This window comes from Paenibacillus amylolyticus, assembly GCF_050990605.1.
Classification (GTDB): Bacteria; Bacillota; Bacilli; order Paenibacillales; family Paenibacillaceae; genus Paenibacillus; species Paenibacillus amylolyticus_H.
In genome coordinates this window covers 2477822-2593164 of the sequence record NZ_CP158832.1, presented here as the reverse complement: position 1 = coordinate 2593164, position 115343 = coordinate 2477822, and the positions used below count along the sequence as shown (strand labels likewise).

General features: G+C 45.9%; 105 protein-coding genes and 1 pseudogene (2 of these 106 running past the window's edge). 17 read left to right on the top strand and 89 right to left on the bottom strand.

Annotated features, from left to right (window positions below):
* Positions 1-733, bottom strand: partial view of a GTP pyrophosphokinase gene (locus ABTV53_RS12005; RefSeq protein ID WP_036608962.1) — the 5' portion only. 11 nt of this gene lie to the left of the window's left edge; the window shows 733 of its 744 coding nt (coding positions 1-733); it begins with the start codon at positions 731-733; the stop codon falls past the left edge of the window.
* Between the two features lie 374 nt (positions 734-1107).
* Here ABTV53_RS12005 and ABTV53_RS12000 point away from each other — a divergent pair, with 374 nt between their 5' ends.
* A complete protein-coding gene (locus tag ABTV53_RS12000; RefSeq protein ID WP_433753154.1) occupies positions 1108-1797 on the top strand; it encodes an alpha/beta hydrolase family protein in 690 nt (229 codons plus the stop codon).
* A gap of 86 nt (positions 1798-1883) precedes the next feature.
* Entirely contained in the window at positions 1884-2600 is a 717-nt protein-coding gene (locus tag ABTV53_RS11995) for a YoaK family protein (protein WP_433753152.1), read from the top strand.
* 107 nt (positions 2601-2707) lie between these two features.
* Here the strand turns inward: ABTV53_RS11995 and ABTV53_RS11990 are convergent, their stop codons facing one another.
* Complete coding sequence (locus ABTV53_RS11990) at positions 2708-3604, bottom strand: LysR family transcriptional regulator (RefSeq protein ID WP_433753150.1); 897 nt, start codon at positions 3602-3604, stop codon at positions 2708-2710.
* Between the two features lie 136 nt (positions 3605-3740).
* Between ABTV53_RS11990 and ABTV53_RS11985 the strand changes: the two genes are divergently transcribed.
* Together ABTV53_RS11985 and ABTV53_RS11980 are read left to right on the top strand one after the other, a co-directional pair.
* Positions 3741-4445, top strand: coding sequence for an O-methyltransferase (locus tag ABTV53_RS11985; RefSeq protein WP_433753149.1), 705 nt, complete (start codon positions 3741-3743; stop codon positions 4443-4445).
* Positions 4446-4522: 77 nt separating this feature from the next.
* Positions 4523-5836 (top strand): MFS transporter, encoded by a 1314-nt coding sequence (locus ABTV53_RS11980; protein WP_433753147.1) that lies wholly within the window; start codon positions 4523-4525, stop codon positions 5834-5836.
* Between the two features lie 280 nt (positions 5837-6116).
* On the opposite strand, the gene ABTV53_RS11975 is transcribed toward ABTV53_RS11980, so the two are convergent.
* The 15 genes from ABTV53_RS11975 to ABTV53_RS11905 all read right to left on the bottom strand — a co-directional run bounded on the left by ABTV53_RS11975 (position 6117) and on the right by ABTV53_RS11905 (position 27051).
* Positions 6117-6320, bottom strand: coding sequence for a hypothetical protein (locus ABTV53_RS11975; protein ID WP_433753145.1), 204 nt, complete (start codon positions 6318-6320; stop codon positions 6117-6119).
* A gap of 76 nt (positions 6321-6396) precedes the next feature.
* Positions 6397-6675, bottom strand: coding sequence for a YkgJ family cysteine cluster protein (locus ABTV53_RS11970; protein ID WP_433753143.1), 279 nt, complete (start codon positions 6673-6675; stop codon positions 6397-6399).
* A 222-nt stretch (positions 6676-6897) separates the two neighbouring features.
* Entirely contained in the window at positions 6898-7746 is an 849-nt protein-coding gene (locus ABTV53_RS11965) for a chemotaxis protein (RefSeq protein WP_433753142.1), read from the bottom strand.
* Between the two features lie 225 nt (positions 7747-7971).
* Positions 7972-9990 carry a PTS system trehalose-specific EIIBC component gene (treP, locus tag ABTV53_RS11960; protein ID WP_433753140.1) on the bottom strand — a complete coding sequence of 673 codons (2019 nt, stop codon included), beginning with the start codon at positions 9988-9990 and terminating at the stop codon, positions 7972-7974.
* Between the two features lie 28 nt (positions 9991-10018).
* Entirely contained in the window at positions 10019-11740 is a 1722-nt protein-coding gene (treC, locus tag ABTV53_RS11955) for an alpha,alpha-phosphotrehalase (protein ID WP_433753138.1), read from the bottom strand.
* A gap of 369 nt (positions 11741-12109) precedes the next feature.
* A complete protein-coding gene (gene dctA, locus ABTV53_RS11950) occupies positions 12110-13465 on the bottom strand; it encodes a C4-dicarboxylate transporter DctA (RefSeq protein ID WP_433753137.1) in 1356 nt (451 codons plus the stop codon).
* A gap of 237 nt (positions 13466-13702) precedes the next feature.
* Positions 13703-14395, bottom strand: coding sequence for a metal-dependent hydrolase (locus ABTV53_RS11945; RefSeq protein WP_433753136.1), 693 nt, complete (start codon positions 14393-14395; stop codon positions 13703-13705).
* A gap of 97 nt (positions 14396-14492) precedes the next feature.
* Positions 14493-16184 carry a glycoside hydrolase family 13 protein gene (locus ABTV53_RS11940; RefSeq protein ID WP_433753134.1) on the bottom strand — a complete coding sequence of 564 codons (1692 nt, stop codon included), beginning with the start codon at positions 16182-16184 and terminating at the stop codon, positions 14493-14495.
* 368 nt (positions 16185-16552) lie between these two features.
* Complete coding sequence (locus tag ABTV53_RS11935) at positions 16553-17011, bottom strand: VanZ family protein (RefSeq protein WP_433753132.1); 459 nt, start codon at positions 17009-17011, stop codon at positions 16553-16555.
* Between the two features lie 41 nt (positions 17012-17052).
* Positions 17053-17922, bottom strand: coding sequence for an effector binding domain-containing protein (locus ABTV53_RS11930; RefSeq protein WP_433753130.1), 870 nt, complete (start codon positions 17920-17922; stop codon positions 17053-17055).
* Positions 17923-18188: 266 nt separating this feature from the next.
* Entirely contained in the window at positions 18189-20621 is a 2433-nt protein-coding gene (locus tag ABTV53_RS11925; RefSeq protein ID WP_433753129.1) for a glycogen/starch/alpha-glucan phosphorylase, read from the bottom strand.
* Positions 20622-21165: 544 nt separating this feature from the next.
* On the bottom strand, positions 21166-22269 hold the full coding sequence (glgD, locus tag ABTV53_RS11920) for a glucose-1-phosphate adenylyltransferase subunit GlgD (protein ID WP_211081482.1): 1104 nt from the start codon (positions 22267-22269) through the stop codon (positions 21166-21168).
* Between the two features lie 26 nt (positions 22270-22295).
* Complete coding sequence (locus ABTV53_RS11915; RefSeq protein WP_433754164.1) at positions 22296-23465, bottom strand: glucose-1-phosphate adenylyltransferase; 1170 nt, start codon at positions 23463-23465, stop codon at positions 22296-22298.
* A 496-nt stretch (positions 23466-23961) separates the two neighbouring features.
* Positions 23962-25113 carry an iron-containing alcohol dehydrogenase gene (locus ABTV53_RS11910; RefSeq protein WP_433753127.1) on the bottom strand — a complete coding sequence of 384 codons (1152 nt, stop codon included), beginning with the start codon at positions 25111-25113 and terminating at the stop codon, positions 23962-23964.
* 243 nt (positions 25114-25356) lie between these two features.
* Positions 25357-27051, bottom strand: coding sequence for a M3 family oligoendopeptidase (locus ABTV53_RS11905; RefSeq protein ID WP_433753125.1), 1695 nt, complete (start codon positions 27049-27051; stop codon positions 25357-25359).
* A 605-nt stretch (positions 27052-27656) separates the two neighbouring features.
* On the opposite strand from ABTV53_RS11905, the gene ABTV53_RS11900 reads away from it, so the two are divergent.
* Positions 27657-28412 (top strand): hypothetical protein, encoded by a 756-nt coding sequence (locus tag ABTV53_RS11900; RefSeq protein WP_433753124.1) that lies wholly within the window; start codon positions 27657-27659, stop codon positions 28410-28412.
* A 117-nt stretch (positions 28413-28529) separates the two neighbouring features.
* Complete coding sequence (locus ABTV53_RS11895) at positions 28530-28742, top strand: hypothetical protein (protein ID WP_017688899.1); 213 nt, start codon at positions 28530-28532, stop codon at positions 28740-28742.
* Positions 28743-28792: 50 nt separating this feature from the next.
* Here the strand turns inward: ABTV53_RS11895 and ABTV53_RS11890 are convergent, their stop codons facing one another.
* Complete coding sequence (locus tag ABTV53_RS11890) at positions 28793-31540, bottom strand: PAS domain S-box protein (RefSeq protein WP_433753123.1); 2748 nt, start codon at positions 31538-31540, stop codon at positions 28793-28795.
* A 228-nt stretch (positions 31541-31768) separates the two neighbouring features.
* Between ABTV53_RS11890 and ABTV53_RS11885 the strand changes: the two genes are divergently transcribed.
* Positions 31769-32593: a protein-glutamine gamma-glutamyltransferase gene (locus ABTV53_RS11885; RefSeq protein WP_433753121.1), complete on the top strand. Its 825-nt coding sequence runs from the start codon at positions 31769-31771 to the stop codon at positions 32591-32593.
* A 182-nt stretch (positions 32594-32775) separates the two neighbouring features.
* On the opposite strand, the gene infC is transcribed toward ABTV53_RS11885, so the two are convergent.
* From infC to ABTV53_RS11755, 26 genes are all read right to left on the bottom strand, one after another.
* Positions 32776-33267: a translation initiation factor IF-3 gene (gene infC, locus ABTV53_RS11880; protein ID WP_433753119.1), complete on the bottom strand. Its 492-nt coding sequence runs from the start codon at positions 33265-33267 to the stop codon at positions 32776-32778.
* Between the two features lie 119 nt (positions 33268-33386).
* Positions 33387-34319 (bottom strand): manganese-dependent inorganic pyrophosphatase, encoded by a 933-nt coding sequence (locus ABTV53_RS11875; protein ID WP_433753117.1) that lies wholly within the window; start codon positions 34317-34319, stop codon positions 33387-33389.
* Positions 34320-34710: 391 nt separating this feature from the next.
* On the bottom strand, positions 34711-35034 hold the full coding sequence (locus ABTV53_RS11870) for a (2Fe-2S) ferredoxin domain-containing protein (protein ID WP_433753116.1): 324 nt from the start codon (positions 35032-35034) through the stop codon (positions 34711-34713).
* 101 nt (positions 35035-35135) lie between these two features.
* Positions 35136-35888: a metallophosphoesterase family protein gene (locus ABTV53_RS11865; RefSeq protein WP_433753114.1), complete on the bottom strand. Its 753-nt coding sequence runs from the start codon at positions 35886-35888 to the stop codon at positions 35136-35138.
* A gap of 99 nt (positions 35889-35987) precedes the next feature.
* The gene (locus ABTV53_RS11860; RefSeq protein WP_433753112.1) at positions 35988-36995 is read right to left on the bottom strand and encodes an LLM class flavin-dependent oxidoreductase; all 1008 of its coding nucleotides are present in this window, start codon (positions 36993-36995) and stop codon (positions 35988-35990) included.
* Between the two features lie 231 nt (positions 36996-37226).
* Complete coding sequence (locus ABTV53_RS11855) at positions 37227-39164, bottom strand: LTA synthase family protein (protein ID WP_433753110.1); 1938 nt, start codon at positions 39162-39164, stop codon at positions 37227-37229.
* Between the two features lie 115 nt (positions 39165-39279).
* On the bottom strand, positions 39280-41652 hold the full coding sequence (locus ABTV53_RS11850; RefSeq protein ID WP_433753109.1) for a putative PEP-binding protein: 2373 nt from the start codon (positions 41650-41652) through the stop codon (positions 39280-39282).
* Positions 41653-41912: 260 nt separating this feature from the next.
* On the bottom strand, positions 41913-43007 hold the full coding sequence (locus ABTV53_RS11845; protein ID WP_221824948.1) for a fibronectin type III domain-containing protein: 1095 nt from the start codon (positions 43005-43007) through the stop codon (positions 41913-41915).
* Between the two features lie 168 nt (positions 43008-43175).
* Positions 43176-43493, bottom strand: coding sequence for a hypothetical protein (locus ABTV53_RS11840; protein WP_221824950.1), 318 nt, complete (start codon positions 43491-43493; stop codon positions 43176-43178).
* 375 nt (positions 43494-43868) lie between these two features.
* Positions 43869-44048 carry a YolD-like family protein gene (locus ABTV53_RS11835; protein ID WP_221824952.1) on the bottom strand — a complete coding sequence of 60 codons (180 nt, stop codon included), beginning with the start codon at positions 44046-44048 and terminating at the stop codon, positions 43869-43871.
* Positions 44049-44058: 10 nt separating this feature from the next.
* Complete coding sequence (locus ABTV53_RS11830) at positions 44059-45375, bottom strand: sensor histidine kinase (protein WP_433753107.1); 1317 nt, start codon at positions 45373-45375, stop codon at positions 44059-44061.
* Complete coding sequence (locus ABTV53_RS11825) at positions 45362-46057, bottom strand: response regulator transcription factor (protein ID WP_221824957.1); 696 nt, start codon at positions 46055-46057, stop codon at positions 45362-45364. Before ABTV53_RS11825 ends, ABTV53_RS11830 begins: the two co-directional genes overlap by 14 nt.
* A 26-nt stretch (positions 46058-46083) precedes the next feature.
* Entirely contained in the window at positions 46084-47208 is a 1125-nt protein-coding gene (locus tag ABTV53_RS11820; protein ID WP_221824958.1) for a dimethylarginine dimethylaminohydrolase family protein, read from the bottom strand.
* 571 nt (positions 47209-47779) lie between these two features.
* Positions 47780-48160: a VOC family protein gene (locus tag ABTV53_RS11815; RefSeq protein WP_083657439.1), complete on the bottom strand. Its 381-nt coding sequence runs from the start codon at positions 48158-48160 to the stop codon at positions 47780-47782.
* Between the two features lie 40 nt (positions 48161-48200).
* Complete coding sequence (locus ABTV53_RS11810; protein ID WP_433754162.1) at positions 48201-49754, bottom strand: helix-turn-helix domain-containing protein; 1554 nt, start codon at positions 49752-49754, stop codon at positions 48201-48203.
* A gap of 213 nt (positions 49755-49967) precedes the next feature.
* Complete coding sequence (locus ABTV53_RS11805; RefSeq protein ID WP_433753104.1) at positions 49968-50972, bottom strand: ABC transporter substrate-binding protein; 1005 nt, start codon at positions 50970-50972, stop codon at positions 49968-49970.
* Between the two features lie 185 nt (positions 50973-51157).
* Entirely contained in the window at positions 51158-51532 is a 375-nt protein-coding gene (locus tag ABTV53_RS11800; protein WP_433753102.1) for a hypothetical protein, read from the bottom strand.
* Positions 51533-51554: 22 nt separating this feature from the next.
* Positions 51555-51827 (bottom strand): hypothetical protein, encoded by a 273-nt coding sequence (locus ABTV53_RS11795; protein ID WP_433753101.1) that lies wholly within the window; start codon positions 51825-51827, stop codon positions 51555-51557.
* Positions 51828-51856: 29 nt separating this feature from the next.
* Positions 51857-52216, bottom strand: a complete 360-nt coding sequence (locus tag ABTV53_RS11790; RefSeq protein ID WP_433753099.1) for a 3'-5' exonuclease — start codon at positions 52214-52216, stop codon at positions 51857-51859.
* A 60-nt stretch (positions 52217-52276) separates the two neighbouring features.
* Positions 52277-52855, bottom strand: a complete 579-nt coding sequence (locus ABTV53_RS11785) for a histidine phosphatase family protein (protein ID WP_433753098.1) — start codon at positions 52853-52855, stop codon at positions 52277-52279.
* A complete protein-coding gene (locus tag ABTV53_RS11780; protein ID WP_433753097.1) occupies positions 52852-55074 on the bottom strand; it encodes a class I SAM-dependent methyltransferase in 2223 nt (740 codons plus the stop codon). Before ABTV53_RS11780 ends, ABTV53_RS11785 begins: the two co-directional genes overlap by 4 nt.
* A 99-nt stretch (positions 55075-55173) precedes the next feature.
* Positions 55174-56364, bottom strand: coding sequence for an IS701 family transposase (locus ABTV53_RS11775; protein ID WP_433749661.1), 1191 nt, complete (start codon positions 56362-56364; stop codon positions 55174-55176).
* A gap of 76 nt (positions 56365-56440) precedes the next feature.
* Positions 56441-57298 (bottom strand): aminoglycoside phosphotransferase family protein, encoded by an 858-nt coding sequence (locus ABTV53_RS11770; RefSeq protein ID WP_433753096.1) that lies wholly within the window; start codon positions 57296-57298, stop codon positions 56441-56443.
* A 13-nt stretch (positions 57299-57311) separates the two neighbouring features.
* Positions 57312-57902 carry a GNAT family N-acetyltransferase gene (locus ABTV53_RS11765; protein WP_433753094.1) on the bottom strand — a complete coding sequence of 197 codons (591 nt, stop codon included), beginning with the start codon at positions 57900-57902 and terminating at the stop codon, positions 57312-57314.
* A gap of 8 nt (positions 57903-57910) precedes the next feature.
* A complete protein-coding gene (locus ABTV53_RS11760; RefSeq protein WP_433753092.1) occupies positions 57911-58357 on the bottom strand; it encodes a RidA family protein in 447 nt (148 codons plus the stop codon).
* Positions 58354-59256 (bottom strand): AraC family transcriptional regulator, encoded by a 903-nt coding sequence (locus tag ABTV53_RS11755; protein WP_221824981.1) that lies wholly within the window; start codon positions 59254-59256, stop codon positions 58354-58356. Before ABTV53_RS11755 ends, ABTV53_RS11760 begins: the two co-directional genes overlap by 4 nt.
* A gap of 127 nt (positions 59257-59383) precedes the next feature.
* On the opposite strand from ABTV53_RS11755, the gene ABTV53_RS11750 reads away from it, so the two are divergent.
* From ABTV53_RS11750 to ABTV53_RS11740, 3 genes and pseudogenes are all read left to right on the top strand, one after another.
* Entirely contained in the window at positions 59384-60673 is a 1290-nt protein-coding gene (locus ABTV53_RS11750; protein WP_433753090.1) for a Gfo/Idh/MocA family oxidoreductase, read from the top strand.
* Positions 60674-60780: 107 nt separating this feature from the next.
* Positions 60781-60966, top strand: a pseudogene (locus ABTV53_RS11745) (ABC transporter substrate-binding protein); the annotation flags it as partial.
* 30 nt (positions 60967-60996) lie between these two features.
* On the top strand, positions 60997-62652 hold the full coding sequence (locus tag ABTV53_RS11740; RefSeq protein WP_433753088.1) for an MGH1-like glycoside hydrolase domain-containing protein: 1656 nt from the start codon (positions 60997-60999) through the stop codon (positions 62650-62652).
* A 172-nt stretch (positions 62653-62824) separates the two neighbouring features.
* Here ABTV53_RS11740 and ABTV53_RS11735 read toward each other — a convergent pair whose 3' ends face one another.
* Positions 62825-63169: a hypothetical protein gene (locus ABTV53_RS11735; RefSeq protein ID WP_215075235.1), complete on the bottom strand. Its 345-nt coding sequence runs from the start codon at positions 63167-63169 to the stop codon at positions 62825-62827.
* Between the two features lie 124 nt (positions 63170-63293).
* Here ABTV53_RS11735 and ABTV53_RS11730 point away from each other — a divergent pair, with 124 nt between their 5' ends.
* Complete coding sequence (locus ABTV53_RS11730) at positions 63294-63716, top strand: hypothetical protein (protein ID WP_421888869.1); 423 nt, start codon at positions 63294-63296, stop codon at positions 63714-63716.
* A 201-nt stretch (positions 63717-63917) separates the two neighbouring features.
* Here ABTV53_RS11730 and ABTV53_RS11725 read toward each other — a convergent pair whose 3' ends face one another.
* The 13 genes from ABTV53_RS11725 to ABTV53_RS11665 form a co-directional block, all read right to left on the bottom strand.
* A complete protein-coding gene (locus ABTV53_RS11725) occupies positions 63918-67091 on the bottom strand; it encodes a bifunctional cytochrome P450/NADPH--P450 reductase (RefSeq protein ID WP_433753085.1) in 3174 nt (1057 codons plus the stop codon).
* A 316-nt stretch (positions 67092-67407) separates the two neighbouring features.
* A complete protein-coding gene (locus tag ABTV53_RS11720; protein WP_433753083.1) occupies positions 67408-67962 on the bottom strand; it encodes a glutathione peroxidase in 555 nt (184 codons plus the stop codon).
* A 220-nt stretch (positions 67963-68182) separates the two neighbouring features.
* The gene (locus ABTV53_RS11715; protein ID WP_433753081.1) at positions 68183-68908 is read right to left on the bottom strand and encodes a LutC/YkgG family protein; all 726 of its coding nucleotides are present in this window, start codon (positions 68906-68908) and stop codon (positions 68183-68185) included.
* Positions 68898-70418, bottom strand: coding sequence for a LutB/LldF family L-lactate oxidation iron-sulfur protein (locus tag ABTV53_RS11710; RefSeq protein ID WP_433753079.1), 1521 nt, complete (start codon positions 70416-70418; stop codon positions 68898-68900). Before ABTV53_RS11710 ends, ABTV53_RS11715 begins: the two co-directional genes overlap by 11 nt.
* Positions 70415-71143 carry a (Fe-S)-binding protein gene (locus tag ABTV53_RS11705; protein ID WP_133384450.1) on the bottom strand — a complete coding sequence of 243 codons (729 nt, stop codon included), beginning with the start codon at positions 71141-71143 and terminating at the stop codon, positions 70415-70417. Before ABTV53_RS11705 ends, ABTV53_RS11710 begins: the two co-directional genes overlap by 4 nt.
* A 106-nt stretch (positions 71144-71249) precedes the next feature.
* Entirely contained in the window at positions 71250-72011 is a 762-nt protein-coding gene (locus tag ABTV53_RS11700; protein WP_433753077.1) for a DeoR/GlpR family DNA-binding transcription regulator, read from the bottom strand.
* A gap of 1 nt (position 72012) precedes the next feature.
* Positions 72013-73506, bottom strand: a complete 1494-nt coding sequence (locus tag ABTV53_RS11695; protein ID WP_433753076.1) for a rhamnulokinase — start codon at positions 73504-73506, stop codon at positions 72013-72015.
* Between the two features lie 245 nt (positions 73507-73751).
* Entirely contained in the window at positions 73752-74267 is a 516-nt protein-coding gene (locus tag ABTV53_RS11690; protein ID WP_433753074.1) for a DUF2500 family protein, read from the bottom strand.
* A 109-nt stretch (positions 74268-74376) separates the two neighbouring features.
* A complete protein-coding gene (gene pepF / locus ABTV53_RS11685; RefSeq protein WP_433753073.1) occupies positions 74377-76179 on the bottom strand; it encodes an oligoendopeptidase F in 1803 nt (600 codons plus the stop codon).
* Between the two features lie 367 nt (positions 76180-76546).
* Entirely contained in the window at positions 76547-76906 is a 360-nt protein-coding gene (locus tag ABTV53_RS11680; RefSeq protein WP_062833989.1) for a winged helix-turn-helix transcriptional regulator, read from the bottom strand.
* A 267-nt stretch (positions 76907-77173) separates the two neighbouring features.
* A complete protein-coding gene (hxlB, locus tag ABTV53_RS11675) occupies positions 77174-77737 on the bottom strand; it encodes a 6-phospho-3-hexuloisomerase (protein WP_091016976.1) in 564 nt (187 codons plus the stop codon).
* Between the two features lie 4 nt (positions 77738-77741).
* The gene (gene hxlA / locus ABTV53_RS11670) at positions 77742-78374 is read right to left on the bottom strand and encodes a 3-hexulose-6-phosphate synthase (protein ID WP_036670570.1); all 633 of its coding nucleotides are present in this window, start codon (positions 78372-78374) and stop codon (positions 77742-77744) included.
* 381 nt (positions 78375-78755) lie between these two features.
* The gene (locus ABTV53_RS11665; protein WP_433753071.1) at positions 78756-79838 is read right to left on the bottom strand and encodes a lactonase family protein; all 1083 of its coding nucleotides are present in this window, start codon (positions 79836-79838) and stop codon (positions 78756-78758) included.
* A 175-nt stretch (positions 79839-80013) separates the two neighbouring features.
* On the opposite strand from ABTV53_RS11665, the gene ABTV53_RS11660 reads away from it, so the two are divergent.
* On the top strand, positions 80014-80943 hold the full coding sequence (locus ABTV53_RS11660; RefSeq protein WP_433753070.1) for an AEC family transporter: 930 nt from the start codon (positions 80014-80016) through the stop codon (positions 80941-80943).
* Here ABTV53_RS11660 and ABTV53_RS11655 read toward each other — a convergent pair.
* The 5 genes from ABTV53_RS11655 to ABTV53_RS11635 form a co-directional block, all read right to left on the bottom strand.
* A complete protein-coding gene (locus ABTV53_RS11655) occupies positions 80921-81511 on the bottom strand; it encodes a DUF2062 domain-containing protein (RefSeq protein WP_433753069.1) in 591 nt (196 codons plus the stop codon). The two genes, ABTV53_RS11660 and ABTV53_RS11655, sit on opposite strands and share 23 nt — an antisense overlap.
* Positions 81512-81569: 58 nt before the next feature.
* A complete protein-coding gene (locus tag ABTV53_RS11650; protein WP_433753067.1) occupies positions 81570-82028 on the bottom strand; it encodes an OsmC family protein in 459 nt (152 codons plus the stop codon).
* 20 nt (positions 82029-82048) lie between these two features.
* Entirely contained in the window at positions 82049-82816 is a 768-nt protein-coding gene (locus tag ABTV53_RS11645; protein WP_433753066.1) for a DeoR/GlpR family DNA-binding transcription regulator, read from the bottom strand.
* Between the two features lie 137 nt (positions 82817-82953).
* Positions 82954-84084, bottom strand: coding sequence for an NADH-dependent flavin oxidoreductase (locus ABTV53_RS11640; protein WP_433753064.1), 1131 nt, complete (start codon positions 84082-84084; stop codon positions 82954-82956).
* A 206-nt stretch (positions 84085-84290) separates the two neighbouring features.
* Positions 84291-84968: an SOS response-associated peptidase gene (locus ABTV53_RS11635; RefSeq protein WP_091016984.1), complete on the bottom strand. Its 678-nt coding sequence runs from the start codon at positions 84966-84968 to the stop codon at positions 84291-84293.
* Positions 84969-85195: 227 nt separating this feature from the next.
* Between ABTV53_RS11635 and ABTV53_RS11630 the strand changes: the two genes are divergently transcribed.
* Both ABTV53_RS11630 and ABTV53_RS11625 read left to right on the top strand, forming a co-directional pair.
* Positions 85196-85717 (top strand): hypothetical protein, encoded by a 522-nt coding sequence (locus tag ABTV53_RS11630; RefSeq protein ID WP_215075283.1) that lies wholly within the window; start codon positions 85196-85198, stop codon positions 85715-85717.
* A 44-nt stretch (positions 85718-85761) separates the two neighbouring features.
* Positions 85762-86433: a hypothetical protein gene (locus ABTV53_RS11625; RefSeq protein WP_433753062.1), complete on the top strand. Its 672-nt coding sequence runs from the start codon at positions 85762-85764 to the stop codon at positions 86431-86433.
* Positions 86434-86581: 148 nt separating this feature from the next.
* On the opposite strand, the gene ABTV53_RS11620 is transcribed toward ABTV53_RS11625, so the two are convergent.
* The gene (locus tag ABTV53_RS11620; protein ID WP_433753060.1) at positions 86582-87448 is read right to left on the bottom strand and encodes an AraC family transcriptional regulator; all 867 of its coding nucleotides are present in this window, start codon (positions 87446-87448) and stop codon (positions 86582-86584) included.
* Between the two features lie 169 nt (positions 87449-87617).
* On the opposite strand from ABTV53_RS11620, the gene ABTV53_RS11615 reads away from it, so the two are divergent.
* Positions 87618-89612 carry a beta-galactosidase gene (locus tag ABTV53_RS11615; RefSeq protein WP_433753058.1) on the top strand — a complete coding sequence of 665 codons (1995 nt, stop codon included), beginning with the start codon at positions 87618-87620 and terminating at the stop codon, positions 89610-89612.
* 107 nt (positions 89613-89719) lie between these two features.
* On the opposite strand, the gene ABTV53_RS11610 is transcribed toward ABTV53_RS11615, so the two are convergent.
* The 10 genes from ABTV53_RS11610 to ABTV53_RS11565 form a co-directional block, all read right to left on the bottom strand.
* Positions 89720-91630 carry an AraC family transcriptional regulator gene (locus ABTV53_RS11610; protein ID WP_433753056.1) on the bottom strand — a complete coding sequence of 637 codons (1911 nt, stop codon included), beginning with the start codon at positions 91628-91630 and terminating at the stop codon, positions 89720-89722.
* A gap of 236 nt (positions 91631-91866) precedes the next feature.
* Complete coding sequence (msrB, locus tag ABTV53_RS11605; protein WP_433753055.1) at positions 91867-92955, bottom strand: peptide-methionine (R)-S-oxide reductase MsrB; 1089 nt, start codon at positions 92953-92955, stop codon at positions 91867-91869.
* 16 nt (positions 92956-92971) lie between these two features.
* The gene (locus tag ABTV53_RS11600; RefSeq protein ID WP_433753053.1) at positions 92972-93553 is read right to left on the bottom strand and encodes a redoxin family protein; all 582 of its coding nucleotides are present in this window, start codon (positions 93551-93553) and stop codon (positions 92972-92974) included.
* 18 nt (positions 93554-93571) lie between these two features.
* Positions 93572-94297 carry a cytochrome c biogenesis CcdA family protein gene (locus ABTV53_RS11595; protein ID WP_433754161.1) on the bottom strand — a complete coding sequence of 242 codons (726 nt, stop codon included), beginning with the start codon at positions 94295-94297 and terminating at the stop codon, positions 93572-93574.
* Positions 94298-94331: 34 nt separating this feature from the next.
* Entirely contained in the window at positions 94332-95372 is a 1041-nt protein-coding gene (locus ABTV53_RS11590; RefSeq protein WP_433753051.1) for a sensor histidine kinase, read from the bottom strand.
* Complete coding sequence (locus ABTV53_RS11585) at positions 95369-96073, bottom strand: response regulator transcription factor (protein ID WP_433753050.1); 705 nt, start codon at positions 96071-96073, stop codon at positions 95369-95371. The genes ABTV53_RS11590 and ABTV53_RS11585 overlap by 4 nt, the downstream gene beginning before the upstream one ends.
* Before the next feature lie 77 nt (positions 96074-96150).
* Positions 96151-96651, bottom strand: coding sequence for a hypothetical protein (locus ABTV53_RS11580; protein ID WP_433753049.1), 501 nt, complete (start codon positions 96649-96651; stop codon positions 96151-96153).
* A 166-nt stretch (positions 96652-96817) separates the two neighbouring features.
* Complete coding sequence (locus ABTV53_RS11575) at positions 96818-99367, bottom strand: beta-mannosidase (RefSeq protein ID WP_433753047.1); 2550 nt, start codon at positions 99365-99367, stop codon at positions 96818-96820.
* Positions 99368-99491: 124 nt separating this feature from the next.
* Entirely contained in the window at positions 99492-100520 is a 1029-nt protein-coding gene (locus ABTV53_RS11570; RefSeq protein WP_433753045.1) for a LacI family DNA-binding transcriptional regulator, read from the bottom strand.
* Positions 100521-100707: 187 nt separating this feature from the next.
* Complete coding sequence (locus ABTV53_RS11565; protein ID WP_433753043.1) at positions 100708-101655, bottom strand: DMT family transporter; 948 nt, start codon at positions 101653-101655, stop codon at positions 100708-100710.
* Between the two features lie 165 nt (positions 101656-101820).
* Here ABTV53_RS11565 and ABTV53_RS11560 point away from each other — a divergent pair, with 165 nt between their 5' ends.
* On the top strand, positions 101821-102696 hold the full coding sequence (locus tag ABTV53_RS11560) for a LysR family transcriptional regulator (RefSeq protein WP_421888829.1): 876 nt from the start codon (positions 101821-101823) through the stop codon (positions 102694-102696).
* A gap of 72 nt (positions 102697-102768) precedes the next feature.
* Here ABTV53_RS11560 and ABTV53_RS11555 read toward each other — a convergent pair whose 3' ends face one another.
* The 5 genes from ABTV53_RS11555 to ABTV53_RS11535 all read right to left on the bottom strand — a co-directional run bounded on the left by ABTV53_RS11555 (position 102769) and on the right by ABTV53_RS11535 (position 105910).
* The gene (locus ABTV53_RS11555; protein WP_433753041.1) at positions 102769-102966 is read right to left on the bottom strand and encodes a hypothetical protein; all 198 of its coding nucleotides are present in this window, start codon (positions 102964-102966) and stop codon (positions 102769-102771) included.
* A gap of 29 nt (positions 102967-102995) precedes the next feature.
* Positions 102996-103478: a tetratricopeptide repeat protein gene (locus ABTV53_RS11550; RefSeq protein WP_433753039.1), complete on the bottom strand. Its 483-nt coding sequence runs from the start codon at positions 103476-103478 to the stop codon at positions 102996-102998.
* Positions 103479-103668: 190 nt separating this feature from the next.
* Entirely contained in the window at positions 103669-104526 is an 858-nt protein-coding gene (gene cyoE / locus ABTV53_RS11545; protein WP_421888826.1) for a heme o synthase, read from the bottom strand.
* 157 nt (positions 104527-104683) lie between these two features.
* Entirely contained in the window at positions 104684-105250 is a 567-nt protein-coding gene (locus ABTV53_RS11540) for a hypothetical protein (protein WP_433753038.1), read from the bottom strand.
* Positions 105251-105556: 306 nt separating this feature from the next.
* Entirely contained in the window at positions 105557-105910 is a 354-nt protein-coding gene (locus ABTV53_RS11535) for a DUF3243 domain-containing protein (RefSeq protein WP_433753036.1), read from the bottom strand.
* Between the two features lie 248 nt (positions 105911-106158).
* Here ABTV53_RS11535 and ABTV53_RS11530 point away from each other — a divergent pair, with 248 nt between their 5' ends.
* Complete coding sequence (locus tag ABTV53_RS11530) at positions 106159-106365, top strand: hypothetical protein (protein ID WP_433753035.1); 207 nt, start codon at positions 106159-106161, stop codon at positions 106363-106365.
* A gap of 134 nt (positions 106366-106499) precedes the next feature.
* On the opposite strand, the gene ABTV53_RS11525 is transcribed toward ABTV53_RS11530, so the two are convergent.
* From ABTV53_RS11525 to ABTV53_RS11480, 10 genes are all read right to left on the bottom strand, one after another.
* Positions 106500-107411 carry an NAD(P)/FAD-dependent oxidoreductase gene (locus tag ABTV53_RS11525; RefSeq protein ID WP_421888822.1) on the bottom strand — a complete coding sequence of 304 codons (912 nt, stop codon included), beginning with the start codon at positions 107409-107411 and terminating at the stop codon, positions 106500-106502.
* 348 nt (positions 107412-107759) lie between these two features.
* Positions 107760-109391 (bottom strand): S-layer homology domain-containing protein, encoded by a 1632-nt coding sequence (locus ABTV53_RS11520; RefSeq protein ID WP_433753033.1) that lies wholly within the window; start codon positions 109389-109391, stop codon positions 107760-107762.
* Between the two features lie 215 nt (positions 109392-109606).
* A complete protein-coding gene (locus tag ABTV53_RS11515; RefSeq protein WP_421888820.1) occupies positions 109607-110206 on the bottom strand; it encodes a nitroreductase family protein in 600 nt (199 codons plus the stop codon).
* 167 nt (positions 110207-110373) lie between these two features.
* A complete protein-coding gene (locus ABTV53_RS11510; RefSeq protein ID WP_421888819.1) occupies positions 110374-110625 on the bottom strand; it encodes a hypothetical protein in 252 nt (83 codons plus the stop codon).
* Between the two features lie 133 nt (positions 110626-110758).
* Positions 110759-111622 carry an AraC family transcriptional regulator gene (locus ABTV53_RS11505; RefSeq protein WP_433753030.1) on the bottom strand — a complete coding sequence of 288 codons (864 nt, stop codon included), beginning with the start codon at positions 111620-111622 and terminating at the stop codon, positions 110759-110761.
* 64 nt (positions 111623-111686) lie between these two features.
* Positions 111687-112235, bottom strand: coding sequence for a glutathione peroxidase (locus tag ABTV53_RS11500; protein WP_433753028.1), 549 nt, complete (start codon positions 112233-112235; stop codon positions 111687-111689).
* A 102-nt stretch (positions 112236-112337) separates the two neighbouring features.
* Positions 112338-112811, bottom strand: a complete 474-nt coding sequence (locus tag ABTV53_RS11495; RefSeq protein ID WP_433753026.1) for a GyrI-like domain-containing protein — start codon at positions 112809-112811, stop codon at positions 112338-112340.
* A 133-nt stretch (positions 112812-112944) separates the two neighbouring features.
* Positions 112945-113766: a carbohydrate ABC transporter permease gene (locus ABTV53_RS11490; RefSeq protein ID WP_421891082.1), complete on the bottom strand. Its 822-nt coding sequence runs from the start codon at positions 113764-113766 to the stop codon at positions 112945-112947.
* Positions 113767-113857: 91 nt separating this feature from the next.
* Positions 113858-114739: a carbohydrate ABC transporter permease gene (locus ABTV53_RS11485; RefSeq protein ID WP_433753024.1), complete on the bottom strand. Its 882-nt coding sequence runs from the start codon at positions 114737-114739 to the stop codon at positions 113858-113860.
* Between the two features lie 211 nt (positions 114740-114950).
* Positions 114951-115343, bottom strand: partial view of an ABC transporter substrate-binding protein gene (locus tag ABTV53_RS11480; protein WP_433753022.1) — the 3' end only. The gene runs 924 nt beyond the window's last position; the window shows 393 of its 1317 coding nt (coding positions 925-1317); the start codon falls outside the window, past its right edge; the stop codon is at positions 114951-114953.

Genomic DNA, 115343 nt, shown 5'->3' with positions numbered 1-115343 from the left:
TACCAAGCAGCTTGAGCAGGTTGGACGGCAGTGTGAACTGTTGATTGTTAATAATAATACGGCGCAGTTCTTCTTCATCCCGCTCGTTATCGGCGTCCTTAATCTCCTGAATTTCCCGGTGAAGTCGCTCCATCTGTTGATCCAGCGCATTTGCCGAATCCGCCGCACTCTTTAACTCTCTCGTCAAATGCTCGGGAACATCCTTATTGTATTTATAAAAAATCTTATGCTCCAGACTCGCCCAGAAATCCATTGCGATTGTACGGATCTGGATCTCCACACATGCTCGTTCCTCACCATTGGACATGTACACAGGCACTTCCACCAGAAGGTGAAGGCTCTGGTAGCCATTTGGCTTTGGATTCTCGATGTAGTCTTTGACCTCAAGTACACGCAGATCACTCTGGTTGCACAGCATATCCTTAATGCGATAGATATCCGAGATAAAGGAACATGTAATCCGTACCCCGGCGATATCCTTGATATTTTGCTTGATGCTCTCAAACGTTAACTCATGATTTTTGCGGAACATCTTGTTCATAATGCTCTCAGGAGATTTCAGTCTGGATTTCGTATGCTCAATTGGACTGTAATCATGCAGAGACTGGAATTCTTCCTTCAATACTTCAATCTTGGTCTCCATTTGATCCAGAGCAAATTTATAAATCATCATAAATCTCGTAATTTCATATTTGAATTTCTTGAATTGATCGATTGGATGTGGAGCATTCATCATGGCGTTCTCCCTTTCTTTCTACACACTAAAGTTAGTTTTATGAATATGAGGACAAGCGGTCAATCCACATGTCTCCTCAACCATTATAAATCATATGGAGCCAATAAACGAATTTCTTACATTTGCGCTGGCGATTCAGCCTGGAAGGTATGGGAACTTATTTTACGCGCATCCTATAGAAGCATCCCTATCATTTGGCCCGCAATTTTTAATAAAAGAGGTGGATTTTACTGCTCTATCAAGTGACGTATTCATCCGATACACTCCGGGTTAAAGCTTATTTATACCTGCCACAAGGTTGTTCTTTATACGCTTCCATACATACATCACTACATCTCCAACCACTCGCCAGCCACTACCCTGCTGCAATAATGCTTGATATCACTCCCACACAGGAACAGTGGCCTGTGCTGATCTATTGTCGCGGCGGACTTGGCAGCTATGGCGGGGTAAATACCGTTTGGCTTGAGCAATTTGTACATAAAGGTTATATCGTGTTCGCCCCATCCTATCGTGGCAACGAAGGCGGTGAGGGTCGTGACGAGTATGGCGGAAGAGATACCGAAGATGTGCATGCCGCTTATCGGTTGATGCAGCGTTTACCTTTTGTCGACACGACTCGGATATCGTTAATGGGGTTCTCCCGTGGAGCGATTAATGCTGTACATACGGCAACTGTCTATAATGAGGGACCGGATAAAGTACATAAGTTAGTCCTTTGGAGCGGTGTCTCCGATGTCGAACGCACTTATCATGAGCGAACCGACCTGAGACGCACATTGAAACGGGTGCTGGGTGGCTCCCCACGCGCAGTTCCGGAAGCTTATCTCGCCCGTTCTCCCTTGTCAAAAGCGAACAAACTATCTTGTCCCGTGCTAATCATGCATGGAACATCAGATACACAGGTGAATTATAGCCATGGAACCCGAATGTATCACTGGCTTAAGCGCCGAGGTGCAAACGTCACATTCCACGCTTATGGCGGGCAGGATCATCATTTTCACGAGAAAATACATGAATCAGCGGTGAACAATATGTTTGATTGGCTCGCTGCACCTTGAGTCTTGCGTTATGAATTTCATTTTGAAGAAGGGTGGGTTATGGCTGTATACTGGAGGGGCTACGTTTTTTTGAAAGGACGGATAGAATGAATCAAAGCACCCTCCAAAAATACGCCATGCTGCTTCTCTGCATGTCTGCCGGAATGGTTGATCTGATCGGATATCTGGGACTGGGGCATGTGCTCACAGCCAATATGACGGGAAATATTGTTTTGTTGGGGATCGCCATTGCCCGTGCTCAGGAATTTGTTGTGCTTCGGTCACTGCTTGCTCTCATTGGTTTTATTGCCGGCAATGCCATTGCAGCACATGTGGTTGGACCTGTGCAGACCAAAAATGGCTGGTCCTCTAGAGTCACAGCCGTGTTCACTGTTGAAAGCATATTGCTTCTGCTGTTCGCAATCGCCATGATTAGTCCATTTTCAGAACAACTGTCCTATCTGTTAATTATCATCCTAGCCGTTGCAATGGGGATGCAAACAACGGCGGCACGCCGCATTGGAATTGCTGGCATCTCCACAACCGTGCTTACCAATAATTTGGCCGCTGTGGTTGAGGATACTGTAAACATTCTCAAAAAGCTGCGACATGCGAATATCCGATCGTTAGCCAAAGCCTTGTCCACAGACTCCTACCTTCGTGCGGGTGCTGTTGTCATCTATTTGATCGGCGTCATTGCAGCCGCATTGTTATTCCACCGTGTGCCCATGATCGCAGTCTGGATTCCTGTCCTGATCATTGGCAGCGTAACCCTATACGCCCGATTACATGCATGGGGAACGTCACAACAGAGCGAAAGTTAATAGTTGAAGAAGAAACCAATTCATTTTTAAAAGGTTGTTCCAAAAGTCCGCTTTAGGGTACTGAAAAAGGATCTTTTTGAACACGTACTTTAAGTACAATCACACTTTTATTTCATCAAAGATGCCTCTTGGCGGATAAGCTTCACGAGATGCTGCGCAGCAGGTGATAATACCTCCCCGGCTCGTGTACATACGGCAACCGTATTTCTCAGCTGTACACCTCGAACAAACACACGTGCCAGCCTGCCTTGCTGCACATCTTGCTTCACAACCAAAGAAGATATAAAGTTGGCCCCATAACCTGCCTTCACCGCACTGATCGTTTCGTTCAGCCCGTTGAACTGAAGCGCAATGCGGGGAGCGGCCAGGTTATTTGTTGTGCAAAGGGAAACGAGTCTCTCACGCGTAGCACTGCCTTCTTCGCGCATGATGAACGGCTCTGCGACCATCTCATGCAGCTCAATTTCTTGGCCCGCATACGGATGGTCTGGGTGCACAACAAACCACATCTCATCGTCAAACAATTCATCCCATTGGACACCTGCATGTGTAATGCCACTTCCACCATACACTGCAATCTCTGCCTCATAACGAAGTAATTGGTCAAACGCCAACCGGGTGTTCGTTGTGCTCACAACAATCTCCACATCCTCGTGCATTTGCTTAAACCGCGCAATCCAGCCCGGCAATAGAAAATTTGAAGGCAAGTAGGTTGCCGTAAGACGGATCAGTCCTTTTTTGCCCTCCCGAAAATCCTGCACAAAATTCTCGACGTCTTGCTCCAGCAAGAATAGACGTTCTGCATAACCTGTTAACTGTACTCCAGCATCCGTAAGCACCAGCCTTCTCCCCTCCGAAACAAAAAGCTGGATTCCCAATTCACGTTCAAACTTCTTCACTTGGGAAGATACCGCTGGCTGACTAATATTCAGTTCCTCTGCGGCACGAGTGACTCCGCCATATCTCACGATGGCATGAAATAATCGTAGTCCATGCAGATTCATGTGTACACCTCTTCCACATCAAATACATAACTTAAATATATATTAACATACATAATATATATTTTATTTATACAACTACTCCATCTATAGTTGAATTATGAAATCCAATACACGAACCAAGGAAGGAACATTGAAGATGAAAAATACAAATACAACCGATCTCCATCATACCTGGACCCAAGTTGATGACTACATGAACAATCTGCTGATTCCCTCCGATTCCCTGCTGGAGCAAACATTGCAAACCAATGCCGAAGCTGGACTTCCCGCCCATGACGTAACACCAAATCAAGGAAAGTTACTCCAGCTCCTGCTTCAAATTCAAGGCGCATCCCGGGTACTTGAAATCGGCACACTGGGGGGATATAGTACCATCTGGATGGCAAGAGTGCTGCCGGAACACGGACGCATTGTCTCTCTTGAATCGGAACCACGCCATGCGGATTTGGCGCAAACCAATCTCACACGTGCAGGACTTATGCACAAGGTTGACCTGAAAGTTGGTCCTGCATTGACCACCCTTCCTGATGTTCAGGAAGAATATAGAGAACCATTTGATATGATTTTCATCGATGCTGACAAACCGAGTAATCCCGATTATCTGAGATGGGCCTTGAGACTGACTCGTCCGGGGAGTCTTATTATTGGTGACAATATCGTCAGAGATGGTGAAGTGATCCGCACGGACAGCACGGACCCCAGAGTTCAAGGCGTTCGATCATTCCTGCAGTTGATCGCAAATCATCCCCGGCTTGAAGCTACAGCACTGCAAACGGTCGGTAGCAAAGGTTACGATGGATTCGTCATTGCTCGTGTGTTGGATAACCCAGAACCAAAATAAACAGTGGTCAATTCTTCCGCAATTTCTCCTTTCCTGTTAAACTGGAATCACTGCACAGGCAGACTGGAGGGAACCACTTGAGAGTTTTACAACAGATTCATGCTGAAATTCGCGGCTGGTCCCGCAATATTCAACTTTTTTTCCTGGCAAGCATTCTGTATCAGATCGGAAATGGCATGTTCTCTGTCTTGTACAATCTGTACATTCAGGGGCTGGGCTATAATGATACAATGAACGGCCAGATTGTAAGTATTCAATCACTCGCAACAGCCATTATGTTTGTTCCGATCGGTCTATGCGGCGATCTGTTCAGCCGCAAGCGGCTGCTCATTACCGGGGCGTTGTTCAGCGGAATCTTCCTGATCGGACGCTCCTTCGATTATTCGGCTACAGGACTGATCTGGTTCGCGGTATTTTCTGGCCTTTTCGCTGGTGTATTCCAAGTACTGGCCATTCCTTATCTCGCGGAAAACGTCAAGAAAAGTCAGCGGCTGAAGATGTTTAGCTATTATTCATCCCTTGTGCTTGCTTCCCAGGTGCTTGGTAGCCTGGGTGGCGGTGTATTCGCAGATTTGTTACATACGGCAGGACTCGCCAAAGTGACCGGTTTGCAGACGGTTTTATTTGTCGGTGGTGCAGCAACACTAGCTGCGTTTATTCCACTATTATTTGTAACCGAAGGCAAGGCTGCTCCGCAGACACCCATTCCGGCGCAATCAGATCTTCAACCCAATTCAGATCTAAAAGGAAGTTTGACGAATCCCTCAAACACGAATGATTCAATCACCAAGAAAAAAGATTCCCGACTGATTGGTCAGTTTATAGTAACCCAATTATTAATTGGATTAGGTTCAGGACTGGTTGTACCCTATCTGAATCTGTATTTCACCAATCGCTTCTCGGTATCTCTGAGTGGGATGAGTCTGCTCATTGCACTTGGTCAGATTATGACGATTGTATCCATGCTGATTGGTCCTACTCTGGCCGCAAGGGTCGGGAGTGTCCGAGCCGTTGTCATTTTCCAGGTCATGTCGCTGCCCTTCCTTCTATTAACCGGCTTCACCAACCTGCTGTTCATCGCTTCGCTCAGTTTCTTATTCAGACAAGCGTTAATGAATGCAGCCAATCCCATACATTCAGCCATACTGGTGGATCGGATCTCCGACAAACGCCGGGGGATCGCCAATTCACTGATGCAAACAGCTTTCATGATTGGTTGGGCTACCATGGGCCCTGTTCAATCTTATCTGGTCACCACGTACGGAACGTACTGGGGTTACGCGATCACATTCAGCATCACAGGCAGTTTATACGTCATTTCATCACTGATGTACTATGTAATGTTCAGAGAACCCAAGCCTTCCGCTACGACTCTCGCAGGAGAAGCATGACCTCATTCAACCGATAGGCTAAACGGATGGAACTGATGCGCAAGCTTGGTTCCTACGTTTATACGCAGATCCCGTGGTAGCTCGGGCCAATGGTATTCATGCTGCTGATGACCTTGCTGTTAATCGGATTATGGCTTACATCGCTTCAATGATCATATTTTGTCTGATTACATGCCAAAGAGAGTATCCACTTGATATCACATACTGCGGATACTCTCTAGTACTTGTACAGACTCTACTTCAACATTTGGGCGCATTCAATTTTAAGTATCATGACTACTTATGAATAAATCCGGTTGTACATCCAGCCCACAATGCCCACCGTAACCACTGTTGCCCCAATAATAAATGCATAATACCCCAACTTGCTCTTGGACTCCGAAGTCTGATGGTCATAATAATCCGAGTTACGTCGGTAAAACCCCATCCATAACTCTCCGATCATATTCACAACAACCAATACAAAACGTTTAACAAGCCCCATGGTATTCGCATCTCCTCTCTAGATCGACCTTCTTCCATATTAAGTATAATTATCCTATTTAATTAAAACAAGTCACTCAAACTACTTTCGGTGCAATTCTGGTCGGTGCAGTTTCTTGCTCCATCAAGGTTAGGATATCAAATGCTTCCTGATCGGTGTGACCACACATCTCTTCCTCCGCCTGTAATCCACTGCATACCGCAGGACGCTCTTTTTGGCCAAAAATTCCGCAGCGATTATCATCCGTAAGCTGCACACAACGTACACCTGCCGGCTTGCCATGAGCCATGCCCGGTATCGGTGATGATATGGAAATCGCGATACAACATGCGGCACAGCCTGTCCTGCATTCCATACATATTCCCTCCTCATTTTAATACTTATAGTACTTACAATACGTGTTCAAAAAGACCGGTTTTCAGTACCAAGAAGATGGGATGAAGCTAGAAATGGAGTAGCGGAGCGTAGATAGAGCTACGTGAGCAACGGACATTTCGGCTGAATTCCATATTCGATGCTGATGATGCCATTAGGCATCCTTCGTAATCAAAAGCGGACTTTTTGAACTACCTCTTAATTATGAACGATTTATCCAGGTCCAGGTTCGAGCAAGCCCCTGAGCGATTCTGCGATTCATGGTTCGATTGGAAAAATACCCCCCATGACTTAGCGGATTCCAACTCATAGCCATGCCGCCAGAGTTCACTTCAATGTCTTCTTTGACCGCTTTCTCATAAGCGGGATCAATGGGGCGTAACGGATAACCCAGAATATCATCCCGATCGTAGAAGTTCACCCATTCCCCTTCCAGCCCGGCATAATACTGATTAATATGGGAAGAGGGCACCTGAATTGGGCAACTAAAGTCATGGTAACGCAAACTCCATAAAGGGAGGGTTGTACCAAACGAGTAAAAATGGGTCAGTGTGTCCCCCCGCTCCAAAGCCGAGTTCACATCCACTACCTCAGGAACACGACTGGAGGGATATTGCAGATCGTAGAAGAAGTTACTCGCGATTACGGCACCCAAACTATGGGCAACCACACAGAGCGGAGCTTCAGGTCCGTTACGCTGTGCAAGGGTATGCATCGCCTGATTCAACGTTCGATGCACGGCATCATAGTTATGGCCTTGATTTTCCACTGGTTGATATGCAACCGCATCAGCCAGATAATGAATGACAAATCGGCGCAACGCCTGATAGTTCAATCCCGGAGAGCTGACAAGCTGTTGAAACAGCGCCTCTTCCCGCTCCTCAAATACATCCGCCCAATATACAGGTTCGATATCCAGCATCTGTTTGGAGGCTCCAGGCAAGACCATCACCTTGTCCAATTCCTTATGCAAACAAGCAATCAGCTTGTCCGCGTACCCATCCTTCCGCATACCCAGCCCGTGAATAACCATCACCGCAATACGTGTCATGGCTCTCCTCCTCATCGATCTAGGAACTCTTTCTCCACCATATGAACGCCACGACTCGAACATGCCTGAAGCTTGCTTTGTCAGAAGAACCTTTCCAACCACCATTATTTTAAAAATGTGATTCTTCCATTTTATATACAGTTTACCATGATCGTCATGAAAATAACGAGCATACAGCAAAAAGGAGCTGCACATCATGCAGCCCCTTCATGTTGTTGTATTCAATTAACCTTTCAGATGAACCTTCAACACACCATTTTGATTGGATTTAACATCACCTGTGGTAACTTCCACCCGTTCAACCATATCCTGACCATCCGGAATGATAATCGGTGTAATCAGCGGGTATCCCGCGTCTTCAATGACCTTACGATCAAACTCCAACAGCTTTTGTCCAGCCTTTACATGCTCGCCAGCTTCCACATGCATGTTGAAACCTTCACCTTTGAGGGATACGGTATTAATCCCGACATGGATCAGAACTTGTAATCCACTCGCGTGTTCAAGAATCACCGCATGTTTACTTTTGATCACATGAGCTACCTGAGCATCAAACGGGGCAACAACCAGGTTGCCGGAAGGTTCAATCGCTACACCTTCACCCATCTGTTTCTCGGCAAAAGCCGGATCAGGTACTTGCTCCAGTGACACGGCCTGGCCTGTTAAAGGCGCCATGATTTCCAGCGTATTCACTGCTTCGTCCCCTACTTGAGCTGCACTACGTGTGCGCTGGTTTGGTTCTGTTTTGGCAGTGGAAGAGGTAACCACCGAGGCAGATTGCGATGTAGCCGCTGTAGGCTCAGCATCCGTTCCGTTGCTTGCATTACGATCTTCTTTTCTCAGTTTGGCTCTGCCAAACAGGACCGTAAGTACAAATGGTACAACCAGGACAATCGCCATGCCGATGAAGAAGACACCCCACTTGTTAGGGAAAATGGACAGGAATCCCGGTACGCCACCTACACCGATGGAGGTTGCCTGAACATTATTGATGGTCAGTAACACACCACCAATTGCGGAACCGACCATACCGAAAATAAACGGATAACGGTAACGGATATTCACTCCGAAGATCGCCGGCTCGGTTACCCCGAGGAAGGCCGATACGGAGGAGGTTGCCGCAAGTCCTCTCATTTTCTTCTCACGCAGAACAAGCATCATGGCAAGTGCTGCTGAACCCTGTGCGATATTGGACAATGCCAGCATCGGCCACAGGAACGTACCGCCCTGACTACCAATGAGCTGAACATCCACCGCGAGGAATGTATGATGCATACCGGTGATAACGAGTAAAGCGTACAGACCACCGTAGATCAGACCACCCAGCGCCGCGTATGAATCGTATACATAGATCAAGCCGGATGTAATTGCATTCGCAATCGCAAAGGTAACCGGTCCAATAATCGTAAATGCCAGGAAGCCGGTAACCAGCAACGTGACTGGTGCAACGACCAGCAGTTTAATGGAATCATGCACTCTTTTATTCAGGAGAATTTCCATCTTCGCAAGCAGATAGGCCGATACCAGTACTGGCAGAACCTGTCCTTGATAACCGATCTTCTCAATCTCCCAGCCGAACAGATTCCATGTTGGCACCGTGCCATTATTCACGGCATCAGCATAACCATATGCACTCAGCAGATCAGGATGTACCAGAATGAGACCCAGCACGATCCCGAGCAGCGGACTGCCGCCGAACCTTTTTACAGCTGCCCAACCAATTAGAGCCGGCAGGAAAGTGAAGGCTGTACTTGCAATCGTATTAATAATGGACGCAAGATCCTTCCAGGCTGGATAAACATCCACCAGTGATTTTCCATCAAAGAAAATGCCTGGACCTGTCAGAATATTGTTAATCCCGAGCAAAAGACCTGCCGTAATAATCGCAGGCAAGATGGGGATGAAAATATCCGAGAGTGTTTTGATCGCTCGCTGGATTGGATTTTGCTTTTTACCAGCAACCGCCTTCACATCATCCTTGGAAGAACGATCTCCCCCGGTAATCTGAATCATCTCATCGTAGACTTTATCTACCAGACCAGGCCCAATAACGACCTGGAATTGTCCTTGGGAAGAGAACTGTCCTTTGACCAGATCATTCTGATCCAGACTTTCGGTATCCACTTTACTCTCATCGTACAAGGCAAACCGGAGTCGTGTAACACAGTGCGTAGCAGCTTCAATATTCTCTTTGCCGCCGACTGCCCGGACAATCTCCTCAACCTGTTTTTTATCAATTGCCATAGTGTCACTTCCTATTTATAAAATGTGATTAGTCCTGTTGTGGCACAAGCCACATATAGGATGCATACGGGCTGAGAGAGATTTCCTGCGTCAGCGCAGGTGCTGCCTTCGTATTTCCTATGAGTAACTCTGCTGATTTGCCTGCAATGTGATCATTCCAGACCGCTTCCGGAAGTGAGAACGTGACGTCTCGTTTCCTGAAGTTGGATACAACAATCAGGGTGTCACTTCCATTGGTCCGTGCGTATGCGAATACATCCGGGTGTGCATCGTCCAAACGCTCATACAGACCGTCGATCAACACGTTTACCTGTTTACGCAGGGCAATCAATTTCCGGTAATGGTAGTAGATCGAATCCGGGTCAGCCAACTGCTGTTCCACGTGAATGGAAGGATACCGCTCATCCACCTTCAGCCAAGGTGTTCCCGTAGTGAAGCCGGCGTTCTGACTTCCATTCCACTGCATCGGTGTGCGGGAGTTGTCCCGGGAACGCTCCTTCACGATTTGGAATGCTTCTTCAGCGGATTTGCCTCGTTCTTCCTGAAGCAAGCGGTACATGTTCGTCGATTCGATATCGCGGAACTCGCTAACGTCATTCCAGACTGGATTCGGCATTCCGATCTCTTCACCCTGGTATACATAAGGCGTACCTTGCATTCCGTGTATCGTTGTCCCGAGCATCTTGGCACTCTCGGCACGATAGTCACCATCATCGGCGAATCGGGACAGTGCTCGCGGCTGATCATGGTTATTCAGGAACAGCGCGTTCCAGCCTCCACCGGCTTGCATGCCTGTCTGCCACTCACTGAAGAGCTGTTTCATCGCTTCAAAATCATACGGCATCAGTTCCCACTTCTGACCATTCGGATAATCCACTTTCAGGTGATGGAAGTTAAACGTCATCGAAAACTCGCGGGAAGCCGGGTTCGAATATTGGATACAATGTTCCAGTGTTGTGGAGGACATCTCTCCTACAGTCACCATGTTGTACGGTCCGAATACTTCGTCGTACATCTCGGTGATATATTCATGTACACGCGGTCCATCCGTGTAGTACTTTCGTCCATCCCCCGGTGATACGCTTCCATCATCATCCGGGAAACGCTGATCTTTAGAGATCAAGTTGATCACGTCCATACGGAAACCGTCTACACCTTTTTCGGCCCAGAACTTGATCATATCCCGTACAGCTTTGCGTACTTCTTCATTCTCCCAATTCAGATCTGCCTGCGTTTTATCAAATAAAGTCAGGAAATATTGTCCCGTCTGTTCATCATACTGCCAAGCAGGTCCACCGAACTTGGATTGCCAGTTGTTCGGCACACCGCCATCCGGGGCAGGATCTTTCCAAATATAATAATCCCGGTACGGATTATCCTTGGAAGAGCGGGATTGCTGGAACCACTCATGATCGGTCGAGGAGTGATTCACCACGATATCAATCATCAGTTTCATATCGCGAGCCTTCAGACCTTTCAGCAGTTCGTCAAAATCCTCCATCGTCCCATAATCCGGATTAATCCGGTAATAGTCCGCTACGTCATATCCATTATCATGCTGCGGGGATACATATACCGGCTGCAACCACACAATATCGATACCCAGATGCTGCAAATAATCAAGCTTCTCGGTTAATCCACGAATATCTCCGGTACCCGATCCGGTTGTATCATTAAAACTCTTCGGATATACCTGATACACCGTTGATGTCTTCCACCAAGATGACGGAGTTGTATTGTTAGAACTCATGTTAACGCCTCCAATAATTTGTATTGCTCTCATGTGATGTTCTCGGTTAACTTCATATCTATATTACATAACTAAACATGTATATACAAGTTGAAACTATAATATGGTTATTCTTCGCCTCTTCTACACATTCCCCATAAACCTTTCGTCTGTAACATTTATTTTGGAACCTGCGTTCGTGAACTCCATGATATCTGTATTGGAACAACAAAAAGCCGTCTGTTCTCCCCACAATGGGTGTAGGCAACAGACGGTCTAATTTGGTTGACTTGTGAATTGAATTTACTGTATGTCAGTCAATGATCCGTTGATTTAAAATGATACGGTTACTTTCACTTTACTAAGTCACCACAGTAGGCACACTGCCTCTTATGACATCTCCGCTGAAACTACGGCTTTTCCCTGTTTTTCCTGCATGTTTAACTTCAATAAAGATAATGCATCCTGTTCTTCCCTTTCCAGTTCAGCAGCACTGATCTCACCAGAGAGTACGGCACGCATTCGCTTCTGATCCAGCAGACCTTCCCATTTTGCCACCACAAATGCTGCAACACAGTTGCCCATCAAGTTGGTGAAGACACGCATTGTATCCATGAATCGATCTGCACCAAGCAGCAGAGCAACCGCTGCTACAGGAAAAGCATTGACGGCTACTGCCGTCGCTGACAGGGCCAAAAATGCGGAGCCAGGTACTCCTGCCATGCCCTTGGAACTTAACATCAACACCAGCAAAATCGTAATCTGCTGCATCAATGTCAGTTCAATGCCTACGGCCTGAGCAACAAAAACCGTGGCCAAGGATAAATAGATCGAAGCCCCGTCCAGATTAAACGAGTAACCCGTCGGCACCACAAGCCCCACAACTGCACGATCACATCCTGCCTTGGTTAGTTTGTCCATCATGCGTGGCATCACGACTTCCGATGATCCGGTTCCAATCGCAAGCATCACTTCAGAACGGGTATATTTCACAAATTGCAGGAAGTTCAGCCCGGTGATCCACCAGGCAGTCAATGCCAGCATGATAAGAAACAGCAGCGCTGCACCGTAACAAGCCAGAATAAGCAGACCAAAGGACGACAATGTGGAAGCCCCATAAGCACCTACTGTATAGGCCATGGCTCCAAATGCACCGATTGGCGCAAGTTTCATGATATAACCAATGATTCGGAACACAATTCCCAGTAAGTTCTCAATCAGCGTCAATACATTTTCTTTTGCCTTACTCTCTGTTGCTGCCAGTGCAACCCCGAACAGGCATGCCACGAGCAGTACTTGCAGAAGTGCATTTTGTGCAAAAGCATCCACAACACTTGTCGGAATAATATTCATGATAAACTCTACCGTATGCGGTAACTCGGAACCATTGGTTTTCGCTTCAATGCCGCTGGCGTCTATGGTTGAAGGGTCCACGTTCATTCCGGCACCTGGGCGAAGCAGATTGGCTGTTCCCAATCCAAGCACCAGCGCCACTGTAGTTGCAATCTCGAACCACACGATGGCTTTCAGTCCAATGCGACCTACCGACTTCAGATCCCCGATCTTGGCAATACCTGTCACAATGACCATAAATATCAGTGGTGCGATGATCATCTTGATCAATTTGATGAAACCTGTTCCGAGCGGTTGCAGCAAGCTCCCCAGATCCGGCCACAGAATGCCTACGCCAATCCCGATGATTACCGCTACAATAATTTGAAAAAATAATGATTTCACAAATGACATGAAAACTCCCCCTGTTGCGGTCAATTCGGATTTCCGTTTGGTTTCCGTGTAACTTTTTATATCATTCTAAACGGGAATTCAACAATGGAATTTCAATGTTTTTGTCATTTGTACCAACTATATCGGTGAAAATTGAACCTGAAACCGAAAAAAGACGAATATCACGTCAGTTATCTTGACGTGATATTCGTCTTTATCCATAAATCCATTTATTATTGAACAGCGGTTAAATGTGCATCAGAGGGTAATCGATTCTCCGGGGGCCAGCACACGGCCTTCCAACCCTTTTCCAGCCAGTTGTTGCACGAAGTGTTCCGCATCCTGACGTATTACCGGGAACGTATCATAATGAACCGGAATCGTCAGTTTGGCATTAAACCATTCGGCCGCTTGCAGCGCATCCTCAGGTCCCATGGTGAAATGTCCACCAATCGGCAAGAAAGCTACATCAATATCATGACGATCACCGATCATTTTCATATCCCCGAAGAGACTTGTGTCTCCGGCATGCAAGATCGTTTTACCACCAATAGTAATGATATATCCAGCAGGCAACCCTGCATACATGATCCGTTGTTCTTCTTCGAGCACAATCCCGGAAGTATGGAACGCCTGAATCATTTTGGCTTGAGCAAAATCAAGATCTACCGTGCCGCCCATGTTCATGCCGAGTGTATCCAGACCTTTCCAGGACATATATGTAGCCAATTCCACAATAGCCACAACTTTGGCGTTATTCGCTTTGGCAATAGGCTCAGCATCGAGGATGTGATCCATATGTGCATGTGTCAGCAACACAACATCGGTCTTGATATCTTCAGGCTTCGTGACGGCAAGCTCGTTGCCACGCAGGAAGGGATCAATGATCAGAGACTTTTCTTCTGTGCCCAGCTGTACACTGGAGTGACCATGGAACGTAATATTCAACAACTTGGATTCCTCCCGACATATGTTTTGATTATTTTGAAACCACTATTAATTATAAATCATAGCTCTTCACCAACGCAAAATTACGCTAGCCTCCGTGTCACTGCTGCTTACGATATACCCTTGCTTCATACGGCTGAAGCTGAATGGCACCTTCATCCGTAGAATAACGTCTGCTTACATTGCTGATGATCAGTTTTGATGTCTCCGTATTCCACCCTTCCGGCCAGTGCATCTCCGGTTCATGCCCACGGAAATTTAGAATGACCAACATCTGCTCATCATCCAGCGTTCGTGTATAAGCATATATATCCGGATCATCCGGCAGCAGCAGTTCATACGCGCCATGGATAAGCACTTTATGTTGTTTGCGAAGCGTAATTAGCTTCCTGTAATAATGCAAAATGGATTGCGGATCACTTTCGGCATCGGCTACATTAATCTCAGGATAATTATTATTTACCTGTATCCAGGGCTGACCTTGGGTAAATCCAGCGTGTTCCGTATCATCCCATTGCATTGGCGTGCGGGCATTATCACGACTCTTCAGCCAGATCGCCTGCATGACTTCATGCTTCGACTTACCTTGACTAATGTAATGATTATAATAATTTTTGGTCTCGATGTCCCGGTATTGTTCGATGTCCGGGAAAGCGACATTGGTCATGCCTATCTCTTCCCCTTGGTAGATGTAGGGTGTTCCTTCAAGTGTAAGCATCCATGTCGCCAGCATCTGAGCAGAACGCACCCGATATTTACCGTCATCACCAAAACGGGAAACCGGTCGGGGCTGATCATGATTACCCATGTAATTGGCGTTCCAGCCTCTACCATGCAAAACCGTTTGCCACCGGCTCATGATTTCTTTGAGATCTGTCAATTTCCATTCCTTATAGTTCCATTTACCAATTCCGGAGGATTTAGCATCGATAAACATATGCTCAAACTGGAATACCATATTAAGTTCGTCACGATCCGTCCCGACATAAGCCAAGGCCTGCTCAGGTCCAAGTCCCGAAGTCTCGCCAACTGTCATGGGGCCGTAAGGTTTCAGGATCATGTTATTCAGTTTCTTCAGGATGGAATGTACCTGTTCCAAGTTGGAAAAGAGCTGATACGCTGGAACTACCGGCAGATTATCCGGATTGTGGGCACTTGGCAGACCCTCTGCCTTGGCGATATGCGCTACTGCATCGAAACGAAATCCGTCGACCCCTTTTTCCAGCCACCAATGCACCATCTCATACATCTCTTCTGCCATCTGTGCATTGTTCCAGTTGAGATCGGGTTGCTGTTCCGAATACAGATGCAGATAATATTCATTGGTCTCGGGATCATGCTTCCACACCGAACCCCCAAAATAGGACTCCCAATTATTCGGCACCTGCCCATTTTTACCTGAACGCCAAATATAATAATCCCGCTTCGGATTCATCTTTGATGAACGCGATTCAGCAAACCAAGCATGTTCATCTGACGTATGATTCAGCACCAGGTCCATCATGATCTTGAGGCCACGTTTGTGTGCCTCTGCCAATAACCGATCAAAATCCTCCATCGTGCCATACTTGCGTAAAATGCCGTAATAATCACGGATATCATATCCGTTATCATGTCCTGGTGAATCGTAGATGGGACAGAGCCAGATCACATCTACGCCCAAATTCTCCAAATAATCGAGCTTCTCATAGATTCCCTGCAAGTCGCCATATCCATCCCCATCCGAATCTTTAAAGCTGCTCGGGTAAATCTGGTATACCACACTCTCTTTCCACCAAACGATGTCGCCCACCTCACTTTCATCTTTGTACTATATATAAATTGAACTAAAGGATATTTACACTGGACACTCCGATGACAGAATAACCTTCCGATCGCTGTTATCCCCAGATTTTATGAATTCCTCTTATAAGGAGAAAATCCGGAGATAGCGTATGCTTCCGATGCAGCTTTCTTTCAGAAAGCTTTTAGGCGAACACTTTCGCTTCTTCAGGTTATTTCTGTCCTCTCCGTTTCGTGTAAATGTTTAGTTCAATTTATATATAATCTCTGCTCACGATATAAATAAGCCGTTAATATGTTTTATCCGAAATGATTCCCTTGTAAACATTTGAAAGGGTTCTTATGCAAAAAGACCCGGTCATGGACCGCGATCTGCGGTCAATTCCGAGTCCTTTTTTGTGAACATAAGACTAACTTAAATCCGACGTAACCGATCCATGCACCCATTGTGTTCAGAATAATGTCATCCACATCAAACGAACCTACACGTGCAATCAATTGTGTGACTTCAACACCCAGCAGAAGCAAAACAACTGTAGATGTAAAGGTCAGGAACGAACGGCACTTCCGAAACAGCCATGGAATCCAGATGCCCAGCGGAATGAACAATACGATATTGCCAAACAAATTCTTCACCCAGGCATCTGTATGGTATCTCTCCCTCTCCAATAGAAGTGGCCGAATGGTCTCAAAGGGTATGAGATTATATTGATAATGCATGCCCGGCGTTCGGCCACTGACAAACAGTAAATTGCCCATAATCAGTATGTAAAGCACTGCCATGCAAGCAACAATTAATAGCATCCACTTGGAGTGAAGCCATGACTTTTCGCTCATTCATCCCGTCCTCCGAGCTTTTTTTCCGCGAAGCGGTAGGTCTATTTTAACGGGATATAGATCTTCATGTCCAATTGTTCAGGGGTCGATTTCCAGACATCTGTCACTTCAAAGTCCGGCCCTTCCCTCCGTTCATAGTTGGACTGAGGCAGCCAGCTGCCATAGATCATTTTCCGAATATCCTGCCCGGAGCCTTCCACGGTGAACTCTGCATACAAACCGCCCGGAATTTCAATTGAGGTAAAACCGGGCTCAAGTACCTCAGATGCTCCACTGCTTTCTTCCCCTACGATAAAAGAAAATGCACCATCCTCTTCAAAATGACAGGCCACACCATAAGCCATATCAGGACGTGATCTCTCCGGGATCGCCATAAATCTCTGTTCCAACCCAAAATCGTGATAAAATCCGGGTATTTCAGCATAATGCTGATTGTCATTCAGGTTCGTCTTATATTCATAGCCGACAATCCAGTTCGGTTCCCTTGTGACCAGACGGGGTGTGTTCATATGGAATGTTCCATCAAGTGAAGTGCGATAGTCATTAAAATCAATGCTCTGTTGCATCTTCAGAAGAGACAACTGATCCGCTTCCAGCTTGCGCAGCTTCGCGGGTGTCATTCCAAAGTAGGCTGAAAATGCACGGGTAAATGCCTCTTGGGATTGATAGCCAAAGTTCATCGCAATGCTCAATATGCCTTCCGATGTTCCCAGCAACATCCCAGCAGCTTCCGTTAATCTGCGTCTGCGTACATATTCCAGTACCGTGAATCCGGTGATCGCCTGGAATAAACGCTGAAAATGAAACGCCGAAAAACTCGCAGCAGCGGACGTCTCTCTAATATTAAAATCATCTTGCAAATGCTGCTCCAGATACTCAATAGCAAGCTGAATTCGTGTGTAATGATCCATAGTGGCGGCTCCCCAATCTCAATTCGAAATATCAAACGATTACTTATGTAGTATGACTGAGATCCAGCTCACTTTTTTGATTTTGTGTGCGAACTTGTATGATGAAAGATACGTGAATTGCACTTCACTTCATTTTTGAATGTCACTATGATTCACTTTAAGCCAAAATCCCCTTGCTCTACAAGGAGATGCTCTCTACACTGATTGATTAACCAGTAGAGATCACTCTTGTGAACAAGAGGACATGTTTGTCTAACAATCTATCCTTAACCTTTCCAGTTCCCGGACACGGGATGAATACCCCAGATATCTGTAGCATACTCACTAATGGTACGGTCACTGGAGAATATACCGGAGTGCGCCGTATTTAATATTGCTTTTCGAGTCCAGCCCGGAATATCCCGATACGCCTGGTCAATGGCAGCATGCGCATCTGTATAAGCAGCGAAATCACGCAATACAAAATACTCGTCTCCATGGGCCAGCAAGGAGTCATAAATATCCCAGAACTCCCCATCACGATAACAGAATGCGCCTGGATGTACTAATTGCTCCACGACCTCGCGAATGCGTTCATCATGCTGCACAATCTCATTCGGACGATAGCTGCCTGAGCGATAATACTCAAGCACTTCGTCTGCACGCAGACCATAGATGAACATATTTTCCTCTCCAACTTGCTCTGCCATCTCCACGTTGGCTCCATCCATCGTGCCAATCGTCAAAGCACCGTTCATCATAAACTTCATGTTGCCCGTACCAGACGCTTCCTTACCTGCAGTTGAGATCTGTTCACTAACATCCGCAGCAGGAATGATTTTCTCTGCAAGAGAGACGGAATAGTTCTCGAGGAAAAATACCTTCAAGCGGTCATTCACGGCCGCATCCCGATTCACCGTGTCAGCGACGGTGTTGATCAGCTTGATAATTTTCTTGGCAAAATAATAACTCGGCGCTGCCTTGGCACCAAAGATGAACGTACGTGGTACCATATCAAACGAAGCATCATTCTTAAGTCGATTATACAGATGCATAACATGCAGAATGTTCAACAGCTGCCTTTTGTACCCGTGTAGCCTCTTCACCTGTACATCAAAGATGGAATCCGGATTCACTGCTGTTCCGGTATGATCCACAATATACGAAGCAAGCCGTTCTTTGTTGTGCCGCTTAATTGAACGGAACTGCTCTTGGAATGATGTATTATCCGCAAAGCCTGCCAGTTGGTTCAGCTTGCCCGGCTCCGTTATCCATTCATTACCGATGGTATCCGTAATCAGATCCGACAGTTTGGGATTGGCATGCATCAACCAGCGGCGATGGGTAATCCCATTGGTTTTGTTATTGAAACGCTCTGGATACAGTGCATAGAACGGAGCCATCTCGCGCTCTTTCAAAATCTCGGTATGCAATGCCGCCACACCATTCACGCTATGACTGCCTACAATGGCCAGATGCGCCATCCGAACCTGATCGTTTGCAACAATCGCCAGATGCCCTATGCGATCCTGATCTCCTGGATACCGATCCAGCAGCATGCCACAGAAGCGTTTGTTGATCTCTTCAATGATCATATAGATCCGCGGCAGCAGCTTGCTAATCATGGCTACAGGCCATTTCTCAAGCGCCTCACTCAGCGTTGTATGATTGGTGTACGAAACAGTACGTGTAGTGATATCCCATGCTTCATCCCAGCCATAACCCTTCACATCAATCAGGATGCGCATCAGTTCTGGAATAACCAAGGTTGGATGCGTGTCATTAATATGGAAAGCCACTTTATCAGGCAAACGATCATACGGTAGCTCCAGCTTGTTAAACGTACGCAAGGCGCTCTGTACGCCTGCCGAACACATGAAGTATTGCTGCTTCAATCGCAGCAGCTTTCCTTCGTACTGGGAATCATCCGGATATAGAAACTCCGAGATCGATTCAACCGATCGGCTATAATCCAGATAACCGTAGTAGTTCGAAGGGGTATCGAGTGAAGTCTCGCGCTTCGGCTCGGCACTCCATAGACGCAATGTGTTCACATGCGTTTGACCATAACCGATGACAGGCACGTCATAGGGGATCGCTACAACCGATTCGGCATCTTTTGTAACAAACTGATATTCCCCATCCTGCTCGTAAGCTTCAACCCGGCCCCAGAACTGGACTTCCACCTTTTTGTCTGGACGGCGGACTTCCCATTCATTACCTTTATCCAGCCAATTATCGGGTAACTCTACCTGATTGCCATTGATGATTTTTTGCTCAAATAACCCGTATTTGTACCGAATGCCGCATCCATGTCCTGCATATCCGAGTGATGCGAGTGAATCCAGGAAACAAGCAGCGAGTCGTCCCAGACCTCCGTTACCGAGTCCTGCATCTGCCTCCTGTTCTTCCACCTCTTCCAAAGAGAAGCCCAGCTCAGCCAGACTGTCACGGACCAATTCCAATTCATTCACATTCAGCAGATTGTTGCCAAGCAGACGTCCAATCAGGAATTCCAGCGAGAAGTAATACACTTGTTTATCCTGACGCTGCTTGAACCCCTGATTCGACGCTGCCCAATCCTGGCCTGCATATTCACGAATCATGCTCCCCAGTACATGGTACACGTCTTCCTGTGTTGCTTCTTCAATCGGTTTGCCCAATTTGCTGACCAGATTCCGTGTAAAGATACTCTTGAACGTTTCCTTGTTGTCAAACAAAAGTAGGTTCCTCCCGGAGAAATCCTGCAGGATGATGGCGGTCCATACACTCAGTTGCGCATGAGTGCCAAACCTTTAAGTGCTACACTTTCGGCTAAAAGCCCGTTCCGGTGACGAATCGTTCTTATGATCGCTGTTGTCTCCATATTTTCTCGATTAAACTATATTTATTGAACTAAATGATATTTACACCGGCCACTTCGATGACAGAATAACCTTCCGATCGCTGTTATCCCCAGATTTTTTGATTCCTTTTTAAAAAGGGAAAATCCGGGGATAAAGGCGCACGCTGCGCTTCTTCAGGTTCTTTCTGTCCTCTCCGTTTTGTGTAAAAGTTTAAGTTGAATTTATATAGTACAAGATTGAAATCAGGTGACAGTCTACGCTTCTTCAGAATCGATTTCGTCCCCTCCACTACGTTTGCACGTATGAAGTAGCTTTCTCGGGTGGCACACCGATGCTTAAAAATGTACGAACCTTAAATCCATCCTACAGGATTTTTATTTTATATATATTTATAGAAGATATCGGTTACGTGCGGGCATTAGATAATAGTACTTTTCGCTAAAATGTATGGATTCGACGGGTCACCAATCAGCGTCTGTCCTCCGGTCAGCTTCACGTCTTTATCGAGAATGACGTTCTCAAGCACGGTCCCCTCACCAATGTAACATTTCTGCATGATGATGGAACCTTTTATTTTGGCACCCTTGGCCACCTGTACACCACGGAACAGAATACTGTCCTCCACTTCTCCACCTACGATGCAGCCATTGGCAAGGAGTGAATGTTTGACATCTGCAGTATCCAGGTATTTGGCAGGGGCTTCATATTTAATTTTGGTCTGAACGGGATCTTCCTTGAAAAGTTGCTCATACTGGCCTGTATTCAACAGATCCATACTGTTGCGATAATAACTGTCAATGGAATTGATAACTGCGTGATAGCCATCATATGCATAGGCAGCAATATTCAATCCATCCGGATTCTTTTGGATAACATCCCGGAAGAAATGACTCTCGCCATGATCAATGCAGCGTTGCACCTGGCGCAGGAACAATTCCTTTTCCATGATGAAAATTTCTGTATATATATTCGGGTGGTTAGCGCTTTGGTGAATGTCCACCACGTTACCGTCCCCGTCATGGTCAACTTTGACACAGGCATCATGCTCAGGCAGCAGCTGATCTACTTTTTTGCAGACCAGTGTAACGTCCGCTCCTTTACTGATGTGATACCTGTAGACATCCTGGAGATCTGCTTTGGTCACATGGCGACTACCCGCATGCACAACATATTGTCCTGCCCCTCTGTGGAAAAAGTCCAAATTGTTATGGAAATGCTGCAAGTCCCCCTGTGATGTATCTGTTGGATCATTCCAGTCTGGTGGCAAAATAAACATGCCCCCATGCTTGCGATCCAAATCCCAAGGCTTACCGTCACCAAGATGGTCCATCAACGAGCGATATTTTCGCCGTACAAATACACCAATACTCTCAATACCTGCATTCATCATATTGGATAGAACAAAATCGATCAGACGGTAACGCCCGGCATAAGGCACCGCGGCTCCGCAGCGAAAGTACGTCAATTCCTTCAATTCTTCAAGTTCATGGTCAAGGTTAATAACTCCAATCAATTGTTTCATCGCATGCACCGTCCTTTTAACTTCAATTAGGCCTTGCTGGTGATTCCTTGGCGAAGCTGACGTTCCAGTTCTTCCTGATCCACGAGCAATATATCACTCTCATCTCCCGGTGCAGGCGAAATCTGTGTTCCATCAGGAATAACCAATCCTTCTGAGATAATAGCTCGGTAAATGCGTACATTTTGCCCGATTTTCACTCTTGGCATAATGACCGAATCGATAACAGCACTGTTCTCCCCAACTTCTACCCCGTAGAAGAGAACGGAATGGTTGACCTCACCGTGCACCACACTACCTTCACTGATAATGCAATTTCGCACCTTGGCCGATGGCGAAATGTATTGGGCAGGTTGGTTCGGATTACGTGTAAATATACGCCAGTCCGGATCATTCAGATTAAACGGTGTATCTTCGTCCAACAGGTCCATATTGGATTCCCACAGACTGCGAATGGTACCTACGTCTTTCCAATAACCTTCGAATGGATATGCATATAAGGATTTTTCGTTTTCAAGCAACAAAGGAATAATATCTTTACCAAAATCATAGGAGGTGGATGCCTGTTGTTCGTCCTGGATCAGGAAACGTTTCAGTACATCCCACTTGAAGAGATAGATACCCATGGAAGCAAGTGTGCTCTTAGGCTCAGGAGGTTTTTCTTCGAATTCATAGATGCTATAGTCATCGTTGGTGTTCAGCACCCCGAACCGGCTGGCTTCTTCTAATGAGACATCAATGACCGATATGGTGCAATCCGCATCTTTTTCTTTGTGATACTGGAGCATTTTTTCGTAATCCATCTTATAGATATGATCCCCTGACAGAATGAGCACATGCTCAGGATCGAATTGTTCAATAAAGTTCAGGTTGCGGAAGATCGCATCCGCTGTGCCACGGTACCAGTTGCTTCCGTCTTCACGTTCATGTGGAGGAAGTACATATACCCCTCCGTTTTTCCGATCCAGATCCCAGTCACTGCCAATGCCAATATAGGAATGTAAGACAAGTGGTTCATATTGAGTCAATACACCCACTGTATCAATACCAGAATTAGAGCAGTTACTCAGCGGAAAATCAATGATTCGGTACGTGCCGCCAAAATATACTGCCGGCTTAGCAAGTGATTTGGTCAATCCTTTTAACCTCTTACCTTGCCCTCCGGCAAGTAGCATCGCTACAACTTCTTTTTTCGCCATCATTACAGCCTCCTCCACGTGCATTCGTTCTGATTCATTTCAGAGCCCATAATCGATATTCTGTTGTGTGGACACTGTTGTCTTGATTAGGAGCATGCTGTACAGATGTGTAACTGGATGAATCTTATTGCAGTTGAACTTCTTGGATTGTAAAGCCTGAAATAGAGATGATGCTGGTGTAGAATTGCTTGACTGTCTTACAGAGGTGAATGTTAGATGCAGAACTTAAGGTGTAGCTCGTGAACAATGTAATAGACTACTCCTACTTAACATTAAACACGAAACGGACTGGGGAATCTTACTGGAAAACTTCGACATCAAGTTAAGGACGAGATTATCCCTTCTCGTGCCGCTGTTATTCATATTGTATTCGATAAAAGGGAATCAAACTCCTTTAGTTTTTGTGCAATCATTAGATGGGAAAAAAAGTAAACAGAGAGAGTTTACATGACAAAAAAGCCGACTTTCGATACCGGCTCATTTTGTCTGAAACAGTCTATATAATTTTGCGGAATAGCTCCATCACTTCATCCTTGGACGGTTGATAGGGATTGCCTGGTGCACAGGCATCTTTCATCGCATTATCAGCAAGCAGTTCCACATCGGGATCTTTCACACCCAGTTCAGACAGTTTCTCAGGGATCCCGACTTCCTTCGATAGCTGACGTATGGCCTCAATGACGTAATCGGAACACTCCTCATCACTTCTACCCTTCACATCCATACCAATCGCTTTGGCTATATGACGGAATTTGCCGGGTACATGCTTGGCGTTTAACTCCTCCACATAAGGGAGCAACATGGCGTTACAGACACCATGCGGCAGATCATATACGCCACCCAGTTGATGCGCCATCGCATGAACATAACCCAGGCCCGCATTATTAAAAGCAATCCCGCCAAGGAAACATGCATACGTCATATGTTCCCGCGCTTCCAGATCACTGCCGTCCCTCACGGCTCTTGGCAAATATTCAAAGATCAGTTCAACAGCTGCTGCAGCTGTCGCACTTGTCACTGTAAATCCACCCGGTGTAACCATCGCTTCCACCGCATGGGTCAAGGCATCCATTCCTGTGGCCGCTGTAAGACTTGCAGGTTTGCTGAGCATCAGCTCCGGATCATTAACCGACAGGGAGACCAGACTATTGCGGTCCACCATCACCATCTTCACTTTACGTTCCTCATCTGTAATCACGTAGTTTATTGTCACCTCGCTCGATGTGCCAGCCGTTGTGTTAACCGCCACAAGTGGCACGGACTTATGTTTCGATTGATGAAATCCTTCATATTCACGGATATGCCCACCGTTCGTAGCTACAATGCCAATGCCTTTGGCAGCATCCTGCGGTGAACCTCCGCCTATCGATATAATGGCGTCACAGCCATGATCCTGGAATACTTGAAGTCCATCATGTACATTCTGACATGTTGGATTAGGCTGAACCTCATCATATACGACATAGTCTAACCCTGATTTTCTTAATATAGACAGTACCTGTTCAGCAACGCCTGAAGTAATCAATTGACGATCACTTACAACCAGCGCTTTGCGAATACCCATCTGTTCAATCATCTGACCTGCTTCGAGTAAACAGCCTCTACCCATCAAGTTCACGGGCGGAACATAATATGCATATGTTGCCATCTGAACCAGCCTCCTGTAACCCCTGATTTACTATTTACATTGTAACTGAATCCGTTTTCAGATATAGTGAAATAAATCACAATGAACCGATAAATGTTACACTGAGGTTGATTTTTACCCGTAATGAAAAAGACGACCCAGACACCCGAAGGTCTCCAAGCCGTCTTACCTATTTATCTTAAAGGTTTATCCACTACTTATACCTTACGAAGGTACTTTCATGAAAAGCATCCTCACGAAGCCTTACAGCGCCTTATCGTTCACTCCATCAAGCCATGCCTCAATATCGCCAATTACGGAGGATACACAGCCATCCTCAAATGGTGAGTTCAATCCAGCCAATTCAACCAATCCGGTGAAGGACAAGCTTCCTCCCGCTTTGCATAATTTCAGATAGTCAGCCCATGCGGACTTCATATCCTCATTGCTGCGTTTCCAGAACTGGAATGCACAGATTTGTGCCAACGTATAGTCAATGTAATAGAATGGCGATGAGAAAATGTGACCCTGCTTATGCCAGAAACCACCCTGCTCCAGATACGCATTATCTTTGTAATTGATGTGTGGCAGATAGGTCTTCTCGATGTTACGCCATGCCTGCTTACGCTCCGCTGGTGTTGCATCCGGATTCGCATACACAAAATGCTGGAATTCATCCACAGCTACACCATACGGAATGAACAACAGACCGGAAGACAGGTGATCAAACTTGTACTTGTCCGTGTCTTCCTTGAAGAACAACTGCATCCACGGCCATGTGAAGAACTCCATACTCATGGAATGAATCTCAGCCGATTCATATGTCGGCCAGTTGTACTCAGGCACTGCAAAATCCCGGCTCTCATACACCTGGAAAGCATGACCTGCTTCATGTGTCAATACATCAATATCACCTGATGTACCATTGAAGTTGGAGAAGATAAACGGCACTTTGTAATCGTTCAGGAACGTACAATATCCGCCGCCCTGTTTACCTTTTTTGCTTACCAGATCCATAAGCTCGTTTTCGGTCATCATCTGGAAAAATGCATCCGTCTCTGGTGATAATTCAGCGTACATTTTTTTACCATTATCGATAATCCAGTCCGCGTCACCTTTAGGTGTCGGGTTACCCGTCTTGAAGCTGAAGCCCTGATCGTAATAATACAGTGTATCCACATCGATCCGATTACGCTGACGCTCTCTGAGCTTGGTCGCCACAGGTACAATGTAATCACGAACTTGTGCCCGGAAATTAGCTACCATCTCTGCGTTGTAATCTGTGCGGTTCATGCGATCATAGCCGAGTTCCACATAGCTTGGATAGCCCAGTTTCTTCGCGATCTGTGTACGTACTTTAACCAGTTCATCGTAAATGCGATCGAACTCAGCCTCATGTCCAGCCATGAAAGTGTATCTGGCTTCCGAAGCACGCTCACGCATGGAGCGATCCGTGGATAGTTCAAATGGATGAAGCTGTGGCAACGTGCGCTCTTCACCTTCGAACGGAATTTTGGCCGATGCGATCAACTGATTGTATTCTGTGGATAGTTTGTTCTCCTTCTGGAGTTCTTCAATAATCTCCGGGCTGAATGTTTTCAGTGAAAGATCCGCCAGCTGGAACAGCTGTGAACCCCATTTTTGTTCCAACTCATTGCGGAATTTGGAGTTAACCAGTGCACGGTAAAAATCCGTAATATATTCCTGTACAATTGGTGCATTCTCATCCAGAAATTCATTCTCCGCCTTGTAAAACTCATCATTGGTATCAATCGAATGACGGATGTAGACCAATTGTGCTTGTGTCTCAAAATCACTGCGCAGCGCGTTAATCTGATCCATAAACTCGCTCTGTTCTTCAACCGTTGCCGCAGCTTCGAAACCGCTCAACAGCTCACGAAAAGATGTTTTGATGTGTTCCAGATTCGGACGTGTATACGTATACTCACTAAATTTCATTTATGTACACCCTTTCCTGTTTGGCAGAATTTCGGGAATATCCCGAGTTAAACTACCCCCTATTATACAAAAGAGCAGCTAAAAAATCCCATAATTACGAAAAATATTTGTCCATCGGTCAAATTGTACAACATGAATGGTTACATATATTACGTGCTTATGTAAGGTCAGTGCCTCAAAATTTTTCCCACACAAATAAGCCCGCCTCGCGTTAGCGAAGCCAGCTTATAGGTTGTCTCTCTTCTTTTCACATTTAAACAATATTAGCTTTGGTCTTTATCCATAATCTGATAGAACCAGCCCATTCCGACCATGCCCACGACCATAATAACGGCCATAATAATGATATATGTCATGAATGTAACCTCCCTGCTTCCGTATATTCATCACACTACTACTAGTGTACACGGTGAAGCGCCATTTGAGTTGACCGAACATTGACAAAAATACGAAATCTTTAATTTTAATATATTGATTATTTCCCCAATCACACTAAATCATACTTTCCTCACTGCACCGTGCAAAGTTTCATCCACCAAGCTTACGGTGTATACTATACTTCTATGAAATGGAATTTGGATTTTTACGCAGAAAGGTTGAAAGACATGTTAACTCGCATCCCCTTACGTCAGCTATTTCTTACTGTTTTACTAGCCCTTATGTTATCTGTTTTATCCGCTTGTGCTGATGGAGAAGCCCATCTAACGGTAAATATGGATGGATCAACGGACCTGGATCTCAATCTCAACGTCAAGAGCTCCGCTCTTGGTAAGATCGGACAAGACAACCTTATGCCTCTGATCGCAGATGCATTGAATCGAAATAACTTCCAGGCAGAGGTTACGGAACAGGGGGATCAGAAGCAGCTCACAGCGACCACCCATTATGAGAAAAGCAATACGACCAGCTTGGATACATCCGAGTTACCACCTGGGATCAAGGTAGAACAATCTACTTCGCCCGGCTTCTTCACTTCCAAGATGCACATTACAGCAGAAGCCGATCTCATGGAATCCATGCCGGATGGTGAGATCAAAAATCAGATTAACAAGGTGCCTAACTTTCTTAAGAATCTCTTGTTAAAAGATGTTAACTTTGACTTTAAATTATCTTTGCCCATCAAGGCAGCCGATTCCAATGCGGATCAGGTGGAGGATGGCGGAAAAACGCTCATTTGGCACGTTTCACCCCTCCAGATGAATAAACTGGATCTGACTGTACAGGTTCCCAATATCCGAAATATCATCATTATTGCAGTCCTTGGCCTCTTGTTAATCGTTGCCCTGTTAATCTGGATTTTCGTTCGCAGAAAACGTGCCAGACAGCACCAAACCGTACGACCACATCGCGGAAAACGTTAATTCCATGACGACATTTTCATTTGTACTTGCCAAACGGTGTTATGGATAGTAGAATACATCCGTACTGTGTGAACGGTTAATTTTTTATTAAGCAAAGCTAAAGAGGTGACAGGTTTCATGAATATCCGCGAATGCCCACTACCTGGTATCGGAGTTAAGTACCAGTTTGATACAAAGGGCGGCCATCAGTTAGTCATTATTGTACATGAGGACGGACGCCGTGAATTATTCTCCGTTGATCCACAAGACAACGAAGAACTCACTCTGATTGCAGATTTGGAAGATGACGAATGCGTAACCCTCTCCGGCTTAATCGGAGGCTGGTCGTAAATGACAGAATAACCTGTACCTTGAATTTCAAGGCGCAGGTTATTTTTCTGTTACTTTACCTTTTGAGAGCGAATATATGGAACCCATGTATTTAGTACGCGGCTAATCTCCGTGGAATGAAACGGTTTGCTGATAAAGTCCTGCATCCCGCATTTCAGACACTCCTCACGGTCACCGGCGCCTGCAAAAGCTGTAATCGCTGCAATAACCGGTATTTCTGGATGGCTCTGTCTGATTCGACAGGTCGCTTCAATCCCATCCATAACTGGCATTTGAATATCCATAAACACCAGGTCATATTGAACCTTGTTCAATGAATCAATGGCCTGTGCCCCATTCTCAACGATATCACATACTCCGCCAAACTTGCGCAGCATCTCCTGCAACAGATGACTGTTGACCGCTTGATCTTCAGCAATCAATATTTTGAGGTCATGGGCAAGACTGGCTCGATCCAATTGCAGTTCATCATTCTGGGTGATTTCGATCGGGTCATTACCTTCCTCTTGCCAACGCTCCACTACGAGGGTGAACTGGAACTCTGCTCCCTCACCGATCTCACTCTGTACGCCAATCGCTCCACCCATTAATTCCACCAGTTTCTTGCTGATCGCAAGCCCCAGTCCTGTCCCGCCAAACTTGCGATTGATGGCCGGATCAAGCTGTGAGAAGGATTGGAACAACTGATGCTGCTTTTCTGTTGGAATACCGATTCCTGTATCTCTTACTTTAAAGGTCAACATCAGATTGTCCCGACCATGCTCATCCGAAAAATCAGCACCAACGCTTACCTGAATACGACCCTGCTCTGTGAATTTAACAGCGTTACCCACCAGATTAATCAGAACCTGCCGGATTCGTGTCTCATCCCCCCGAATTCGCTCAGGAATGTGATCCGACACTTCACAAAAGAGTTCAATATTTTTCTCTGAGGCCTTCAGCGCAAACAGTTCAATCACTCCACCCAGCATCGCTTTAATATCTACAGGTGCGCGCTCAAGGTCCATTTTGCCTGCTTCGATTTTGCTGAAATCCAGGATTTCATTCAAAATGTACAAAAGAGATTCGCCGCTATCAATCATGATTTCTGCAAAGCCTTTCTGTTCATCATTCAGCTCGGTTTCCATTAACAGATGGGCCATGCCCATGATGCCGTTCAATGGCGTACGAAGCTCATGACTCATGATGGCGAGAAACTCGGACTTTGCTCGGTCTGCATGCTCTGCTGCTTCCTTGGCACGTATGATGTCCTTTACAGATGTCATATCACGGAAAACCAACACTGCCCCGCGGGTTCTACCCTGATCCATAATCGGCTTCAATTGGAACTCCGCCAGGAAACTGGACCCATCCGCTCTCCAGAATACGGATTCGGTACGCGGCAGACCTCGCCCCTCACGAACAGCCTGCAAAATCGGTGTATCTTTGGATGCATACGGGATACCTTCGCTCTGCATTTGAATCATCAATTCTTCAAGTGGTCTACCATTTATTTCACTCGGACAGAAGTTCATGATCTCCGCAGCGGCCGGATTGGCAAAGTTCAGATTCCCATCCAGGTCCAGTCCAATCACGCCTTCAGATATGCCATTCAAAATTAATGCCCGTTCATAACTAAGATTCTCGATTTCTTCGACATAATGTTTGGAGGCTGTAATGTCACTGGTAATCCCGTAGACCCCGACAACTTTGTCCTCAAGTATAATAGGAACATTAATCACATTTGTTTCAATTCGCTGTCCATTTTTGTGTATTAGACCTATCTCGTAGCTCTGTGCAGCGCCCTTCACCGTCTCTTCAAAATGATATCGAGTCTTCTCCAGATCCACAGGATCAATGAGGTGATCAAAAGGTCGGCTCAGCAGCTCCTCCTTGCTGTGTCCCGTCAATTGTTCCTGACCCACATTGGCTTTCAGCAGATTGCCTTCCAGATCAAGAGAAGCCACACCTAGAGGATTACAGTCAAATAATGATCTGTACTCCTGCATGCTTAACTGTTGTTGTTGACTATCTGTGATATCACGTGTCACAGCAACCATCTCCATCAGTTCACCTGAATCGTTATATACATAATGCGTAATGGTATCTGCCCATACGGTAGATCCATCCTTATGCTGAAGTCGATAACTGATTCGTTTGGGAGCCAGACCCCTCCTCTGTTCTTCCACGTACGCTTCAACCAAAGGCACATCTTCCGGATAGATGACGTAGGTTCCTGGCTGACCAATTATTTCTTCCCTTTCATATCCCAACATACTTTTGCAGGCATCCGATACATATTTGATTGTACGACTTGAATCGGCTTGATGTATGGCAATCAGGTCCAATGATGACTCTGCCATCAGACGGGAAATGCGACTGCTCTCTTCCAATTGCTTGCGCTGTATAATAAGGCGTTCCTCTGCATCCTTTTGTTTGGTAATATCAGCGGCTTGTACCAACAGATATAAAGGTTCACCATTCGTTTCATCCCTAACAATGCAAGCTCTAATGGTTGCCCATAATAACGAACCGTCCTTTCGTTTCAGGCGAACCTCCGTCTCGTACATCTCACTTGTTTCATGGGTCATTTCCCAGAACTTGCTGCGAAATTCCTCCATGTGCAGATCTTCTTCGTAAATCATATGTATGACCGACGTATCGATCAGTTCATCTTCACTGTATGCAAGCATCCCGCAAAATGCAGGATTAAGCTGCAACCACCGTCCATTTACATTCGATGCGACAGCAATGCCGATTGGTGCGTGCGTATACAATTGTTCGAACAGAGATCGGCTCTCTGTAATGGATTTCGACATTACATGTCCTCCTTTATGAGATTCTGAATGTATTCCGTATGAATAGATCGACCTGAACATAACTTCATCTATAGAGTACTACCCCAAATGCCATGATTGATAAACGGGTTCGGACAAAATCCCTGCATGAATCGACATATTTACACGTCACGTCATATACTACACAATACCCGTGCTCTCCCGATTATACAATGTTGAATACTCGAATAGGAACGGAGGTTATGGATCATGATCATTGTTGCTAATCAACCCGCCCAGCTGAATCGCTCGGAATGGTCTGATTTTGAATGGTATTGGTTACAGCAACTCCAGAATCGCCCTACAAGGTATGTGTACCAATCCATGGATCATCTTCGTTTTGAGTGGGACTTACGAGGCTCTCTCGTGGATGCAGCGGAAGGTCTGGATCGTAGCGGGGTGAGCTTTGCATCCTTCGAAAAATCCAGATGTAATCCTGCCTACTGGAATCGTAATGCGGAAGGTGGGTTCGAGCTAAGATCAAACGTGACCCCCGCCGACGGCATCCGGGATATCTGGAGGAATGGACACTTATATGCCTTTGAATGTGCAACAGCCACCGTTATTGTGCTGTACGGTGGCGTGCTGGGAAGCATTCGCGAAGACGCCTTTAATTCCCTGTTTCGAAATCTGTTACTCTTTGACTGGCATTATGACAGTGACCTGCGATTAACCGAAAAAAACGGTAGCGAAACCGCCCTGCCAGGGGATGTACTGTATTTCAAAAATCCGGATGTTTCTCCGCAAACCCCCGAGTGGCAGGGAGAGAATACAATCATGCTGCGTGAGAACTGGTATTATGGTCATGGCATTGGTATTGCAAGCGGCGAAGAGATTATACGTACCCTGAATCAGTTCCGGATTCCAGGTAGCCGGGTCTCCGCCTACTTAATGGATATGGTTATCTATCCAGACTTCTTTTATTTATCTCGATTCGCCAAAAACAGCCAGAATAATATTGCTGCTGGTTCTACGCCTGTATTACCCGGACAGTTATATGTACGACTTGGCGGCAGCCGGTATTTACGCAGCTGAACTCCTGGAACGGAAACGGCTTTTGCATTAAATTGTACGACACCTAAAAGAAGTGACGACAAATAAGCCCAATACAGCAGCAGTTCGACTGCCACCTCATTGGGCTTTCTTCACATCCAAAGATCATTATTGTATCGACATTGGCCTACCTTTGCGCTACATCAAGGATCGCTCCTGGCAGTTTACGCATTCGGGTCCAGTTGCACAACAACCTGTTTACCACTTACCTGAACACCCGTTGTTTTGCTACCGAATTCAGCCAGCGATTTACTCAGTTGCTCTGCCCACTCCTTGCCTGCAACTCCTTCTTTGGCTCCATGCACCTGGATGACGAGTTTTACCGAATCACCCTTCTTCAGAATGCGCTCCGCTTGAGATTGCTTCGTATCCCGGTCATGATCCTCCATCGCAAGGTTCAAGCGAACTTCCTTTACTTTACGTTTATCCGGGGATTTACTCGCTTTTTTCTTCGCCTGCTGCGCTTCCGCTTTGGCCGCTCCTGCGCCAATCAGCTTGCATGGCGGTGGACTCGTCATCAAGGACAAGCACACCAGATCTACTTTATGCTGCTTAGCAAGTAGAAGTGCTTCTTGTGTGGACATGACACCCAGATCTTCACCATTCAGGCCGGTCAGCTGCACCTCGGCTGCTTTGATCTTTTCATTTTTGATCATGATTCTTCCTCCTCTACATCAAAAGCCTGTCCTGACCATTTACGGATCAGAGCAGGCCAGGATGGTGTTGCTACTATTTGCGATACCTATTAGCGTATGAATACGCCAATCGGCTTGATTTACAGCGTGTTGAATGCTTCCGTCAGAACCGGTACAATTTGTGATTTGCGTGATACTACGCCTTTCAAGAGCGCTCTGCTATCAGACAGCGTCACATTGTAGGCTTTCTCCACAGCTTTAGTGGATGTACCATATGCCAGAGCTACGGAATCGTTGTTCAGAATGTCTGTTACGACAAATACAAACAGGTCGAGACCTTTGCTGGAAATGATTGCATCAATAGCTGCTTTAAGCTCAGGTTGCTTCACGAGAACATCATTCACGTCAACGGCATTAACCTGTGCAATTTCCACTTTGGATTGACCCATTACGAATTCTTTTGCATCTAGGGAGATCAGTTCAGCAATTGTTTTTTGGCTCAGATCCGCACCGGCTTTCAGCATGTCCAGACCATAACTGTCTGCATCTACACCAGCAATGGCAGCCAGTTCACGCGCAGCAGCTACATCCTGCTCTGTGCAAGTCGGGGATTTGAACAACAGGGAATCGGAGATAATAGCAGACAACATCAGGCCAGCAATCGGTGCACTCACTTCGATGCCATTTTCTTTGTACATTTTATTCAAAATGGTTGCTGTACAACCTACAGGCTCTGCACGGAAATATAGAGGTCCGCTTGTCTCAAAGTTAGCAATACGGTGATGATCGATAACTTCAACGACAGTCACTTCCTCAATATCGCTTACACTTTGCTGACGCTCGTTGTGGTCAACCAGAATAACCTTGTTTACTTCATTTGCGGCTGTTTTAATCAGACGTGGTGCTGCAATTTTGAATTGATCCAGTGCAAACTGGGTTTCACCATTGACTTCGCCGAGACGAACAGCTTCAACGTCCTGACCCAATTTTGTTTTCAGATCCGCATAGGCAATTGCCGAACAGATCGTATCCGTGTCGGGATTTTTGTGACCGAAGATTAACGCTTTTTCCATATTCATAGCCCTCCGTCAATTCTGATTTATATAAGTTTAACCAAAGAATGTTTACACTTGCCACTCCGATGACAGAATAACCTTCCGATCGCTGTTATCCCCAGATTTTTTGATTCCCTTGTTAAAGGGAAAATCCGGTGAAAGCATATGCTTCCGATGCAGCTTTCTTTCAGAAAGCTTTTAGGCGAACGCTCCGCTTCTCCAGCTTTTTTCTGTCCTCTCCGTTCTCGTGTAAAAAGTTTAGTTGAACTTATATAGAAAATATATGTCATATTTTAATCATACCCTACTGATTATAGCGCTTATAAGGCTTAATTCAAATCCTTACAGCGAATTAATTGCAAATCATTCTCAGACGTCATTTCGAAAAAATAATAATCGTTCTGTAATTCTATTTCACAGAGGTCTTGGCCACATTCGCAATCAGGTGTTTCTCCAATTTCTCCCCTTCGCACAAGGCCTGTACGAGTGCTCGGCCTGAATCCGGTGTCATTTGGCCATACCAGTCACCCTGTGGATACACAATCGTTACGCATGCATCGTCACACCGCCCATTACATTTGGTACGTGTTGTATGGATGAATCCTCCCGCCTGCTGCTTGATAATCTCGTCCCGTACCGCCTGAGTTACTTCTTCCCCATCGTTACGCATGCACGTTCCACCATTACAGAGTAAAATGTGATGTTGCAGTTGATCCAGATTATAGATAGCCAAACTTGGTTCATTCCCCTCAAGTCGATATGATATGTATCTTATTTAATCTATCGTACAACCATATAAATTAGCATATGAAACCCTGATACGCAACGAAAATATTAAATCTCAGTCTCATCCGCGTTCCGCCCTCGTTGTACAAAAAAGGTCTGCAAACTGCCATCCTCATTAATCTCCAGCAGGTTCAATTGCGCTCCATAGGCACAACCACCATCAATGCCAATTTTGTCTCCGCTGGGGTCAAACCAAATCCCTGTCTCCTGATGCAAATGCTTCACCGGTGTGTGTCCAAATACAACCGTCTCTGTAACCCTGGTTGGTCTGGCATAGAATGATTCACGAATCCAAATAAAGTCCCGCTCGGACTGGCTTCTCCAATCATCGATCTCCGGGTTGATCCCGGCGTGCACAAAAATATAACCAGGAATCTCGTACACCAGCGGAAGCTGATCCAGAAAACGAAGATGGTGTTCATAGTGTGTACGTACCCACTGTTTGGCTTCAGCATAAGCTTCCCAATCTATCTGCTGCTCATCATAATTAAGCTCCAGATCCAGATAACTTGCCATCGTCTGTAATCCACCGTTTCGAATCCAGTGTTGATCATATTGCTCAACATCCTTGGTAAGCGCCTTCACCATCATGGCATCGTGATTGCCTTTGATCACCATAATATGGTGCTGCTGCTGAAGCTGCATAATCTGTTCGATGACTTGTTTGCTACTTGGACCTCGATCGACATAATCACCGAGTAGAATCAATTCATCCTGCTGCGGATTATAATCTGCAAGTTTAAGCAGTGCATTAAATTCATCGTAACAGCCATGAATATCACTAATGACACATCTGCGCATGTGAATCTCTCCTCTCCCTGATCACGCAAGAGTATAACCGGAACCTTGCAAGAGCAAGATTCCAGTCTGTTCAGATTAGTTATTCCCGCTTGCTCACCATTAGTCCCGCTTGAGTCCAAAGGCTTCTGCGACCAGGCCGAATGAGCGCAGACGTGCTTCAAACGAATGAACCGCTGATGCAATAATGACTTCATCTGCTTCATGGCGTTCTGCCATTGCAGTAATTTTGTCTTTCACCTGATCCGGTGTTCCCACGATGGAAAAGGAACGACGTTGACGAATCTGTTCCATCTCCATCGCTGTGTATGGATAGTTGTTCACTGTCTCCAGAGATGGGAATGAACTTTGTTCAAGACCTCGTCCAAGGCGTAAGAAGAAAAGTTCATTGCTGCGCGCAAGTTCAGCCGCTTCTTCCTCTGTTTCCGCGCAGAATGCCGAGACAGCAATCATTGAATGTGGTTTGTCATTCAGGATGGACGGCTTGAAATGTCTGCGGTAATGCTTCATCGCTTCTTCGCCGCCTGGTGTTCCGAAGAATTGGGCAAACGCATACGATGTCCCTTGTGCCGCAGCAATTCTTGCACCCTCGGAACTGGAACCCAGCAACCACACTTCTGGTACCGTTGGAACCGATGGTCCGGCTACCAGAGATGCGAACCGATGATCCTCGGGCAACTGCTCGTGGAAGTATCCGCCCAAGTCCGCGATCTGTTGCGGAAAGAATTGTACATTCGATGATTTGCCTTCATTCAGCGCTCTGCTGGCAATCGGCATGCCGCCTGGTGCTCTGCCAATCCCAAGGTCAATCCGCCCCGGATGTAAAGCTTCCAGCAGACGGAAGTTCTCTGCAACCTTATAGGCACTATAATGAGGTAGCATAATGCCACCGGAACCTACACGAATTCGATCCGTATGTGCAGCTACATGTGCAATCATAACTTCAGGACTGGAGAAAGACAGCGCACCGCTACCGTGATGCTCCGACATCCAGAAACGGGAGTACCCCAATTGATCCGCATGTTGTGCGAGTTTCACCGTTTCCTCCAACGTATCCTGTACACTTCGTCCTTCATTGATATGTCCATGTTCAAGTACACTCAGTTTCATTTATATTCAGTCCTCTCGTCTGTTAGCCATAAGTACTGTGAATATGAGATCAGCGAATATTACGCGCTTTTGCTCACTTCTTCTTGCTCACTCCATTGTAACATTAATTATTACAGTTTCAAACTTTAGTTGTTCTCTTTATTACCACACTTGTGCTAGAAACATGCAAAAAAACGCCACCAGCTTTTGAACTGGTGACGTTTTGATCTGCCCTATTGCAGAGAAATTGATTTATGGTGCACGTTTCGGTAACAACTTCACATACTCGTCAGACAGTTTCATCAGGCTGAGCACATGTTCATAATCGGCACGATACGGTTCCATATCCGTTACCGGCTCGTATGTCTTCAGCGAATAGGCTGTTCCATCGTCAAAGCCCGCACCCGGGATAAACATAATGTCATCGTTGACAAATGAACCCGTCGGCAAGTAATACCGGATACCGAAGGCATTGTGATCCATGTTGAGCAGATCATGTCCGAAGGCAGTGAACTTCTCATCTTGAAGGGAAATCCCCATCAGGTTCATAATCGTTGGCAACATATCCAACTGACCGCCTGGCTGCTCGCTGACTTGCCCTTTGGTCTGTTTCGGCGTATGAATCATTAACGGGATGTTGAATCGACTTACTTGACCGTCATAAGGGACGCCCAGATTGGCCTGAATCTGCTGTGTAATCTCTTCGTCAGCAGGCAGACCAAAGTGGTCTCCGTAGAGCACTAAAGTAGTGTTATCCCATAATCCGTTCGCCTTCAACTCATTAATGAGTTGACCGATGGCATAGTCCGTATAATTGATCGCTTGCAGATAATCGTGAAGCAATTTGTTCGTGATCGTCGCTGGAATCGTGATCCGTGCACGATCAGCGGGAACCGTAAACGGCGAGTGGCTCGATGCCGTAATGAACTGAGCATAGAACGGCTGATTCGCAGCCTGATGCGCAGTCATTTTTTCCAAACCTACACGATATAACTCTTCATCCGATGGCCCAAAGTCATTGAATCTGTCATTCTCGAAGCTGGGCTTGTCGAAGTAACGTGTGAATCCAAGTGCCGGATACATTTTGTTCCGGTTCCAGAAAGTAACGTCATTCCCATGGAACGTCTCTGACTCATATCCTTTTTCCGCCAGTACCTTGGGTAGACTTGGAAGATCACGATCACTATACCCGGCTGACATGGGAACAACTCCGGTTGGGTAGATCGACGTGTTCGACATAAACTCAGCGTCTGATGTGTTTCCCTGTCCGATCTGTTGGAAAAAATGAGAGAAATAATAGCTTTCTTTGGCCAGATCGTTCAGTACCGGTGTTAACTCCTGACCGTCCAATGAAGCATTAATCGGGAAATTCTGAAAGGACTCCAGTTGCAGTACAATCAGATTGCTGCCTTTGGCTTGACCAAAGTATTGGGCTTTCACAGTTGTACCGTCACTTGGTTTATCCTGATACGGATACTGGCTAACCAGCTCATTAATCTTGGCAATTGTTTCGTTAATGTTGCCATTCGCAATAGCCTCATTTTCTTTGCTCGTTAGAATGGCAGACGAAACCTGATAGTTCAGGAAACCGAGATTCTCGGCTCGCACCAACTCGTTATCAATCGTTTCACCTTTGACAATAAAACTGCCAGACAGCACGATGCAAAATGCGGCGGTAAGCGCAACGCCGAGTTTGCCCCAGTAACGTCTCCGGATTCTGCCAAACGTCAACCCGCTATCGCGATAACTGCTGCGGTTACGCCCGGCGGAACGTCTGCGCATAATCAGCCATATCGGCAACGCCAGTATAATGTCTACGAAAAACAGAAAGTGCGTCGGTCGTACCAGAGGTCCTATACTGCCCCTCACTTGAGCAACTTGCCCCAGCTCACTGAGCACGGTATAGGTGGGTACCGAACTGAAATGAACGTTATACAGTGTAGCCGCGAACAGCACCAGAGAAAACAGCACATTGAATCCTCCGTATACTGCTCGCTTCCAGCCTTTGGGCACGATCAGATCGAGCAGACATACCACAGTTAGTGCGCCTAATGCGTCAGTTAACAGACCAATACCGGATAGACCCTGGAAAAAGAAATACCGTAGAAGTGACAACTTCAATAGCATCAGGATGAATAACACGGCAAATAAGGTCCGTGATGAAGTCCGTTCATTTTTGGAATTATACATGGTCGCTTTCAACCCTTACCCTGAAATTTTACGTTTATTTTACAAAACGCATATTTCAGTATAACAGTTTTCTGGTTGCTATTCCATGGAAGTTCCGTGTAGGACAGGGTGCACGTTACGCAATGGTGGATATATCTGCGTTCTGCATGTTCGCGCCGTCTCTCTTCCACTTAATGGCAGCTTGTGCAGCTGCAATTCGTGCATAAGGGATCTGTTCAGGCAAGCAGCTTACATTATCCAGTCCAATGCGGTGGCAGAACGTAATCGACTCCAAGTCCACAACATTCTCTCCGCAGGCCCCGGTCTTCAGATGAGGTTTTCGAATTCGACCTTGGACTACAGCCATCTCCACCAGTTGTCCGACTCCCTCAATGTCCAGCACATGAAATGGATTATTCGTTACCGTACGAGTGTCCGTATCACGTTGAAGGAGAAGGAGCCGCTTCTCAGCTTCATGGCGACTATATCCAAATGTCATCTCTGTCAGCTCATCCGTGCCAAACGAGAAAAAGTCAGCCTGGCGAGCAATGTGAGTCGCCGTCAGGGCCGCTCTCGGAGCTTCGATCATCGCCCCCACTCTATAGAGACAATGCCGCTTCTCCTCACCAAGCACTTGGTCAGCCACATGATCCACCAGATCTCTCATCACCTGAAGTTCATGCACATGACCGATCTGCGGGATCATAATTTCGGGACGCACCCACCAGCCTTGACGAATACCTTTAACCGCTGCGCGGAAAATCGCTTCCAGCTGCATATCAACGATTTCCGGGAACACCGTACTCAGCCGACAAGCCTGTTCCCCCAATGTTGGATTATGTTCATGCAATTCACTGACTCTGCGAATGACACGCTCCAGTTCCTCCAGTTCAATCTGATGGTCTTTTTGCTCCTGCCACTCCTCTGCTTGTAACCACTCGCGTCGTTTCTCCAACACTCCCAGATCCGGTAGCAGTTCATGCAACGGCAAATCGAGCAAACGTATCGTTACCGGGTATCCATCCATCGCTTCAAATATTTGTTCAAAATCAGACTGCTGCATCGGCAACAGACGCTCCAAACCACGCCTGCGTTCGGATTCACTGTCTGCCAGGATCATTTTTTGTACAAATGGTAACCGCGCTGGTGATAACAGCATGTTCTCCGTTCTGCACAGACCTAGTCCCTCTGCCCCCAGTAGCCGTGCTGTCAGGGCATCCTGTGGTCGATCAGCAATGGCCAGTACCTTCAGCTCTTTCACTTCATCAGCCCAATTGAGCAGTAGTTGCAGATCTGCTGATAAAAGTGAATCTGAGTTGTTATAAGCTGGACATTCATCATTAGTTAATGGCTGGATCTGTATGGGCAGATGTCCATTGCTCGCTTCGCTGTTAGAATCTGTGTAGTGTTGCTTCAACACTTCCGTGATATGCCCAGGTTCGATGCGTAACAGTGCATCCTCTTTGGTGATAAGTCCTTCATGCACAAAATATACAGTACTCCTCAGTGTGGCTATGGAGGATAATCGTGCGGGCTGGGTCTGCACAACATACAACGCGCCGGATTCAATCACAAAGGTGATTTCCTGCACTTCTCCCTTATGCGTCTCCAACTGGTCTCCAATCTCCAGCAAATGTGCATACAGCTCAGGTTCGTCATCTCTTAAAAACTCAATACCTTGCTCCGTATGATGGAAGTTTCCGGTTAAGACATATTGTCCAGTAATTCCCCTTTCTCCTGTAAGTGGGTTACACGTATATATTGTTCCGGTCCCGCTTGATTCTCCACATTTTCCATGTATCATCGTCTGTATAAGAACAGGAGCGCTTTGCTCCGAAGAGATGTAATATGGTTTACGCACAATCTCGTCCTGAGATTTGGATGCTATAATACGCTGTGAATGATATACCGCACGGACCGCTTCTTTAAATTGAATTTGAACATCTTGAGGAAAAGGGTTACGCCCCTTCGCTTCAATTAAATATTTAAATTGTGTAATGGTTAATTCAAGTTCCGCTTCATCCCGACCTTTGACATGACTCGATATTTCTGTGAAAAATTCAGACGGAATTGCATACACCAACTGTCCATATTCCTCTAAGTAATCTAGATAACATTGGAGTGCATACAACCGATCACCGCTTTGACGTGCGAGTCCTTCCACAGTAACATCATTCAGACCAACATTGAGCAGTGATCGTGTCGCAGTTGCTGAGGCTCGATCCTGGTCCGTACGTACCGCGAGTAGTAGCGGATTCTCCGAATGTCCGAAGAACTTCCCGGTTTGCTGTTCCAGATGCCGGATCGCGTTAATTATCTCTTTCTCTCCTTCATCGGAAAGATGTCCAAGACGGGTACAGAACTCGCGACAGCATTCCGTTGTGACTACAAATCCGGCCGGGACAGACCACCCTGCATGGATTAGCTCTGCAAGATCAGCCCCTTTACTGCCCATTAGCCCTTTCATCTCTGCCGTACCTTCTTCCAACAGAATTACCCGTTTTGTCATTACAGCTCTCCCATCCGCCATTCATGGCTATGCTTGAAGACTTCAACCCCTGCGTTACAGATCAGCCTTCACTCTAATGGTATGTCACAATCGTTCAGTCAAGGACATCCGCTTTTGCATTTTGTGCTCGTTATCCAGTTTTTTTGTAAACGCTACACTAAAATAAGATCAAACTAGCCTTTTTGGTAATTGTATTGGCTCATTTATCAAAATAAACAACAAAGAAGCCCCTTCAGCTAAGCTGGAGGAACTTCACATTTTTAGTATTCACTTACCTCAAACGTGAGCACCCGATCAAACAGGATATAATCCTTCCGACTCTTAAAAGGCCCTTTGTTGTTGTCGTGTTTATCTATCGCATACGATGCCTTGCCACTTCCAGCTTGCTTGGCTTCATACCAGTTGATGAAATCATTTACTTCTTTCATGCTTAGGTCGAATTCCTTCTCCAAGCCCGTTGTCATGGTAACGACAAAAATGGCACGGTTAGTGGATGGTTCCTCTGGTTGTTCCGGAGTTGCAGGTTCTTCTGGTTCTGGTGTGGTTGGTTGCTCTGGTTCAGGATCAACCTGACCGTTGCTCTCAATAATTGCCGAGGCTTCATTTGAGTCAATACTTTCTCCAACAGGATTAACACCCGTCACTACGTAATAATAGGTGGTACCTGGAGTTACATCTAAATCTGTATAATTGGCCTTAGTTACTCCAGTTGCCAATGTTGTATATGGCCCATTTGCCGTAGTGGATCTTTTAATCGTGTAACTGGTTGCTGTCGTTACTTCATTCCAGGTCAATCCAATGGATGATTCATCTGCAGATGCTGCGAGATCTAATGGATTAGCTGGAGGTGTCATATTATACAGCTGAAACTCGGATACACTGACTGTCCGTGTATTGGAATAATTAAACAAGTTAACTTTTGCTATTCCTTTGTACGTTGTAGGAAGATAAATTAATCTTCCATCAGCCTGATTTGCTTTTACTGTGTACCAATACGTCGGTAAAATTGCCTTTCCAGTGGAATCGAATAATCCAATTGAAACATCAAAATCTGCTTTTACACGGATAGCATTCGCTGTAACTGTTCCATTAAAGATTCCAACTGCATGATCAACCGCTGTAGATGGAGTGTTCCATTTTTCTATAATCGCGCTTGTAGCTTCATTATTATCTGTTAATGCATATGTAGATTTACTTCCCTTGCTTTCAGTATCGCTGAGTGTCATTAACATCTTATCCATGAGCCCTCCGCTATAATCTACCGCAGCATGTACCCCTGAATTAGGTGCGAAACTGATAGCAAAAATTAATGCTCCAATCAATAATCCGACTTTCTTAAACAATGTTGTTTTCACATGAATCCTCCTAAAGTGTTTATGTACAAACTCACTTTAGTGTACATAGGTTCATGTGTCTAAACATAAACTTGCTCATCTATAAAATTCAGCTAAATTCTCGAAATTTTATTTTATTATTGGATATAAATCTTCCTAGCGCTCCTAAATTGTAAATTTATGAATTTCCTATTCCCATTCGCCTTTTTTAACGTAAGTTGCATCATAAGCAACAATTACATTCGTTTTATCTGTTACCTTTTGTAAATCATCGAACACAACTTCTTCTTCGCCGTAATCTACTAAACTCGAATCAACTTTCTCGAAGACCCCACAATCCTTCACATAAATTATATCTGGATGGTTAGAATCATATCGTAAGCTTTCAGGAAGATCTTCACCCAAAATTTCATGCGATTCGGCGACCGCAGTCGTTGATATTGCTGTAACAGGGGCCATTCCAATAACAGCTACTACTATAAGCGAGGCCCAGATTTTTTTCTTCATAGGATGTCTATTCTCCAGTTCATTTTTCCTATATTATACAGTAAATCAGATTAGTAGAATATTTTTTAATTTCTTCGAGTTTAATTTAATATTGAAACCAGCTAGTTTGTAGTTTTAACTCCCACCCCACACGCCATAAATCTCAGTACATCCTCAATCTTCTTCCCATAAGAAATCACATCATGGTTCATCCACGACATGTTCTATCTATATTCTCATGCATTTTCCTTGAATCGTTTAGGCTGATTTTCACTGTTATTTAGCGGGTTCATCATACTTTAAAGTCGTATGAATTCACCAGCATTCGCAGAGATTGTTATTTTTTCGTAATTTTTGTAGTTGTGTTACTCTAGCCTTAAAGGCTAGAGTACTTTTTTAGTTCCCGGCTGTAATAATTTCCTCTAATTTAATCCAACTGTAATCTTCTTCGCCGCGTTCAATTTTGACTCTCTTGCTTGGTTTGTCAATTGATGTGATGACTCCCTTTATCTCTTCATCGTCGAACGAATTGAATACAGTCAACGTGATAGATCTACGAAAACACGTTACATGCAATTTTAGTCAGCTATTTAAAAGCTCGACTTATTTTAAATTTCAAGATAATTTTGTAATTCTCTTGATCTTCAGATGAAGAGAATTGTCCTAGCATCCGATGCATAACTTTTTCTATGATTTTTTCACCCAATTTATAACTTTCTACAGATTCATTATTTATTTTTAATTTGTTTTCTACACAAATCACAAAATGATTATCTTCTATATAAGTAAATAAATTAATATTCTGCTCTCGATCTGCATATTTCAGTATGTTTGACAGAAAATTATCAAATACACGTCCGATATTTTCCATATCTACAGTAATCATGACATCCGTAGGGGAACCATTTACAAGCACCTGAAATCCTTCCGCTCTGAGTACAGTTGTAATATCTGACAATACATCATGAATTGATTCCCGAACGGAAAGGGTTACTAAATCTGCCTCCCTCTCTTTATCTAATAAAAAATATGAAAACAGATCGTCTGTACGATTCTTAAGTTGGAGAGCCTTTTGATACGCACTCTCGATTTGAGACCTTGTTTCTACACATAAATCTTCTGGTGTATTACGGGCAAACTCTAAATACATGATGAGAGATGTCAGTGGCGTACGCATATCGTGAGACATTTCGGTTGCAAGATTTCTACTCTCATTTTGCAAATTGTCTATCCTTTCTAACCTGCCTAAAAATGCTTTACGTAGTTCCTCTATACTTTCCGCAATCATCGCCAATTCATCATACCCTCGTACCGTTATAGAGTAGTCTAATGAGCCGCCTTCAAGGATATGAATTTCATTATTAATTGTGCGCAAATATTTGATCCCTCTACGTATTCCAAATAAAACAATGGTTATAAATAACATTGCGGACAGCAATATTTCAAGCATGTAGGCCACATTATAGTAGTGGGAAAAATAAAATCCATAGATTGAAACGTTACCTGTCCCATCCTTAAATTGTACTGGGTAAGAGTTCCGTCGATCATAATCAGTTTCAGGCTGACTTCCATATGCTCCTTCGTCATCAGCATGGTACAAGGAATCATATTGAAGCATCTGGTTCTGAAATACGTATAATAATAAATTGCTCTTCTGACTCTTAATCCAGTCTGAAAATGCAATACGATCTGTCGTTGACAGATCGTTTGCTGAAACATATTCTGAAAATTTTTGGACGTAAACTTGAGATTCGGACTTTAAACGCTCATCAGAAGTAAAATAATGATCCATAACCCGATTGCTTATGGACTGCAAAAGTAAAAAACAAAGAACACTTATGGTGAGAGCAATAATTATTAAAATTGTCAACTTTTTAGATATAGTAAGTTTATGAGTGGCCAAAACGGTAACCTCTTCCCCATTCTGTTAAGATATACGCTGGTTTTGCTGGATCTTCTTCGATTTTCAATCGTAATTTTCGGATGTGTACTACTACCGTATTATTTGAACTGTAGAAATAAGGTTCCTTCCAAATACTCTCATAAATATTTTGGGCAGAAAAAATTTTATTTCTTCTGGTCATCAACAGTTTTAGTAGACCGTACTCCAGATCGGAAAGCTCAATCTTCTGACTGCCTTTCCATACATCGTTAAATTGTTCACTTACTTTTAAACGTCCTCCGATAAGAAATGTTTCGCCATAATCCTTTTTATCTTGATAAATCGTATACCTACGCAACAAAGCAATAACTCTTGCCAGAAGCTCCTGTTCAGAAAAAGGTTTAGTTAAGTAATCATCTCCACCAGCAAGCAAACCTTCCGTTTTGTCCAAAGTTCCGGATTTAGCAGTTAGAAAAAGAATAGGAACATTGTATCGTTCTCTGATTCGTATACAAGCCTCCAGTCCGTTTATTCCAGGCATCATAATATCCAGAATCACCAAATCCAATGACTCATTTACTAATTCAATTCCCTGTTCTCCATCTTTAGCCGTTGTTACTTCATAACCTTCACGGACAAGAGACATACGTAATAGATCACGAATCTCCTGATCATCTTCAACTACTAAAATCCGGCTTGTCATAGTTCACCTCATACTTGATTTAACTTTTAACTATCCGTGCGAAGCAATGGCTGTGTACTGCAACGGAAAGCTCCGCCGAAAGAACGAGAAATTTCGTAATCAACATATTCTACTTTGATTCCTCTTTTCTCTAGCTCTTTTCCAATTGTATTTTTGAATGCAATGTCCGTAACATATACTTTGCTACTGATTGGCAATCCATTTACCGCCAAATCTTGAGCATCCTTGTAACTCACTTCGATTTTGTCCCAATTTTTAAGTTCTTCTGGGAGCCCATTGGCTAACGAATCCATGCTAACAATCATTAATCCATCTCTTACAAAACTGATAGCACAATCCAGGTGCAATGTGCCAGGCTCTAGCTTCACCTCAACCACCTTATACCCTGATGGTGTCAAATAGTTTCTGAGCCAATCAATACCGGCTTTGTTTGAAGCTAGACCAGAATTACCGACGAATACAGTCTTTCCATACACGAGGATATCTCCACCTTCAAGGTAAGGACCGGCAGCAGAGTTGATTCCTTTAGAAACGTCTGGTTGTGGGACAGCTACATGCGGAACGTTATTTTGGGCTGCTTCCTTATCCAGAATACTTCTAACAGGTAAAACCTCAAGTCTCCGGTAAGCCGATTTAAATGAACCTTCAATTAGATGATTTCCGATTGTGAAGAATGGATCTCTCACAAAGAAATTAGTTACTCCTTCTCCACCTGTAATGCCATCTTTCACAGCCCCTAGTTGTTTTTCTTTTTCATTTAAAAGGCGTGGACGTTGAACCTCAACACCGTATTTTTCAAGAACCTTTTTAAGGTCTTCACGCTCTTTCTCCCACTTTTTCTGTGCCTCTGCCGGATCCGTATTCATTATAGACATGCCTCCTTCAGGCATAGGCATGTCTCCTTCTGGAAAATCATCAAAATTGAAGTGCATAAAAGCTTCAGATTGTGTCAATACAACTCTTTTTAGCGTAGCGAATTCACTCTCTACATATACATTGTTTTTCTCACTTTTTGTAGTCACAGTTCCATTCACTTCCGTAACTCTATTAACTTTAGACACACCAGTCGCCCCTGCCACTGGTAATATGCTAGTTACCAGTACAAGTGATAATGCTGTTGATCCAACCCACTTCAATCTCTTTTTTTTCATATTAATGCCCTCCTAATAATTTGTTTTAATCCTTACAGTTTGAATTATAGAGAGCAATTCTTAACAGTTTATGAAGGCATACTATTTTAATTTAAGCAGATGAGATTCGGATATATTGCTTCTAATGGAACTTATAACTTTCTTAACTAATATTAACAAACAAAAAAGATACTGTGGGTGTTATGCCAATAGCGTCCTCTTTGACCGATGCTTTCGGATTCAAATCTTTAGTGCCACAATTATCCCTCTCCTTCAATCTTCTTCAGTCGTGGCATGAACATAGATGAACTTGCACAGCTCTTATTTTATAAGCCCGAGCGCATTACAGACTTTATAGATAAGAAGCGAATCATGCCTTTTAAAATTGCAATATCTATCGCCGACACAATTGGATGTAATGTGAACACTCTGTATGAATTAATTTCAATTGATCTAAGTTGAAGCTTAAATATATATGTCTGTTTCAACAATTAAAAAGGATATAGAGTCTTATCTTAACTAAGAAAAGTTCTATATCCTTTAATATTTGTTCCGTGTATATTTAAAATTACATGTGCGTGGAACCATCATCTTAACTAAACTGCCAAGTAATCCCGAATTTATCTGTTAAGCCACCGTATAATTTGGACCAAAAGGTTTCTTGAAGCTCCATGACTACAGTGCCGCCTACTTTAAGTTTATCGAATGCAGCTTTAATTCCATCCATGTCAGCATTAACTAAGGAAAGGCTTATATTATTTCCAGCAATAAATGGCGAACCTTGAAAAACATCAGAGAACATTACATTGCTTCCATCAATATTAAGTCTTAAGAGCATAACTAAATTTTTGGCTTCTTCAGGAAGCGGATAGTCTGGATAAGGAGCATAGCCAGAAACTCTACTACAGGAAGTTATGCTTATAGGAACTGGTGGTTTCAGTGAACATACTGACGGAACGCTAATGACAGCCATCGCTACTACAAATCAACACATATCTCAGATATTGCATCATTTAGCCCATATACCGCAGTATATCGTCGATTTTCTTCCCATGAGAGATCACACCGTAGTTCATCCACGACATGAAATCCACCTCATACACATTGCCACTCTTCACCGCAGGCAGACGTTTCCACTCTTCTCTGTCCAGCAGTTCGCGCTCATCTCCAAGTTTAGCAGAATTTCCAGTGTCAAATGTAATCAATAAGTGATCCGCATGAAGCTGACTTAACTGGTCCAATCCAATGAAAATCCTTCGCTCGTGTCTTGTCCATTGCTGCACACGGGAGTGTGGAGTCAGTCCAAGATCCTGATAAATTACAGGTCCGACGTAGCCCTGCTGATCCCCATAAAGAGTAATATCCGAAGCAGATATGCGTAAAAAAGCTACCGTCTGACCACGCATATAACGTGATAACCGACTCTTACCTTCCATTGCCTTGTCCTCATACGCACCAATTACATCTTGAACCCGATTCACCTTCCCCAACACATCAGCTGTCGATCTCAGAATGGAGCGCCAATCTTCTCCCAGATGTTCTACGTAAAACGTAGGTGCTACCTGTTCGAAGCGGTCCAGATTCCATCGATCAAATCCCTTGTCCAGCATGATAAAGTCAGGTACGTTGCCCACATTAAATTGAGCATCCTGCTGGCTTACATCAAATTCGGGTACATCATCCAATCCCAAATAATGCTGTCTGCCCCAAGAATGATGGGAGCATTGCAGTACAGGTTTTACGCCAAGAGCCAACACAAAGTCCTCCAGGTAAGGAGCAAAGACACGTACCTCTTGACGGTGATGACGGCGGTATAACCCAGGTGAAATACCAGCATATTGCTTGAACCGGCGACCAAAATAATACTCGCTGCTAAATCCCACATTCAGTGCAATTTCATGGATGCGATCATCCGTCAGCTGCAATAGTTGCTTCGAGCGTTCAAGCCGAACCGCATTTACATATTCAAGCGGAAGTTTGCCTGTAATCTTTTTGAATTGCCGAGTGTAGCTGGCTCTGGTAAGACCAATATCTGCTGCGAGCTCATCCACGGTTATGGTCTGATCATAGTGGTCGCCAATATAACGAATTGAACTTTGAAGACGGGCACGATCATCGGGTACTTCTGTTTCGGGGGCACTATGGCGAAGCAAGGCACGAAACCACTCCTGAAAACGAAGCTGTACCTCCCATTGCTCCAGCCAATCGCCAGTGACCTGTTGACGCAGTATTTGTTCCAAGGCTTCCAGACAGGAACTCCACGGACTGTAACTGAGTTGCATAAGAGGTAATAATGTCGGAGAATCTGGACTTTGGGAAAGTTCCTGCTGCTTCTCCGTGTTTCTTCTAGACAAAGCGTTTGAAGTCTCTCTTTTCAACTCAGCCACCATAAGATCAAGCTTATAATACTGCAATTCACTTTCTGTCCAAGGCGAACCTTCTATTTTAACGGATGTTCCAGCCGGAACAAACATAATCATTCCTTTTTCCAGATGAGATTCCCGATCTGAGCAAACTATTGAACCCTTCCCAGACGTTACAACAAATATAGCGTGTGAAGACGACATCCTGTATAACAAACGTTTATCGATATGAGATTGATGGTGATCTACGTATTCCATATGCTGAAGTGAGCATAGCCAGGGCTTGGGAATCAGTTGTATTATGGTGTGGCACATGTTCATCGTCCTTAACTGAGAATTATTATCATTTAAAATAGTGTATACGAAAAAAGAAAGCTCTTCAACCCTGGCTGAAGAACTTTCTTTATGAGATTACACTTATGGAGTCATTTTTTCCAAGAGATCATCAATTTTCATGGAATTCGCTGTAATCGCACCTGATTGCCAATGTGATCTTTCCATTATATATACCTGATTGTTCTTAACGGCCGGAAGAGATTTCCACAATTTGCTGTCAAGTACCTTCAAGGCTTCCTTGTTCTCAGGAGAAGACCATTCACCATTGGAAGGGAAAACAATAAGATGATCTGCATCAAGTTGCGGCACGGCCTCCTCAGACAGAATTTCCTGGTATTCTTCCATCTTGCTAACCAGAGGATGAGGTGTTAGACCAAGCTCGGAATAAATAAATCCGGTAAATCGATTCTTCACACCGAACAAAGCCAGTGTGTCATCGTTAACATTCAGCCGGACAACTGCGACCGTCTCGTCTCCAACCGCTTCCTGCAGCTTCGCCTTAGCATCTGCAATCTTGGCCTCAAATGCCGCAGCAACTTCTTCACCCTTGTCCGGTTTACCTACAACATCGGCAATGGTTTTCAAAATTTGGTTCGAATCCTGCAGTACGCTCTCAGGCAGACGATACGTCGGTGCCACCTTGGAGTACATCTCATATTTCTCCATATCTACCCCACCATCTACAATGATGAGATCCGGATCATATTCCAACAAAGCTTCAATACTCCCTGTAGTATCAAATTGAGGAACATCCAGTCCTAAATAATCCTGTACACCCCACATCGGATTATACCACTGCACTACAGGGTTAATATCGAGCGCCTTCAGATAATCTTCTACATATATTCCAGCAATCCGCTGTGGTTGAACCGGAATCGTCACATCTCCAAATTCATCCTGTACAACCCGTGTAGCAGGCTCTGTCTCGGTTTCAGTAGTATTTTCTCCAGCGGCTGCACTTTCAGTTTCAGTTGCAGGAGTCTGTTCCGCATTCGTAGCGGTATTTGTACTACATCCTGAAATAACCAGACCCATGAGCAGTAATGTAATCGCCCACCCTTTGAAACCTTTAACTAAACCTACCATGTTACCCTTCACCCCTATATGATCTGTTGATGTAACCGTGAGAATGTTATACACATAATATATAATGATTATCATTCTCATCTATTGCTTAGGTGAATTGTACCTTATGCCTCAGCTGACCCACAATGTACATTTGATGCTGTTTTTTTATACAAACGAAAACAACCCTGTTGGTCCTCCCCCACTTATCGCAGGGGCAACCTGCCTTGACGATAACTTTCCAACAGTTGATCCACAAAGGAATCGTTCGCCGTACCCTGTAACAGTGCAGCACCAATTAAACCCATATCATCACTTACATACCCCGCTAACTCAGGTTCGCCGGTGAGAGCCAAGGTCTGTTTGAACGCCTGTTCCCTGCATGCGCGCAGCACCTCTTCTTCAGCTACCGCGGTATCTTGAGCCCATCGTTCAAAAGCTTGCATCCACTCGTCAGCAAATGCAGAGACATCCCTTTCATCCAAGTAAATTTCCACATCCAATCCTTCGAATGTCTGCTGGGTCAGAATCCGTCCCTCTTTAAGATCCAACAGTAGTTTCTCCACATCCGTTTTGCTCATTGATCTCTCCTCCAGTTCCTCGTCAAGTCAGATACATCTCTGGTATAACGAAACGTTTCATCATCTGCTTTGGATCGGCTGTAAAATGATCCAATTGAAGTTCCTCATATTCGCTAAGGATACTTTCAAAGATACCAGCGATCACACCACAATCTGCCAAAGCATTGTGCCTGTGAATTCCATCTGTATTCAGATCGTAATACCGAATCAGAAAATCTGTAGAAACGACCTCGTTAATTTCAGGATGAATGTAGGTGAACATCGCTTTTGTATCGAGCACCGGGTTGGTCAACATCGGAAGCCCATACTCATCACAATGCCGCTTCAAGATGGTATGTCATACTCATATCCAGCTTGTGTCACAAGAACGATATCACCAATAAATTTCTGAAATTCCTGAAATGCTTCTACGAACGACGGAGCCTCCAACATTTCCTCATTCGAAATTCCTGTTAATTTCGCCACAGCTTCTGGTATAGGTTTGTTCGCACGTGCAAGTGATGAAAATGTTGTCTTGCATTGTTGTCCTCTTTGGTAATGCATCGCACCAAATTGTGTCACATTCTCCACCACAGGATTAATGCCTGTACCTTCGAGATCAAATATGCAGTACATTCTATCCTGTAATGAAGATACGCTTAGATTTTCAATAAAGTATGTATCAGGCAACAGCGTAATTTTCATCCGCCAACTCACTCCTCCCCACTATCATTCTGGCAAATGTATTTCTCATATATAACTCTGTCACTCCCACAATCGGGTGACCTGGACCAACTTGCGCGTTCCATCAAACTGCAATTTAAAAATATCCGGCATCGTAGTACTCTCCCAAAAGTCATACCCGTAGGAAGAATCATAGTGTTGTAAAATAAGAGTCATGACATCTCCATGGGTTCCGATGACTACCTTCTGACCCGCATGTTTACTCAGAATCTGCTCGATCACCGCTACTGCCCTTGAGCGAGCCTGTTCACCATACTCCCCACCTGGATACGCATACGTAGGATCACGGTACAACCGCTGCTTGGCTTCACGAAAATTATCATGCTTCACTTCTGAACTCGACAACTGGCGTTCCCGCAAATCTTCCTCTGTCACCACAATTCCACCTGACCGATCTGCCAGAATCTGAATCGTATCTACCGCTCGCCTGTAAGGGCTAGAATAGAACCGTTGAATCTGCTCCCCATGGAGCAGATTGGCAACCGTTCCCGCATCTAGATGACCTTGCTCTGTCAGTCCACGCTCGCGTTCCTGTCCTTCAACATACCGAGACTCCGCATGTCTGACAAAATACAAAAACGTACTGGCCTCACTCATCATCCATCCGCCAACCCTTTTTTCTTCTCAATGACAATCAGGCAGGTACTGTCTGGCAAAGGCGCAGATTCACCATTTTCCTTCATGAAGATCATTCGTTCTCCAAGTGCTTCCGTGTACCCCTCTTGAAGGAAATGTCGGAGAGTAATAATTTCGGCTTGTTCACCCAGCGCTTCTCGAATACAGTTCTCATAGGCTGTCGGCGTGAATATACCGAACTGCTCCTGAATTTCATGCACGTATGCCTCTTCACCCCACGTATACGTGTAAAGAAATTCCATCGCATCGTTAATCGGCAATACGACCTCATCGTCTGAGATCCGCTCATATTGAATTGCACGTCCCTTAAAATCCTCTGCATACCGCTCCAGCCAGCGCATCCCATCCGCTTCCAGGAAACGAATCCGGCGCTTCTCTGCCTCCGGTTCACTCATGATCCCATCCCGAATCAGAATTCTTCCTCCAGGTGACAGCACACGGAATGAACTTCTCAGCGCTGCTACAACCGTATCGGAATTAAATCTTCGACCCTCCAGTTCAATATATGAATATAATTCATGCAGAATGGATGAAAAAATAACCGTATCCACTGTGCCCGGCTGCACATATTGCTCCAGTTGCAGGGCATCGCCTTTCATCACTTGCCAGCGATGTCCCTCACGCTGTTTTTTGCGCTCCAGCGCTTCAATGACATTGGCTGAGATATCGATACCAATCGGCTCCACTTCCGGTTTTTCCTGCTCAATCAGATCCAGCAGAATTCCTCCACCTGGACCGATATCCAGTACCCGTTTACCAACGATATAGTCAAGCAGTACTTTTTTATAATCACCGGAGCTGTTCATATCGGACAAATACGTCTCTTCGTTGTGGAAACGATCATACGCATCCCGGCGTAATCCGAACAGGTCAAATAACAGCAGTACAGCCTTCTCGTATAACGGTGACTTTTCTGCTTCAATACAGAATGCAATCAGCTTCTCCGCTGCTGGAGAAAATTCAAAGGTCACAAACAGTGTATCCGGCAGATCCGCATGACGCTCAATGCGATGTGTTAGATGAGGATAAACAATCTGCTCTCCTGCCGTAATCTGTTCCCATGCATACTGTTCCAAATATTTTTCAATCATTCGTTTCTTGTAAATATTAAGCTTCTTGACGCCCTTGTAATCGTAATACATCGTATTCATCAATGGTTCGAAGCTGATATGGCGAACGATTTCAGATCGACTCTCCATAGATGTGGGATGCATGCTCTCACTGCGAAGCGTCAACAGGAACACTTTCACCATCTCCTGCAACGAAAAATCCTGCATAGCCGACTCCACATACCATAATGTGCGATGAGCCAGCGGAGCCAGCGCCTGTTCTATAGCCAGTTCCGTTTGGAGCTGGGCATAAGCCGTATCCATAGCTTCTCCTTGCCGAATGGATGAACTTCTTAAGCGGGATAACCGTTCCTTCACGCTCCAGTCTTCATGATCCGGTCCAGCGATAATCCAGCCTACAATTCGCTGTACCTCAGCCTGAACCTGATTCCATAACGCTAGATCAACCCCTGCAATAATGCACTCATTTAATGCCATCAGTATAGTGTGCAGTTCATCTGTACTAAGCCATCCTTTGACGATCAAGGCGTGAAGCGAAGCATTCTCGGCAAATGGAATCTCGCCGCGTATGTATTGACCAATAAGTCCATGTGTAGCAATCAGAGTACGTATAATCTCATGCCTTGGTGTGTGTGAAGTCAGCGCAGTATGCTCGCTTATATCTGGACTCTTACTTTGGGTAGCACCCGGAGATCCAGGTTGATTTATACTCGTCTCCTTAGTCTTACCGATGCCATTATCCAGGTGGTCTGCCCCTGCGTATAGATCATATAACTGAGCGGACCCCACATTGTGTACAAATAGGTTAACGCCCTGCTTTTGCCATACCCGCCGCTGCTCCAATGATCCGGCCTTCGCCGTCTCTGACCAGATTAATACGTCCTCCAGAATTTCCCGCACCCAAAAAGAAACCTGAAGCTCCTCCAGCACGTGAAGTGTACGCTCGGTGTAGTCCAGCACCGGATTTGTTCCCTCAAGTTCGGCAATGGAATGAATGCGTTCGAGGTTAATATGGGGCTTCTCTGCTGCTGCCAGCAGTTGCAGCCATTGCTGCTGGGCTTCCTGCGTATTACCTGACTTGTATGATTGTATGGCCTTTAATGAATGCAGCATGAATATGTCCCCTCTCTTTCTCTACCCTTTTTATATAATATACTGTACTTGCCAATAATCGCTTCAAATATTTGTAAGTTAAAAAGCCTGACAGTATCCTTATGCCACTATGAGGCGCGTTTTAATTTGGTCTAATGTAGCTCCGCTTTGGGTTTGGTTGTAAATATACTCAATCATGTCATGCTTTTTCTGAATGTGGTAGCGATGTAGCCCATCAATCAAGCTTCCATGGCTACCATAACTGCAGCATAGCGCGGCAAACAGGAGCAGGGCCAAGTAACGGTCAATCGCCTGAGTCGATCGAACCTGGTAACGATCCATAGCCAGCCTAACCTTCGCTGTCCGAAAATACGTTTCAATCGCCCAACGTTTGCTGTAATAGCTCAGAATTTCTTCATTACTTAGGGAAACATCCGTACTTAAAAAGGCTTTCATTTGCTTGGGATCAAAGCCTTCTCCATCTTTCCAACAGAGGAGCAAAGCGGCGTTCTCTACGACATTGAGCTTGCCTTCATAGCGATATACCCGGTAATCGGAAGAGCCGATGGTCACCAGATCGGTATCCGTTTTCGAGATGTAGGAAGCAAAGCTTTTGAGCGATTGTCGGATGCCTTGCGGATAGAAGATACGGTTGGTTTTTAAACCACTAATGACGTGAAATCCACGCTCCGCACTCGTTTGAAGCACGGAAGCCGACGGATACCAAGAATCCATCAGGACGTAGGTTCGGTAGGAAGACATCGGAACGGCCTGAATCAGATCACAAGCCAGATCGATTTTACTTTTCCCTTGCGGATCGTAACGTTCTGAAGCAAAAGGAAACACCTGCTCACCCGAGCGGAGTAGCGTTTGAACCACAGCATGCCCGTAAACATGCCGCCCCTTGAGATGAGAATGCTGAAACGAAGCGCCTTGAATCGTGTGGGTAGCCTGTGACGAAGGCTTGGTTTTTTCACACACGGTATCATCCAGAATCACGAAAATGGGACTGTGATCACGCTGAGCACACGCTTTAATCTGCTGAAAAGCGACACGTTGAACGATGCGTTTGAGGTACGAGCTGTCCCAGTTCCCATGAGTTAAGAAATGGCTCAGGGTTCGGCGATCTCGCTCTTGCAAGCTTTCGCGATGAATATCCGTTAACGTACCTGTAAAACCAGTCGAAAGCATGCCATCCACGAAGTGTTTGATGTGGTGAAGAGCAGGCTTGGAGAAATAGAGCGGAAGTTTCCACTCGTCTAACCGATTGTTCCAAGGATTTGATTGTGATAAAGTATACGTATGAGACATGTCTTTTCTCTCCTGCGTAGGGTATTTGGTGGTACTTCTATTTTACGCAGAGAGTCAAGTTTGTCTCTTTTTCTATTTATTGGAACTGATTTTGAGCAAGTACAGTAATATAGTTAGATTCATCTAACAGACGAATTCGTTCCTGAACAAACTTGAGCAGCTGTTCCACCTCTTGAGCAGGCAGATCCTCGTCAAGACGCGCGGCGGCAACTGGCAGCATCCAGGACTCTATTGCTACACGTGTAATCCCGGAAAGTTGCATATAATGATGGATGTAATATTTGACCAGCGATTCACGAGCCGTTTCAAACCCCATTCGTATAGCAGGATCTGTATCTTCCGGCAATGTGGCACTCATTAATATTACCCAGCTTCGAGCCACATCACCCGCAGGATCACCGGACATTCCAGTCATCCAATCAATGACCCAGTATTGATCGCCAGCCTCACTGAGCATAACATTATCAGGGTGAAAATCGCCATGACAGATCTGCTTTTGATCAGGCAATGTTGTTAAGTAAGAAAGGACTTGCGCTTGATCGTCCTCCGACAATAATCGAACATTGCGAATCGCTCCCGATAAAATCTGCTTCTGTAAGGGAAGTGTCCCTTCATCATCTCGCTCGTAATGAAGTCTGTAATGGCAGTCAGCCATTTTAAACGCCAGCTGCTCTAGTAACTCCGGTTGCTGAATGATAAGTGATAACAGGGTAATCCCCTGGATTCGCTCAAAAACAATGCCAGCACGCGACGTAGTATATTCTATTAAGGATACTGCCTGTGGGACGGGGAGTCCTTTTTTGAATGCCAACTCACTTATTCTAAATTCATTCTGAACGGCTTCGAGTGGAAAATCCATTCGATATAACTTCATAATGAGGTCGTTCGCATACGCATAGATTTCCGCAGTTCTTCCCTGACCGATTCGCTCCATACCTGTCCTCCCTTTACCCAAACTCACTGCCTCTGACTTTGGAGAAAACCATACAATCGACCAGCGTACCTGTACTGTCACGCCGCATCTTGCGCAATATACCTTCCAGCGTATAACCCGCTCGTTTGGCTACTTTGGCACTTCGCACATTGCGGGCATCACAGCGGATCTCCAGCCGGTTCGCCTCCAGATGAGTAATGGCAAATTGCTCAATGCCTTTTACCGCTTCTGTCATCAAACCCTCACCAGTTCGCGATGATCGAATCCAGTAACCGATCTCAAAACAGCGTGCATTCCAGTCAATACGATGTAGCCCGCTGCTACCTACGAAATCATCCGTATGTCTATCACGCAAATGTAACATCATGTCGGTACGTTCCAGATATTTCAGCCTTGCTTTGCGAACAGTCACTTCAGACTCTTCCAATGAAGGGATTTTCTCGGCAAAAGGTAACCACAACCGCAGCTGCTCCGCACTCTCACGGACCGCTTCATTAACGGCTGCGCCATCCCCCCACTGTGGTGCTCGAATTGTGAGGCGTTCCGTGTGGAAGCTCTCGGGAATCGTTAACATGATCGGATTTAATGAAGACGATTCGGTCATCGTTATACTTACTCCTCTACCTGAAATATGGAATCAATGATCAGCGGCAAATTATCCCTTACGGACACTGCACCGAATACGGAACGAGCGTGTACCCCCTGATCCCCAAATACCTCCATCATCAGATCCGAGAATCCATTCAGCACTTTATGATGCTCCTGATACGAAGCGGACGCATTGATAAACCCCTGCACTTTAACCACTCTCTTCACCCGATCCAGTGAACCCAGCACGTCTCGAACGACAGCGAGTACCTCCAGTCCAGCGTTCCGGGCAAATTCATATCCCTGTTCTGTTGTGAAGTCTGCTCCAACTTTACCGCGTTCGGAGGTATCAGGCCCTTTCCCGGATACATACATGATTCCATTCACAATAACGGCATTGGCATATTTCGCTGCGGGGGCGCTGGCCTGTGGTAAAATAATCCCCAGTTCATTTAATCTCGCTTCAATCATCGTACATTCTCTCCCTCTTTTAAGGTCCTCACGGAACCCGATTCATTGTATTCCTGCCTATAGACTCTTGGTGATACCTGAACGGTACGCTTGAACATCTTGCCAAAATGAGAGAAGTTACTGAATCCCGCAAGCCAGGCGATGTCTGTAATGGATTCTTCACTTTCTCGCAGCAAACGCTGTGCTTCCTTCACCCGTAACAGATTCAGATAATCACTGAAGGTAAAGCCCGTCGTTTGTTTGAACAATCGACTCAGATAATGCGGACTAATGCGAAACATGCTCGCCACCTCCGGTAATGTCAGTGGTTTCTGATAGTTCTCATTCAGGTGACGTACAACTGCCTGTGTCTTGGGGTGAAGAACCGGCTCACGATCATCGGAGCTTAACCTGCCCAGGTGTTGATTACGATAGGCATGCAGCAACAATTCAATAGCCCGGTGACGAAGCAACAGGTTGCTTCCAGGTTGAGGACGAAGCATTTCATCCACCATTTCGCTAACCATCCGTTCCAGAACCTCAGTGACTTGAGATGGAAACCTTACAATAGGAATCTCCCAGCAAAAGGGTTCCTTCAAGCCTTCAACTAACTCCGCGGAAATAGCTATGGCTTCAAAAAGCTCAGGCTTCATATACAGCACCATCCGCTCATGGTCAGGCATGCCGCTCTCCAATGTCTTGTGAACCGTATTTCGGTCAACAAACACCAGATCGCCAGCCTTTACCCGATAGGTTCGGTCCTTAATGAAATAAATACGCTCGCCAGACAACAGGTAATACAACTCATAATGATCATGCAGATGGTCATCCGTCATCGAGAAATATCCAATGCGACGATCATATTCGATGTGCAGCAAATCCGTAGGATCATGAAAATCCGCACGAAAAGGTTCTGTCATGTCTCCCTCTCTCCTTTCCATAAATTATAGCAAAATATGCGGCATTTGAAAGCGGTTACGCATAAAATGCGGCGAAAGAAGTACTCCCTTGTTATAGTCTAGAGCTATATTCAAGGAGGCGATAGACATGAGTAACAAGAAACGTTATGTATTAGTTGGAACCGGCGGCCGCGCCGAATTTTTTTATGGTGCTTTAACCCGGGATTACAGGGATACTTCCGAGCTTGTCGGCTTTTGTGATATAAATCAAGTCCGTATGAATTACGCGAATCAACTGTTGAAGGAAAAGTACAATTATCCCGAGGTACCTACTTATCCTGCAGATCAGTTTGATCAGATGATTGAGAACGAGAAGCCTGACTATGTCATCGTTACGAGCGTTGACCGTACCCATCACAAGTACATCATTCGCGCGATGGAACTGGGTTGTGACGTTGTCACCGAGAAACCAATGACGATCGATGAGGAGAAATGTCAGGATATTCTGGATGCTGTCAAGCGAACTGGCCAGAATGTAAGGGTCACCTTTAACTACCGTTATGCACCGCACCATACTAAGATTCGGGAACTTATTCTGAATGATACCATCGGGAAAGTCACTTCCGTTCACTTTGAATGGCTACTGAATACCCGCCACGGGGCAGATTATTTCCGCCGTTGGCATCGGGACAAGCGTAATAGCGGCGGACTGCTTGTGCACAAATCTACCCACCACTTCGATTTGGTGAATTTCTGGATTGGCTCGCAACCGGATACCGTGTTTGCATTTGGTGATCTGATGTATTACGGCAGAGAAAACGCAGAAGAACGCGGTGTAACGCAATTCTACAACCGGGCAACCGGCAACCCGATCGCAAAGGATGACCCTTTTGCACTGCATTTGGATTCAGACGCACATATGAAGTCCATGTATCTGGATGCCGAATCGGAAGATGGTTACCAGCGCGATCAAAGCGTATTTGGGGACGGCATCAACATTGAGGATACAATGGGTGTTCTTGTGAAGTATCGGAACAAAGCCATTCTGACCTACTCCCTCGTTGCCTACCAGCCATGGGAAGGTTACCGCATTGCCATTAACGGCACCAAAGGCCGGATTGAAATGAACATTGTGGAGCAATCCTATGTCAATTCATTGGGTGACAAGAGCAAGGAAGGTGCTTTGATCGGTAAAACGTTGCGGGTTCTTCCAATGTTTGATGCGCCATATGAGATTGAGGTGGAAGAGAAAGCAGGTGGACATGGCGGAGGTGACCCGGTTCTGCTGAATGATCTGTTTGGAGAGCCTGTAGAAGATCCGTTCCATCGTGCTGCTAACCACGTGGACGGTGCCAGATCCATTCTGACTGGGATTGCGGCCAATCGTGCCATTGCCACAGGCTTGCCTGTCAACGTCAATAATCTGGTTCGTTTCTAAGTCTCCCGGGTCTGCACTACATTATTAATTTCATTTAAAGGCTGCGCATGTACGCAGTCTTTTTTTATATTTCTATAATTAATCTGCACGCAAGTTGACTCGGTAAAAACCTTGTCTCAGAAGCTACGAAAACTGAACCTTTTGACGTGAGTTACAACCCTCCTGGATTTGCAGAGTTCTCCAAGTTAGCTCAGACGACAAATCAAGAGATCGGATTTGGACGAAAAAGTGTGGAGCAAGCTGTCTCCGACTTCTATAACGGGACCGTTCGAATCTTTGAATCGAATCAATAACCAGAAACCAGACACTGTGAGGAGGAACATATGACAGAAGAGATATTAAATCGGCTGCGCAACATTTCAATAATGGATCAAGTTCAGCCAGTTAAACCGGAAGACCAGCAGTTATTACAAGAATGGCATGCGTCGGGTATCCGGTTTGTGGCATCGGGCGGACAACTGGAAGCTACGTATTATGCAGCGGTGGAGAATTTGCTTGCTTGTATCCTGCCCATGGGAGACAACGATCCTATTTTACAAGAAGGTGGCATCTATCTCGGATGTTGGTTAGAGAGTACAGGTACCATCAATACAGAGCTGCTGTCTCGCCTGCTGCCTTCCGTATCCGAAACAACGTACCTCGCATTTGCCAAGCAACAAAGAGAAGATGGATTGCTCCCGTATAAACTCACGGCAAACGGGCCCTCTTTCCGGCAAATCCAGTTGGTCACTCCGCTGGCACGCAGTGTATGGAACCACTATCAGCTTCATAGCAATCATGGCAAGCAGTCGCCTTTCCTGAACACGATGTATAAGGCTATGGTTCGTTACGATGAGTGGATTGCCCACAACCGTAATACCCGAGGAACTGGCTGTGTAGAGGCCTTCAGTACGTTTGACACCGGACATGACTTATCCCCGCGATTCTGGCATGTTCCGGATACACCTTATATGAATGATGCTTCTGCCTATCATCCGGATTCTCCGATTCTGCCTTTTCTGGCACCGGATCTGACCGCCAATATCTATTGTCAGCGCATGTATCTGTCCCGCATGGCTGAAGAACTGGGAGAATCGGGAACGGATTGGAAAGCAAAAGCCGAGTCCAGCCTGGAAAGTCTCTTCCGTTATTGTTACGACGAACAGGATATGTTCTTCTATGATCGGGATCGCAATGACGAATTGGTCAGAGTCCAATCTGATGTACTGCTTCGCGTGATGGCCTGCGAGGTGGGCGACCGTGAATTGTTCGATAACCTACTACGTCGGTACCTGTTGAATACAAGCAAGTTTTTCGCTAAATACCCGTTTACATCGATTTCAATGGATGATCCCAGATTCGATCCCTTTTCCTCCTATAACAGCTGGGGAGGGGCATCCAATTTTCTGAGTCTGATTCGGGCGCCACACGCATTCGAGTACCATCATCGATATGTAGAACTGACTTGGGTAATGCAGCCTATCTTGTCCGCTCTATCCAAAGATAAGCGATTTGGTCAGGTACTAAGCCCGTGGACCGGAGAACAAGGTTTTACCGAGACTTACTCCCCCTCCATCCTCTGTCTCCTTGATTATGTGGAGCGATTATGCGGAATTATGCCTGTTGGATCGAATCAGCTCTGGTTTACCGGACTGCTCCCCATCGACATGGATCATGGTGAGATCGTGTCTGGCAACACGGCTTATAGCCGAAAAGTCAAGGGAGTAGGATATGAATTGGTCAACACGCCTGATCGCATGACGGTATATCTGGAAGGCAAGGTTCATCTGGATGGCCCGTCAGGGATTCGACTGGTGACGGATCATAGTGGGCATCTGGAGGCAGTCATCGGAATGACCGTTCGTACCGTCGAGGGGGAGCTTTACTATCAAGGAGAGTGCATCCCGATTCGGATCAAAGGAAATGAAATGCAGCGTTACGCCGATGGAAATTTGAAAACTGAACGCGATATTGGCATCATCCATCCTACGTATCGATAATTGTTTGTATACAAAAAGCGCAAGTTGCAGAGGTTTACTGCCCCTGCACTTGCGCTTTTCCATTTTGCGTATTTACATTTTATTATTTCTTATTGATAAGGACACAAGATAGCAATTGACTGCCACTGGGGAAATCATTCTCTCTCTGGTTACAGAGGAGATGAGTTTCACCTTACACCTTCCGGTTCCACGCCGGGTGACGATAAAATTCAATCGTATCAATATAATTTACCGTGAACTGCTGTTCCACATCCGACAGGTTCAACAGTTTTCGGTCGATTTGCTTCATCCCCATGACCACATCATGCCTTAACAGGTCCATCGCAATTTTGCCTACAAACCCGCCTTCCATCTCTTTATGTTTGGTACGAAACTCTTCATTGTAGATCAGTTCAGGCGTGAATGCCGCTTCAACGAATGCATTAACAAGCGTAAGCTCATTACCATCCATCTGTACTGCCAGATAATAATTGCCACGCTCATCCTGAATGAGGTCTTTATACATCTCTACGATCATGTGAATCACTCCTCTATTATAAAATGAAACCCCGTTAGCCGTAACGAACATGGGCTATCAAACGTACACCTTCCTACCCCGTCCCTTCATATACTAGGTACAAATGGCGAACGGAGGAATACTTATGAGCTGGCAGCATCTCCATACTGGAAAAACACTTCAGCAGCGTCTGGCAGAACTCCAGGGGCATCTTGCAGAACTGAATACTCCACTCTCCGGGTTGGAACCGGGACGTATTCGTCGTGTCTATCCAAGGCAGTTTATCAAAGTAAACCGTCAAATATTCATTCCACTTAGTCTGAATTCCATTCGGGTATTCGATATTCCTCGAACACGGCGAGGCGTCAGAGTCGGAATCCGCACGACTTTCCCTTCCTGGAATGCATTTAACAATATCAGACTGGTGGGCGTGGGACTGGATTATCTTGAACTCCAGGGAAAAGGCAGAGTCCCTTCCCGTATTCTATTCCCTCTCTCCAGCGTCGAGTCGATCTATCGGCCAACCACCGGAAAAAAGAATCTGAAACGACCTTGTAGTCGGAAGTAAAGCTGGTTCATTTCACGCAAGCCATACAATGGTTCCCGAATATCTGCATATCGGTGCTCCCTTCCAATATATAATTATAACCCATGCAACCACTTCTCTGCTGAAGAATCATTTTATGTCAAAAAGCGGTGAGCACAGAACTGCTTCTGTATCTCACCGCTCAGCCAGTTACAGATCAAACTGATCCTTCACATGTGTACATCAGATGCCTGTCCATACATCCTTGGCATAACGACCTTCCTGCTGAAGCTGATCAAGCCAATCTGCTGCTTCCTGCGCGGATTTGCCATGAATTTCAGCGTATGCCTGCTGGAGTGTAGCTTCCACATCAGGTGCCATCTTGCTGCCATCACCGCAGATATACAGATGCGCACCCTTTTCAAGTAAAGGAATCAGATGCCGGGCATCGTCTCTCATCAGATGCTGTACATAACATTTCTCTTCCCCGTTCACTCGGGAGAACGCCGTATGAAGCTCGACAAGTCCTTCTTGCTGGGCTGCTTCCAATTCATTTTTGTATAGATAATCATGCTCGGGATTCCGACATCCAAAGTATAGATGTGCTTCGCCAACGGCTTGACCTTGTTCCTTCAACACATGTCTTGCTTGTATAAAACCACGGAATGGGGCAACGCCTGTACCCGGCCCTACCATGATGACGGGAACCTGTGCAGCTTCCGGCAATTGGAAACCGGATTCCGGTGTCCGCGTGAACATGACGATCTCATCACCCGGTTTCAGGTTTGCCAGATAGTTGGACGCAATGCCTTTGTATTCTCCCTGTCCACTCCATGCCGGAGCACGCACTACACTCACCGTAATACTCGCTTGATCGGGCAGAACACGCGGTGAACTGGAGATCGAATAATATCTGGCTTTCAGTGAAGGCAGTAATTCAAGGAAGCGCTCGAACGGCAGTTCACATGCCTCATATTTCACCAGATAATCCAGCATGGAGATCCGTTTATTCCGAACTTCATCCATATACACAGATTCATCAAGCAGCGCTTCAAGCTCCTTCTTATGCGGTGGACATACCGTGTATGCTGCCATTTCTCTGAGCTGAGCACGAGTTGCGGCTTCTTGAAGCTCAACGCTATGACTAAGCAGGTCATACAGGTTAACCGGTTGATGCAGCGGCAGATGTGCGGCGCTTCTACCCGATGCATCGAGAACCAGATGCTCCGTTCCCGTGAATCCATACCGACGAAGTACACGTTCCACCAGCTCCGGTGGGTTCTGTGGCAGAATGCCCAGATGATCCCCTTCCTTGTAGGTGATGCCTTCAGGCAATTTGATCTCGAGGTGACGTGTACTCCGTTCACTGCCCGCGTCGTGAAGCTCTCTGTTCTCGAGCACTTCTGCCACATGGGCATCATACGTATCCGCAAGCGGTGTTACGGCGAGCCCACTGACAAACTGTACAGATAGTGAGCTGCGTTCGCTATTGGAACTTGTGTTCAGTTTCAGTCCCATTGTTCGTGCAAGATCCGGCCATAATTGCTCCGCCCAATCTCCCACCTGTTTCTCAAAATCTCCGCTTGCATCGGACTCACCCAAGGGCGATAACCGCTCTGCTCCTCTGGAAGACAATTGTTCATCGATTAAACGTGGAATGCGCTGATAGGTACTGGCCCAGTTGTGGTCACCGCATCCAAGAACGGCGAAACGCACCCCTTTGAATTCATTCGCATCCGCGTGTTCAATCCACTCGACAAACATCTTCGCATTGCTAGGCGGCTGACCGTTATAGGATGCACTGACAATAATAACGGCGCCATCCTTCGGCAGTTGGCCAACACGATCATCAAGCGCAGCAACCTCACTCCGGAAACCCTGGTATCTGGCTGTATCGGCAATTTCACGTGCTATGCCTTCCGCCGTCCCCAGATTGGAACCGTAGAGAACAAGCATCGGTGTGTGGTGAGCATTCGCAGCATCCGGTTCAGTTCTTTTGGCAACTGGCTTTGGTTCTTCGACTGCTACACCTGGAACGGCCATGACGGGCTGGCCTCCACGCGCACGTACCCGAATGGTGAAGTTATCCGGCTTGAGCGTCAGCGTTTCTTTCACCTTTAACTGATAATCGGAATGATCGATGAAGTCAAAATGCTTGAGCACCATGCCCAGCACCAGCGTTGCTTCCTGAAGTGCAAACTGCTGACCAATGCAGGCCCGTTGACCATTACCGAAAGGTTTGTAGGCATCATGCGGCACTTTGCTCGGATCTTCGAACCGTTCCGGGCGGAAATCCTCTACGTCATCTCCCCATGCTTCGCGGTCGCGATGCAGCTTGGGAATCAGTACACTAACGCTGTCGCCTTTTTGCAAAGGATATTGACCCGCAAGTACCGTGTCCTCTTTGGCATACAGGGAAAATGCCGGGGCCGTTGGCCATAACCGCAAGGCTTCGTTCAAAACCATGCGAACATACTTCAGATTGCGAACCTGGTTGTACGTTGGAACCGGATCTTTCAGAATCTGATCCACTTCTGCTTGGGCCTTAGCCAGCGTATCCGGGTTCTTCATCAGATAATAGACGGCGAAGGATAATAGACCACTTGTGGTCTCATGTCCAGCAATCAGGAACGTAATAATCTGATAACGGATGTTCTCATCATCCAGTGTTTCTCCCGTTTCCGGGTCCTTGCCGCTGAGCATGTGGGACAATAGATCGTCCGCGCCTTCCTGCGGTTTCTCTTTGCGCTCGGCAATAATGTGATCCACCAAAGAGAACATGGAACGGATGTCCTGTTCAAACTGTTTCTTTTTGGTGATCATCAGCTTGTCTTGCAGACGCAGTCGCTGCAATGAACTCATGGATTCGTCCAGTGCACGAACCATGCTTGTAATGAATGGATGTGGTTCTTCCCGGTAAAAGCTGTTAAACCGATAGTTGAACCCACAGAGTCCAATCGTGTCCAGTGTAAGACGTGTCATATCATCCGGAACGTTAACCGTTTCATCCGGGTTCAATCGTGACCATTTCTGAACCAGCTGTACAGCCAGATCAATCATTTTGTTGTGATATCCCTGCATGGCACGTTGACTGAAACTTGGCAGCAGTACGTTATGAGCTTTTTTCCAATTCGGCTCCTCGGTCCAACTCGTGAATAGTCCATCTCCTGCAAAAGCACGAACCTTGGCAAGGGGTGCCCATACACGTTTGTCAAACTTGGATTCATCCGTTACCTCGGCGACCAGTTCGTGACCTGAAATATACAATTCACTTCGTCCGGGATACTCCATACGAAAGATCGGTCCGTATTCTTCAGCCAGTTTCACCAGGGATTGCACCGGCTCTTCAAAGTTCAATTGCGGCAAATTGCCCAACGGGCCAAATGTTTTCGGTTGGGGCACTGAAATTGGTGGCATGACGCTCACTCCTTCTTTCCAAGTTAAGAGTTTTGACAACTAAAAATAATGACTCGATTCCATACGGAATTGCAATTCACCTTCGGATCACACTTCACGTTAAATCATCAGATTCAAGTTATTTTTTGCACAATTTGATATTTCATCCAGATAACTGTTAAACCAAAAAAAGAACTGACTGACCGAAATGGTATATTGGTCATTTTTGATTAAAAAAAATGGATGCACTCGTTATCTCCTTTTACCCTAACATTTCCAGTTCCAATCTTCAACCGTCCCAAAGTCATAGGACCTCAGGACAGGAATTACATTATAACTAGGAATTCTTCAACAGAATCTGGATCGCCGGCTCTATCTCCAATGGAGCCACTGTCGTTTCATAACGGCCATGGACGTTCCCACTGCGGTCAATCAGGAATTTGGTGAAATTCCATTTGATGCCGTCACCTTGATACAATTCTGGATGCTTCTCTTTCACAAAGGTGTCCATCCACTCTCCTTCCTTCGTGTCCAGATCATAACCTTGAAATGGCGCTTCTTCAGTCAGGTAACGGAACAACGGATGCATCGATTGCCCTACGACATCAATTTTCTCCAAGATCGGAAAGGAAATCTGAAACTGACTTCTGCAATATTCTGCAACCTCAGCGCTACTGCCAGGTTCTTTCTCGTTAAACTGGTTGCAAGGGAACGCCAGAATCTCCAGTCCTTGATCACCATATTTCTCATACATCTGTTGAAGTTCACTGAATTGGCGGGAGTAACTACACCGGCTTGCTGTATTCGCAATAAGCAGTACGTTCCCTTTTAATGCAGACAAATCTCCCTTGTGGCCATCCATGAACGGAACCTGGCAAGAAAATATACTCATCCGTACTCACCTTCCTCTTTCTCTTCTCTTTTCGTATCTCACATGCATTCTCTCTTGAGATGGATTATACCCCCCTACTAGTAATAGGTGAAATATATAATAAATATAAATTCGATAGTTTTTAACTATGAAAAAATAAACCAAAAAAACTGCCCTCAGCAGCTAAATGCTGCATCTGGACAGTTACCAAATCATGGTGTGTATCACGCTCCACTTACCGTTACCCCATAATCAAACCATATACAATACCTGGTCCGTGCACCCCAATGGTTAAATCATTCTCAATATCGGAAGAACGGCTTGGCCCTGAAATAAAGTGGATACCTGCGGGAAGATTCTCTCTTCCCACTTCGTCAAATCGATCCAGCGTCTCACCCAGTCTGGTATACAGCCGATCTACTGGAATAATGATGATGAGTACAGTAGGCAAGAGACTGACTGAACGCCCCTTTTCCGGTGAAGAAAGTACAGTGACCGAGCCTGTGTATGCTGTCGCATAATCCGCCATGACCACACCGATATCCGCCTCAGCTGCCCGTGCCCTCCAGTTCTCATCCGCTTGACTATTCCACACTGAGATCTGCACATCCGGAAGCTGCTCTCCCAATCCAAGATCTTCTAACGCCTGTTCATTCTGGCGAATGATATATTTGGCACTCAGCTCATGCGATTTGGTGGCAATAAATCGGGACACTTCTTGCATGTTCTGAACCCGGGCAATGTGTGCGCCTACACTCACAAAGTTATCCGTAAATGCTTGAATGCGCTTCTCTTCATCCCATTCCAGTTCAGTCCAAAAGTCGGGTGCTCCCCGAGAGGGTTGGGTCGGCGCATGTCGTTGCCTTGGTCTCCTCAATTTCGAAGCAATGTCATTCATGAACTGCTCCTGTTTCTCTATGGACTTTTTCTCCAATTCCGCAAGCCATTGCTGATGTTCAGTGACCATGTTTAGTCCCCTCCCCTTCTTCTCGTTCACGAATAATCCGCTCCATACGGCTGCGAACGGAAGAATCCATGGCTGATTGCTTCTGGTTCAGTTCCTGATCCAGCTTGTTCCATTGTTGCCGGAAGGATTTTTTGGCGAGACTTGGTGCAACCCGATAATTGTTCCAGCCTTTGAGTGGACCCAGCTTGAGAGAAATGCCATTGTTGCGTACAACCGCCTTCTGCCCGATCTGTCCCAGACGTATGGCCGCACTGAAGCGTTTGGAATTGGAAACAACGGCAGCAAAACCCTTCATGCCCATGCTCTCCATTTTGTTTCCATGACCGTCTTCCACTTTACGTCTACGTAAATAAACGAGCATATCATGCAGCGGAATTTTGACCGGACATGCTTCATAACAGGCTCCGCACAGACTCGAAGCACCCGCAATATCGTTCCATTCATCAATGTTGCCATTGAGTGCAGGTGTCAGTACCGCGCCAATCGGTCCACTATAGGTTCCACCATAGGCATGACCTCCAATATGGCGATATACCGGGCAAGCATTCAGACAAGCACCACAGCGAATACAATTCAGCAACTCCTGGAATTCAGGATCACCGAGTTGAAGGGATCGACCATTGTCCACGATAATAATGTGCATTTCATCCGGCCCATCTGCATCCGCTGTACGACGCGGACCTGTGATGCCTGACATGTACATCGTTAATTTCTGACCTGTTGCGGAGCGTGGCAACAAGGTTGCCATGACCTCCAGATCCGTCCATGACGGGATGATCCGCTCCATGCCCATGAGTGTAATCTGCGTTTTTGGAACAGTGGATACCATACGCGCATTGCCTTCATTTTCGAACAAAACCATGGAACCTGTCTCTGCAATCGCAAAATTGCAGCCGGTCATGCCGATATCTGCTTCGAGGAATTTCTCGCGCAGCTTTTTGCGAACAAATCCGGCAAGTACCGTCGTGTCCGGTTCCAGAATTTCACCTGCTTCCTTCGATAACAACTCTGCGATCTGATACCGGTTCTTATGGATGGCTGGAATGACAATATGAGAGGGTGCTTCGCCTGCCAGCTGAATGATATATTCACCCAGGTCAGTCTCGATGGCTTCAATGCCCGCCGACTCCAGCACATGATTCAGATGTACTTCCTCCGACACCATCGATTTGGACTTTACCACCGTAGAAGCCTGCTTGTGAGCCGCAATATCCAGCGCAATCGCCGCTGCTTCCACCGATGTATCTGCAAAATGAATATGAACCCCGTTCGCACGGGCGTTATTCACAAATTCATTCAGATAATAATCCAGATGCGCAATCGTATGCAGACGAATCTGACGGCCACGCTCTCGCCATTCATCCCAGTTTCCATGTTCTTCTGAGGCAGACTTCTTGCCGTTACGCAATCGTTCTGTTGTAAATTTCACCGCTTTACGCAGAAAATCATCATTCAAGGCCAGTCCGGCACGTTCTTTGACCGTTGTATCCATGACTCCCGGTTGACTCATCCTGTTTGCACCCCCTCATACAATAGTTCCGCCAAATGCATCACACGCACCGGTTCATTCCGATAACGCAGATTACCTGCAATATTCATCAGACAGGCCATGTCCAGCCCAACGAGTACTTCCGCTTGTGTCTCTTTGACATGATCGACCTTCTCCGTCACCATCGCTCCTGAGATATCGGACATTTTGATGGCAAACGTGCCGCCGAACCCGCAACAATCCTCAGCAAACGGAAGTGGAACCAATTCCAGTCCTTTTACTTGAGAGAGCAGCGCCATCGGCTCATCCTTCACACCAAGCAGACGGCTGCCGTGGCAAGATGGATGATAGGTTACTTTGTGCGGAAAATGAGCGCCCAGATCGGTTATTCCGAGTACCTGAACGAGGAATTGAGTGAATTCATAGGCTTTGGCTTCCAATCGTTTCGCCTTCTCCAGCCACACCGGTTCATCTGCGAACAGTTCGGGATAATGATGAATCATATACGTACACGATCCGGATGGACAGACTACAAAATCACTGTCGTCAAACGCTTCAAGAATCGTTTTGGCCGCTACCCGAGTCTCGTCCCAGTACCCGCTATTGTAGGATGGCTGACCGCAGCAGGTCTGAATCGGCGGAAAATCCAGCCGAACACCATGAGCGGCGAGCAATCTGACCATGGCTTCCCCCACTCGGGGATAGATGGCATCGCTGAGGCAGGTAATGAATAAGGAGACCTTCATAATTACACGCTCCTATTAACTGATTAGTAGATGAATTGACTAAGAAAATTGACTAAGAATATTTACAATGAACACTCCGGTGACACAATAACCTTCCGATCGCTGTTTAAACCGTGATGATTCCAATATCGTATCCGCTCAACAGGTCTGTCTGTTCAGCCTCCAATGGCTGATCGGTAACAATCGTATGGACTGCATTTAACCCGGATACCCGGGCAAAAGCACGGACACCAAATTTACTGGCATCTGCAAGTAAGATGACCTGATCGGATATGCCAACCATCTTCTGCTTCAGCCTTGCTTGGAGTTCATTGGATTCACTGATTCCGCCACCTTCGAGATGTACACCTTTGCACGACATGAACATTTTATCCACATGATACGTTTCCAGAGAACGCTCCGCGAGTGGCCCAACAAAAGACAACGAGCGAGCCGCCAGCTGGCCCCCCGTTGAGATGACTTCAACCTTGTCACGGCTGCTAAGTTCAGTGGCGATTTGGATGGAATTGGTTAAGACCGTCAGTGGAAAATCCGGCATGTTTGCTGCCATATAACCTGCCGTTGTGCTGGCATCCAACAGAATGCGGTCACCTGGATGAATCATCGCCAAAGCCGCTTGTGCAATCCGCCTTTTCTCTTCCGCATGGGTTGTCTCCCTGATCCGGTAAGGGATCTCCGGCTGATCTTCCTTCACACTCACTGCACCACCGTGAGAACGACGCAATCGTCCTGCCTGTTCCAGCCGATCCAGATCGCGCCGGATCGTTTCCTCCGTTACCCGGCAGCGCTCACTAAGCTCGGATACACGCATACTGCCCTTTACATTTACCATCTCCACAATCCGGTCATACCGCTCAGCAGCCAGCATGTTACAATTCACTCCCCGCTTGTGAAGTAGATGATGCCGTTAAACGCATAAATCTGCCGTAAGCATCATCCCAAATGGACCTGTCCTGCGGCTCATATGCAGTTACCGGAAATGAATCACGAATGGCTTTGCGAGCCTCCCAGATATCCTTAAAAGCTCCGCTTGCCATCCACTGCACAGCCATATTCCCAATGGCACTTCCCTCTGCCGGACCCGCCCATACCGGCTTGCCAATGGAGCTCGCAGTCCACTGACATAACAGGCGGTTCTGGATACCTCCACCAACCATATGCAATCCGTTGAACGTCTGCCGGGATAATTGTTCCGTCCATTCCAGCACTCTTCTATACTTCAATGCCAGACTCTCCAGAATTGCCCGGGCAATGGCACCTTGATCCTCTGGTACCACTTGCCCTGTATCACGGCAATACTGACGTATTCGGGTCGTCATATCTCCTGCTGGCATGAACAGTTCATCATCCGGATCAAACAAACTGGCAAATGGAGGTGCCTGTTCCGCCTTCGCCAACAACGCACCGTAGCTTATACCCTGCCCCTGACGATCCCACTCACGCATGCTTTCCTGCAAAATCCACAGACCCATGATGTTCTTAAGCAGACGGAATGTTCCACCAGCCCCGCCTTCATTCGTGAAGTTTAAGGCCAGACTCTGGCTACTTATCGCCGGATGATCTATCTCCGTACCCATCAGGGACCAGGTTCCACAACTCAGATAAGCAAATGAACGTTCCGTTGCAGGAACAGCCACAACGGCTGAACCTGTATCATGCTCGGCAACCGTGATTACGGGAATAGTGGAAAGACCCAGATCGGTACAGATACTGCTGCGCAACTCTCCAACACGGGTACCTGGCAGCACGACTTCACCGAACAGTTTCTCCGAAATGCGAATATGTGCCAATAACTCACGATCCCATTGCCCCGCCGTTGGATTGTATAATTGCGTTGTTGTTGCATTCGTGAACTCATTCACCGCTTCTCCGGTCAGGAAATAACGAAGCAAATCCGGAATCATGAGAAAACGCTCTGCTTCATGAAGTAACGTGGAACCACTGCGTTGGAGCGTTGCCAATTGATACAAGGTATTAAAGCCAAGAAACTGAATTCCTGTACGTTCAAAGATCCGCTGAGAGGTCAGCTCTTGGCGTACCTGATCCATCATGCCGTTAAACTGTGTATCACGGTAATGATACGGGTTTCCCAGCAATTCACCATTACTGCCAAGCAGACCAAAATCAACGCCCCACGAATCGATCCCCAGGCTCTCCGGCAGTTCTCCCTGCTGTTTCACAAGGGTAAGCCCTTGCAATATTTCATGATGCAGTCGCAGAATATCCCAGTGCATCCGCTCGCCAACCTTCACGGGTTCATTCTTGAACCGATGAATTTCGCTCGTTTCGATCCCGCGATCATTCAGATGTCCCAGTAGCGCTCTCCCGCTCCCAGCGCCCAAATCATAAGCCAGCACACTCACCGCGCTTCACCAACCTTTCGAACCCATCCTATTTTCCAAACTTCCATACATTATCTCTTGTTTCACTCCGTAACCCTGTACTTTATTCTGCATTTTTTGTTTGTTTGTTTTTGTTTGATACTGTTTTACTTTATTTAACGAGTATATCACCATTGTAAGCGTTTGAATACCCTTTGGTTTTTCTTTATTTTTGGTATACCAAAAACGACTCTCTCCCATCTGGGAGGAGCCGCATTTCTTATGCTTCAAGTATAAAACTGGCCTTTGCTCACCCCAGACTGGGGCTGTATATCTCTCTCAAAATGCTTAAAGCGTGTCCCCTGATACGTCAGCATCCCTCGATCATTTTCCACCAACATGCCATAATGATTTCCTCCAACGATCAGTTCAATACGCTCCCCATTGTCAAATTCGAATGTAACATAATACCGGGTAGTCGCGCTGCTATCCCCGCTTCCCCCTGAAACTTCCGTTCGTTTGGCCACCACCGTTGAGTGCAGGGTTAACAAGGCCGATGCGTTATTCGATGACCACGTGCGTACCCCTGAGATGATGGCATATACAATCACACCCGCAACAATAAGAAATACGGCACCAATAAAAATGGAAACAAACGCACCCATGGCACCAAACTCATTCAATCCCGAAAAGAAACCACCCTGATTGCCTTCAAAACCTGGTACTCCATTCATGTCGTCAAACACACCAAAGCCGTCTACGCTTAATCGGCCCATCGATGAGGACATGCTCGTTAACGCCATTCATCATCGTTCCTTTCCCCATGCAAAATAAGATGCACCGCCCACACGCAAGGAAGGCGGTGCATGCAGACAACCCGTTCTGCCTTGTCCGTATACTATATGAACCAGATCAGGAATACAGACGTTCAAGTTCGTCGACAAGACTGCCGACATAAGCAACCGCAGAGCGAATTGGCTCAGGTCCGGACATATCCACACCCGCAAGCTTCATTAACTCCTGTGGGGTGAGACTTCCACCAGCTTTCAGTGCATTAAGCCAGCGATCTACCGCAGGCTGTCCTTCTACCCGTATCTGCTGTGCTGCGGCTGTGGAAGCGGTCAAACCTGCCGCATAGGTATATGGATATAGTCCCATATAATAATGAGGTTGTCTCATCCACGTGAGCTTGGCACCTTCATCAATTACCAGATCGGGTCCCCAGAATTCGGAAAGGATGTCTCCTTTGAGCTGACTTAACGTCTTCGCCGTAATGGGCTCATCATTGGTTGCGCGTGCATACACCCTGCGCTGCAATTCACCTTCCAGCAGATGTGTAACGAAGTTATGGTAATACGTGTTCAACAGTTGCAAAATGACCCAGCGACGCATTCTCGGATTATCGGAACGCTTCAATAGATGGTCTGCCAGCAGCATTTCATTCATGGTCGATGGTGCCTCAATGAAATAAAGAGATGGCCGTGTATTCGTGAGCCGTTGGTAACGTCCCGCAAGCATGAAGTGGCCTGCATGCCCCACTTCATGGGCAAGCGTAAATGCTCCACGCATATTGTTTGCCCATGAAATTAAGATATAGGAGTGTGAACCATATATAGAGGAGCAAAATGCCCCTGTGGATTTGCCTGCATTATCTGCGTAATCCACCCAGCGATCACTGAATGCGCGCTCTACGATCTCGCCGTACTCCGGCCCAAGCACATCAAGTGCTTCTCGAATGAGTATGCACGCCTCATCATATGTAATGGAAGGGCTAAATTCAGGATCAAGCGGAGCCTTCAGATCACAAAACATCAGTTTGTCCAGACCCAGCTCACGTTTCTTGAGAGCCGCCAGTCTGCGCATATGAGGTGCGAGTTCCTGCTGGATAATATCGAGCACATTATTGTACATCTCTTTGCTCACTTGCTGTGGGCTGAGAAGCATATCTGTAACATCTTCGTAACCACGCAGCCTGGATAGAACAACCTGTTTCTTCACTTCGGTTGCATAACCTTCTGCGAACGTATTTTTGTAATCATTTAATGTTGAGCTGAATGCAGCATAAGCAGAACGGCGCAGCTTGGTATCAGATGACATCTCATAATTATTTTCATAAAATGACCAGGACAGTGGACGATTATTGTCCTCTCCATCGAGGGCATCGTCAAACGTCATGTCTGCCAGTTTACCACGCAGATAGATACGGTATGGCGAATCCAGCACCTCTCCGAGTGAAGCGAGTACCTTCTCGGTTTCTGGCGTGAGCCGATATGCTTTTTCTCGAATCAAACGTTCCAAACTACGCGCATACGGCTCCAATCCCGGAAGTTCTTCAAGGTAACGTTCAACGGTTCCCTCCGGCAGATCAACGATCTCTGAATTGACAAAAGACAAGGACGACGACAGATTTGATAGGATATCTCCTGCTTTAGCTGAATTCTCAATATTGACCGGATTGGTGCTGTCCTCTGACTGCTTCAAGCGGGCATAAGAAGCCGTCTTGCCGATCCGCTCCTGCAAAGCTTCACGAGCATCCAGACAAGCCAGCAATTGTTCAGCGCCTTCGCCCAGACGTCCTTTGAACGTTTCGATCTGGGCAGCAGCCTCAGGAAGTGATCGAAGTTCCTGCTCCCACTCTACATCGGATACAAACAAGTCTTTCAGATCCCAAGTGGTTTCTGGGTTTACCTCAGCACGTGTACGTATTTTTTCCATCTTTAGTTGCCATCCTCCTTGCATTTTCCAATATCTCTCATCGTATCATATTCGGCTCATCTATACATGACATCTGCGAACAATGAGACTTTTGGTATAGATTTATGGTCGAGCAGACAAACGGGTTACTCCATATTACTCCGCTGGCAGAATAGCCTTTCGATCGCTGTTATCCCCGGATTTTTTGATTCACTTTTAAAAGGTGAAAATCCGTTGATAAAGGCGAACGCTTCGCTTCTTAAGTCTATTTCTGCCCACTGCGTTTGGAGTAAACTATTGATCCACTGACCAAAATTTGAAAGTAACTAAAAAACCCCCGGTGATGGAAGTATCCATTTTCCGGCGGTTCATTGTAAATATTACTTATTTAGCTTTCTTTCCAGATTACATTTTCACCGTAATTTTTACCCCAGTTATACATTGCGTGCAGCACAGGCATCAGGCTCTGGCCGTGATCTGTCAACGTATATTCCACCCGAGGAGGTACTTCTGCATACACTTTGCGCTCAATCAGCTTGTCTTCCTCCAGCTCACGTAGCTGGTTGGTCAACATCTTCTGGGTAATATGAGGGATTAGGCGTTTCAGCTCACTGAAACGTTTGGTGCCTTCCAGACCCAAATGCCACAATATAATCAGCTTCCATTTGCCACCGATCACCGCAAGGGTCAATTCCTTCTCACAGTTGATTTCTTTCAGATTAATCCGTTCTTTGACTTCGGCTGCCATGGCTCCGAGCCCCCTCATCTTCAATCTTATATCGCGTATATTACACATATCACGGGGACACTTCACACGAGGGAAGCTTTCCGCTCCATGCATGATGTAATAAGTACATTCATTCGATACAGCTATCTATTAATTCTACTACAGCCTGGTCGGGATGCAAAGTTTAACTGTAAATCACGGATAAAACCTATACAGATGAATGATTATGTATCGCAGAAAAGACCAGAACCCTTCATGATCAAAGGATTCCGGTCTTTCATCTATTCACTATTCCAGGTTCGCGTGGCGGCCAAACATATCCGCTCCGGTCATACCCTTCATTTCCATCATCGTAAGGATGAGAGCATCCATGCCGATTAACAGTCCCTGTTCAAACAGCGAGCCCATTGGCTGGATGGTTACTTCCGCTCCGGAAGTCGCTGTGTCCTCTTTGGCTGAAGCCGGAAGGCGCACTACCGTAGTTGCCAATTGACCGATCGTGGACTCTGGCTTAATCGTAATCAGGCCGACAGGTGCCCCTGCTTGACTAGCCTTCTTAGCCATAGCTGCGAGACTGCCTGTCTCCCCTGAGCCAGAGCACAGCAAGAGGAAATCCTTCGAGCTGATCCCGGGTGTAACGGTCTCGCCCACCACATATACACGAAGCCCCATCTGCATCAGTCTCATGGCAAAAGCCTTTCCCATAAGTCCTGACCGGCCTGCTCCTGCTACAAAAATCTGTTCCGCAGCCAGAATGTGTTCAGCCATCGCTTGCATTTCAGCATCATCGATCTGGCTTAACGTACGTTCCAGCTCCTTCAAGATGTCCGCTGCGTATTGTGTTTTGCTCATTCGCTTACCCTTGTTTAACAAGACGTTGCATTTCAGCTGCAACTGCCGCTTTGTCGGCTTGTCCTGTGATACCGCCGCCTACAATAACCAGATCCGGTTGTGCTTTGATTACTTCTGGCAATGTTTCCAGCTTGATTCCACCAGCAACAGCCGTTTTAGCATTTTTCACAGCAGCTTTGATCGTTTGCAGATCTTCGAACGGGCTTTGTCCTTCAGCTTGCAGATCATAACCTGTGTGTACACAGATGTAATCTACGCCAAGCGCATCAATTTCACGAGCACGTTGTTCAAGGTTAGGCACATTGATCATGTCCACAAGAACTTGTTTGTTTTGTTTCTTCGCTTCTGCTACTGCACCTTTGATCGTACTGTCATTGGTTGCCCCAAGCACAGTGATCAGATCCGCACCAGCTTCAGCAGCTTTCATGATTTCATAACCACCAGCGTCCATGATTTTAAGGTCTGCAAGAACTTGCAGATTAGGGAATGCTTCTTTCATCGCTTTTACCGCGTGCAAACCTTCATTAATAACGATTGGTGTACCAATCTCAACGATATCAATATATTGTTCAACCTCTTTAACCAGTGCGATACCTTCTGGGATGTTTACCAAATCGAGTGCCAATTGCAATTTCATCATTTATTTCTCCTTTGTTGTTCAAATATGGGCCGTTCCTGTAAAAATAATAATTAGATATTTAGCCTGCACCAATTTGTCTGTAGAGATGCATGCAGTGTTTGTTTTGGCTACTCACTCATTGTAGACCCTGACTATCCATTCAGGAAGTACGCACTTTGAAGTGGGGTAGTTACTTGGGCGATACTATTGACAATTTTTCGTTGTTAGATGAACCAAATATAGAATTAACCCTCTATTCCAATACGCCTGCTTACAGCAGTACAGCAGCCTAATCATCCAATTAGATATGCAATATAAAAGACCCCGCCACATGGCAGGGTCTTTATCTTTATCGTTTCATTTTCAATCCAGCCAGAGCTGGTTTAGAGAGTTATCATTTTACAGATATACAGGTTTCACGCATACCGGCTTGGATACACCTGTGCTGTGACCAGTATATTTCAGACGTCCGCTCTCCTGATCTACCGTGAATGTCACGAGGTTGTTCGTATCACGGTTAGCTGCGATCAGCAATTTGCCGTTAGGTGTCAGCGCAAAGTGACGCGGGTGCTCACCTTCTGCAGATACATGCTCAACCAGTGTCAGGTGACCTTTGTCTGCATCTACTGCAAATACAACGATGCTGTCATGTCCACGGTTAGAACCATATACATAACGTCCATCATTGGAAACAGTGATTTCGGCTGTTGTATTCTCTTTGCCATCATAACCATCAGGCAATGTCGATACCGTAGACAATTCAGTCAACGTGCCCGCTGCTGCATCATATTGGAACGAAGTAATGGAAGAATCCACTTCATTGATGACATAAGCGAATTGACCATTCGGGTGGAACGCCAAGTGACGTGGGCCAGCTCCCGGATGTGTTTTGGTTTCACTGTGCAACACAAGTTCATTTTTGTCTCCATCAATGGAATAGATCGCAATGTTATCTGCGCCCAGATCCTGTACCATCATGTATTTACCATCCGGGCTGAAGAATGCGGAGTGAACATGTGGCTTGTCCTGACGTTCAGGATGCGCACCTTGTCCTTCATGTTTCTTCTCATCCAGAAGCGCTCCAACTTCACCGTTATCCGTCAAGGCTTGCAGACCTACCAGACCACCGTGGTAGCTGGACAGGATCAAGTATTTGCCGGAAGGATCACGCTGGATATGACATGGTGGAGCTGAAATGGAATTATTCCGGTTCAGCAAAGTTAATTTTCCTGTAGAAGGATCAATGCTCAGAGCTACCGCTTCAGACATTTTGTTGCCTTCAGCTGACGCTGTTTCACCAATCGCATACAGTTTGTTTCCTTCAGCATCCACGTTGACAAACGTTGGGTTTTTCACGCCCGCGATGCCGTCAAGCTTGGACAAGCTGCCTGTATCCTCATTCAATTCATATGCATAAATGCCCTCATTTTCCGCTTCGGCGTAAGAGCCGGCCAGTACGAGCAAGCGTTTTGATTCACTCATTACAGTTTCCTCCTCTATGTGTATGTAATCTTGTTGCACCTCTTCTATAATAAATCTGCCATATCAAAATAGCAATCCGCTGTCGCTGCCCATCATCATACTGAAATCCATTCATATGAGATGCATCTTCTGCTATGATAAGATAGGTTTTTCATCCAGAAGGGACTGAATTGCATTGCTTCACTCATTTTTACTCACCTTATACCATGTGTTCCTACCGATATCACTTCCCGTGATTGGAGGTATTCTGTTAAAACGCTTCAAGAATTGGGATACCCGGTCGCTCTCGACCTTTTCCCTTTATATTTTGAGCCCTGCGCTCATCTTCAATACATTGTTGCATGCAGAGATTACCTTGACGGACGTCACCAGCACGTTCTGGTTCTCTATTATTAATCTGATTGCCCTGTGGGCACTCGCCGAGCTGTTGAGCCGGATTTTCCGTCTGGGTGCAAGCGAAAAAGCGGGTCTCACCCTCGTCTCCACGTTTACGAACTGCGTGAATTACGGGCTCCCGCTTGTGTTGCTTGCCTTTGGTCAGCTTGGACTGGACAAAGCTTCCGTCTACGTCATTGGACAGATGATTATTGTTAATACGGTAGGTATCTTTTTTGCCACGAGATCCGAATTCACGGTGAAAGATGCGATTCTGTCCGTTTTCCGCATGCCATCCATCTATGCTGCTGGCATCGCCATTGCACTGCGTGCGTCCAATCTGAGCCTGCCAGAAGCGCTGGATGGAGGGATCTCCATGCTGGCTGCAGGTTACTCTCCCGTCGTTCTCGCCATTCTGGGAGCACAGATGCTCAGACCAAAAGGTGCAACGGTGCCTTGGCTGCCCAATGTACGCCGAGCTTTCTGGACCGGGCTTGTGGTCCGTCTCGCAGCTGCGCCAATCCTGTCCTGGCTGATACTGACCGCGCTTCAGATCGAAGGTACGCTGTTCAGTGTGCTGCTGATTCTCGCATCGATGCCGACAGCAGTGAACGCCGTTATTTTGGCTGAACAGTTCAATGCTTCTCCGCAGTTTGTATCCCGCTGTATTCTGTGGACCACCGCTGCATCCATGTTGATGCTGCCCATTATGATTGTGATGGCTTCCTGATTAACACTGGAGGGGATACCGAAGCGATATCCGCTTGTCGGCGTTTCTGCAACCGGCTTTCATAACGCCGGTTGAGCGCTCTGACGTAGAAGAATTTCACAACAAAGTACGAAATCACACCCAGAATAACACCGAGCACGGACATACCTGCCAGGATATCCAATCCACCAAGCAAAAGTTCACTCACCGCCGACCAGTTCCCGCGAAACAGCTCCATAAATGCACTCTCATGTACCAGTCCCTGTCCCATGCTGTGAGCAGGCAAAATCCATGAACCAATCTGTTTGGCGAGCGGCATCAGTATAATAGGTAAGAACGTAAGTTTACCAATTACATTACCAACAATCGCTGCTGGCATCGAACCGCCAGACAGTCGCACAATGGGATAAAATACGAGATAGATCAGGGAAGCGGTCGAGATCACGATCAGTTCCAGTCCGAACCCTATGGCAAATCCGGTAGATACTTTATGGGCACCTCCGGGAGCGCGTAACAATTTGAGAAAATTCAGCTTCATAACACGTGTTAAACGTACCCAGCGGTTAGTCTTCCGCTTCTGTGTGTTCATACCGAATTACTCCTTATTTTACACAAATGACAACTTGAATCGTCTATTCTTCAGTATATCACACCGTGTTAGCACCTGTAGTAACAATGACCGGTTGTGTCTCCATCTGGACATTACCTGCCACTGCTCGGGAGATCATACAGGAAGATTCAGCCTTATGCGCCAGGTGCTCAGCCTTGGTCAAATCCACTTCAGAGGCATCTGCACTGAGCACAATCCTAGGTCTATGTACGATCCGTTCGTACGTAAATACGTTATTTGTCACATCTACCGTTGCTTCCGATTCAAGCGTTAATTCATCCGGCGTAATATCCGATCGCTCCAGCATCGCTGCCAGCGTGATCAGGTAACAGGTGGAGGCTGCACCCAGCAGCATCTCGTCCGGGTTAGTTCCCGTACCGGGTCCGCCCATCTCCTGCGGAATCGATATGACCGTTTTTAATCCACCTGCATCGATTGTTCCCTCACTGTTACGCCCACCATTCCATACCGCTTTCAGATGAAAAGGATGTTTCAAGACATTCATTCCTTTCTTGTTTACACACGTATACACGTAATATTCTGCTCAATCAATGTACTTACGTGTTCTTCATCTACAGCCTGATCTGTAATCACTTTGTCCACACTGCTCATCTCAGCAACTCTGGTAAACGCCTGTATGTTAAATTTGCTGGAATCTGCAAGTAGAATGACCTCATCCGCAATATGGATCATTTTCTGTTTCACCAAGGCCTGTAATTCATTGGATTCACTGATGCCTTTGGTCAGATGTACCCCTTTGCAAGACAGAAACACTTTATCCACATGGTAAGCATCCAGCGAACGTTCTGCCAGCGGTCCTACAAATGAAAGTGACTTCGAAGCCAATTGCCCACCCGTGGCAATCACACGAATCTGCTCCTTGTTACTCAGCTCTGCGGCGACCTTAATCGAGTTGGTTAATACCGTCAGAGGAATGTTCGGCAATCCTGCCGCCATATACCATGCCGTTGTACTTGCATCCAGGGCGATCCGATCGCCGGACTCTACCATTTTCACCGCTTCGCTTGCAATTCTGCGTTTCTCTTCTGCATGGGCTACAGCGCGTTCAGGATATGGAATCTCCGACTGTAACTCATCCTTGTATTTAACACTGACCGCCCCGCCATGAGACCGTCTGAGCCTGCCCGCCTGTTCGAGCTTGTCCAGATCACGACGAATCGTCTCTTCTGTCACCCCGCAGCGCTCACTAAGTTCGGTCACACGCATGCTGCCCTGCGAATCCACCCATTCCACTATTTTCTCATACCGTTCAGCTACGAGCATATTCCTTCACTCCAAACCGTTGATTATCCAGTTAATCCTGTTCATCCATCATACCACAGAGCGATGACAAGGAGAATTTGGACCATGTGCAAAAAGAGGGAGCTTTCGCCCCCTCCATTCCAGTCTTGAAGTGTATCTTATTTATCTTCTGCCATAGGGAACCAGCCCGGTGTGTGGATGATTGCATTCCACAATCCGTCAGGGATAACCAGACGTTCCTGATCGGATTTCGTCAGAATCGTTTCAATGTCTTCTTCACGTCCGCTCTCGATTTTCTCGACCCAATCCGGCTCGATAATCAGTTCACGTCCAATAGCCAGCAAAGGTACTCCCGTTTGGAGCGCTTCAGCAGCCTGATCAGCCGTATGAATCGAACCTACACCGATCACAGGCAATTTGCCGTTTACACGATCCAGGATGAATTCCATTCTTGAGCGTGTATCTGCTTCGCCGCGTCTTGGTTTGGACCAGAATTCGTTCAGGGAAACGTGCAGGTAATCCAGGTTTTTATCTTTAAGCGCATCCACCAGTGCATACGTATCTTCCATTGTGAGTCCCGGTGTTTCCGGTTCTTCCGGAGAGAAACGGTAACCAATGATGAACGGCAGTTTGGTATGTTCGGCAACCACTTTCTGAATCTCATCCACTACAGCAAGCGGGAAAGCAAGACGTTTCTCTACACTTCCGCCCCAACGGTCTTCACGTCGGTTGGAATGGGGGGAGAAGAATTGCTGGATCAGATAACCATTAGCACCATGAATCTCAACACCATCAAATCCGGCTTCGATTGCACGACGTGTCGCTTCACCAAAGTCTTTGATAATGGAAGTAATCTCGGCATCCGTCAACTCTCTTGGTTCAGGCGAACCTGGACGCTCACTTGCAACCGCACTAGGAGCAACCACTTGACCTGCAGGTACAGCTTGTTCAGGCGTCAGACGGCCCGCATGGAAAATTTGCAATACGGCAACGGAGCCCTGTTGTTTCATCGTGTCAGCCAATCGTTTCAGACCAGGAATGAAGCGATCATCATAGACACCAAATTGAGCGGGGAAACCAATGCCATGCTCGGTTACATGCCCTACAGCCGTAATCGACATGCCAGCCCCACCGGTGCGTCGTGCATAATAGGCGAGTTCAGCGTCGGATATCGTACCATCAGCATTCGAGGACATATGAGTCATGGGAGCGAGCACGATACGGTTTTTCAGTGTAATACCAGTCGGCAGTGAAACTTGTTCAAACATCTGGTTAAACTTTGGATTCATTCGTGGTTCCCTCCTGATATTAAATATCTCTTTTAATAGATATATGAATATATGCGTTCACTTACTGTAATGATTATAGTTACGTTTCTTTGCAATTGCAACTCTTCATTTTCAGAAAGGAAAAAAAAGAGCAGAGTGTCTCCAGACTCTCAGCCCCTTCATCTTCTTCATTCTATCCAAAGTCCTTCACTCTATCCAAAGGATATTCAGAAACTCCGAACGTAAGCCAGCTTCTGATCCATCTCTTCCACGCACTCGTAACAGTCGTGTTCATCGTTCGCGACCATGGGGGTGACAGGATACAGATTCATCTCTGTACTGTTATATGATTTCAATAGCGGTAACAACTGGGTCACCCGTGTATTAGCCGGATCAAGCCAGGTGTTGATCTCTTCTTCGGAGAGAATGGCTGGCATTTTGCTACCAAACTCACGTGTAACCATGTTTGCACCTGTCATTAGCATCGTGCAGGTCCGAAGCGGCTCTTTCCGTGTATCTCTCCACACCTCGTATAACCCGGCAATACCGAACAGACCCCGATCCGGCATGACAACACGAACGGCATAACTTTTTTTGCCCTCTTGCCGCCAGTAATATAATCCATTGCAGGGAATGACGCAGCGCTTGGTCTCTACCAGTTTGTAATAAGAAGGATTCTCATGCACCGTCATCAGATTTGCGTTAACAGCATCACGACCCCAGAATGGAATGAACCCCCACCGGAACTCATCCAATACACGCTCTCCATCCTGATGTAAAATAATCGGCGTATGCTGGGTTGGGCTGATATTGTATCGGTTTTTGTAATAATACATCACTCGCTGAATCTTGAAATGATCTCTGACCTCGTCCAAATCGGCTGCCAATGAAAAACGGTTGCACATCCTCAAGCACTACCTTTCCCTGTGTAAGTTGGATGTATTGTTTGTAACTTTAGGGAAATTATGCATGCACATCGAACAGAAAATGACTTATTTTGACACCAATAGGGTCGGATCAAGATATATTTCACGTTTTTCACGACAAAAACAACGACCTCGGACTCATTTCAACTCAATTATTACTTGTTACTATAATAGAGAATAAAATACATTTATTGGAGGTTTTAAGTATGAAAAGGAAGTTTTTGATGAGCATCATGTTGTTCTCAGCGATTGCGATGTTCGGCAGTACCATCTATGCGGCAACCTTTCTAACCTACGGTTACCCCAGCACCACCATCCCCATTCGTACGTATAATTACGCCTCCGCATGGCAGACTCCCATGGACGCTTCCCTTACCAACTGGAACAATGCAGGTGCCAAAGTTAAATTCACCAAAACAAGTAATTCCCCAAACACCATCACCGCAGGAAACTTCAATAATACAGCATATGGTGTCAACTACGCCTCCGTATCTGGCAGTCAAGTCGTAAGCTTCCGCATCGAGCTCAATGCATCCACGATCACCCCTGACGCAACCAATTTATCCAACTTCATTCAAAGCGTATTTGTGCACGAACTCGGACACTCCATATGGCTCGGTGACAACCCGACAACAAGCAGTCCTTCCATTATGTCTTACTCCCGCAACCGCAATTCCATGACCAAACCCCAAACTTTTGATATCAATAATGTAAGATCCAAGTACTAATCCGCTACGAACTTATCCCAAAAATCCAAGGAGGATTCCTGTCCATGAACAAAAATCGAGTATTAACGCTGCTTCTCTCTTCCATTTTCATTTTATCTGCTGTTGGATGCTCTTCTGTTACACCTACTGCGTCCCCTTCCGATGCACCCTTGACCATTATTGCTTCTGAAGATTACCCGAGTTATGCCAGCATTGGCGACTTGTCCGAGAGAGCAAATACAATTGTGAAAGGCAGTGTTGTTGAGACTCGTGTGGAAGCTTTAAACGATATCGTACAAGTTACCGATGCTGCCAATGAAAACGAGTTAACCCCCGCGTCCGATCCGGGCGGAGAGCCATCTTCTTTTGACAAAATCTATACGATTCACACGATTCAGGTCGCTGAATCCTATAAGGGCGGTTACGCTGCCGGGGAAAAACTTGAAGTGAAGCAACTTGGCGGACAATTGGGCAACACCGAGATTATTAATGATGACAACCTCAAGCTGATTCCTACCAAAGACTATGTACTCTTCCTGGAAACGTATGAAGACACCCCTGCCAGCCTGCTCAACTCGGTTCAGAGTCTCTACGTAATCAAACCTGCCACCAAGTCGAACCAGCCAGGTCAGCAACAATCCCAGTCAGAAGTCATTGTAAGCGCAAACCCCGAGAATGACCTCACACTGCAAATGGAGGATCTGCAAGAAATTCAGAACGAACACAAGAGCGAATAAACTCTTATACGGCGATCACACTGCTAGTTCATCCCCACACAGACTCACAGACTGCAAATCCCCTTCTACTGTTCAGTCATACATAAGAGATGAAAACCGTGCTGCTCAGCAACTGGGCGCACGTTTTTTTTTGGTGTTTCATGTGAATTCAATCCTCCGTTGTTATTACGTCTCCCTTATCTGCACTGCCTGAGCTATAGAGCAGCCTGAATTGCTGCGGGGTCATTCCGATGTAAGTTCGAAACATACGAATAAAATAACTGCTGTGTGTGAAGCCACATTGGGAAGCAATCTGCTTCACAGTCAGATCTGAATCTGCCAGACTTTTCTTCGCCGTCAGCATACGGCATTCCAGCAGATAACGGCCTGGGGGAACCCCCATGATGCTTTTGAACATGCGATTAAAATAATACACACTGTATCCCGCTGTATTTGCCATGTCGGCAAGACTGAGCGGCTGCGTACAATGACGACGGATGTAATCGGCCGTTGAACGAATTGTATCCTGATGAGTCAGTAGAGACGTGCCCGCCAGCGACTCCGAATTCCTCGTAAGTTCTGCCAGTAACTCGTACAGTACAGCAGACAATCTGGGTTCATGTACACTCTCATAGGTTCTTCCAAGCTGGCATAATTGTTCATGCAACGCCTCTAAGCGTTCGAATCCCGAAAATGAAAACAGCCACACCTTGTCCGGACTGCGGAGGTCCAGCAATCGCTCCAAATCGTAGGCTTGCAAATGAATCCATCTGACATCCCAAGGGTCGGAGGGATCAGCATAGTAATGCTGGACCTGGCCTGGTGCATATAAAAAACCTTGTCCAGCCATTAATCGGACGTTTCCCTGTTCTGTTCGGACATATCCCTGTCCACTGAAAATTAGATGTAAATTGTACTCCCGTATCCCGTCTGGACGATGCTCCCCATGCTCGGGGTCGACATATCTTCCATAGGCCACTGGATAACAGGTATACCCGGCAAATCCCGGCTCAGGCATAAACCAATGTGCTCGCATATGTTCAACTCCTGTATATGAATAGGATATGGAGATGCTGAATAGCAAGATCATGATACCCTGTCGCAACATGTTGTTATATTCCCTTGTTATTATCCAGTATACAATGAAATAGACTTGTACAGGATCCACAAGATCATGATGCTGATATTAAAGGAGAATAACCGATATGAATACAAACCGTCCCGTGCAAATGGGCGTCGATTATTATCCAGAACATTGGGATGCTTCCCTGTGGGAACAGGATGCTCGTTTCATGGCTGACAGTGGAGTGCGCATTGTGCGTGTGGGTGAGTTCGCCTGGAGCAGAATGGAGCCCTCTGATGGACAATTTGAATGGGCATGGCTTGATCAAGCGATCGATACCTTACATCGTCATGGACTGCAGATTGTGATCGGTACGCCTACCATGACACCCCCACGCTGGCTCACGGAAAAATGTCCTGATGTCCTGCCTGTGCTTCCACATGGTCAACCGTATCGTGAAGGCATTCGGGGGCATCGTTGTTATAACAGTCCCAGTATGCGAACGTACAGTGCAAGAATTGTACAGAAACTGACCGAGCGTTATGCCGAACATCCGGCAATCATCGGATGGCAGACCGACAACGAATTCAGCTTCACGGATTGTCAGTGTGATGCTTGTGCGGATGCTTTTCGCGAATGGGTTCGTACTCGTTACGACACCCTGGAGCAGATAAACCAAGCCTGGGGGACTGTGGTCTGGAGTGGTGAATATAGCGATTGGGAACAAGTCACGCCGCCGTATGGAGGTTCCTCGTTCCAGAATCCTTCATTCCTGCTGGACTACTCCCGTTTTCAGTCGGATTCCATTGTGGATTTTCAACATATTCAGGTCGAGATTATTCGCCGCAATTGTCCAGAACATGTTGTCACCCATAATTTTCACAGTTATCCGCAAAAGGCAGATCAGTATAAAATCGGTCAGGAGCTGGACTTGGCTTCATTTGATTATTATCCGAACCCTTCACCGAACAAAACAGATACCGCGCCTTACAGCGGTGCACTCTCTTTGGATCTGACACGCGGTATTAAACGCCGCAACTTCTGGATCATGGAGCAACTGAGCGGCCCTCCCGGATGCTGGTTCCCGATGTGGCGTACACCGCAGCCCGGCTTCCTGCGCGCTTACGCTTGGCAGACCATTGCTCGCGGGGCTGATGCGGTTGTGCATTTCCGCTGGCGGAGTGCAACTATGGGCGCTGAACAGTTCTGGCATGGACTGATTGATCACAGCAACGTTCCAGGACGACGTTTCATGGAGTTTCAACAGTTATGTACCGAAGTGAACAGACTCAGTGAGCGACTGCAGGGTTCAACATTGCATAATGAAGTTGCGATTCTGCATTCACATGACCAATTGAACGCTCTTCGAATTCAGCCGCAAGCCGAAGGACTGGAATACTACGAAAATATAAAGGTCTGGCATCGTGCCTTAACCAAATTGGGTATCAGTACAGATGTTATACACACTTCGGAGCCACTGGATGGCTATAAAGTCATCATTGCTCCGCACCTGTACCTGATGGATGAGACTACAGCTGAACATCTGCAAGCTTTTGCAGCGGCCGGAGGCACCTTGGTCTTAACCCATCGCACGGGTGTCAAGAACGACAACAATGTCTGTGTCATGGCTCCGCTCCCAGGTCTGTTGTCTGCCTGTAGTGGGGTACGGGTTACCGAGTATGATCCTGTTGGCGGTGATATCGTTCAGATTCGTGATGAGCAAGGACATCTCTATACCGCTTCCCAATGGGTGGATGTATTGGAACTGGACACGGCCAAGCCCGTCGCTGTGTATGCGGATCAATTTTATGCCGAAAGCGCAGCTGTTACTAAAAATGACTGGGGCAAAGGTGAGGTGTATTATGTGGCAACCCAGCCGGAAGAAGCATATGTGAGCCAGTTATTGCAAAACATCGCAGAAGGCTGCGGCCTTTCCGGAATTCAGTCTTTGCCAGATGGTGTACAGGTAACCACACGCTCGGGTGCGAATGGAACGTTCCGTTTTATTCTGAATCTGAGCCCAGAACCTGTCTCCATCGAGCTCCATGCTTCATATACCAGTGCACTGGAAGGAAAACCTAGAGGCCCTCAGCTGAAAATGGACGGTTATGCGGTTGAGATCTTGAAAATCCAATAGACGAGAAGTATCACAATCAAGACACATGGTTTCAAAAAAAGGAAAAAGGCCCGCTGTGCATTTAAAATGCATTCGGGCCTTTAACTATGCGCGGAAACTGCCGTTCCTTATTTAGACGATGTATTAAGTCCAATAATCCATTCGGCCAGATTCTGTGTCTGTTTTAACAAGGCGATAGGGTCACGGAACCAGGATTGTTCTTCCGTCCATATGTACACATTTCCATTTTTGATAGCAGGCAATGAACCCCAGATCGGATCTGCCTGAAGGTCTTTCAACTGAGAGTTGCTGGTCAGCACAATGTATTCTCCAGCGTATTTGGAGAGCAGTTCTATAGAGAATTCATGATAGGCGCCTTGCATCAACTCGGCTGGAATGTTCTTCGGTGCTTGCAAACCAAGCAATTCGTAGATGTTACGTCCTCCCCGGCCTGACTGATTGCCAAAAATGAAGACTTGACGATCATATTCTTGCATAACGGAGAATGTAGCGTCAGCTGGAACAACGCTCTGCACCTCCTGCTTGATTTTGGCAATCTCCTCATCGAAATCAGCCAGCCACTTCTCTGCTTCCGCTTCTTTGCCAAGGACTTTACCGAAATAGTTTACTTCATCCTTCAGTGACGGGAAAGTGATGGATGCAACCGAAACGGTTGGAGCAATCTTGCTGTATTTCTCATAAGCCGCCTTGTCCGGATTCAATGTAATAATGAGATCGGGTTCCAGCTCCATCAATTGTTCAACGGAATCACCTATTGTTTCAAGACCATCCAAGTGGCCTTCCAGATAAGGGCTGTTCATTAGAAATTGTCCTCCACCAATCGGTTTGACACCAATAGCAAGCACCGTTCCCAGATAATCAATGGCAGCAACTCGCTCCGGATGTGCAGGAATCTCTACCTCACCAAAGGTCGTATTTACCATTTGGGTTTCCACTACTGCCGGTTGTTCAGGTTCAGCCGAAACTTCGGATGTTTCTGCCCCCTGCTGAGTTGTTCCACAAGCACTCAATGTGAGTACAAGCGCAAGCGACATGATCGCTGATTTAAAATGGTTAAACATATTGATTTCCTCATCTCCTCTATATTGATAATGATTATCATAATCAATTAAAGGATAACGTTCATTCCCTCCTGTTACAATGGATTCATTTGTTGCATTTAATGCACTTTTTGAAACTAATTTCGAATTCGCCTGCTGCTTCGTCCTATATTGTCCCGGTGTAATGCCGGTCTCTTTTTTGAATATACGATTAAAATAGAACGGGTCCATATAACCCACATACGCAGCAATCTCTTGTAATGAAGCTTCCGTGGAAGCAAGCAAACTCCTTGCCTCACCCATTCGTAACCGAATCACATATTCTGTCGGAGTACAGCCCGTCTGTTCCTTAAATTTGCGTGATACATATTGCGGACTGTAACTCAAGGACTGGGCAAGCGAATCAAGTGAGATCGATTCGCGGAAATGAGCTTTGATATATCGTAAAACCTGATCGGTAAGCGAAGGCTGCTGAACTTCGTCAAACATGCGACTCCGCTGTAACAATATAATCTGTACCAGTTGATAGAAGTACACTTTAACCTGAATTTTGCCCACTTGCTCCTGCCCTGACCAGCATTCATGTATATTCCGCACCAGCTCACGGAGCTCAAGTGTATGATCCGGCACTGTCGCCCAGGACTCTTCAAACGGATTACGCTGGTTAAGCATCATTCGGTACTCCACAAGCACGTTGGAGGGCAAGGTTGATTTGTACAAAATCAGATGTACCTCCATAGCCCCTGTCGCTTCAAGTGTCAGACGTCTTCCTTTTCCCCCATGGAGCAGCAAGAACTGGTTTGTAGTCCATACCTCTTCATCCAGCCAGACCTGTCCCCTGCCTTGAACATACACAAATGCACTGGTTGGTAACACATAATTGCGTATGAACTCGTGTGTTGCGAGTGATATAAGACGCACATCAAGCACGCGAACCTGTACCTGATCCCACAGCTTGATGTCATTCTGAATTCCCATATAAACTCCCTCTCCTAAGCGCTCAAACATGCACAATACCCTGGCATTGTGACTAAAAATCCACCTATAATTGATAATGATTATCAATTATAACAATGATGGAACCATCTTTGAAGCCTACCTTCGTTTTTGTTAGATGCCGCAGAATAAAAAACGGTCGAAATCCCTCATAGAGAGATCTCAACCGTTCTAAAATTATGGCCTTACTATGTTTTGATAAAGTCAGCTGCCCTTCTCTACTCGATAAATGACAGTAAATACCCGTATCTTTCTTCCTCCATCTTGTCTAACGGAATAAACCGGATCGATGCACTGTTAATACAGTAACGTTTGCCGCCGCGATCTTCGGGACCATCATCGAACACATGACCGAGGTGGATGTCACCTGCCCGGCTTCGTACCTCCGTGCGATCCATACCAAAGCTCGTATCCGTTGTATAGGTAACAACCTCAGGTACAATCGGTTTTGTAAAACTCGGCCACCCGCAACCGGAATCATACTTATCCCGGCTGGTGAATAACGGCTCTCCCGTTGCAATATCCACATACAGACCTGGCTCCTCATTATCCCAATATTCGTTACTGAACGCATGCTCCGTATCATTGTTTACCGCAACCGCATACTGTTCGTCTGTTAATCGTTCCTTTAATTGTTCATCTGTTGGACGTGGATATTGAGCGGGATCAATTCCAATCTCCAGGTCATCCAAGACAGTCATATCAATGTGACAATATCCGTTCGGATTTTTTTCCAAATAATCCTGATGGTACTCCTCCGCCAAATAATAATTCTGCAGAGGCATTACTTCCGTTACGATGGGTTGGTCATATTTTTCTTGCTCTGCCTCTACAGCTTGCTCAATGATTTTGGCATCTTCAGGCAACGTATAATATATTCCTGTCCGATACTGAATGCCACGATCATTGCCCTGCTCATTCAAGCTGGTAGGATCAATAACTCGAAAATAAGATTCAAGCAATTTCTTCAAAGATACTTGCTGCGGATCATATTTTACATGAACGGTCTCCGCAAATCCCTGGTCCCCGCGAATAACCTCCTCATAGGTTGGATTCTCTCCTTCACCGTTGGCATAACCGGAAGTCACATCCTGGACCCCCGGAATACGAGCCATATATGCCTCCACACCCCAGAAACAGCCTCCTGCCAAGTACAGGTTACTCAGGTTTTCCTCGGAGACACTCGATGCCTTGACAGGTTGAGTGGATATCGAAGATGAAGCTGAATGGCTCTCAACCCTGTTTCCACAAGCAGACACAACTATCGCTATAACAAGGAGGCACAAGCCGAGCAGCGTCCTTTTCATGACACTTCCTCCCTTCTCACAAAATCTCTTGTAATGATTCCATGATCTGTTCATTGGATGCATGCCCTGGCTGCGATTTCGCTAAAATACCATCAGAGCCAATATAAAAAGAACTAGGATACGCTCTTACACCAAATTCCTTGGCCCATACACCTTTCTCATCCAAAAGAACAGTTATGTTATCATATGGCTGTTGGTCAAACCATTCGGTAAACGCTTGGGAGGATTTCTCTCCTTTGTAGTCTGGCGTCACAATCGTAATGACTTGAAAATCATTGTTTTGACCAGCCAGATTGTTCAGGTCTTCCAAACCCGCAAGACAGATGGAACACCAGGAAGCCCAGTATTTCACATACACTTTCTTGCCTTGAACATCAGAAAGTCCAACCGTGTTTCCTTTCAGATCAAGCAATGAAAATTCAGGAGCCGTCTCTCCCTTGTTCATCATGGTTGACGAACTCATATCGGATGTTGATGCTGGGGCTGATGATGACCCCGTTTGTTTTGATTCAGTTTGCTGTGATCCACATCCGTTCAAGATCAACAGGACTCCAGCAAATACGATTACAGATACCACCCATCTCCGTGCAATCTTCATACCGAATTCCTCCAATGATTATTGAAACCAGGTCACCAAGCTGTTTAGTCGGTCTGTCATTAACAATAGTCCCATGACAATAAGAATACAGCCGGAAGTTATTTTGATAACACCCATGTACCTGTATAAACGACGTAGCCGCTTCATAACATATTCCGAAAAAATGGACAGAATCAGGAAAGGAATCGCTAACCCAAGGGTATACAGGAACATGAGAAACCCACCATACAGTGGAGAGCCTTCACCTGCGGCGATACCAAGAATGGCCGCCAGCACGGGCCCAATACAAGGCGTCCAGCCAAAACTAAACGTCAGACCCAGCAGGAACGCTCCGACATACCCTCCCCGTCTGGCATGATCGCTTGACAACTTTCTCTCCCGTTCCAGCCAGGATAGTCGAATCAACCCGGTTTGATAAATCCCGAAAAGCACCACGATGGCTCCGCAGATGGCAATAAACACAGGACTTGAGATCATATTCCCAACGATGCCGGAACCAAAACCGAGTAATACAAATACCAGGGACAGCCCAAGAACAAATAAAAATGTCCGCAAAACAAGTGTAGACCGCAACTGAACCGAATTGTTGTCGGACTGCTGCTGATTCGTACCGTTGACCATGCTTCCGGACAGATAAGACACGTATACCGGGATCAGCGGCAGAATACATGGCGCAAAAAACGATAACAATCCTGCACCAAAAACGCCGAAAAGGGGTACTAAATCACTGGTCAAGTCATTCACCACCTGAATAAATACTACGTTTGATTAACCAAGGTTAACGACTGACGTAGATCGGAAGCGTGAACCAGAAGCAGCTTCCTTCTCCTTTTGTACTCTGAACCCCGATCTTGCCACCATGGAGTTCCACAATCGATTGAGCGATGGCAAGGCCTAGCCCGGCCCCCCCATTGCTCTTGCTACGTGATTTGTCAATTCGATAAAAACGTTCAAATATACGCGAAGTTTCCTCCGCTTCAATGCCTTCCCCTTCATCCGTAACTGAAATTTGTATAAACTGCCCCTTTTCTGCGGCAGCCAGAATGATTTTCCCTTCAACAGGAGAGTATTGAATGGCATTTTGCAGCAAATTGGAAAGGACCCGCTTCATTTGTGCAGGCATCATGACCGCGGCTGGTAATTTATCGGGCAAATCGATTTCAACGTTCAGCGTTTTCTCAGCGAGGTGAAACGAAAAACTCTCCAACGTACTGAGCAGCAACTCATCGACGTGACAAGGCTGAGGGTCAAATACCTCCCCTTGCGCTTCCAGGCTGGATAATTCGAACAAATCTTGAATAAGCCCTCCCAAACGCTTCGTTTCAAGTCGTATCGTGTTCAGGTAACGTTGAAAGGTTTCTTTATCCTGAATGACATCATCCTCCAACGCTTCGACGAATGACTGAATGGATGCCAAGGGAGTCCGTAAATCATGGGAAACATTGGCGATCAACTCTCGTCTCGCGGTTTCTGAGTGATGCAGATGATCAAAGCTTTCCTTCAGCTTGGAACTCATTTCATTAAATTGCTGTGCCAGGAGCTTAAATTCCTGCGTACCGATGAGAGGGACTTCCGTATGGAAATCCCCTTCGGCAATTCGTATTGTCTGCTGTGTAATTCGCGCAATTGATTTCTCTAATGGCTTAGTCAGCAGATATTGAAGAATAAACGATAGTAAGCCTACCCCTGCCGTTATAGCCGATAACCAATACAATTGTTCGATCGTAAGCAGCATTTTGGAATAACTGATGAACAAACAAATTAATAATACGCCAATGCCTGTGAGACTGGACAATACCAAGTACGTGCGAAGTTTCATGAACTGCCACCCGCAAACTTGTAGCCTATACCCCAAACTGTTTTAATATATTTTGGATCAGAAGGATTCTGTTCGATCTTCTCTCGTAATCTCCGAACATGTACAGTCACCGTTGTTGTATCTCCCTCATAGCTAAAATCCCAAATCTTGCTTAACATCTGGTTACGGGAGAATACCTGGCCCGGGTGACTTGCCAACAAATACAACATCTCAAACTCCGTAGCTGTCAATTCAATGGCCTGCCCGCTGATGTGTACTTCCCGCTTGGTAAAATCAATGGTAAGCCCTTCATAATTGATCGTATATTCAGATGTTGTAACAGGTGATGCCTGCGCAATTCGCATTCTCCGCAGGATTGCCTTCACACGCAAAACAAGTTCTCTCGGACTAAAAGGTTTGGTCAGATAATCATCCGCCCCCATCGTCAGTCCCATCAGACGATCCTGTTCCTCACCCCGGGCCGTCAGCATTACAATGGGCACATCCTCAGTTTGCCGAATCTCGTTGCAAACTTCCCAACCATTCTTATGTGGCATCATCAGGTCGAGCACAATCAAGCTTGGCGTTTGGCTGTGCCACAGCTCAATAGCCTCCAGACCATCCTTGGCCGTCACGACGAGATAACCTTCCCGTTCCAGATACCTGCGACAAACGTCGGTAATATTTGTATCATCATCAGCAACCAGTACACATTCATTCAAACGAACCCACCCCATATTCCAGAAAATACATTTGAGCCAATCATATCATATGGTGATGGCGATGCTTAGCCCTTAAATTACTTCATTCCCATGGCTGGCATCATGTACTGTTTAATTACAGATTCAGCCGCATAAGAATTCCCTTCAAGGATGACAGGCATCGATTTCAAGTTAACTTGCATACCGTCTACCATGATTTTTTTCGATCCAATCCACAATTTAATCGTTTTTCCCGCAGGCATCATCGTGTCATCTTCCATCATTTTGTCATCTTTCATCTTCATGCTATCTTCCATCATGTTGTCGTCTTTCATCTTCATGCTATCTTCCATCATGTTGTCGTCTTTCATCATCTTGTCGTCCATTTTGCCCATATACATCAAAGTTACAGATCTGTCCTTGCTGTCCCACATAATGCTGTAATCATACATTTTGGCTGCCTGTCTCAATTGAACAAGCTCCATGCCATCCTTTTTAATCGTTTTCATATCTGCAGCACTTGCCAATCCAGAAAAGGCCATAGACATCATCAATACCGCTGCTACCATCGCTTTTTTGCTCTTATTTGTTTTCATCATTCTTATCACTCTCCATTCGTTTATTTCTTACATGGATTACAATAAGCAAGATTGCTTACGATTCTCTAAGCGAAGTATTACGAAACCATTACGATATATAAATGAGGTCAGGTCTCAATAAAAAAACGGTTGAAATCTCTCTTACGAGAGACTCCAACCGTGTCTTCTAGGTCAAACGAATAAAATCAATCATGGATCGAACCTCGATCGGTCCCGGATTTGATATCACATCATTAGACTGCAATCCCTCTCTGGAAGTGAACTGCACCTTCACCGGAATGCCAGGAATCAAGTCGAAGAAGTTATCCGAGAAGACACCCTCCACATCCGAAGATAGCCATACCTGTTTAGCAAGCACGTCACTTTCCAGTACCAGATGAACGCCGTTCTCATCCGCTCCCCCGCTTACATTGATGTTTGCAGGCTGCAGAGCAAGGTCTTTGGACGGTACAAAATAGTGTTCCTGTACGATATTCGCCGCACCTTCCTGTTTCAGATCCAGGCGCAGCAGCGTGTTAGCTGTATCATGACCTTCAAGCCACTCCGCGTTACGTAATGACAGCACTCGTTCACCTGTATTAGGTGCCAGGGTCACGTCATGTGTTTCATCACGATGCACCGTTCCATCGAACCCGAGCAAACGAATCTGTAACTGCCCTTTCACAGGTTGTAATTGATCCGAGATGATATATATATCTGTTGTATCTTCTTTGGTTCCATCTACCGATACCAACACATCGCTGAAGCTGCGTTTCGCATAATATTGCAATGCTTTCCAGCGACCAAGGTAGTCCATACCTGCCCATGAAGCTACCGGCCAGCAATCATTCATTTGCCAGTAAAGTGTGCCCATGCAGAATGGTTTGCGGCGACGGTGCGCTTCAATGGCTGTCTTCATCGCTTCCGCCTGAAGCACCTGGCTCATATACAGGAACGATGGGAAGTCCTTCGATTCATGCATGTACATATCCATGTACTGTTTGATCAGACGATTGCCTGCCCCATTCTTTTGATGAGCCAGCATGACTTCCGATTCCAGAGCAAGATCCTCTTCTTCCGCGTAAGTGCGTACTGACTTGTACTCCGGGAAAGACTGGAATCCGTATTCACTCATGAAACGACCCACATGCACGTTATAGTTCTCGAATGGTTCTACATTGTGCCACACGCCCCAGTAGTGGATATCCCCTTCAGCTGTGGATGGGTGCGCATGCTGCGTCTCATCCCCTGTCAGTGATACCAGTGGTGAGGAAGGCCAGTAATCCACACCTGGAGCATACGCTTCAACGACTTCTGGCAGCAGATCATGGAAGATGGCTTCGTAATCGGCCCAGATGCTTTCACGCTGCTCGGCAGTAAATTCCTTTTTCCAACCCCAGCCACCATTCTCAACATAGTGAGCCCAAGCCGAATCAATCTCGTTGTTCCCACACCAGAGTGCAATACTTGGATGGTTGCGCAGACGTTTCACATTATCAATCGCCTCATGTCTCACACTGTTCAGGAATGCTTCATCTCCTGGATACATGCTGCATGCAAACATGAAGTCTTGCCATACCATGATGCCGTATTCATCACACAGTTCGTAGAACACATCCTGCTCATAGATTCCGCCACCCCACACGCGCAGCATATTCATATTGGACTCGGCTGCGGATACGATCTCATGACGATAACGTTCATGAGTAATTTCAGTGATGAAGCTATCATTCGGAATGTGATTGGCCCCTTTGGCAAAGACCGCAACCCCGTTTAATTCAAAATAAAAAGATGCTCCTGCTTCATCTTTGTCACGTACCAGCCGAATGGAACGAAGCCCGGTCTTCACTGTAGATTCAGCCACAGCCCGTTCACCTTGAAGCATTTCGGTAAGGAAGGTGTACATATGCGGATCACCAAGCCCACGGCTCCACCACAGTTTCGGTTCATCCATGGAGATTGGAATCTCCACAGACTGAGTTCCGGGTTGTAGCGATACGGATCTTTCCCATCTCTGTCCATCTGCGCCAATACGAATAATCGTATCTACCGCTTGGGATGTCTCGACTTCCACAACAGCCGTTAATGAAGCTGAGGTAGCGCTAACTTCATTTTGCTGGATATACACATCATTGATTCGTACCTGTGTCCAACCTTCAAGACGTGCTTCACGCCAGATCCCACTGGTTACAAAACGCGGACCCCAGTCCCAACCATAGTGATACGGGGCTTTACGTGCAAAAATACTTACTCTCTTGTCGCCAAGTCCCCCAACATCAGACTGATCATTTGATGCAGGCAATGCATATCCGAGCTTCTCCAGCTTAGGCAGGTCTTCCTGAATCGGAGACCGAAAACGTATTCGAAGGATGTTGCCGTTCCCCTTTAACACACCCTTCACATCCGCCTTCCATACCCGGAACATGTTATCTGCCGATAACACATGCATATCATTCACGTACACATCCGCATATGTATCCAAACCATCAAACACCAGTTCCAGATGTTCCTGCGAGAATAACCCTTCGGCCACGTCAAATTCCGTCTGATATTCCCAATCTATCTTATCAATCCATTGTACTTCCTTCTCGTTCGTTCCATAAAAAGGATCTGGAATCTTGCCCAGTTTCAGCAAATCTGTATGCACACAGCCTGGTACCTGAGCCGGCATCCACTCTTGATCTTCGCAAGCCTTGAACGTCCAATTCTGAAAAACCTGTGATTGTATTGTGCTCATGACAGCCTCCATTGTTGTTAGAATTGTTAATCAATATTTTGTTAGGTTTTGTTATTATAAAAACAAATAACTTACAAAACAAAATTAACACGATATGCTTCTTATAGTCAATCTGTTTTGTGATTTATATACTGGCGTTATATTCATCACGAATAATTAATTCCGAATAGATCAGCTTGCGTTCATAAGGTTCATCCAGGTGTTTGATCCGCCACAATAGCTGATCTACTGCTCTTGTTCCCAGATTCTCTTTGTTAATATGTACCGAAGCAAGAATGGGTTCATCCGTCTGGGTATTGTCAAATCCGGTTACAGCACAGCGTTCAGGCACCTGAATGCCTCGACTTTGGAGTGCCTGAATGACAATGACAGCTGTATGATCATTCGCACACACGATAACTTCAGGGATATCCTCCAGCTCCATTTCAGCAATGGATCTCCGGATCTGATCATACTCTGGTCCCAGTAAGCCTTCTTGCTGTTCTCCCTGCAACTGCTTCTCTTCCAACACCGTACGATATCCAAGCCAGCGCTCTCGAAAGCTTGCCGCATCGGGCAGTTGCCCGGCAAACTGGAACCTTCTGTACCCTTTTCCAACGAGCATGAGAACCAGTTCTTTCATACATTTCATATTGTCCGTAAAAACCGAGTCTGCGTATATGGCAGGGTCTTCATGATCCACCATCACAAGCGGAATACGCAGCCTGTAAATCTCCAGCAATACCGATGTCGAGATGGTGCCCACGGTAATGACTCCACTGATTGCTTCGGGATTAAGAACCGAGAACATCCGATCCGAAGAAGGTTCAGTTAACGTTAAAATATCCATTCCCTTCTCATTCAACCTCTCCGATATGCCGTCAAACACAGGCCCCCAGTACAAGGAGGACCGATTCTGTGAACGAATGTTGGGAAACAAAATCAATATCGTGCCTTGGCGCTCCGCTTCTGGCTTCATCTCTGCAGATATCTGTATCTCGCCCGGATAACGCTTCGGTTCGGTTCTGAAATATCCAAGCTGCCCCGCCGTTCTGACAATCATCTCGCGTGTATGCTCACTCACACCAGGCTTGCCCGTCAGCGCACGGGAGACTGCAAACTTGGACACTCCCGCAGCATCCGCAATTTGCTGCATTGTTACTCTTTTGGCCATCCTACTCACCCGTTTTTCCTGATTTTTCATTCAGTGTAGCATAACAAATAAAAAACAACAAAACAAGGTTATGTTGTTTTGTTTTCGTTAGGTTGTTGATTGCCTCTTACACAAGATGTACGTCATAACCAAAAAAGGCCCTTTCCCCACCTTCCATAGAAGATGACGAAAGAACCCTTTTCCCTAATTATACGCCTGGTGCTCCCTGATCGCTGAGTTCCGACTGTAAAACCGGGCGTTTTCTGCGCAAGAAGACAGGCTGTGGAAGTTTGATCTCTGTGATCAGAACACCGACCAACATCAAAGCTGCTCCTGCATATCCTTGCAACGTTAGCGATTCCCCTTGAAAGGTAAATGCAAATGCTGCTGCAAACAGTGGTTCGAGTGAAAAAATCAGACTTGTTCTTGTAGGAGAGGCATGACGCTGCGCGAGTGTCTGCAGAATATACCCCAAGCCGCTACACAAAACACCTAAGCCGAGAATCGCTGCCAAAGATTCAGCCGTATCGGGCATACGTGGCGTTTCCAGCATAAATGTAGCTGCAATTCCCCACATCGCTGCAACACCTAATTGAACTGTCCCCAATGTTAATGGATCATGCTTCGGTGTGAACTTGCCAGCAATCATTATATAGATGGCATACACAAGTGCTGCTAGTATGCAGAGAATATCCCCCGTGTGCAGACTAAGCTGATGCTGAAGCGTCAGCAAGCCAAGCCCGCTAACTGCAACCAGGATACTGAGCGTCAATCGTTTGTCCGGCATACGACGATGCTGGATGGTCGTCAGGATCGGTACAAAAATAACGGCCAAACTTATCAGGAATCCCGCTTGGGATGTCGTTGTTCGTTGCACACCATAGGTGATGAATACAAATGCAGCAAATAAAGCTGTCCCCATAATAGCTCCTGCCACAAGTGTTCTGCGATCCATTTTAAACAACCGCCGATGAAAAAGAAGTCCTGCCGCAATAAAGGCAATTCCAAAACGAAATGCGACCAGATTCAATTCTTGCATGGACTCCAGGCCCGATTTCATAAACAGGTAGGATGATCCCCATATAACCGTTGCGAGCAGCATCTGTATGTCCGCTCTTCTTGTTGCCTGACCTTGATTAACCTGTACACCATTCATCTTGCTTCAACCTTCATTCTATGTATTCTGAGCTGTGTGATCGTGCGTCAAACTAACTCGCCTTGGCAAGTATAAACGATCTCTTTGCATTATAAAAATGAATATTTATAATGTATTATATGAAATAAACTCATACATTAAATGAGGGAAGGAACGGAACCGTTCATGTCACTGATCAAATACGAAATATTGAATACCGTTGTGGAATATGGCAGTCTCACCAAAGCAGCAGAAGCATTAAACATCACCCAATCCGCCGTCAGCCATGCCATCGCCAGTCTGGAGACAGAATGTGGTTTTTCACTGCTCCATCGCGGCCGCTCCGGTGTACGGGTTACCGCTGAAGGCGAACGTATTCTGGGATACACCCGTGAGATTCTGCGTTGGACGGAACTGATGAACCAGGAAATCTCCCTCATTCGCGGCGCGGAGATTGGTACTGTGCGTATTGGCACCTTCGCCAGTGTCTCCACACAATGGTTGCCGGGCATCCTGAAACAGTTTCGTCTGCGTCATCCAGGAATTGAGATCAAGCTGTGGGAGGGCGATTATGCTGAGATTGAGGGCTGGCTGGCTGGAGGTGCCATCGATCTCGGATTTCTGTCCCTCGGCGATTCATCACCTTTTGAGACGATCCCATTGCAAAAAGACAGGATGATGTGCATCCTGCCTCTGGACCATCCTCTTGCCTCAGAGGAATCTGTTTCGTTTGATATTCTGCTGGAGCAACCCTTTATTCTGCCCAAATGGGGGGGAGATAACGAGATAGAACGACTGATCCGTCAGCATGCAGCCAAGCTTAATGTCGTCTATGAAGTTGCAGAAGATCAAGCCATCATGGCGATGGTCCGTAATGGTCTGGGTATCAGCTTGTTGCCGGAAATGGTTCTTCAAAATCATACGGATTCGCTCGCGCTTGTACCACTCACTGGAGATCCTTATCGCACAATCGGCATGGCCTGCCCGTCTTTGGTTAATCTATCGCCAGCTACGCGGCGTTTCATTGAAGAGGTCCAACAGTGGCTCGGCCGGGCGATGTAACTTTGGAGAACTCCCGGCCCGTGTCTTAATAATTGAGAGAATCACTAAGTTTGTCGCTATAAACACTTGCTCCTATCCGTCACTAACAAATTGGATAACACCGAGGGTTAGCAGCAGTACAAAGATAATCACCATCGTGATGCCAAAACCACTCAGGAAGCGCTTGCCAGGTGACCGTTTGTTCTGCTGGCTGCCTCCCAGGTTATCCAACTTTTTCTCAATTTGATCCAATCTTTCATTTACCTGTTTCAGATCTTGATTGGAGTTCATTCATCCATCTCCCTTTTCTACGTATTCGATTATTCCCACACCCGATCCAGCTGATCTGCGTAGTAACGGATCGCTCGGTTATAGTCATTGATTCTCTTGTCACTTGATGTATCCGCAAGTTGTACAAGCAGTCTTTGCATCGCTTCTGCATGTTCACCCAGATTATAGAGCACCATGGCATAGAAAACTTCAAATTCCCGGTACGCCGGGAATTCTTTTATCCCTTTTTCAAACCAAACTTTCGCCTGCTCGTACTGTCCAAGCGTTCTGTATGTACTGCCTAATCCGAGTATTGCACCTGCTCTGTTCTCACCAGAAAGTCCAAGACTGAGTGCCTTCTCATAATGCGGGACAGCCTCCCGCTCCAATCCAAGCGAATCATGTGCCCAAGCGAGCTGATACCAGACATTTGCATTCTCGGGTTCCTGGACTGTAATCTCTTGCAGAAGCTCAATCGCTTCCTGTACCTTGCCTTCTTGTCTCCATCGTACGGCCTGTTCCAAATTACTCATGCTGTCACTTCCCATCTTGCATTATAATTCCCACATATATGAATCAATTGTTTTATTATACCAAAAAAACACACTTGAGAATATGTTGTAACAACCAAAGGTTGTCCAAACCCTATTCCCTCGTGTGCTTTTCATTCTGTGGAGGTCGCTAAAGCTACCTCTCTCTCAAAATGTTCTGTTCATCGCCTGATTAAGACCATGTCGTATTCGCGACCATCACAATAAATACGAGCATGAGATAGTTCACAGAGATCAGAAAGTTTACTTTTGCCCACTTCTCATCATCCTGTGTCTTCAGCCCACTAAGTGTATGCACAAACCAGATCAGTCCACCGGCCAGTGATACAATCAGAAATACCAGACCCACGTAATTGTAGTAATACAACAGGAATACAGCAGGAAGCAGCAGAAAAACATAAGGAATCATCTGAAACTTGGTGCGTTTCACCCCTTTAACGACAGGCAACAAGGGAAACCCAGCAGCACGATACTCCTCTACCCGGCGAATACCCAATGACCAAAAATGTGGTGGTTGCCAGAGGAACAACAGCGCGAACAACAACCAGGCACCTGCATCAATCTCATTGGTTACAGACGTATAACCGATGACAGGCGGCATCGCTCCCGCAATTCCACCCAATGATGTACTCCACGTTGAACTGCGTTTCAACCACATCGTATATATCACGATGTACGCGAACCACCCCAGCAGTGCCATCCAGCCTGATAACGGATTCACCAAGAGATACAGTACTGCTAGTCCCACAACACCAAGGATAATGCCATAGCCAAGTACAAACCCTGGCTTCAGATGGTTAATGTAATCCATCCTTTTTTTGGTGCGCTCCATCTTCTGGTCCAATTCACGATCCCAATAATTGTTGATAACACAAGCTGAAGCAATAACCAAGGTTGATCCGATCACGACCATAAGCAGAGATAACCAGTTAATATCCCATTTTGAAGCTACCCAGAACCCTACAGCCACCGCAAACACATTTAGCCTTAGTAGTCCGGGTTTAGTTAATGCAATCATGTCTTTAAGCATGAGGCTCCTCCTGAACTATGTAAAAACGCCATTCCAATAATGATACATGTACCTACCATTAATTACAATCGCTTTCATGAATTTGTCATAACCAAAAAGCACCCCTCACCGTTCCAATGAACTGGAGGAATGCTTGAATGATGAATTTCATCTTATTTTATGGGATGTATTGTTGCACAATTTTAGTAACCTTCCCGTCCTGCACCGTCAGATGATACGGGAATACGGACAGATCAAGAATACGGGTATTCTCGTACAATGATTCGAACTTCGATAATGTCACTGGTTCATTCCACTGAATGTCTGCGCCCTGCATCGTACCATCCCGATCATACAACTGCATCAGCACTTCAGCATTGGCACTAACCTCAACCTGTTCCTGCTCTTTGCTATCGTTGACAATATAGTAACCATCTGGAGCACCGTCTATACCGGCTTCCGGATTGCGCTGTGCAAAAATCGCATCGGCTTCTTCACCCTGATACCAGCCAATCTTATCCACTGTCATAAACAATTTGCCGTCTTCTATATGCATACCTTCAACATAGGCTGTAAACATCTCGGAGTTTGCAACTTGAGCTTCTTCCGCAGAAGGTTGTTGGGCGTCCGTACTACCTTGAGCATTCGCAGGGGTAAGCAAATATGTAGTCAGCACAATCATGCCAAGTAAAGCAACAACTGCACCGATCATTCGTAGTTTCCATTGTTTTGTCGCGTTCTTCATAGGTAACATCTCTCCTTAATATGAACGTTACTATTCCTTAACCGGAAGTCTTGCTTCTCAAACGCTCATGTGAACTATCGATTCCAACGTTCTTTCTTTTCTTATCATACTTGGAACAGGGATTATAAAAGTATCAGCCAGATTAAAAATAGTTACAATGTGCGTCATTACTCCTGTCTGTAGTCTCCGTAAACGGCAAAGAACCCTTGAAGGCATCGCCATTCAGGGGTTCTTGTTACGCTCCGGCTTTGAGCAGGTTTGAAGACCTGCTCTAGTATTTCTTATGCTGACACATAGATGTTAATCTTAATGGTTAGGTGTGGAGCTTTGTGCCAAACGAACGAGCATATGAGCCAGCATGTGCCGTTCCTCTTCCTTCCCGACATTCCACAGCTCCTGAAGCAGTTTTTCTTCACGATTACGGGGTTCCTCCCGCGCAGCCAGATGATCCGCTACTTTCTCGGCAATTTTGGCCATCTGCTCCTCGCTTAGTCCAATCGATTCTCCCATGGCAATTCGCTTACCCAAGTATTCTTTGAATGCATCAAAGTTCTGCAAAATCTGATCTCTTTCTTCCGGTGCAATCTTCTCGATTGCATTGTCCACCTTCTCAGTTGAAACCTGGCCATCTTTATGGATTACATGATTTTGTTCATTCATTTGAATAACCTCCTGTATAATAGTTGTTTATTGGTTTCGAGATTTAGACTTAATAATCAAGCGGGTTATCTATAATATAAACGGATTACAGAAGTTTAATCAGTACGTTCAATTCTGTATAATCTTCTATGATATGAGCAAGCAACCGTTTCAAAAGAGCTACAGCGGTTAATCGTTTACATATATGTAACGGTGTTTGGATATGTTAATGAACACCTTGTACAATAATGAATCAGGAGGGATTTCCCATGCATGAAAAAAGCAAACATGAGAAGACAAACGATGAACTTGAACCCGGCGTGAATACCGTTATCCATCCAGACAAAAATAATCCAGGACCAACCGATATGATCGAAGGCGTGGTTGGTGATATCGTAGATAACATTCGGAAGGATTTCTCCCATGACTCGAAGGACAAAAAGGATTCTTCCCATTCGCCTGATTCATCGGATTAATGATTGTCCTTTTTCAAGATGAAATTAGCACCAAAAGACCTCCCGCCCTATTCATGGCCTGGGAGGTCTTTTGGTGTCATAGAAAAATGATATTCTAATTACACTAACTGAAATTTTATTGATCAACTCTGGAGTTAATCCTTGGTCATCTGCTGTAACGCCTTATGAATCCAGATCGCGGCAATGGAACCCTCACCCATCGCAACGGTTGCTTGTTCTGCGTGCACTCCCAGATCCCCGGCGATCCACACATTCGTCGCTGCCTGCAAGCTGCGCGGATCAGCTTCTACATGTTTATTATCTGCGATCACAGCTCCAAGCTGCTCTGCCAATTCATAGTGTACCTGGTTGCCTCCAAATGCGATAAATCCACGCTCCGACTCGAAAATCTGTCCATCTTCGGTCAGAACACCGGTGATATGACCATCCTCAATCTGTTGTACTTCCTGAACAGCCGCTTCCAGATAACGAACTCCCGCCTCTTTCATGCTGCGATGAAGCTCTGCAGATATGGGGGCCTGCTCATGATTGATATATAAAAGATCATTCGTACGCTGAATTAAAATCATCGCCATATTGGCACCTGCTTCGCCAGATCCCAATAGTACCGTACGTTGATCCTGAATCTCATAACCATCACAATCAGGGCAGACATAGACTGTTCGGCCCAGTGTTGGGGTTAATCCCGGAATATCTGGCACTCTATCTGAAAGCCCTGTTGCCAATAACACGGTTTTGCTCCTGTATTCAGTTCCTGAAGTACCGAACAATTGAATCTTCTCTCCATGACGGCCCGCTTTAACAATACGGTCTTTCTCAAAAGATACACCCGTCCGCTCTGCCTGCATCCTGCCTCGGGCTCTGAGCTCTTCACCGGATACCCCATCGGGGAAACCGAGGATATTATGATAAGTCCGGCATAACGTTGATCTGCCTTCTCCCGCGTCGATGACCAACACCTGATGAGCTGAATAACGTCCAAGCTGAATGGCTGCCTGAAGCCCTGCGAGCCCTCCACCTACGATTATGCAATCAACCTCTCGCATGCTCCTTCTCCTCCTGAACTATATATATTGAACTAACAAGTATTTACACCGCACACTCCGATGACAGAACAACCTTCCGATCGCTGTTATCCCCAGATTTTTTTTATATCTTTTACAAAGGTTAAATCCGGTGATAAAGGCGAACGCTTCGCTTCTTCAGTTTCGTTCTGTCCTCTCCGTTTTGTGTAAATGTTTAGTTCAATATATCTATATTTTGTCCTTATATACATTAAACCGTTTAGCCAAGCTTAAACGATTCCTCATATTGCTTATCTTATACCAAAACAAACAGACCCAAACCATCCGGCTGTATCCCGGTCCGCTTGAGTCTATCAGATTCATGATTATTTAGAAGTTATATGATTCAAATCGCGAAGCATTCGAAATGGCGTTCCATACATCTGCTGTTTCGCCGCCCATATACCAGTAAGCCAGTCCGGCAATCTGCCGTTGCTCACTCATCAACACTTTGGCCGATAAAGAACGACTATCCTCTGCCCATATATATCTTGGGATACCGTTACTGTTGTAACCAATAATATATTGAACCAGACTTGCATCCCATCGTCTTACAGACCCCGTAGCATGGGCACGAGTTCCCTGGTCTGCCAGTGTAATGTCCCAAGAACTGGTTGCTGGATTCACTGAAGACCAGTCTCGTGTATATAGCGGAAGGGCCAAAATGGTTTTGGCACGTACCACCTCTGAGAGCATGGTATCCAAAGCCTTTTCCACCCATGGAAGAGACGCCACTGATCCTGCTTTCGGATCACCGTTCCAGTGTTCCTCGTATCCCATCAGCACCATATAATCCGACACAGCGCCCAGTTTGGCATAATCAAATGCATCCGTCCAATCTGTACCCAGGTCTGGTGATACATCCACAGACACAACTGCACCCAGTGCGTGCAACGTAGCCGTCAAGGAGGTGACAAATGCCGTCAACCCTTCACGATCCGCAGGATCAACATTCTCGAAGTCCACATTAATGCCGTCCAGTTTATAGGTTTTGACATAAGCAGCTACCTGTGAGATCACTGCCGCTCGGTTGGCTGAGCTGGATAACATTTGATGTGTAAGTGCCGAATCGGAACGATTCCCAAGCAACGGCCATAACTGCCTGTCTGTGGCGGATGCCCAGGAGATCAATGCAGGGTCCGCGTGATCCGTTACTTTCATACTGCTGTTCAGGAAAAACCAGCGCGGGACGAGCGTATTCACTTCAGACTGTTCCACCTGCTTCTTGAATTCAGCGGTAGTGGAGTTATATTGCCATCCCAACTGAACGCCGAGTTCATCGCCACGTTGTAACTGCTCAGACCATGTTTTCTTTTGTAAAATGGCATCAAGCATGACGGCTGCTTCTTCTCGCGTTACCTGGTCATGCGGTCGGAACATGCCTCCGCTTCCCTTCATCAATCCAAGTTGATATACCGTCTGCACATATGGACGTGCCCAGTCCGAGATCTCCGCTGAGTCGAAATACGTTGAAGATAAGAGTGACGTCTCTACGGGTTGCTGTTTCAACATTCGAACAAGAAGAGCTGCCGCTTCTTCACGGGTAATGGAAGCATTAGGCTGGAACGTTCCCTGACCTTTACCCTCCAGAATAAAAAGATTTGTCATGGCGGCAACGTTGCCGTAATACCAGGCATTCATGCTTATATCCTGGTAGGGATTAATATTATTTTTTACGGGCTTCAAACCTAACAATCTAACCGCAAACGTCGCAAACTCTGCACGAGTAACGGCTTTCTTTGGCTCAAACGTAGTCTTTGACGTACCGGCAGCAATACCTTTGGCCACCAGATGTGTAATGGCATCCTTCGCATAACTCGTACGCGTATCCTGAAACTGTTGCTGCACGGTTGCAGCCTGAACGGCAGAACTGTATCCAGCCACCGACCCAAATGTTAATAACCCGCATAAAGCTATCTTCCACACACGTTGGTTCGTTATGTCTATTAATCTATTATTCACATCAAAAAGCCTCGCTTCATTGGATTACGATCAACTATTATCGTATCAAATTGAAGCGAGGCCGTATGTGGTTAAATGTTGGGAAATGCGAAGCTTACTTAAATCAATTTCATAACTCATTAAAATGAATTTATGTAACTAGATATAGACAAATTGAAACGTTTTGATCTAGATCTAGCCTTGATTGAAGCAGCTAAAGGTATTATGAAATTGATTTATTTGTGTACTTTTACGCGCTCTTCAATTGGTTGGAATTCTTTCTCACCCGGTGTTGCCGTTGGTTTACCAAATGGCATCTGAGCAACCAATCTCCAGTTCTCAGGAATGTTCCATTCTTGCTTCACTTTTTCGTCAATCAACGGATTGTAGTGCTGCAAAGATGCACCCAGACCTTCTTGTTCCAGAGCAGTCCAGATGACCAGTTGCAACATACCATTGGATTGGTTAGACCAGATCGGGAAGTTATCTGCATAAGCTGCAAAATTTTGTTGAAGCTGTGCGATCACATTGTTATCTTCAAAGAAGAGAACCGTACCATATCCGCTGCGGAATCCAGTCATTTTCTCTGCTGTGGATTTGAAGGCTTCTTCATTACCTACCACTTCACGCAAAATTTCTTCAGTGTGATTCCACAATTTATCATGTTGTTCACCAAGCAATACAACAGCACGGGATGTCTGTGAGTTAAATGCAGTTGGTGTATATTTCACTGCTTCTTCTACGATTTCCTGGATTTTAGCATCCGAAATTGTAGATTCCTTGCTAATTCCGTAATAAGATCTTCTGTTTTTCAACGCATCAAAAAAAGTAGTCATTCTTATTCGCCTCCCAAATTTTTTATTCATTTGCCAACATAGTAACTATAATATAGTAACATACATTAGTCAACAAACTATTTTATTTTCACTAAATATACTTTCGACAATAAACGACACTTTTTTTGCTCAAATCAGTATTTCAAATCAGCCATCGGGATTAACCTTCACTCGCTCGCCTTTTTGCGATAATCCGCCCGATATTTCTCTTCGGTAGACGAGTTGCTTTTCGTCTGATCCTTATTCTTCTCTTCCTGAGCCTCCATATTCAGATCTTCCATCGGAATTGGATCTACAGTCTGTTCTTCTTCATATTGGTCAAGCAGACTTTCATGCTCTGTCTTATATTGTTCGGGATTGTCACGGGATTGATCCTGACGGGTATCGCTGTTATTCTGATCCGGTGTGCGCTGTTTCATTCATAATCGCCTCCTCTGGGTTCATTACCTTTCTTTACCTTTTATGCACGCCCTCTAAACACAACGAAAGACATTGCTCGAACGAAAATCAACAAAAAAAGCCAACCAGACAAGCTGGTCAGCTCACAGAGGACTATGATTGGCGATGCAATTGGGTACGATACAGATCCGGCGAACATCCCACACTTTGTTTGAACATCCGACTAAAATGTGAAAGGCGTTTGAAGCCGGACAAGCGGCTTGCTTCTGTCACGGTGATCTCCGGTTGGAACTGAAACAAAAGCTTTGCCTGATTAATGCGACGGTCATACAGGTATTTGAATATCGTCAAACCTGTCATTTCCTTAAACATGCCTGCCAGATATGGCTTGGATAGATGTAATTCCAGTGCCAAATCATCCAGACCAATATCCTTCATATAATGGGTATCCACATAACGAATAATATGCTGGATATGCCGCTCCTTCTCCGATGAAGGAAGTTGTTCTTCGACATCGCCCTGGCAGATCTCTGCTACAAAATACAACAGATCACACAATCTCACATTCATGCGCTCCTGTCTGAAAGTGCTCTGACTTTGAGACAGTCGATGAAGGTCATGCAATAAAGCTTCGAACTCGGAGCGGTTATCTCCCGTCAGATTGACCCGGCAATTTCGGAGTTCTTCGAATGGCCTCAAGACCTCAACCATACGGTCCGGATGCAGACTGCTGCGAATGGCAGACGGATCAAAATGCAGCGTACTTCGCTCGTAAGCACTGCCGGGCTTCGGATGCGGTCGATGAAGAGTCAAGCCATGCATTAACACCAGATCACCCGGCTCAAGGTTGTATACCCGGTCTCCTATAATATACGTACATTCTCCCTCATGAAAATAATAAATCTCATAATGTGGATGTGAATGAAATCCATCTGACTTGCCCGGATCAAACGTACTGGTGGAACGGTAACTATACTCCAGTGAAGCACTAAATTGCATCATGCTCGGCACATTCATGCACCTCCTGTTCGGAAGAGGGAACGATTCGTGTCATGCCCCTGTAGGATATATGAAAGTGAAATTATAGAAGCTGTTTAATACTCTCTTGAATCTCATCGATGGAGTCGATCGGTTCAAAGCGTCTGATTACATGACCCTCTGCATCAATCAGGAACTTTGTGAAATTCCATTTGATCGCATCGCCATGTAACCATTCTGGTGCTTTATCAGCCACCATCAATTTCAATAATTTGGCCTGTATATCCGTTTCATCAAAGCCGGCAAAAGGTCCAGATCTTTTCAAAAAGTCATAGAGCGGGTGCGCCGCTTCTCCATTCACATCCAGTTTGGAGAACATCGGAAATTTCACACCATAGTTAATTTGACAGAAGGATTCCGCTTCCGAACTGCTTCCAGGCTCCTGCTCGGCAAACTGGTTGCACGGGAAACCAATGATCTGAAGTCCTTGATCCTTGTACTCATCGTACAGCTTCTGCATGTCATCAAACTGATGTGTATATTTACATTTGCTTGCCGTGTTTACGATGAGCACAGGTTTTCCTTCATATTGATAGAGCGGGAATCGCTCTCCACTGGTTCGGGTTACGGTAAAGTCGTAGATGGTTGGCATAAGTCTAGTGCACCTCGCGATAGTTATGTAGTCATACAGCATCATATGATTTTATATTATATACGAAGTTAGCCCTATTGTATTGCGGAAAGATTGCCGAGATTATGATTGCAAAGCTACATATATATCAATCTCATTGCTGACACTTTCCGGTTGATAACGCTCATCCCAAATTTCAAAGTCATAAAACTTCGGTTCATGTCCCGTCTCATCAAACCACTGTCCGTATATATAATCATATGTATCACCAATCTCTGATTCAATTCCACGATGCGTACACGTCACATACTGGCTGTCAGGGACGTCATGACTTATCATCTCGGATGGAACGTTCTCCAAACTGGTTACTGCATATCCTATCAGATGTGTGAACTTATCGACCTTCGCGTTAAAATCCTCATTCATCGGATACATCTGCATCAACATGACATTGTCATTTTTTCGATGTTGAATTTCCTTCTTTCTCTCAACTAGCTTATGGTAGTGGCTTTTGCCCAGCACGGATTCGAATTCTTCTACAGTCGCTTCGATTAAATATCCTACAACGTGAAAAGCAGGCAAAGTAACAACTTTCATTTCAAAGAAAATCGCCTCCAATGGATAAACTCAGATCATGGATTAATTCAGCTTTTCAACAGAAAACCCTTCTGCCGCCAAAATTTCCTCGTTCAGCAAAAGGGTAATATTATGGGAGGCAGTGATCACAGCTTCAGCCTTTCACAGCACTTCCGGCCACGCCCTGGATGATATAATGCTGACCCACCAGAAAGACGATGATCATTGGAATAATGCCAGCTGTGGCAGCGGCCATCATGCCGTTGTAGTCGACATTGTTCTCCAGAATAAAGTTCTGCAGTCCAAGCGGCACGGTGTACAGGTCTTTGTCGATCAGGAACACAAGCGCATTCTCATAATCATTCCAGTGCCATGAGAAATCAATGATCGCCAGGGTAGCCAGCGCCGGCTTCGCCAAGGGCAGAACAAGCCTGAAGAATATGCGCAGGTGACCGGCACCGTCGATGAACGCCGCTTCCGAAATCTCTGAAGGCACCGACAGGAAGAACTGTCGCAGCATAAACACCCCAAAGATCGTGAACATTCCGGGCAATATCAAAGCCCAATGTGTATTATATATGCCGACCCATTCAAACATCAGAAACTTGGGCACAAAGAGCACCTGCGGCGGCACCATCATCATCGACAGATAAATCAGGAACAGTGTCTCCCGACCTTTGAATTGAATCCTCGCAAAGCCATAGGCTGCAAACGCCGAAAGAAATACAGCTCCAATCGTGCTAATTAACGATATTTTCAACGAGTTCAGATAATACGTCGCAAAGGTATTCGCCCCACTCCACACCTTGATATGATGCTCCCAGTTCAGGCTGGAGGGTATCCACTGGATCGGATAGGTGAAGACGTCCGCAGGAGATTTGAACGACGTGCTGATCATCCAGATAAACGGCATAATCATCAGCAAAGCAAACCCGGACATCAGAAGTGTCAGTATGATCTTCCGAATCTGGGTCATAGACTCCCTGCGGACTTTAACTTGAGGTGATTGCGGAACTATAGGTTTCACGTTCGCAGCATTTAATTTCTCCATTACGATCCCCCCCTCCTTAATAGTGAACCCAACGTTTCTGACCAAGCCACTGCAATACAGTGAAGATCATGATGATGGCAAAGAGCGCCCAGCTAATGGCAGCAGCGTATCCCATCTCGTAATACCGGAAGGCGTTCTGGTAGATAAAAAGTGACAGTACGGTTGTACTGTTCCCCGGCCCACCCTGAGTTATGGCCTGAATAATACCAAAATTTTTGATGGTCATAATCAGCCCTGTAATCAGCAGCAAAAAGGTAGTCGGGCTTACAAGCGGCCAGATTACTTGGCGTATCGTCTGCCAGGGGCGGGCTCCATCAATGCGTGCTGCCTCGACCAATTCCTCCGGGATTTCCTGCAAAGCAGCCAAATAAATAATCATGTTGTATCCCAGCATGAACCAGATCCAGATGATATCAATTGCGTACATGGACCATTCAGTTGTTGATAACCAGCCCGGTGGACTCGTAATACCGATTCCCCGTAAAAAACCGTTGATTGGCCCCGACGATGGCTGGAACAGCAGCATCCAAACAAAGGCGATGGCAACACCGCTGGTAATATAGGGCATGAAATAGAGGGCACGCAGCGTTTTTTGCCAGTACACCGACTTGTTCAGCGCCACCGCCACAATAAACGCCAATCCCATCGATATGGGAACCGCCAACAAAAATACAAATGTATTTCGAAGAGCCACCCCAAACAGATCATCATTCATCATTCGGCGGATATTGTCCAACCCCACAAAATTCGTCTCCGGGCTCATGAATTTGTAATCGGTGAACATGAGATAGAACGAATAGACAGCCGGTATAATAAAAAACAACAGCACGCCAATCATATTGGGCCCAATAAACAGATACCCGAGCCTGCTCTGCCGTTTCATCCAGGATTTATGCATATGCTCCCCCACTCCTTAACATCTGTTCTGGAATTAAGCATAACAAGATGTCCTCTAACATTTAAGGAACATAACCCCGTTCCTGATATCACAGATATATGTATTTTGGCAGTGACTTTCGGAAGGATAATAACATGGAATTGTTCTATTACTTATATAGAAAAAAAACCGCCCCGATAGGGACGGTCTTACGACTCAACACTTTTGCATTCTATTGATTCTGCTTCAGCCAGTCATTATGACGTTTGACCATGTTCTGTACCGTAACTTCGGCAGTCTGGTTCCCAAGGAAGAACTTTTCATACTCCTGTGCACGCAGATCGACCACTTCTTGCGCAATACTGCGGACAAACGTAGGTGTCTTATCACCGTACAACACGAATTCCAGTGACTCTTTATCATAAGAATCGGCATAATCGCCAAGCAGATGATCAATAGCCGTCTGTTGATCGACCGCATTCGAGGAAGGCAAACGTCCACCAGCAGCCATCGGCATCATTCCCCCATCGGCGTACCATTTCAGGAACTCCCATGCAGCTTCTTTATTTTTCGACTTGGAATTGATGGCAATAAAGTCACCCAGTCCTCCACTCTTCACCATATC

Coding starts and splice junctions, on each gene's coding strand:
- ABTV53_RS11985 (WP_433753149.1), top strand. CDS start 3,741: ATGAAAAATACAAATACAACCGATCTCCATCATACCTGGACCCAAGTT.
- ABTV53_RS11975 (WP_433753145.1), bottom strand. CDS start 6,320: ATGGGGCTTGTTAAACGTTTTGTATTGGTTGTTGTGAATATGATCGGA.
- ABTV53_RS11930 (WP_433753130.1), bottom strand. CDS start 17,922: ATGGATCATTACACACGAATTCAGCTTGCTATTGAGTATCTGGAGCAG.
- ABTV53_RS11525 (WP_421888822.1), bottom strand. CDS start 107,411: ATGCGAGAGGTTGATTGCATAATCGTAGGTGGAGGGCTCGCAGGGCTT.
- ABTV53_RS11570 (WP_433753045.1), bottom strand. CDS start 100,520: ATGGCCAAAAGAGTAACAATGCAGCAAATTGCGGATGCTGCGGGAGTG.
- ABTV53_RS11720 (WP_433753083.1), bottom strand. CDS start 67,962: ATGAGTATATTTTCTTGCCAGGTTCCGTTCATGGATGGCCACAAGGGA.
- ABTV53_RS11710 (WP_433753079.1), bottom strand. CDS start 70,418: ATGAGTCAACCGGGAGTCATGGATACAACGGTCAAAGAACGTGCCGGA.
- ABTV53_RS11700 (WP_433753077.1), bottom strand. CDS start 72,011: ATGCTGGCTGCTGAGCGGTATGACCGGATTGTGGAGATGGTAAATGTA.
- ABTV53_RS11895 (WP_017688899.1), top strand. CDS start 28,530: ATGAATATCCGCGAATGCCCACTACCTGGTATCGGAGTTAAGTACCAG.
- ABTV53_RS11490 (WP_421891082.1), bottom strand. CDS start 113,766: ATGACCCAGATTCGGAAGATCATACTGACACTTCTGATGTCCGGGTTT.
- ABTV53_RS11905 (WP_433753125.1), bottom strand. CDS start 27,051: ATGAAATTTAGTGAGTATACGTATACACGTCCGAATCTGGAACACATC.
- ABTV53_RS11965 (WP_433753142.1), bottom strand. CDS start 7,746: ATGACACGTATTGCGGTGATGGTTATTCACGGGCTGGGTATGCGGAAG.
- pepF (WP_433753073.1), bottom strand. CDS start 76,179: ATGGAAAAAATACGTACACGTGCTGAGGTAAACCCAGAAACCACTTGG.
- ABTV53_RS11770 (WP_433753096.1), bottom strand. CDS start 57,298: ATGGAGCGAATCGGTCAGGGAAGAACTGCGGAAATCTATGCGTATGCG.
- ABTV53_RS11840 (WP_221824950.1), bottom strand. CDS start 43,493: ATGAAGAAAAAAATCTGGGCCTCGCTTATAGTAGTAGCTGTTATTGGA.
- ABTV53_RS11625 (WP_433753062.1), top strand. CDS start 85,762: ATGAACAAAAATCGAGTATTAACGCTGCTTCTCTCTTCCATTTTCATT.
- ABTV53_RS11825 (WP_221824957.1), bottom strand. CDS start 46,057: ATGACAAGCCGGATTTTAGTAGTTGAAGATGATCAGGAGATTCGTGAT.
- ABTV53_RS11530 (WP_433753035.1), top strand. CDS start 106,159: ATGCATGAAAAAAGCAAACATGAGAAGACAAACGATGAACTTGAACCC.
- ABTV53_RS11765 (WP_433753094.1), bottom strand. CDS start 57,902: ATGACCGAATCGTCTTCATTAAATCCGATCATGTTAACGATTCCCGAG.
- dctA (WP_433753137.1), bottom strand. CDS start 13,465: ATGTCATTTGTGAAATCATTATTTTTTCAAATTATTGTAGCGGTAATC.
- ABTV53_RS11790 (WP_433753099.1), bottom strand. CDS start 52,216: ATGAAAATTACGCTGTTGCCTGATACATACTTTATTGAAAATCTAAGC.
- ABTV53_RS11575 (WP_433753047.1), bottom strand. CDS start 99,367: ATGAGCACAATACAATCACAGGTTTTTCAGAATTGGACGTTCAAGGCT.
- ABTV53_RS11640 (WP_433753064.1), bottom strand. CDS start 84,084: ATGAATCCAAAGTTTAACCAGATGTTTGAACAAGTTTCACTGCCGACT.
- ABTV53_RS11655 (WP_433753069.1), bottom strand. CDS start 81,511: ATGAACACACAGAAGCGGAAGACTAACCGCTGGGTACGTTTAACACGT.
- treP (WP_433753140.1), bottom strand. CDS start 9,990: ATGGCAATTGATAAAAAACAGGTTGAGGAGATTGTCCGGGCAGTCGGC.
- ABTV53_RS11610 (WP_433753056.1), bottom strand. CDS start 91,630: ATGGGAATTCAGAATGACATCAAGCTGTGGGATCAGGTACAGGTTCGC.
- ABTV53_RS11500 (WP_433753028.1), bottom strand. CDS start 112,235: ATGCCAACCATCTACGACTTTACCGTAACCCGAACCAGTGGAGAGCGA.
- ABTV53_RS11935 (WP_433753132.1), bottom strand. CDS start 17,011: ATGAGCGAAAAGTCATGGCTTCACTCCAAGTGGATGCTATTAATTGTT.
- ABTV53_RS11590 (WP_433753051.1), bottom strand. CDS start 95,372: ATGAAACTTCGCACGTACTTGGTATTGTCCAGTCTCACAGGCATTGGC.
- glgD (WP_211081482.1), bottom strand. CDS start 22,269: ATGAAACAATTGATTGGAGTTATTAACCTTGACCATGAACTTGAAGAA.
- ABTV53_RS11510 (WP_421888819.1), bottom strand. CDS start 110,625: ATGAAACAGCGCACACCGGATCAGAATAACAGCGATACCCGTCAGGAT.
- ABTV53_RS11565 (WP_433753043.1), bottom strand. CDS start 101,655: ATGAATGGTGTACAGGTTAATCAAGGTCAGGCAACAAGAAGAGCGGAC.
- ABTV53_RS11690 (WP_433753074.1), bottom strand. CDS start 74,267: ATGGCGTTAACGAGCATGTCCTCATCGATGGGCCGATTAAGCGTAGAC.
- infC (WP_433753119.1), bottom strand. CDS start 33,267: ATGATCAAAAATGAAAAGATCAAAGCAGCCGAGGTGCAGCTGACCGGC.
- ABTV53_RS11535 (WP_433753036.1), bottom strand. CDS start 105,910: ATGAATGAACAAAATCATGTAATCCATAAAGATGGCCAGGTTTCAACT.
- ABTV53_RS11910 (WP_433753127.1), bottom strand. CDS start 25,113: ATGGCAACATATGCATATTATGTTCCGCCCGTGAACTTGATGGGTAGA.
- ABTV53_RS11725 (WP_433753085.1), bottom strand. CDS start 67,091: ATGCCACCAATTTCAGTGCCCCAACCGAAAACATTTGGCCCGTTGGGC.
- ABTV53_RS11810 (WP_433754162.1), bottom strand. CDS start 49,754: ATGTCGTCTTCACACGCTATATTTGTTGTAACGTCTGGGAAGGGTTCA.
- ABTV53_RS11550 (WP_433753039.1), bottom strand. CDS start 103,478: ATGAGTAATTTGGAACAGGCCGTACGATGGAGACAAGAAGGCAAGGTA.
- ABTV53_RS11795 (WP_433753101.1), bottom strand. CDS start 51,827: ATGTTGACCAACCCGGTGCTCGATACAAAAGCGATGTTCACCTACATT.
- msrB (WP_433753055.1), bottom strand. CDS start 92,955: ATGAAAAGGACGCTGCTCGGCTTGTGCCTCCTTGTTATAGCGATAGTT.
- ABTV53_RS11890 (WP_433753123.1), bottom strand. CDS start 31,540: ATGTCGAAATCCATTACAGAGAGCCGATCTCTGTTCGAACAATTGTAT.
- ABTV53_RS11760 (WP_433753092.1), bottom strand. CDS start 58,357: ATGATTGAAGCGAGATTAAATGAACTGGGGATTATTTTACCACAGGCC.
- ABTV53_RS11885 (WP_433753121.1), top strand. CDS start 31,769: ATGATCATTGTTGCTAATCAACCCGCCCAGCTGAATCGCTCGGAATGG.
- ABTV53_RS11540 (WP_433753038.1), bottom strand. CDS start 105,250: ATGAAGAACGCGACAAAACAATGGAAACTACGAATGATCGGTGCAGTT.
- hxlA (WP_036670570.1), bottom strand. CDS start 78,374: ATGAAATTGCAATTGGCACTCGATTTGGTAAACATCCCAGAAGGTATC.
- ABTV53_RS11515 (WP_421888820.1), bottom strand. CDS start 110,206: ATGACTACTTTTTTTGATGCGTTGAAAAACAGAAGATCTTATTACGGA.
- ABTV53_RS11645 (WP_433753066.1), bottom strand. CDS start 82,816: ATGCTCGTAGCTGAACGGTATGAGAAAATAGTGGAATGGGTGGATTCG.
- ABTV53_RS11735 (WP_215075235.1), bottom strand. CDS start 63,169: ATGATCGTAGAGATGTATAAAGACCTCATTCAGGATGAGCGTGGCAAT.
- ABTV53_RS11560 (WP_421888829.1), top strand. CDS start 101,821: ATGTCACTGATCAAATACGAAATATTGAATACCGTTGTGGAATATGGC.
- ABTV53_RS11615 (WP_433753058.1), top strand. CDS start 87,618: ATGAATACAAACCGTCCCGTGCAAATGGGCGTCGATTATTATCCAGAA.
- ABTV53_RS11860 (WP_433753112.1), bottom strand. CDS start 36,995: ATGAAACTGAGTGTACTTGAACATGGACATATCAATGAAGGACGAAGT.
- ABTV53_RS11995 (WP_433753152.1), top strand. CDS start 1,884: ATGAATCAAAGCACCCTCCAAAAATACGCCATGCTGCTTCTCTGCATG.
- ABTV53_RS12000 (WP_433753154.1), top strand. CDS start 1,108: ATGCTTGATATCACTCCCACACAGGAACAGTGGCCTGTGCTGATCTAT.
- ABTV53_RS11780 (WP_433753097.1), bottom strand. CDS start 55,074: ATGCTGCATTCATTAAAGGCCATACAATCATACAAGTCAGGTAATACG.
- ABTV53_RS11555 (WP_433753041.1), bottom strand. CDS start 102,966: ATGAACTCCAATCAAGATCTGAAACAGGTAAATGAAAGATTGGATCAA.
- ABTV53_RS11730 (WP_421888869.1), top strand. CDS start 63,294: ATGAGCTGGCAGCATCTCCATACTGGAAAAACACTTCAGCAGCGTCTG.
- ABTV53_RS11915 (WP_433754164.1), bottom strand. CDS start 23,465: ATGGCGAAAAAAGAAGTTGTAGCGATGCTACTTGCCGGAGGGCAAGGT.
- ABTV53_RS11620 (WP_433753060.1), bottom strand. CDS start 87,448: ATGCGAGCACATTGGTTTATGCCTGAGCCGGGATTTGCCGGGTATACC.
- ABTV53_RS11900 (WP_433753124.1), top strand. CDS start 27,657: ATGTTAACTCGCATCCCCTTACGTCAGCTATTTCTTACTGTTTTACTA.
- ABTV53_RS11820 (WP_221824958.1), bottom strand. CDS start 47,208: ATGAAAAAAAAGAGATTGAAGTGGGTTGGATCAACAGCATTATCACTT.
- ABTV53_RS11505 (WP_433753030.1), bottom strand. CDS start 111,622: ATGAATGTGCCGAGCATGATGCAATTTAGTGCTTCACTGGAGTATAGT.
- ABTV53_RS11485 (WP_433753024.1), bottom strand. CDS start 114,739: ATGCATAAATCCTGGATGAAACGGCAGAGCAGGCTCGGGTATCTGTTT.
- ABTV53_RS11630 (WP_215075283.1), top strand. CDS start 85,196: ATGAAAAGGAAGTTTTTGATGAGCATCATGTTGTTCTCAGCGATTGCG.
- ABTV53_RS11665 (WP_433753071.1), bottom strand. CDS start 79,838: ATGAGTGAATCAAAACGCTTGCTCGTACTGGCCGGCTCTTACGCCGAA.
- ABTV53_RS11855 (WP_433753110.1), bottom strand. CDS start 39,164: ATGTATAATTCCAAAAATGAACGGACTTCATCACGGACCTTATTTGCC.
- ABTV53_RS11865 (WP_433753114.1), bottom strand. CDS start 35,888: ATGCGCAGATGTGTCATTAGTGATATTCATGGCTGTTACGATGAATTT.
- ABTV53_RS11680 (WP_062833989.1), bottom strand. CDS start 76,906: ATGGCAGCCGAAGTCAAAGAACGGATTAATCTGAAAGAAATCAACTGT.
- ABTV53_RS11755 (WP_221824981.1), bottom strand. CDS start 59,256: ATGACAGAACCTTTTCGTGCGGATTTTCATGATCCTACGGATTTGCTG.
- cyoE (WP_421888826.1), bottom strand. CDS start 104,526: ATGCTTAAAGACATGATTGCATTAACTAAACCCGGACTACTAAGGCTA.
- ABTV53_RS11805 (WP_433753104.1), bottom strand. CDS start 50,972: ATGGTAGGTTTAGTTAAAGGTTTCAAAGGGTGGGCGATTACATTACTG.
- ABTV53_RS11775 (WP_433749661.1), bottom strand. CDS start 56,364: ATGTCTCATACGTATACTTTATCACAATCAAATCCTTGGAACAATCGG.
- ABTV53_RS11800 (WP_433753102.1), bottom strand. CDS start 51,532: ATGAGCAAAACGGATGTGGAGAAACTACTGTTGGATCTTAAAGAGGGA.
- ABTV53_RS11850 (WP_433753109.1), bottom strand. CDS start 41,652: ATGACAAAACGGGTAATTCTGTTGGAAGAAGGTACGGCAGAGATGAAA.
- ABTV53_RS11990 (WP_433753150.1), bottom strand. CDS start 3,604: ATGAATCTGCATGGACTACGATTATTTCATGCCATCGTGAGATATGGC.
- ABTV53_RS11875 (WP_433753117.1), bottom strand. CDS start 34,319: ATGGAAAAAGCGTTAATCTTCGGTCACAAAAATCCCGACACGGATACG.
- ABTV53_RS11970 (WP_433753143.1), bottom strand. CDS start 6,675: ATGGAATGCAGGACAGGCTGTGCCGCATGTTGTATCGCGATTTCCATA.
- ABTV53_RS11740 (WP_433753088.1), top strand. CDS start 60,997: ATGACAGAAGAGATATTAAATCGGCTGCGCAACATTTCAATAATGGAT.
- ABTV53_RS11635 (WP_091016984.1), bottom strand. CDS start 84,968: ATGTGCAACCGTTTTTCATTGGCAGCCGATTTGGACGAGGTCAGAGAT.
- ABTV53_RS11705 (WP_133384450.1), bottom strand. CDS start 71,143: ATGAAGGTCTCCTTATTCATTACCTGCCTCAGCGATGCCATCTATCCC.
- ABTV53_RS11495 (WP_433753026.1), bottom strand. CDS start 112,811: ATGAAAGTTGTTACTTTGCCTGCTTTTCACGTTGTAGGATATTTAATC.
- ABTV53_RS11785 (WP_433753098.1), bottom strand. CDS start 52,855: ATGATGAGTGAGGCCAGTACGTTTTTGTATTTTGTCAGACATGCGGAG.
- treC (WP_433753138.1), bottom strand. CDS start 11,740: ATGAGTTCTAACAATACAACTCCGTCATCTTGGTGGAAGACATCAACG.
- ABTV53_RS11750 (WP_433753090.1), top strand. CDS start 59,384: ATGAGTAACAAGAAACGTTATGTATTAGTTGGAACCGGCGGCCGCGCC.
- ABTV53_RS11815 (WP_083657439.1), bottom strand. CDS start 48,160: ATGGCTGTCATTAGCGTTCCGTCAGTATGTTCACTGAAACCACCAGTT.
- ABTV53_RS11715 (WP_433753081.1), bottom strand. CDS start 68,908: ATGGTCACTGAACATCAGCAATGGCTTGCGGAATTGGAGAAAAAGTCC.
- ABTV53_RS11600 (WP_433753053.1), bottom strand. CDS start 93,553: ATGAAGATTGCACGGAGATGGGTGGTATCTGTAATCGTATTTGCTGGA.
- hxlB (WP_091016976.1), bottom strand. CDS start 77,737: ATGAGCAAAACACAATACGCAGCGGACATCTTGAAGGAGCTGGAACGT.
- ABTV53_RS11580 (WP_433753049.1), bottom strand. CDS start 96,651: ATGATGAAAACAAATAAGAGCAAAAAAGCGATGGTAGCAGCGGTATTG.